This is a genomic window from Vreelandella halophila (assembly GCF_019903425.1).
GTDB classification, from domain to species: domain Bacteria; phylum Pseudomonadota; class Gammaproteobacteria; order Pseudomonadales; family Oleiphilaceae; genus Halospina; species Halospina halophila.
This window is the reverse complement of record NZ_JACHUZ010000013.1, coordinates 1,143,956-1,259,298: the sequence shown is the minus strand read 5'-3', so window position 1 is coordinate 1,259,298 and position 115,343 is coordinate 1,143,956. Positions and strand designations below refer to the sequence as shown.

The following is a 115,343-nucleotide window of genomic DNA, read 5'->3' as shown; positions in this document are numbered from 1 at the left end:
CGACCAGGGCCTGATGTTCGGCTACGCCTGCAACGAGACCGACGTGCTGATGCCGGCTCCGATCTGCTACGCGCACCGTATGTGTGAAAAGCAGGCCGAGCTGCTGCAGAGCAACAAGCTTGACTGGCTGCGTCCGGACGCGAAGAGTCAGGTGAGCTGCCGTTATGAAGACGGCAAGGTAACCGGCATCGACGCCGTTGTCCTTTCCACACAGCACAGCCCGGATGTTTCCCTGGAGCAGCTGCGTGAAGCGGTCATGGAAGAGATCGTGAAGGACGTGATCCCGTCCGAGCTGATCCACAACGACACCAAGTTCCACATCAACCCGACCGGCAACTTCGAAATCGGTGGCCCGGTAGGCGATGCTGGCCTGACAGGTCGTAAGATCATCGTTGACACCTACGGTGGCATGGCTCGCCACGGTGGCGGCGCCTTCTCCGGTAAGGATCCGTCCAAGGTCGACCGCTCCGCTGCCTACGCTGGCCGTTACGTAGCGAAGAACGTCGTAGCCGCTGGCCTGGCCGACAAGTGCGAGATCCAGATCTCCTACGCCATCGGCGTTGCCGAGCCGACATCGATCTCCATCAACACCTTCGGCACCGGTAAGATGGATGACCGCAAGATCGAGCAGCTGGTCCGCAAGACCTTTGACCTGCGTCCCTATGCGCTGACCAAGCAGCTGGATCTGCTGCACCCGATGTACCGCGACACAGCCGCGTACGGTCACTTCGGTCGCAAGCCGGAACAGAAGACCGTCAATGGCCAGACCTTCACGACCTTCCCCTGGGAAAAGACCGACAAGGCGGAAGAACTGAAGGCTGCCGCCAAGTAAACCTCTGCCACACAGGGCCGGCCGCCGGCTGGCCCTGTTGCACAACCGAATTACCCATATGAATCAGGAGTATTAACAATGCCTTTGGACAGTAATTTTACTGACTACAAAGTAGCCGACATCGACCTTGCCGGCTGGGGCCGCAAGGAAATCGCCATCGCCGAGAGCGAAATGCCCGCTCTGATTAAGCTGCGCGAAAAGTATCGCAACCAGCAGCCGCTGAAAGGCGCCAACGTGATGGGCTGCATTCACATGACCGTACAGACGGCCGTGCTGATCGAAACCCTGACCGCTCTGGGCGCCAACGTCCGCTGGTCCTCTTGCAACATCTTCTCTACCCAGGATCAGGCCGCTGCCGCCATCGCCGCTACCGGCGTTCCGGTATTCGCCTGGAAAGGTGAGACCGAAGAAGAGTACGAGTGGTGCATCGAGCGCACTATCGGCGCCGACGTTGACGGCTGGGAACCGAACATGATCCTGGACGACGGCGGTGACCTGACCGAGATGCTGCACGAGAAGTATCCGGAAATCCTCAAGAACTGCCACGGCATCTCCGAGGAAACCACCACGGGCGTTCACCGTCTCGAGCACATGATCGAAGAAGGCAGCCTCAAGGTGCCGGCGATCAACGTGAACGACTCGGTCACCAAGTCCAAGAACGACAACAAGTACGGCTGCCGTCACAGCCTGAACGACGCCCTCAAGCGTTCGCTCGACCACCTGATGTCCGGCAAGAAAGCCCTGGTCATCGGTTACGGCGACGTCGGCAAGGGCTCCGCCCAGTCCCTGCGTCAGGAAGGCATGATCGTGCGCATCTCCGAGATCGACCCGATCTGTGCGATGCAGGCGTGCATGGACGGCTACGAAGTGGTTTCTCCCTACAACAACGGCGAGAACACTGGCAAGGCCGACAGCATCAACAAGCAGCTGCTGCAGGACACTGACGTTCTGGTAACCACTACCGGTAACGTCGATGTCTGTGACAAGCACATGCTGGCCGCGGTCAAGTCCGGCGCCATCGTCTGCAACATCGGTCACTTCGACAACGAGATCGATACCGCGTTCATGCGCGAGAACTGGGAATGGGACGAGATCAAGCCGCAGGTTCACAAGATCTACCGTGACAAGTCCAAGGACGATCACCTCTTCCTGCTGGCCGAAGGTCGCCTGGTTAACCTGGGTAACGCCACTGGCCATCCGTCGCGGATCATGGACGGCTCCTTCGCCAACCAGGTTGCAGCACAGATGTACCTGTTCGAGCGCAAGTTCGCCGATCTTCCGGAAGACCAGAAGAAGGACAACCTCTACGTTCGCGTCCTCCCGAAGGAACTCGACGAGGAAGTTGCCCAGTACATGGTCGAAGGCTTTGGCGGCACCATTACCCGCATGACCAAGGAACAGTCCGAGTACGTCGGCGTTCCGGTTCACGGGCCGTTCAAGGCGGAAGCCTACAAGTACTGATCCCCGGATCGGTATCAATGGCAGCAGTCGCGGGCGCCACGGCGCCCCGGCTGCCCGGTTTTGATTCAGTGAGCATCGGGCCAGGAGCCCGGAAGGAACAGAACCATGCAAAGCCAAAAGCAGTTCCAGAGACGCTTCAGCTTCGAGTTCTTCCCCCCGAAGACCGACAAGGGCGTGACACAACTGCAGACAACACGGGACAAGCTCGCTGAGCTGAACCCGGATTTCTTCTCGGTCACCTTTGGTGCCGGCGGTTCAACCCGCGAGGGTACCAAGAACACCGTGATCGACCTGAACAGTCAGGGCATCTCAACGGCACCACACCTGTCGTGCGTGGGGTCGAACAAAGAGATCATTTCCGAACTGCTCGACACCTATAAAGACAATGGTGTCGATCGGATCGTTGCGCTGCGCGGCGATATCCCGTCCGGCATGGGCAATACCGGTTACGGCGAGATGCGCTATGCCAACGAACTGGTGGAATTCATCCGTGAACACAGTGGCGATCACTTCTCACTGGAAGTCGGCGCCTATCCGGAGTTCCACCCCCAGGCACCCAATGCCGAGGCGGACCTGCTGAACTTCAAGCGCAAGGTCGACGCCGGCGCCAACAGTGCCATCACGCAGTACTTCTTCAACGTCGAGGCGTATTTCCACTTCATCGACCGTCTGGAGAAGATGGGCGTGGACATTCCCGTGGTACCGGGCATCATGCCCATCATCAACTTCCAGAAGATCTCGCAGTTCAGCGAGATGTGTGGTGCGGACATCCCGCGTTGGATCCGCAAGCAGATGGAAGCCTACGGGGATGATTCGGACTCGATCAAGAAGTTCGGCGAGGAAGTGGTTACCCGCATGTGCGAGGAGCTCCTTGATGCCGGCGCGCCGGGCCTGCACTTCTACACCCTGAACCAGTCCGAGGCCAGCCTGAACATCTGGCACAACCTGGGCCTGGACAAGGAAAGGGCGGAAAAGATCGCATTCTGAACGCCGCGTTCTCCGGCAGGAGCCTGCCCCGCAAGCGATCACAGATCATCGCGAGCAGGGCTCGCTCCTGCTATCCCGCTTCTTGCTCCTCTCCCTTTACGCCCCGTCATCACAGCCCTTCCATGCCCGGCGCCCGGCCCGTATCATCACTCTCCCACTGATGATTCTGTAAACGATCCACCGGGAGGCAGTCGTGACATCCAATCGCGAGATGATCGAGCGAGACCTGAAGGCCGTCTGGCACCCCTGCACTCAGATGAAGGACCACGAGACGCTCCCACTGATCCCGTTCAAGCGCGGTGAAGGCGTCTGGCTCTACGACTTTGACGGCAACCGCTACATCGACGCGGTCAGCTCCTGGTGGGTGAACCTGTTCGGCCACGCAAACCCGCGCATCAACGAGGCCATCAACCAGCAGACCCAGCAGCTTGAGCACGCCATGCTTGCCGGCTTCACCCATGAACCGGTGATCGACCTCTCGGAACGCCTGATCGAGGTGACCCCGCAAGGACTCAACCGCTGCTTTTATGCGGATAACGGCTCCTCTGCCATCGAGGTGGCGTTGAAGATGAGCTACCACTATTTCCGCAACACCGGAAAGCCGGCGAAGAAGAACTTCATCAACATCTCCAACAGCTACCACGGCGAAACCCTGGGCGCGCTCGCGCTGAGCGACGTGGGCCTTTACCGCGAGACCTATGAACCGCTGCTGATGGAAATGCTCACGGCCCCGGCCCCGGACGCCTTCTACCGGGAAAAAGGTGAAAGCTGGGAAGACTACGCCCTTCGCCAGTTCGAGCACATGGAAACGCTGATGGCCGAGAACGCGGACAACGTCTGCGCCGTCATCGTCGAGCCACTGGTCCAGTGCGCCGGCCACATGCGGATGTATGACCCGATCTACCTGAAAAAGCTGCGCGAGGCCTGTGACCGCTACAACATCCACCTGATCGCCGACGAGATCGCCGTGGGCTTCGGCCGCACCGGCACCCTCTTCGCCTGCGAACAGGCCAACATCTCGCCGGATTTCATGTGCCTGTCCAAGGGCCTGACCGCCGGCTACCTGCCGCTTTCGATCACCATGACCACGGACGACGTCTTCAACGCCTTCTACGACGACTTCGAGACCATGAAGGCCTTCCTGCACTCGCACAGCTACACCGGCAACCCTATCGGCTGCGCCGTGGCGCGGGCGACGCTGGATATCTTCCGGGATGACAACGTCATCGAGGCCAACCGCGAAAAGGCCCGCATCATGGGCGAGAGCGTGGAACACCTGCGCGAGCACCCGCACGTGGGCGACATCCGCCAGCACGGCATGATCCTGGCCATGGAGCTGGTGAAGGACAAGGCCACCATGGAGCCCTTCCCCTGGCAGGAACGCCGCGGCCTGCGGGTCTACCAGCACTCCATCACCCGCGAGGCACTGCTGCGGCCGCTGGGCAACGTCACCTACTTCATGCCGCCCTACGTGATCAGCGAGGACCAGATCCGGCACCTGGCGACCGTGGCCACGGAAGGTATCGATAAGGCCACCAGGGACTGAGGCACCGATGCGGATACCCCGGATCCACACCCCGGAAGCACTGACGCCGGGCGAGCATACGCTTGCCGGCAATGCGGCCCATCACGCAGGTACGGTCCTGCGCATGAACGCGGGCGACAGGGTGGTACTGTTCAACGGCGACGGCCTGGACTATCCGGCGGAAATCCTCGAAGCCGGCCGCAAGCGGCTCAGCGTGCACGTTGAGCCGCCCCATGACCCCGGCACCGAATCCCCGCTGGGGATCACCCTGGGCCAGGTCATGTCCCGGGGCGATCGCATGGATTACGCCATCCAGAAGGCCACGGAAATGGGCGTGACCGCCATCCAGCCTTTGGACAGTGCCCGCTGCGAGGTTCGACTCAACCCCGAGCGCGAGCGCAAGCGACTGAAGAACTGGCAACAGGTGGCGATCAGCGCAGCCGAACAGTGTGGCCGCGCCCGGATACCCACCATCCACGCGCCCATGAAACTGGCCGACTGGCTCACACACTGTGACGACGATGTCCGGCTCGTCCTCCACCACGACGGCCGGCCGGTTCACGGTCAACACGCCACGCCCGCCTCGGTTGCCCTGCTCATTGGCCCGGAAGGCGGGCTGGATGACGCTGAGCTCGATGCCGCGGCCGAGGCGGGCTTTGCGCCCCTGGCCCTGGGCCCGCGGGTACTTCGCACCGAAACCGCGCCGGTGGCCGCCATTGGCCTGTGCCAGTGGCTCTGGGGCGACTTCCAATCATCCGGTAAGGACACTGCTGAATGACGGATCTGCTCACCAACCCCGAATTCTGGAAATACCTGAGCATCCCTGTGATCGCCGCGCTCATCGGCTGGATCACCAACTGGATGGCGATCAAGCTCACCTTCTACCCGAAAGAGTTCGTCGGCATCCGCCCCTTTCTCGGCTGGCAGGGCATTATCCCCTCCAAGGCCGAGAAAATGGCCCGCATCGCGGTGGATTCCACCATCGCCAAGATCGGCACCGTCCAGGAGATCTTCGAGTACATCGATCCACGGGTTCTGACCCAGTACATCGTGGACCACACCGTGCCACGCACCGATGAATACGTGGACGAGATCATGCTCGCCGAGCACCCCACCTTCTGGGAAAACCTCCCGCAGAAAGCGCGGGAGATGATCTACCAGCGGGTCCGGGACCGGTCCCCCGAACTGGTGGACAACCTGGTTGATGACTTCTCCGACAACGCCGAGGACCTGCTGGACATCCAGAACATGGTGGTCACCCAGCTGGGCGAGGACCGCTCCCTGCTCAACCGCATATTCCTCGAGTGCGGTGAGAAGGAGTTCCGCTTCATCATCAATTCCGGGCTCTACTTCGGCTTTGCCTTCGGCATCATCCAGATGATCGTCTGGTACTATTTCCAGGCCGGGTGGATCCTGCCCTTCTTCGGGCTTCTTGTGGGCTGGGCCACCAACTGGATCGCACTCAACTTCATCTTCCGCCCACTCTACCCCGTGAAGGTCGGCCCCTTCCGCCTCCAGGGGCAGTTCCTGCGCCGCCAGCCCGAGGTGGCCGAGTCCTTCTGCCACATTGTCACCCACGAGATCCTGACCGTGGGCAACCTGGTGGATGCCATTCTCAACGGTCCGAAAGCCGACCGCGCACGCAACCTGGTGCGCAAGCACATGAAAAAGCTGGTGGATGAAACCGCCGGCATGGGTAAGGCCTTCACCCAGATGGCCTTCGGCCCCACCTCTTTCGCCAATCTCAAGCAGCGCGTGGGCGACCTTTCCATCGAAATCGCCGAAGAGACCTTTGACGACCCCATGTTCGAAAACGACCGCGCCAGCGCCGTTGAGGACATCATGCGCCGGCGCATGGTCGAACTCTCTCCCGAAGAGTTCCAGAAACTCCTCCGGCCCTGTTTCCAGGAGGATGAGATCAAGCTCATTGCCGCCGGCGCCGCCCTTGGTTGCCTGGCTGGACTGGCGCAGCTGACCTTCATCTTCGGGGCGACGATGTTCTAGTCGCCCCGCTTTGCGGCTCAAGCGCCGGTGGTCCGCACCAGCACCCTCGCCTCCTCATCCAGCAGAAGCTTGCGGGCAAAGCTGGCGAGTTCATCCGCACTCAACACTTTCAGCTGTTGCGTTGCCTGGCCCAGTTCATCCACCGGCTTGCCAAACCGCCGGATGTCCTTCCACCAATAATGGCTGTAGCTGCGCAGCCGTTCTTGTGGCTTCTGAAGCTTACTGAGCAGGCCGTCCCGAAAGACATCGAAATCGGACTCCGACATCCCTTCCAGGTTCGAGACAAACCGTTCAACTTCTGAATCCAGCCGCTTGCGAACCGCCTTGGGCGACGCGCCCGGTGCCTGAATGCCAAAAACTGGGCCATGGCTGCGGTAATCTTCCGTCGGGGTTGCAAACGCCACATACCCCATGGGCTGCTTGTCCCTGACCGCTGAAAACAGGTGCTGATTCAGCATGTGCGCAAGCATCGCCAGCTCGGCCGAATGCTCCACCTCCAGCGGCTGGCGCGCGTAATAGACCGCCGCCGTGTTGTCCCCGGGAATGGCTTCGGCTTTCTCCCGGGGAATAGCCGCGTCTCCCAGCCGTTCCGCCTTGTTGGGCATGGTCTCAAACGGGCCACCAATCCCCTTCGACAGAACCCTCGCCATGGCCCGGGCCGAGTCACGATCATAGTTGCCGTGCATCAGGGCCTCGACGGACGGGCGATCCCAAAGCCGCTCATGAAAGTCCTTAAGCTGATCAACCGTCACTGACTCAGCAGCGGTGAGCTCGCGATCGGGCCGGGATTGTCTGGGATGAGCCTCCACCCTGAGCGACACCACCAGCTTCTGGAAAGGCTGGAAGTTCCGGTACTGGTTCACCTGCTGCTCGAATCCCGCCATTGCCTTATCCAGGAGCTCCTGGGTCACGGTTACATTGCGGACCCTGTCCAGTACATCCGAAACAAAGGCCTTCTGTTTGCCGGTAAACCCGTAAATGCGGAACCCAACTCCGTGATTGGTCCGCATCGCCGTAACCGACAGTCCGGCCTTGTCGCCCTTCTGGATCAACGGTTTCAACGCCTCGTTGAGCACCATCGAATAGACCCCAGCGGTAACCGGACCATGCTCTGCCTCATAGGCAACCGGGTGATCCAGCGCCATGTAGAGCGCCCCCTTGGGGCTTTCGAATTGCTGATCCTGAAGGAACCAGACGTCAAAGCCTTCCCGGTCTGCCGTCATCGCCAGTTCGCTGGGTTGCTCCTGATCCAGGTTGCGATCAACAAGAGGGTGTTCCTCCTGGATATAGGGGTTATCGGTGGTCTGGAGCCGGAAATCGGGCGCCGCCTCAAGCGCCAGCCACTGCTCCAGCTTCTCGGTGGTTGGCGTTCGGGTCTCAAAGGTAGCGCCGGAATAGGCATCCTCCTGCTCCCAGGACGCGTCAGGGATATAGGAAGTCACGACCATATTGGCTGGCCGGAGCTGATCCAGGGCCTCCCGGATCACAGCTTCATCGTATTCCTGCATGAGCGATGGCCCGGACAGAACCCTTTTAGGCTCATAACGCTGCAGGTTGCCCGCCAAACGCGATACGTAATGCATGGCGGGCGGCTGTTCGGCATTGTGGAACGCCTCCCGGACCGAACGCTGCTGTTCCCGATAAAGCGGCTCACTGACCCCATCTTCCCGCATACGACCCAGGTAATCATGGACCATACCGGTAACCGCCTTCCGGTTGGCCACTCCTTCATCCGTCAGCAGAAGCGTGATATCAAAGGTTGCGTACTGCCCTGCGTTCACGCGATGGGAGGCCCCCAGGTCACTGATCCAGCCACGGTCCCTTAACGCTTCCCGCAGACGGCCCGCCTGCTTGCTGGTGATCAGCTCACCAATATAGCCATAGGGTAAGACCCGGTGCGCCTCATGAGGCGGCGCCACCGGAAAGGACAACACCATGCGCGGCTCCGACCCGTCACCACCAACCCGCACCCAACGCGGGAGCTCATCCGAGGGAAGTAATGGCGGAAGGTCGGAGTCCGGCGCACTGCCCCCGGAGAGGTCACTGAAGTGGGCCTTGACCCGCTTGCGTAGTCCCGCAACCGGTTCAGCCCCCTGCACCACAAGCTTCATATCCCCGGCACGGTAATGCGCCTCAAAGAGCGCTTCGAGTTCCTTCATGAGCGTATCCCGTGCCACCCCCTCAAAGCTGGCGCGATTGCCCATGTTGAACCGTGAAAATGGGTGGGCCGGATTCACAACCTTCCGGAAGACCGACAGCTCCTGCCAGCCCTGCTGGTTCTTCTGGCCATCATATTCGTGCTGGACAATCTGGATTTCCCGGTCAACGTCCTCCCGGTCCAGGGTGGGCTGGGACAGGAAATCGGAAAACCGCTTCAGCGCCTTATCCAGCGCATCCGGCTGAACCTCAAAGAAAAAGGAACTGTGATCCGAAGCGGTATAGCCGTTGTAACGCCCTCCCTGACGGTTAATGAAGTCACTGAACCCGCCCCTTTCGGGATAGGCCTCCGACCCGGAAAACACCATGTGTTCCAAAAGATGGGCCAGACCCGGGACCTGGTCCGGATCGTCATCACTGCCCACGCCCACCGACATCGCGGCGGCGGCTGTCTCTGCCCCGGGATCGGACACCACCATCACGGTCAGCCCATTCTCCAGCTCAAAGCTGGCATGGTCGCGCTCGTCCGAATCCGGGGTGATAACCTCACCATAGACCGGCCATGCAAGCGTGCATGCGAGCGAGGCGGCAGCAAAAAACTGTCTCATCGTCATCGTAAACTCCCTTTACGCGGGTGGTTGATTCAACGTTTCAATCCAGAGATCCAGGCTCTCAACCGTTACTGGTCTTCTTTAAGGTTCTCGGGAATTTCCACCGGCTGAACCTCCAGACGTTCCTGGTTCCGCAGATGCTCATCAATACGGTGGCGGGGACTTTCTTCCTCGGCGGGCCCTTTCGGCCTTTCTTCAGACGTCCTTCTGAGCTCATGGGGCGGGTTCTTCGAGTGTTCCGTCTCATCCACTGACCTATCGCCAGCCTCTTCCGTGTCCTCTGCCATCACCGGGGAGGTGATCAAAACCAGGCTCGCAATGAGTGCTCCTGCCCTGGCGCTGTATACTTGCATACTAACGTTCTCCTTAACCTCTGCGTGGAGCCGGCGCATGGCGGACGGCCTGACCTCCATCGACAGCCATCCACTGATTCATCCACCCAAAAACCCTGGACCAGAGCCGAACCATGCTACAACTCAGTGATAGCCACTACACGCGTTTTGTGATCTGCGTCACACTTTTGAGGCGACAAGTATTGTGGGCAAGTAATTACGGTTCATAGATTAAAACCGTTGCTCCATGACCGGTCAGGGACAACAAGGAATTAGTTTTTACTATCAGATTATGGCGAAAAGGAGACGACAAATGCGTGAATTGAAAGAAAGTGAAATCGCCCAAGTTAGTGGAGGATACCGTACTGCCGCAAACCTTCTCGCCGGAGTTCTTTTAGGTAAATTTTTAGACCAATCAATAAATTATGTCATGAGGGATATCCAACGACAGTGGAACCAACCTCACCGCGAAACAAAATCCCCTCTAAGGGGGACCGCTCTGTAGTAATCTGAAAAATGAGCGTCAGGGTAGGAAATCCCTGCCCTGACGTTATGGTTAAAAAAAACCCCCTAGGATTTCACACATGAAAATTCCCAATTTATCAGAATTATATAAAAAGATAAAAAAAGACAGCATAATGATCCCAGCAAAGAACTCCTTCCTAGCTATATTTGTGCTATCCCTAACCAAGTCAATATCCCAAAACATATTTGGCCTTTCTCTGGACACCATTTTTCCTTTAATGACAGGGGTGACAGCCGTCTTTATATTTCGTGCATCAGCTGACATTGAAAAAAATAGAAACCCCTGAACCAAGCATCTAAATTACATGTCAAGTACCGGATGAGAACCATGCACCAGACGAAAATCCGGCGGCAACCCCGCAATAATCACTACACCATTTTGTGAATTATTTCACGCACAGAAAAAGGCAAGTATTGAAGCAAGTAATGGCCCACCATAGGTTAAGGCTGTTGATCCATGACCGGTCAGGGACAACACGGAAGTAGTTGGTTTAATTAATCAAAGACTGAGAAAGGAGAGAACAAATGCGTGAACTGAACATGCAGGAAGTTGAAAGCGTAAGTGGCGGTGACATTGTCACAGACATCGCCTCAACAACCGGAGCTGGAAGTGGCGTTGGGGCTCTCGCTGGAACAGTAGTAACCAACACCGCCCGCGGCGCCGCAACTGGCGGTGCGGTAGGTGCTGCCGCAGGTGCAGCTTTCGGCATAGGTTACGCTGCAGGCACCGTAATTAACGATTATGCGGTTGATCCGCTTGTAGATTCATATTACTAAGCAGAAGCCTAGTAGCCGAATACTGGATTTGAGCGGAACATAGCGCGAAAATAATCGCAAATGGGTAGCTGTTATAGGCTTTTATCTATTTAGATTTATTAGCCTTTAATAATCCAGTGTTCGGCTACCTTTTAGTGTTTATAAAATATGATTAAACCCGTTAGCCTAAAAGGCAATAAAAGAGGTTAAACTAAAGCGCAAAAACTTACCATAAAAAGAGAAAACCAATGAGCAGAAACCAAAAGATATCATTTTTAACAATTTATACGTCTTTTATTATTGTTTCCTTATTGATCATACAACTACATACCGGATTAGCCAATATAGAATATCCAGGATTACTAATTTTGGTATTATTTCTTATACTATGCTCTATACCCATTACCGCCTACATAAAAAGCAACCCAGGGAACATAAATAGATGGTTCAGAGACAACGACAAACAACAATAAAAAGAAGAAAGTGCCTACTGCATCGGACGATTGTGAGTATTCCGCTATGATCCACGCTTTATTTCTGAATGCGACCCCTAAAAAACAGGAGGACTGCTCCCTTTTCGTATCCATATGGAAGGATATTCTTATGGAAAAAGCCAAATTATTCGCTCTAGGATTCACATTAGCACTTCTGATTTCTTTTCTTCTTAATGGCGCTCCTCTTATTGCCATAACCCACTTCTTTTATCCACAAGCAACGCAGCTGGCAAGCGTCATACTTTCACCGATCTGTGCAGTGCTAACGCTGATTCTGACACCGAAGTTGAAAGACTATTTTGAGCATAACGCAACGTAGAAAGCATTCGACTACTGAATCCGAAGCACAACCATCCTTGTCTGAACAAGGGCGAGTCACCCAGATATCACATCTGGGGATGCTCATTGGCCTGAGCATTGGTGCTTTTTCTACCTGGTTCACCAGCATTGATCTGGTAATCGGTATTGGTTCGGGGATGGGTTTTGGCGTGATTCTGGGGGAGACTTACCTACGGAACCGTCGCGGCCGCTCAAAATGACTGAAACACCCAACATAACGGATACCGATCGTTACGCACTTACCTAAGGAACCTCTGAAAAAGCCCCCGGATTTGCGACAATAGCGCCAGAGCCACCAATCGGGAAGGTCTTCACGCCATGAGCCAGATCAGCTTTGCCGAAGCCGAATACCAGAACAAAAAGCGCAAGACCCGCCGCGAGAAGTTCCTGGAGCGCATGGATCAGCTGATCCCCTGGAAGAAGCTGGAGAACAAGGTTGCCCGCTACTATCCCAAGGGCGAGAACGGCCGCCGGCCGTATCCATTGCAGGTGATGCTTCGCATCCACTGCATGCAGCTGTTCTACAACCTTTCCGATCCAGCGATGGAAGACGAACTCTACGAGATCGAGTCCATGCGCCGCTTTGCCGGCCTGACCCTGGCCGATTCGATTCCGGACGAAACCACCATTCTCAACTTCCGCCATTTTCTGGAGCAGCACAACCTGGGCAAGGCGATGTTCAAGGAAGTGAACAAGCACCTGGAGCGCCAGGGCCTGATGCTGCGCGAAGGCAGCATCGTGGATGCCAGCATCATCTCCGCGCCCAGCTCGACCAAGAACAAAAGCGGCGAGAGGGATCCGGAAATGCACCAGACCCGCAAGGGCAACCAGTGGTATTTCGGAATGAAGATGCACACTGGTGTGGATGACGGTTTTGGGATGATCCATTCGCTGGAAGTGACTGCTGCCAATGAGCACGATCTCAATGCGGCTGGCGCGTTGCTCCACGGCGATGAAACACGGGTTTTTGGCGATTCCGGTTACCGGGGCATTGAGAAGCGCAAAGAGCACCGGCACCGGAACGTCGACTGGTTCATCGCCCGGCGCCCTGGTGTTACCCGACAGCTGGCGGAAGGCAGCAACCTTGCCAGGGCGGAAAAGATCAAGGCCAGTGTTCGGGCGAAGGTCGAGCATCCGTTTCGTACCATCAAGCGTCAGTTTGGTTACGCTAAGGTCCGCTACCGCGGCCTGGCGAAGAACGCCAATCGGCTTTACCTGTTGGCAGCGTTCAGCAACATGCTTGTCGGTGAACGATACCTCCCCGCGTAGGGGAAGTGTGTCCGGTGGCCGCCAAAAAGGCGTTAACCGGACAAAAGATGAACAAATAGACCGGGCATTTATCGCCGAAATCGGTTCATCTCCGGATCGAAATCGGGAATTGGCGTTCAAAACTGGTTATTCAGAGGTTCCCTAACGAGCGCGAGGCATCCTGATGTACACTCCGCCTGACAACCGAAAAACTCTCCCAGAAACCAACACCAAGAGCGACAATCCGACACATCCAACCGCGAGGTCAGGCCTGCGTCCAGGCGTGATTTGGCCTGCCTCCGTTGAGCCTCGGCAGCTTCCACGCGAGCGTCGAGGGTCCGAGCCCTGACCTGGGCACGTAATGCTTCCAGGTACGCTTGAAGCAATTCCCTGTTAAAGCGTTGCAGACGCTGCTTGAATTCGAGCTCTGCAACCCGTGCTCCAGCGCGTCCTGCTCTATAGTCGTACCAGGCATCCAGCCGGAATACCGGTTGGGTCAGGGAGGCCTGATAACGAGTATTGGCTATTTCCCTTCGCTGTTCTGTAACGCCGCCAGCTCGGGACGGTTGATCGGACCATTCACGGTTCCGCGAATACTCCGCGGACACAGACAACTTCGGCAATAAGCTGGCACGCCCCTGCTCCAAAGCTTCCTTTCCGGCATCACGGCGATGCCGCGCTGCTTCCAACTCTGCATCATGTTCGAGAGCAAGCGCGTGCAGTTCTGTCAGGTCAGATCTGACCTCGGAAGGTGCCCCCGTTTCGGGCAGTATCAGGCAAGCCGCAAATAGCGACATGGCAAGTGCTCTCCTTCGCATCACACCGGCAGTCCCTGTGGTGTTCCTTTTAGCGGAGCGCTATCGCCTCAGCGTTCCGCCGCTTCGTCCTTGAACAGAACCATGCACCAGACGAAAATCCGGCGGCAACCCCGCAATAATCACTACACCATTTTTGTGAATTATTTCACGCACAGAAAAAGGCAAGTATTGAAGGCAAGTAATGGCCCACCATAGGTTAAGGCTGTTGCTCCATGACCGGTCAGGGACAACACGGAAGTAGTTGGTACTATCAACCTATGACTAAAAGGAGAAGATAAATGCGTGAACTGAGCATGCATGAAATCGAGCAAGTCAATGGTGCTGTTGGGCCGGCAGGATCAGTAGCCGGTGGTGTTTACGGAGGCCTTACGTATTTGGGGAGCGCAGCGACATCTGGAGATTTCTCTTGGAGTGGTTTAGCTGCCAGTACTGGTAGTGGTGCCGCAATGGGCTTCGTTGGCGGTCCAATTACCAGTGCAGCTGGGCGGTATCTTGCACCAAGGGTGGCCGCCGCAGGGGGGGCAATTCAAGGTGCGTTTGACTAACGCCACTTGAGAGCTTGACTTTAATGTGGGCCACACTACGGATTCTGATAAGCCGTAGTGTGGCATCTCAGTAATCAGACACCGTTAAAAAATAATCAAAATCACACTTTATAGGATATATAACATACTCCGTTTATTACGAATTCAACATCATTAGTCGTAAACCATAAAACTTAAAGAGAAACACTAATGAACATCAGATTGGCATGGTTTCAGGGTGGACTTTTAATATTGGGATTTACCCTCCTATTCGTTGGAGAAGATATATCTCCGGATAAAGCAATAGCACTTACATGCTTATTAATGTCTATTATTTTATTGATTCTTGGCCCTCCAAATGAAACCATACAAGATATGCGGTCTCGGACTCTGAACTCCAATTGCAGATATAAGATAACAATTTTGAAAAACCTATTACCTATACATCTTATATCTTTTATCCTATTCTCTTCCATACTCTAATGTGCCTTAACCTTGAAGGCGTTGATTTATTGCCGGCCGAATACAACTTACGGAGTGAGGTTCCGCATGCTCTCCATAAAAATAATACTGATCGCCGCTATTATTTTTATATCCGGGCATACGATAGCTTTTGAGGACCCCAGAAGCTGGGTCTTTCCCGGAGGGATTTGTATACTACTAATTGGACTCATAACCCACACTTACTCCCGAAAACCCGGCCAAACCCCAAACAAGACAACCCAGATTTTTATTATTTCCGGAATAGCGGTTTCTTCCTATGGGAAACTAATTCAGTAGAGGCGGAACACCAGTTACTTTCAGAAGACAGGATGACCAGCATGAAACGCCATATTATAAAAAACATCCCCGCTTCCCTGAAAAAGAATGCATTCCTAATACCGGCGAAGAACTAACTCCTGGCCATATTTTCCCTATCGATAGCAAGGTCGATATCCGAAAACATCTTCGATGTTTCTCAAGGTACGACTGTCCATATACTGTCAGGCGTCACAGCAGCCTTTATATTTATGACATCAGACGAGGTTTATAGAAAGGCATCCGCAGATACTGCTACCAGCACCAGCCAGTTCAAAGACGATGTTTAAGCAACCTGGAGGTAGGATGAGCGATCCCCAAGAACCGCAGGGAGACCGATCACAAGGCTCTCTGCAGGTCAGCCCGCAGGATTCCTGGCAACGTCACCCACCGCAGCCAGCCAGCGCGCCAGATAGATGAAATAGAGGGCATGGATCAGATATCCGAGGCCAAGGTTGATGAGCACCATGGTTCCGGGTCCAGCTTCCGACTGCTGAAAAGACGCCGGTTCGAGCGTGATACCGGCAACAACTCCCACGATGAACCCGATCACCATCCCGAGGACCGTGATGCGCACCGTCACCGGCAGCCCCAGGCATATGAAGCGGACAATGAAGTCGCGGTTATCCGAGCCCTGATTGCGGTTATAGCAGTACACGATGCCGGCACCGGTGATGGCCAGCATAATGGCGAGATCCGCTGCCATCAGCCAGGGCGGCACAGCACCGGACCCGAAGGCCGCCAATCCAAGCAGCAGCATGCCGAGAAGCGTAACAGCGAGGGTATACTTGAACTCTTCCTTCTGGGAAACCTGATTCTTACCCAGTTCATCGGCAAGACGATCCACTTTCCATAGATACATCGGGAACTCCTTTTCCTTGATTTCACATACAGAATCCACCCGCAGGCCAGTTCAGACTAACGATGGTGCTTCCTCCGGATCAACGCCATCCCCAAACAGAACGCCATTCTGAGAAGGCGTTAACACAGCATCCCGGTCGACCCGGCCGGCTTCCTGACAAGGTTTTGAACTTGTTTACAATTTCATCAGGGTAGGAAGTGAGTGCGGTCTATAGAATCAGCGGCCCCGGTCACCCCTTACTGACAGGTGAACAATGTCGCGCTGGAGCAGTTCCCGAACTTCCCTGTTTACCTCCCTGCTGCTCAGCATACTGCTGCTGTCCGCGAAAGCTGTGGCGGCAACGGATCCCGAACCACTGGAATTCGGCTACATCCACCTGCCGCCGTTTGGATACACAGATGGTGAGGGGCAACCCGGGGGATACCTTGTGGAACTGGCCCGCCGGGTTTTCACGGCCATGGACCAGCCCGTGAGCTTCGTGCAGCACCCAGCAGCGCGGCTCTATCGCCAGATGGATTCCGGAGAGACCGCCTTCACACTGGCCGCAGCCAACCTGCACCGGCTGCAGGCCACCGCGGTCGAGGCTGACGAACCCGCCATTACACTCACGCTGACACTCTACCGCCGCAAGGACACACAACCCGTCAGCGATGCTGAGCAGCTGAAGGGCCGCCACGTGGTACTGATGAAAGACTACTCCTACGGCCAGCTGGGGCGTTTCTTTGAGGCTGAAAGCGACGCCATGCGCATCACTGAGGCCCGCACGCACAAATCCGCACTGCAGATGATCCAGTTCGGGCGGGCCGACTACCTGCTCAACTATCAGACCCCGGCGGACACCACCATTGCACAGCAGGGGCTTTCCGGACTGGCACGGGATGTCATCGGGAAGGTCGATGTCCATTTCTTTGTCTCAAAGGCGCAGGAAAACGCCCAGGTCCTGGCCGATGACTGGGACTGGCACCTGCGGGAGCTCAAGCAGGACGACCGGCTGCCATCAGCAGACTACTACGACATGATGGCTCCCTAGGTGCGGGCTCAGTTGCGCCGGATACTGAATCCACTCAGCAGCTGATCCATTTCCGAAGCGAGGGAACGCAGGTCGGCGTCCTGCCGGCTGGCGCCCACACGGGTTGCCGCACGGGTAGCGGCTTCAGATCCCTGGGCGGCATTATCCGCAACCCCCCTAACCGATGAGCTCATCTCCTCCATGGCCGAAGCCGCCTGTGTGGTCTGTTCCTGGAGGTTATCGGCCGCCGCCAGGGTACCCTGGCTGAGTTCATCCACATGACCGGAAACGGACTGGAGCCTTTGGGAGAGTCCGGACGCATCCCGCACCAGCCCTTCAAACTGCTCCACCAGCCTGTCAAAGGCGGCGGCGCTGGCATCCTTCTCTCCGGCATCCAGACGCACACTCAGGTCCCCATCCCCGGCGACCCGCTCCACCAGCTCACGCATGCGATGGGTGCGGTCCTTCTCTGCCCCTTCAGAACGGCATGAGCGAAGGATCAGTCATCAGCAGTTGTACGATCCGTGTTCACCGCACCCAGTCCGCCAGGGTACGGGTAAGCCGGGTATCCGCAAGCTCTTCCATCTGCGGAGCATCCACATCTGGAAGACGCCGGAGCAGTCCATCCTCGTCCGCCCGGACAGCACTGAGAATATCCACCAGGCGGATCCGATCCAGCGACCGCGCAGGAATCAGCTCCTCCCCATCATCCCCGCCGGGGTGAAGGATGCCGGCGCGGATCAGCTTGTCGCTGACGCTCTGGGTTATGTCTCCGGGAATGCCGAAATCCAGCGCCAGCAGTTCCTGGCGGGGCGGCTCATCCCCCTGGTCAAAAGCTTTCGCGACCCGCTCCATCAGCGCCAGCGCCAGGCGCTCCTCCACCTGCGGAGAGGACCGCACTTCCCGGCGGGACGAGATGGCCTGCTCGTGCTGGTGGTAATAGCTGATGCTGGCACCGGAAAGCAGGATGATCCAGTTGATGTAGAGCCAGATCAGCAGCAGGATGCCGATGGCGAAACTGGAATAGATGGCCTCGTAGCGGCTGGCATTCACCGCAAAGGAGGCGAAGGCAAGGCTCGCGGCCTGCCAGGCCACCCCTGCGACAACCCCGCCCACCAGCGCACTCTGAAAGCGGACCCGGGTATTCGGCACAAAGGCATAGACAAAGGTGAAGGCAATCACCGTGATCAGGAAGGGCGTGGAGCGGCTGATCACGGCGACCACGGTTCCGAAGGGCTCGATGGCGCTGAGCTGCTGGACGACGTCAGAGCCGAAGACGGTGGCTGAAAGACCAATACCGGCGACCATCAGCAGCGGGCCGATGGTGATGACGCTCAGGTAGTTGGAAAAGCGCTGCCCCAGCGAGCGACCCATGGGCGCGCGCCAGACCATGTTGAAGGAGCGCTCGATCTTCTGCACCAGCGCGATCACGGTGTAGACCAGCAACAGCAAGCCCACGGAACCCAGCACCCCGACCTTGATGTTGTCCACGAAGGTGATGACCTGCTCGGCGATCTGCGTACCCTGCCGACCCAGGGGCTCAAAAAACTGGTAGAGCACCGGCGTCAGTTGGTTGTGCACCCCCATGGCCTTGAGCACGGAGAAGCTCAGCGCCAGCAGCGGGACCATGGAGAGCAGCGTGGTGTAGACCAGGCTCATGGCGTGCAGGTTGAGCTGGCCCGCCATCAGGTCCCGCCCCACAGCATAACCGACCCTGAGCTGGCGACGCGCGAAGGCCCCTGCCTGACCATGCTCGTGGTCGGGCTTTTCCAGAAGCCAGCTTTCCCATTCCTTGAGGCGTGCGGTCAGGTGCTCGGGTATCACGTGCTGCTCCCGTTCAGTCGCCGTTGAGGGTGGCCACGACCCTGCGTGCGCCGCCGTTATTGCGGTGTTCGCCCAGGTAGATGCCCTGCCAGGTGCCCAGCAGCAGCTGCCCCTGCCCGATCGGCAGGCTGAGGGATTCCCCGAGCATTACGGAACGAATGTGGGCGGGCATGTCGTCCGGGCCTTCCATGGTGTGTTCGTAGTATGGCGCATTTTCGGGCACGGCGTGGCGGAAGTGGCGCTCCATGTCGCCTCGTACGCTGGGGTCGGCGTTTTCGTTCAGGCTCAGGGAGGCGGAGGTGTGCTGGATGAACAGGTGCAGCAGGCCGGTCTGGATGTCAGCGATCTCGGGGAGCTGGTCGAGGACTTCCCGGGTGATGAGGTGGAAGCCTTTGGTTTTCGGGGCCAGTTGGAGGGTGCGTTGCTGCCACATTGATGGATTCTCTTACCCTGAGTTCTGTGTCGCGGTAACATAGACCGTTTACGGACTACCTTACCAGCGTTGGGTGGTTGCAGGGTAAGAGGCTGGGGAGTCCTTTTCAGGAATCGCTATGAATCCATCCATGGACGCTGCGCGATCGCCATCCCTGGCGATCGAGCTTCCTGAAAAGGACTCCCCACCCTATTACCCCAGGCGCCACGCAAAACGCCAACCGATACAAACCGAAAAAGCAGGATAGAGAGTCACGCCATGGCCGAAGACAACAACCGCCGCTATTCCAGCCAAGTCGTCGACGGAGTCGGCAAATCCGCCAGCCGGGCCATGCTCCGGGCGGTGGGGTTCCAGGATGAGGATTTCCAGAAGAACCAGATCGGCATCGCCTCCACCTGGAGCATGGTCACGCCGTGCAACATGCACATCAACAAGCTGGCGGAGCACGCCGGTAACGGGGCGGACGAGGCCGGTGGCAAGAGTGTGATCTTCAACACCATCACCATCTCGGACGGCATCGCCAACGGCACCGAGGGCATGAAGTATTCGCTGGTCTCGCGCGAGATCATCGCGGATTCGGTGGAGGCGGTGACCGGTTGCGAGGGTTTTGACGGGATCGTCACCATCGGCGGCTGCGACAAGAACATGCCCGGCCTGGTCATGGGCATGGCGCGGCTGGACCGGCCCTCGGTCTTTGTTTACGGCGGCACCATCCAGCCGGGTGAGAACCATACGGATCTGGTGTCGGTGTTCGAGGCGGTAGGCGCCTACACCAAGGGTGATAAGTCGCTGATCGACGTGAAGCAGATCGAGGAGACCGCGATCCCCGGCCCGGGTTCCTGTGGCGGCATGTACACGGCCAATACCATGGCCTCGGCCATCGAGGCACTGGGGCTGAGCCTGCCGGACAGTTCCGCGCAGAACGCGGTCTCCAAGACCAAGGAAGAGGACTGCCGGGCAGCGGGCGCGGCGGTGCTGGACCTGATCGCGAAGGACATCAAGCCCTCCGACATCATGACCCGCGAGGCCTTCGAGAACGCCATCACCGTGGTCATCGCCCTGGGCGGCTCCACCAACGCGGTGCTGCACCTGCTGGCCATGGCCAACACCATCGGCGTGGAACTGTCGCTGGACGACTTCACCGAGATCGGCAAGCGCGTCCCGGTACTGGCGGACCTGCGCCCGAGCGGGCAGTACATGATGTCCGAGCTGGTGGCCATCGGCGGCATCCAGCCACTGATGAAGATGCTGCTGGACCGGGGCCTGCTGCACGGCGGCTGCCTGACGGTGACCGGTAAGACACTCGCCGAGAACCTTGAAGGCGTGGAGCCCTATCCGGAAAGCCAGGACATCATCCACAGCTTCGACAACCCCATTAAGCCGGACAGCCACCTGCGGATCCTCTACGGCAACCTCTCGCCCACCGGCGCGGTGGCCAAGATCACCGGCAAGGAAGGCACCCACTTCACCGGTACCGCGCGCTGCTACCAATCCGAGGAGGACGCCCAGGAAGGCATCAACGACGGCACTGTCCAGGCCGGCGATGTGGTCGTCATCCGCTATGAAGGCCCCAAGGGCGGCCCGGGCATGCGCGAGATGCTCACCCCCACCTCCGCCATCATGGGCCGAGGCCTGGGCGATAAGGTAGCGCTGATCACCGACGGGCGCTTCTCCGGCGGCAGCCACGGCTTCGTGGTCGGCCACGTGACTCCAGAGGCGGTCGACGGCGGCCCCATCGCCCTGCTCCAGGACGGCGATACCATCACGATCGACGCCGAAACCAACCGGATCGACGTCGATCTCAGCGAATCTGAACTGGAACAGCGCCGCGCCCAATGGCAGAAACCGGCCCCCAAATACCGCCGCGGCACCCTGGCCAAGTACGCCAAGACCGTGAACTCCGCCTCCGAGGGCGCGGTAACGGATATGCCGGACTGACTATCGCAGCGCATCCGCAAAACCATCGCGCGCGAGGCGCGCTCCTACAGTGGATGAACCATGATTCCGTAGGAGCGTGCCCCGCACGCGATACTCTCTGATTTATCCAGCAAGCCCCTACAGCACCGCGGATCCCCCGGAAAGACAGTGATGCGCCGGAGTGGGGTGGTTCTTTCCGGGAGGCTCGATGGCAGGGATGCCATCGCGCCAGCGTACAGGGATGTATCTACAGCGGTCCCGGAGAGAACCACCCCGCTTCGGCGCCCCACAAAGTCTGCGCTCAGCAACAGATCGCGGACCATCCTCCTCTGCCGATCAGAAACCTTAATCCACACGCCCCCTGTTCAATCCCACCGCCGTCTACTAATCTCAGTAGAAAGCACCCCGGCCGCGAACGGGTCACAGAAACCTGAATCAGGCTCGCAACCCGCGCCGGCTTACCCATAATTGAAGACAGAATCCACCGGAACAGAGGCATGATGAACTGACACCATCGGGGCCCAGTGCGGCCAGCGTTCCGCCCGGGCCCATCCCAGGTCACAGCAAGGGGGCCAAGCATGAGCATACTGCAGCGCTATCAGGATCGTTACGAGGCAACCAAGGAAGAGGAAATGAGCCTCGAGGAATACCTCAGCATCTGCAAAGAGGATTCCTCAGCCTACGCCACCGCCGCCGAGCGCATGCTGCTCGCCATCGGCGAGCCGGAACTTGTCGACACCTCCCGCGACCCGCGCCTCTCCCGGATCTTCCAGAACAAGGTCATCAAGCGCTACCCGGAGTTCTCCGAGTTCTACGGCATGGAAGAAGCCGTGGAGAACATCGTCTCCTACTTCCGCCACGCCGCCCAGGGCCTGGAAGAGAAGAAACAGATCCTGTACCTGCTCGGCCCCGTCGGCGGCGGCAAGTCCTCGCTGGCCGAAAAGCTCAAGCACCTGATGCAGAAGGTGCCCTTCTACGCCATCAAGGGCTCGCCGGTGAACGAGTCGCCCCTGGGGCTTTTCGATCCCGAGGAAGACGGCCCGATCCTGCAGGAGGAGTACGGCATCCCGCCGCGCTACCTCAAGACCATCATGTCGCCCTGGGCGGTCAAGCGCCTGCATGAATACGGCGGCGACATCAGCCAGTTCCGGGTGGTCAAGAAATACCCCTCCATCCTGGACCAGGTGGCCGTGGCCAAGACCGAACCCGGCGACGACAACAACCAGGACATCTCCGCGCTGGTGGGCAAGGTCAACATCCGGATGCTGGAGGACTACAGCCAGGACGACCCGGACGCCTACAGCTTCAGCGGCGGCCTCAACCGCGCCAACCAGGGCATCATGGAATTCGTGGAGATGTTCAAGGCGCCCATCAAGGTCCTGCACCCACTGCTGACCGCGACCCAGGAAGGCAACTACAACACCACCGAGGGCATGTCCTCGATCCCGTTCGACGGCATCATCCTGGCGCACTCCAACGAGTCCGAGTGGCAAACCTTCCGCAACAACAAGAACAACGAGGCCTTCCTCGACCGCGTGAACATCGTCAAGGTGCCTTACTGCCTGCGAGTCACCGAGGAGCAGCACATCTACGAGAAGCTGCTGCGTGAAAGTTCCCTGGCCGGTGCCCCGTGCGCGCCGGACACCCTGAGCATGCTGGCCCAGTTCACGGTGCTGTCACGGCTGGTGGAGCCGGAGAACTCCAGCATCTACTCCAAGATGAAGGTCTACGACGGCCAGAACATCAAGGACACCGACCCCAAGGCCAAGTCCATCCAGGAGTACCGGGATGCCGCCGGAGTGAACGAGGGCATGGACGGACTGTCCACCCGTTTCGCGTTCAAGATCCTGTCCAAGGTGTTCAACTTCGACACCACCGAGGTGGCGGCCAACCCGGTGCACCTGCTCTATGTGCTCGAAAAGCAGATCGAACAGGAGCAGTTCCCGCCGGAGACCCATGAACGCTACCTGCGCTTCATCAAGGAGTTCCTGGCGCCGGAATACGTGGAGTTCATCGGCAAGGAGATCCAGACCGCCTACCTCGAGTCCTACTCCGAGTACGGTCAGAACCTGTTCGACCGTTACGTCACCTACGCCGACTTCTGGATCCAGGACCAGGACTACCGGGACCCGGAGACCGGGGAAATGTTCGATCGCGCCGCCATCAACGAGGAGCTGGAGAAGATCGAGAAGCCCGCGGGCATCAGCAACCCCAAGGACTTCCGCAACGAGGTGGTCAACTTCGTGCTGCGCGCACGGGCCAGCAACAACGGCCAGAACCCGTCCTGGCTCAGCTACGAGAAACTGCGCAGCGTGATCGAGCAGAAGATGTTCTCGAACACCGAGGAGCTGCTGCCGGTGATCTCGTTCAACCCCAAGGCGTCCGAGGAGGATCAGCGCAAGCACCAGCAGTTCGTGGACCGGATGATCGAGCGCGGCTACACCGAGAAGCAGGTCAAGCTGCTGGCGGAATGGTACCTGCGCGTCCGGAAATCCCAGTAATCAGCAGGTGTCTGCATGGGAATGAGTCACGTTGTTGACCGCCGCCTGAACGGCAAGAACAAGAGCGCCGTGAACCGTAACCGGTTCCTGCGCCGCTACCGCAAGCACATCAAGAAAGCGGTATCGGAGGCCGTTCACAACCGCTCCATCACCGACATGGAGCAGGGCGAGCAGGTCAGTATCCCGAACGAGGACATCCAGGAGCCGGTCTTCCACCACGGCGCAGGTGGCAACCGCGAGATGGTGCACCCCGGCAACAAGGAGTTCGTCGCCGGCGATCGCCTGCCCAAACCACCCGGCGGCGAGGGCGGTGGCAGTGGCGAGGGCCAGGCCAGTGACCAGGGCGAGGGCATGGACGAGTTCGTCTTCCAGATCACCCAGGAAGAGTTCCTTAACTTCCTGTTTGATGACCTGGAACTGCCCTTTCTGGTGCGCAAGAAGCTCAAGAGCGCGGACTCATACCAGTACGTCCACGCCGGCTTCACCACTGATGGCACCCCGGCCAAGCTCAATGTGGTCCGCTCATTGCGCAAGGCCTATGCCCGGCGCATCAGCCTCGCGGGTAAGCGCAGGCGGCGGATCAGGGAACTGGAACAGCAGATCGCTGCCCTGGAAGCCCAGCCGGACTCGGACGATCCCGCCTTCTCCAAGGGGCGACAGATCGAGGCGCTGCGGGAGGAGCGGGACGAGCTCAAGCGCCAGGTCAAGCGCATCCCCTGGATCGACGAGATCGACCTGCGCTACCGCCAGCACCGCAGGGAGCCCAAGCCCTCCACCAGTGCCGTCATGTTCTGCCTGATGGACGTTTCCGGCTCCATGACCCAGGTGCACAAGGACATCGCCAAGCGCTTTTTCATCCTTCTGTACCTGTTCCTGCAGAAGAACTACAAGCGCATCGAGGTGGTGTTCATCCGCCACCACACCGCCGCCAAGGAGGTGGACGAGGAAGAATTCTTCTACTCCCGCGAGACCGGTGGCACCATCGTCTCGAGCGCGCTCAAGCTGATGCACCGGATCATCGAGGAACGCTACCCGCCGGACGACTGGAACATCTACGCGGCCCAGGCCTCAGACGGCGACAACTGGAACGACGACTCGCCCATCTGCCGCCGACTGTTGCAGGAAAAGATCCTGCCACTGGTGCAGTACTACTCGTACGTGGAGATCACCCCCCACGAACACCAGGCCCTGTGGGAGGAGTACGAGGCGGTGCAGGCGAGCTTCCCGGACCGCTTCGCCATGCAACAGCTCTCGGATGCCAGCGAGATCTATCCAGTGTTCCGCAAGCTGTTCGAACCGAAAACCGCCTGACTGTAGGAGCGCGCCCTGCGCGCGATAGACAACCAACAATCGCGGGCGAGGCTCGCTCCTACGGATGAGAGACTCAGAGAGGTGGCCATGACACAACCAATATCCAGCGGCTCCGACTGGTCCTTCGAGCTGATCGAGGAATACGACCGCCAGATCGCCCGTATTGCCGCCGACTTCGGGCTGGACACCTACCCCAACCAGATTGAGGTGATCAGCGCCGAACAGATGATGGACGCCTACAGCTCCGTGGGCATGCCCGTGGGCTACCACCACTGGTCCTTCGGCAAGCAGTTCATGGCCACGCAGAAAGGCTACCGGCGCGGCCAGATGGGGCTTGCCTACGAGATCGTGATCAACTCCAACCCCTGCATCGCCTACCTCATGGAAGAAAACACCATGATGATGCAGGCCCTGGTGATCGCCCACGCGAGCTACGGCCACAACTCCTTCTTCAAGAACAACTACCTGTTCCGCAGCTGGACGGACGCCAGCTCCATCATCGACTACCTGATGTTCGCCCGGAACTACGTGGCCGAATGCGAGGAACGCTACGGCGTGGAGGAAGTGGAAGCCATCCTCGACTCCTGTCACGCACTCATGAACCAGGGCGTGGACCGCTATAAGCGCCCGGCTCCCATTTCCGCCGAGGAGGAGCGCCGGCGCCAAAAGGAGCGCGAGGAATACCGACAGCAGCAGGTCAACGACCTCTGGCGCACCATCCCCGAGATGGGCGGTAACGATGGCGACGAGGCCCGCCAGCGGCGCTTCCCGGCCGAACCCCAGGAGAACCTGCTGTACTTTATCGAGAAGAACGCGCCCCTTCTAGAGACCTGGCAGCGCGAGCTGGTGCGCATCGTGCGCAAGATCGCCCAGTACTTCTACCCGCAGCGCCAGACCCAGGTGATGAACGAGGGCTGGGCCAGCTTCTGGCACTACACCATCGTGCACCGGATGTACGAGGAGGGACTGGTGGACGACGGCTTCATGCTGGAATTCCTTCAGAACCACACCGCCGTGATCTACCAGCCGCCGTTCGACAGCCCCTACTACTCCGGGCTCAACCCCTACACCCTCGGGTTCAGCATCTACATGGACCTCAAGCGCATGTGCGAGAACCCGACGGAAGAAGACCGGGCGTGGTTCCCGGACATCGCCGGCAGTGACTGGCAGCAGACGCTGGACTTCGCCATGCGCAACTTCAAGGACGAAAGCTTCATTCTCCAGTACCTCTCACCCAAGGTGATGCGCGATCTCAAACTCTTCGCCATTGCTGACGAGGAAGGCGATGATGCCTACGAGATCAAGGCCATTCACGACGACCGTGGCTACCGGCGCGTGCGCGAGAAGCTTGCGCGCCAGTACAACCTGAGCTACAGGGACCCGAACATCCAGGTCTGGAACGTGAACACCCGCGGGGACCGCTCACTGCTGCTGCGCCACACCCGGGTGGACGGCATCCCCATGGCGGACGATGATACCCAGGAGGTGCTCAAGCACGTGCACCGGCTTTGGGGCTTCGATGTGGTACTGGAAAGCGTGGATAACGGCGAGGTGATGGAGCGCTATCGCATGCCGCCGGAGGGCGGCAGCCATAACAGCGCGGCCTAGAAATGCATTGACAGCCCGCCGATCACACCGAGGTTGCCATCGTAATAGTCCGCTTCCGCCAGCACACTCACATTGCGCTGCCAGCGGTAGCGGGCCGTGCCGGTGAATCCGAGGTAGTCCAGATCCCCGGTGATGTAACGTGCCGAGGCGCCGATCTCCAGATCGCGATGCAGCTGGCGCCGGATGCCGCCCCGCAGCCCCGGTGCGGTATCATCACTGGACACGCTGGAGCACGTACGCACAAAGTTGCCACCAGGGCGCATGACACTCTGGCACTGATCCGCCTCAATCTCCTGATACTCGAACGTCAGACCACCCCAGAGGTCCGTCCGGTGATCCACAGAATAGCGATAGCCGCCACCCCCGTGCAGGGCGCTGACATCAATATCCCCGGTCAGCACCTTGAGTCCACCGAACATGAACCATTCCGTGGTCAGCGTCTGGCTGCCCCTTGCCTGAGCGCCCACCAAAGGCTCGCTCTCGAAATTCGGGTACAGTGCCAGACCGGCTTCCGCGTAGGAAAAGGATGGCCCCTGGGCCCAGACAGGCATCGCCATAAAAGCCAGCAACGCCACAACAAACCTGGATGACATAGTCTTCACTCTCCCTTACTGCCACGGAATGCGCAGCCTCGAGGATAACGTGCTGTCATGGCGGTAACAGGTCGCTACCCCGGAAATGTGTTTCCTGTCACAGGTTTAATTGAACCAGCCACAGCCCCGCGTTTACATTGCTTTTGCAATTCAGCACTGCAAATCATACCGCCCGATACCAAGGAGAGCACCATGAACAGGATTTTCCGTGTGACGACTCTGGCGCTCACAACCGCCGCTGTTTCCACCGGGGCACTTGCCCAGAACCAGAACTACAACGACCCCACACGCGGCTTCATGCTCGAGCGCGGTACCACGGCCCCCAACAAAAAGGCCAGCGTTGATCTTCGAACCGGAGGCGACCAGGACTTCAGTGCCGGGGCGCGACTGGGGCTGCCCGGCTCCGAGCTGGTTCTCAATCACAGCCGGATCAACCCGCGCACGAGCCAGAATGAAGCCCTGTTCAAGGTGGGGCTGCGCCCCCTGCAGGCAGGCAATAATCTGGTGATTGACTGGGCGGCCTACGGTGCCGTTGCCCACTACGATTCGGACGACGCCCAACAGCAGGGCTATACCGAGGAGAGCACCACCAACCTGGGCGCCGGTGCCGCCTTCACCGCTGACGTCGACCGGTTCATCCTCAACTTCAACCCGGAACTGGTCTTTGATGACGGCGCCCGGGATGAGGCCAGCGATGCCTACCTGAACCTGGGCATGGGTGCCCACTACGCACTGCCCGAGACCGATTTCGGGCGCTTTGAGCCCGGCCTTGAGGTCAATGTAACGACCCGGGAAGATCGCTTCGGAGACAGCGTGGATCCCTCGCTGATGCTGGGCACCCGCTGGCTGTACAACGAGAATGTGACCCTGGATGTCTCGATGATCCAGGCGACCCCGGAAAACGGTCTGGCGGACGCCTCCACCGAGGTCAGCATCCCCGGCTATGTGCGGCTGAACGTCGCCTTCTGAGCCCCTCTCCCCGGGGGCCAACACGCCTCACACCACGGGCGGCTCCGGCCGCCCGTTACCCTCCCACCAGTGCCGCACACGCCGCATCACTGTTATAGAACCCTTCCAGCCGGCGCCGGACAACACCTTCCAGAAGGCCATTCGCCTTCAGCACTTCCAGAAGCTGGGGCAGGATTGCGTCCACTTCCGTCATGACTGTGGACTGATCAATGTTGAACTCGTTCAGCAGGTCGCCCAGGGTACGGTCGCCATAGCGTTCAAAGAGCTGGTTCACCACCGTTTCGTAGGCATTGCGGTAATAATCGCTCTTGCGGAAGGCCAGCCAGTAGTCGTAGCCCATCACCACAAACTCACTCCACTCCACCTCACCGAGACCCTGTTCCAGCTCGGAAAGCGGGCGGTCGCTGAAGGTATCCCAGGCGTCCATAACGCTGGCCTTGATCTCTTCATCGGTCAGCTGCTCCGCCAGGAAGTCCGCGCTGTGGCGGGCGAGTTTCTCCACGTTGCGCGAGATGTAGCCCTTGATGCTTTTCTCCCAGACATCATCCAGCCCGGAAACGGCCCTGTTGAGCACTCTGGAGCTGAACTTGAGCGCCGAACTGACCCCCGGCACCCGGCGGCTCAGCAGGTTCTCCTCGTACACGTAGCGCACGATGGCCTCGTACATCAGGTTGGCCACCAGCTCCTTGTACACCGGCTGCTCCAGCATCCGGTCAATCAGCTTCTGGCGCTGTTCCTTCAGAAGCAGCAGCTGGTCCACAAAGGCCTCCAGCCGCTGGCGATCCATCAGCTCACCCGGCGTGGCGTCACGGTGGAACTGCGAGCCAACCACATCCTGGGTAAAGGTCGCCGCCATTTCCGGGATGATGGCTGGCATATCCCGTTCCACCGTGTGACGGTGGATGATGCCATTCACCGTCTCTGCGCTGATCACCTCATTCAGGCGGATACTGTTGGCCGCCTCAAAGGCATGGCCCAATTCCCTCTCCAGGTCCTCGCGCAGCGCGTCGCTGTCCATCCGCGCCATTTCGTGCTGGACGTGCGCCTCCAGCAGCCGCGCCAGAACCTGCTGTGAATCATCCTCTGCCATAATCCATCCTCTCCAATAACCCGGGAAAGCTGTCTGCCCTGCAGGGCTCGCTCCTCCACACGGAGGAAACCAGCAAACCACATAAAACCGTATGTTGCATTTGCTTTTGCGACCGTGGCCGGAGGGCCCCTACGTTGACAGGGTGCACCGCAGCGGCTATATCTCTTCTCAGATGAATCAAACCCTTGCAGCGTATTCCAGCAAAAGAGGCACCCAATGAATCGACTTCTACCCGCCGTCGCCCTGCTCGCCACCGCCGTCTCTTTACAGGCGCATGCCAGCGGGGACTATGAGTACCCCTACTCCGGCATTGGTGGTGGCATGGCATCACTGGCCGATGCCTGCGATAACCTGGGCTCCAGCTGCGACGATGAAGCGACTGCTTTCCGCATCTACAGTGGCGCGAGGCTGCTGTCGAACTTTGGTGTGGAAGTGGGCTATACCCAAAGCCAAGAGTTTGAGCTGGATGACACCTCGGGCACGGATCTCAGCCTTCGCGGCCTCGATGTGACCGGCCTCGTTCACCTGCCAATAGGGGGCCGCGCAGACGTCTTCCTCAAGGCGGGCGGTTTCTTCTGGGATTCAGAATTTGAAGGACCCTCTTCAGCAGAGGAAAACGGCATTAGCCTGCGAACCGGTGTCGGGGCCCAGCTGGGTATAACCGAACACCTCTATATCCGAGCGGATTACGACTACGTCCCAAACGTCGACTATAGTAATGGCGCGTTGGACGAGGACGACCTGAGCCTGATCAGCGGCTCCGTGCAGTACCACTTCTGAACACCGCATCTCGGTTTCTCCCCATGGCCCGGGCTGACGTCCGGGCCTAGCCTCCCTGCTGTAGCAGCCTGCCCGCAGGCGATACATCGACCATCGTGAGCAAGGCTCGCTCCTGCAGCATATCCGGAGAGATTCTATGGTTGTGGACCGTGACAGCCTCCACAGTGCCGGCCTGTTCGCGCTGCTGTGGCTGGCTGGCCTCTACATGCGGCTGCCCATACTGGTAGCCCCCGCGCTGGCACCAGCCATCGGCGACGAACTGGGCCTGAGCCAGACCCACATCGGGGCACTGACCACCCTGCCCGTTCTGATGCTCGCCCTGGGGGCACTCGCCGGGTCGCTTCTGATCATGCGCCTTGGCCCACGCAACGCACTGGCAACTGCCCTGGCGGTGGTCGGCGTCATGTCCGCAACCCGGGGGCTGGCCCAGGGGCCAGTCCTGCTGCTGGGCGCCAGCGCCCTGATGGGCCTGGCGATCGCCGTCATGCAACCCTCGCTGCCGGCACTGCTGCCCCGCTGGCTCACCCCCACACGGATCGCCCTGGGCTCGGCCTGCTACATGAACGGCATGCTTATGGGCGAGTTCATCGGCGCCGGCCTCACCCTGCCGGTCATCATGCCGCTGACCGGCCACAGCTGGCGACTGACGCTGCTGGTGTGGTCACTGCCGGCCGTGCTGATTGCGCTCATGCTGATTCTGCCGAAAACCGCCGGCGGTGGTGGCGACGACAGCGCTCAGTGGCTGCCCCGCCTGCGCGACCCCCTGATGTGGAAACTTGGCCTGCTGCTGGCCGGCACAGCTTCCCTGTTCTTCGGCACCAACGCCTACATGGCCAGTGTTCTGGAACAAAGGGGCGAGCTTGAAAACCTGGACACCACCCTGTTCTGTTTCAACTTCGCACAGGTAGCCGCCTCGACCCTGATGCTGTGGATGGCCCGACACTGGGTTGGCCGGCGCGGCCCCATTCTTTGTAGTGCCGGTCTCAGCGTAGCCGCCATGCTCGGCTTCATCCTGGTTGAGGGCTGGGTGGGGGTTGCCTTTGCCGTGGGGATGAGCTTCTTCGCCGGAATCCTGCTGATTCTCGTCGTATCGCTGCCCCCGCACCTGGTCTCCAGCTCGGAGGCGGGCCGGCTGTCCGCCGGCAATTTCACCATCGGCTATACCGTAGCGTTCCTGGTGCCGCTGATCGGCGGTGCCCTGGCCGACACCACCGGCAACGCTCTGGCCACCGTTGGCTTCATCACTCTGTGCGCAGCGGTAACGGTGCCACTGGCACTGCGCCTGAAACTGCCCAACTGACCAATCCGTCTCAGGCCAGGCGCGCTCCGTTCGGCACCGGCTTATCCGGGACCGCCAGCACCACCGCACCATCCTCCCGGTGAAGCCCGGTGACCAGGCACTCCGAGCGGATGGGGCCAATCTGCTTCGCCGGAAAGTTCACCACCGCCAGCACCTGCCGTCCTTCCAGCTCCTCACGCTGGTAGAGGTCCGTGATCTGGGCGCTGGATTTCAGAATCCCCAGCTCCTCACCAAAATCCACCCTCAGTTTGTAGGCCGGGCGCCGGGCCTCGGGGAAATCCTCGACCTCAACAATGGTGCCGGCCCGGACCTGCACCCGCTCAAAATCTCCCCACTCAATGGTCTCCATTACAGCTCTCTCCAGAGTTAATCCACGATCTGCGGATTATACCGGGAGCCTGCCCCTATCAGCACGATTAACTCCGCCCATGCCGGTTCCGGTATAATGGTCATCACTCAGGCGGAATACCTGACATATCTACTCAGGTATTGTACAATCAATCTCCAGAAGAAGGCTGGACGTAGAATCCAGCAAGCGCGGACACAGAAATTCGCTTCAGTAGACGCTTTTCAAAGGGGTTGGATGAATTCCGGCAAGACACTGCTGCCCCCAAGCACAGTCTTCCCCGAATTTATCCGTTCATGAAAGGCCGGTGCCGCGCGCGCCAGGCCCAGAACCAGTGGAGTAGCAGCCATGGCCGAATCCAATAAGCCCGAAGACTTCGTCAAACACGAATACGAAGCCGGCTTCGTTACCGACATCGAATCGGACACCTTCGAGCCCGGTCTGAACGAGGACGTCATCAAGCGTCTTTCCGAGGTCAAGGGTGAACCGGAATGGATGCTCGAATGGCGCCTGGAAGCCTATCGCCAGTTCCAGGAAATGACCGAACCCAATTGGCAGAAGGTCAACTTCGAGCCCGTGGATCTGCAGTCCATCTCCTACTACTCAGCACCGAAGAAAGACACCGACAAGCCGCAGAGCCTGGACGAGGTTGATCCCGAGCTCCTGCGTACCTACGAAAAGCTCGGCATTCCACTGCACGAGCAGAAGGCGCTCGCCGGCGTCGCCGGCGCGGGCACGCCGGCAGAGGCGGAAGCCGGCAGCAGCGAAGAAGGTGGCGCCTACAGCAACGTGGCCGTGGATGCAGTCTTCGACTCGGTCTCCGTGGTTACCACCTTCAAGAACAAGCTGGCCGAAGCAGGCGTCATCTTCTGCTCCATCTCCGAAGCTCTGCAGGAGTATCCGGAGCTGGTCAAGAAATACCTGGGCTCCGTGGTGCCCCGTGGCGACAACTACTTCGCCTCACTGAACTCGGCCGTGTTCAGTGACGGCTCCTTCGTGTACGTACCCAAGGGCGTCAAATGTCCCATGGAGCTGTCCACCTACTTCCGCATCAACGCGGAAAACACCGGCCAGTTCGAGCGTACCCTGATCATCGCCGACGAAGGCGCCTCCGTGAGCTACCTCGAAGGCTGCACCGCGCCCCAGCGCGACGAAAATCAGCTCCACGCCGCCGTTGTTGAACTGGTGGCCCTGGACGACGCCGAGATCAAGTACTCCACGGTCCAGAACTGGTACCCCGGTGACGAAAACGGCAAGGGCGGCATCTTCAACTTCGTCACCAAGCGCGGTATGGCACGGGGCAGGAATTCCAAGATCTCCTGGACCCAGGTCGAAACCGGCTCCGCCGTCACCTGGAAGTACCCCAGCTGCGTGCTCAAGGGCGACAACAGCGTGGGCGAGTTCTACTCCGTGGCGCTGACCAACAACTACCAGCAGGCCGACACCGGCACCAAGATGATCCACATCGGCAAGAACACCCGCAGTACCATCATTGCCAAGGGCATCTCCGCCGGCAAGAGCGACCAGAGCTACCGCGGCCTGGTGAAGTTCCAGCCTACAGCAGAAGGCGCACGCAACTTCACCCAGTGCGACTCGCTGCTGATCGGCGACAAGTGCGGCGCGCACACCTTCCCGTACATCGAGAACAAGAACAGCTCCGCCACGGTGGAACACGAAGCCACCACCTCCAAGGTGAGCGACGAACAGATGCTGTTCTGCCGCCAGCGCGGCATCGACCCGGAACAGGCCGTGTCCATGATCGTGAACGGCTTCTGCAAGGAAGTCTTCAAGGAACTGCCCATGGAATTCGCGGTCGAAGCCGGCAAGCTGCTGGAAGTGAGCCTGGAAGGCTCGGTCGGTTAAGCCCTCCGACAGAGCGAATCCAAGGCGGTCGAATCAAGGTGGGTGGGGTACTGCTCACCGGGAAGCTCTGGAGCCAAGGATGGCGGAAGAGCAGCGTACAGGGACGTATTCACAGCGATTCCCGGGGAGCAGTACCCCACCCACCGCAGGCAACCAGTCATCAACCTTGAAACATAGAAAACAGGTACAGAGAGCACCCACATGCTGACCATCAAAAATCTCCACGCCAGCGTCGAGGGCACCCCCATCCTCAAGGGCATCAACCTCGAAATCAAACCCGGCGAAGTCCACGCCGTCATGGGCCCCAACGGTTCTGGCAAATCCACCCTCGCCCAGGTCCTCGTCGGCCATGAAGCGTTCGAAGTCACCGAAGGCGAAATCCTCTTCGACGGCCAGAACCTGCTCGACCTGGAAGTTGAAGAACGTGCCCTTGCCGGCCTCTTCCTCGCCTTCCAGTACCCCGTGGAAATCCCCGGCGTCAGCAACCTCCAGTTCCTGCGCACCGCCGTCAACACCCTGCGCAAGCACCGAGGCGAAAATGAACTCGACTCTCCCAGCTTCATGAAGATGGCCAAGGAAAAAGCCAAACAGGTTGACCTCGGTCCCGACTTCCTCAAGCGTGGCGTCAACGAAGGCTTCTCCGGTGGCGAGAAAAAGCGCAACGAGATCATGCAGATGCTCATGATGGAGCCGCGCCTGGGCATCCTCGATGAGACCGACTCCGGCCTCGACATCGACGCGCTCAAGACCATCGCCAACGGTGTAAACACCCTGCGTGCCGAGAACCGCTCCTTCCTGGTCGTCACCCACTACCAGCGCCTGCTCAACCACATTGTGCCGGACGTCGTGCACGTGCTCGCCGGAGGCCAGATCATCAAGAGCGGCGACAAGCAGCTGGCGATGGAACTCGAAGAACACGGCTACGGCTGGCTCGGCATCAACGAAGCGGAAGCTGCTGGCTGAAGGAGGTTCCATGACACTTGCGCATAAGACGCCCATAACACCGCTGGACAACGCCTTCACACCCGAAGGCGGCAAGCAGCTGCCCGCGCCGCTTAAGAGCCTTCGCGACATCCGCAGCAAAGCGATTACTGGCATGGCGCTGCCCAACCGCCGGACCGAAAACTGGAAATACTCCAGCCGCTACCTCAAGCTGGATCCGGAGCTGGCACCGCTGACCCAGGCCACCGGCAATGCCGACTACCGCAGCGTGGAAGGCACCTATCGGCTGGTGATCCGTAACGGCGTCGTGGACCTGGAAAGCAGCAGCCTGCCCACCGGTGATGGCATCGACATCCGCCGTTTCGCGGACCTGGACGACGTCACCGCCCAGGGCGTTGCAAAGAAGCTGGATACCACCCTGGACCACGGCACCACCCAGATGGCGGCGCTCAACACCGCACGACTGGAGGACGGGATCCTGATCCGCCTGTCAGCGGATACCAGCGTGGATAAGCCAGTCTACATCCAGTACGTCACCGATGCTGGCACCAGCGGCTCCAACTACCCGCGCCTTATGATCGAAGCCGGCCAGGGCAGTAAGATGACTCTCGTGGAAGAGTTCATCAGCAATGGTGATCAGCCGGTGCTGGTGGACAGCGTCTCCGAGCTGCTGCTCGACGACAGCGCCAACATCACCTACATCCGCCTGTGCATGGACCCGGTCAACGTCCGCCACATCGGTGCCACCGGCGTCAGGATCGGCGCCAACGCCAAGCTCGACAGCCACTGCATCGGCTTCGGCGGCGACCTGCGCCGGCACGACCTGCAGGTTCGGCTCGAGGGCCAGGGGGGCTACACCCGACTGAACGGCATCGCCCTGACCCAGGACCGCCAGCACTACGACAACCATACGGCCATCGACCACGTGGTCCCGAACTGCGACAGCGACGAAAACTACCGCTGCCTCGCGGCGGACCGCTCCCACGCGATCTTCAACGGCCGCATCCATATCCACCCGGATGCCCAGCAGTCCCACGCGGACATGAACAACAAGAACCTGCTGCTGTCGACCAACGCCGAGATCGACACCAAGCCGGAGCTTGAGATCTACGCGGACGACGTCACCTGCGCCCACGGCGCCACCGTCGGCCAGCTGGATGAGGAATCCCTGTTCTACTTGACCTCGCGTGGCATCGACCGCGACACGGCGGCCACCATGCTCAGCATGGCCTTCGTCCACGAGCTGGTGGGCCAGGTGCCGCTGGAAGACATCCGCGAGGCGGTCAACACTCGCCTGACGGACTTCATCGAGGCCAGTTTCCGGAGGGCTTCTGAATGAACCCGGAGCAGGTGCGCGCGGATTTCCCGATCCTCGAACAGGAAGTCAACGGCAAGCCGCTGGTCTACCTGGATAACGCTGCCTCGGCCCAGAAACCGCAGGCGGTCATGGACGCCATGACCCAGTACTTCCGCGAGACGCACTCCAACGTGCATCGCGGCGCCCATACCCTGGGTGACCGGGCCACGGCCCTGTTCGAAGGCGCCCGGGAGACCGTGCGTGGCCAGATCAACGCCGCCAGCGCCAATGAAATCGTCTGGACACGCGGCACCACCGAGGGCATCAACCTGGTGGCCAATGGGTTCTATCGCTCCCTTGGGCAGGGCGACGAGATCCTGGTCTCCCGCATGGAGCATCACGCGAACATCGTCCCCTGGCAGATGCTGGCCGAGGCCACCGGCGCCACCCTCAAGGTGATCGAGGTCACCGCTGAGGGCGAGCTGGACCAGCAGAGCTTCCGCGACCAGCTGAGTGAACGCACGAAGGTGTTCGCCATCACCGCCGTCTCCAATGTGCTCGGCACCATCAACCCCGCGCGGGAAATGGTTGCCGCAGCGAAGGAAGCCGGGGCCACTACCCTGGTCGACGGCGCCCAGGCCATACCGCATCTGGGCGCGGACGTTCAGGATCTGGATTGTGACTTCTACGTCTTCTCCGGCCACAAGCTGTTCGGCCCCACCGGCATTGGCGTGCTGTACGGCCGGGAGGATCTGCTCAACGAATGGCCCGTCTACCAGACCGGCGGTGAGATGATCCACCGGGTGAGCTTCGAGGGCACCAGCTTCCAGAAGACCCCTTACCGCTTCGAGGCCGGCACACCGGCCATTGCCGAAGCCATCGGCCTGGCCACCGCCATGCGCTATCTGGACGACCTGGGCCACGACAACCTGCGCGAGGCCGAAGCCGCCCTTGGCCGGCGCGTGGACGAATGGGTCGCCGATTTCCCCGGCCTGACGCGCTACGGTCAGGCAGACAACAAGGTGCCGGTCCTTTCGTTCTGGCTCGAAGGCCTGCATCCCAGCGACCTCGGCACCCTGCTCGACCAGCAGGGCATCGCCATCCGCACCGGCCATCACTGCTGCATGCCGCTAATGGAGCACTTTGGCATTGCGGGTACTGCCAGAGCCTCATTCGCGTTTTACAATACGGTGGAAGAGGTGGACACCTTTTTCCAGGGCCTGCAGAAGATCCAGCGCCTATTCACCGGTAAATGAAAGACACCGCCCATCGGAATCAGGAGGGCAACATGACAGTGCAAACCGTAACGCCCCAGACCGGCGTCACCATGACCGATGCCGCCATCGAACACTGTCGTGAACAGCTGAAAAAGCGCCCGGAAATGGCCGGCATCCGCCTGGGCACGAAAAAATCCGGATGCTCCGGGTTCAAGTACATCACGGATTTCGTGCGCGACCCCGGCGATGAGGACACCGCGTTTCAGATGTCAGAGGACGTTACCGTCTACGTCAGCAGCACCGACCTCACCATGGTCGGCGGCACCGAGATCGACTTCGTCACCCAGGGCATCAACAGCATGTTCGAATTCCGCAACCCCAACGCCACCGCCGAATGCGGCTGTGGCGAGAGCTTTGCGGTGAACTGAGGCAACCGGAACAGACTATGCAGGATCGGGAAGTTGTCGTAACCCAACGGGATGTAGAAGCCCGGCTGGTGCCCTCCGGCACCGCCATCACTATCCCCGAAGGGACCTTCGTTACGCTCACACAGGCACTGGGCGGCAGCTTCTCCGTGGCCGTCAACGGCAACCTGGCACGCCTGGACGGCAAGGACGCGGACGCCATCGGCAAGCAGGTGGCGGAAAGCGAATTCGAGACACCCAGCGACGGCAGCATCAACGAGGACCAGGTCTGGGAAGCGCTGATGACCTGCTACGACCCGGAAATCCCCGTAAACGTCGTCGATCTGGGCCTCATCTACGATTGTAAGGTCTGGAACGACAGCGAAGGCAACCACGCCTACATCCTGATGACGCTCACCGCCCCCGGCTGCGGCATGGGCCCCGTGATTGCCGATGACGTGAAGCGTAAGGTAGAGTCCGTTCCCAACGTGGAGGACGTCGAGGTGGAACTCACCTTCGACCCGCCCTGGAGCAGCGAGATGCTCACCGATGAAGCGAAACTCGAACTCGGGCTTTTGTGATGACTGCTGAAACCACCGCCGACTTCACCAGCACCGAACTGGGCACCGACATCACCACCGAGGATGTCCGGGACGGTTTTGAGCTTCTCGACGACTGGGAAGAGCGCTACGGCTACATCATGGACCTGGGCAACAAGCTTCCGCCCTTCCCGGACGAGGAAAGGCGTGAGGCAAACTACGTCCACGGCTGCCAGAGCCAAGTCTGGCTTATCCATTGGAAGGACCCGGAAAGCGGCCGGCTCTACCTGCTGATCGACAGCGACGCCATGATCGTGCGTGGCCTGGCGGCCATCATCATGATCGCCCTCAACGGCCGTACGCCGGATGACCTGCTGGCCGTGGACATTGAAGGCCTGTTCGAGGAACTGGACCTGATGCGCCACATCTCGCCCACCCGGGGCAACGGCCTGCGCGCCATGGTCGAGACGATCCGCCAGACTGCCCAGCAGTACACCTGATTTCCCTGCGGGCTGCGGGCAACCTCTAGGCATCACAATCGCGAGCAAGGCTCATTCCTGCAGTCAGCAGCCGGTCCATGGATTGACCAGTGCCAACGGGAAGGCCTCAAAGTCCCGAATGTTGCGCGTAGCGAGTGCGGCATCATTGCTCATGCATATTCCTGCAATCTGGGCGTCTGCCATGGAAACCGCTTTCCCCTGACGTTCAGCTGCAGCTACCTCCATGGCGTAATATCTGGCGGACTGGGCGTCAAACGGCAGGATGCGACCTGTAAAATCCGTCCCAAAAAGCTCGGCGGCCGCCTCAGCAAATCGGGTCCGTCGCTTTCCTTCAGGCAGGCGCTCAATGCCGAAAAGGATTTCCGCAACAGTGATCGATGTCACCGCCACCTCCTCGGCGGGCTGCTGATCCAGCCATTGGACCACTGCTTCTTCCGGCGCAGGGCGCATCAGCTCCGATATGACATTGGTATCCAGAACAATCATGCCTAAAGATCCGGCGCCCTGGGCGCCTCCTCTCGGCTCGGAAGTGCCAGATCCTCACCGTTCCCGGACCCCGAAAAGCGCGCACGAATCCGGCTGCCAAGCCCTTTCTCACCCTCCCCTGGATTGAGTGAGCGGCGCAGGATGAGGCGCACTTCCTCCTCCATTGAGTGCCCGTGCCTGGCAGCCTGAACCCGTAGCTGGGCCTTGATGCTCTCGTCAAGATTGCGGATATTGATCGTGGCCATGTGTGATTCTCACAGTGCTATCATTGACATCAATGATAGCACTGCAGTACCAATTCCTACCAGATCACCACGCGATCCCCGCGCTGCACATTGATCCGACCACCTTCCACCGGAAGCTGACCACTACTGAAGCGCGGTTGGACCTGCTGGACTTCCATGGTCTGGCCGGTGGGTCTCAGAGCCGGATAGTCCTGTGGCTGGTCCAGGTAGCGCTCGGCGCGCAGCAGCTCCATGGTCTGGCCGGGCCGCAATCCGGAATCCGCACCAGCACTGATCCGGATGCGCTCATTGTCCACCCGCTCTACCGAGGCAATGAACGGCTGGCATCCCAGGTTCACCGCCACCTCGTCCGCCAGGTTGGACACCCGTTGACCAATCCGTTGCCCGAAGTCGGTCTCCGCGAACGCCGGCGTACCGAATCCAACTTCGGCCTCGCGCGCGTGATCCCACTCACCACGCACTTCCAGCCGGTCGCTCATCACCATCACACCGCTGAGTCCGTCATACACAAAGAGATCCACCGCCAGCCGACGCTGCTGGTTGGACACGCCAAGCCCCCGGCCAAGCCAGGAGGCCGTGGAGGTGCCCCAGGCTTCCGGATCCTCAACACCGATATCACGGACCACCCCGGAAATCACGAACTGCACGCCCATGGCGCGGGTCAGCTCCGAGGCACGGGTCAGATTCCGGTCCACGGCCTGAACCGTGGGGGCGTTCAGCGGGCGATCGTAAAGCCGCCGGTCAAACGCCGAATGCATGAGAATGGTCTCGCGTGGGCTCAGCTCCGCGCTCAGCATCCGCGGCAGCGCCTCCACCACGTTATCCAGACGCCCGAGCACGGCACCGTCGGAATCCATCAGGGGGAAACGGGTGATAGCCACACTTTTGCGGAAACGGCTGGTGTCCCGCCCCGGGCAGGAAGAGCCTTCCTGCAGTGACGGGGCTGTCTGCAGGCGGCGGAGATTATCCCGGGAGCGCGCAGGGTTCCCGGTTTCCCGCGGCACCAGCGCAACCTGGCGCGCACCGGAAGACGTTTCAGCTCCACCCCCACCTCCTTTCCCCGGCCCTCCGAGCCAGGATACAGCCGGTTGTGGCCGGAGCCGCTCCGGGAAGTGCACCTGAACCGGCTTCTCCTCAAGCCCTGCCGGCTTCTCAGCACCCGTTCCCGCCAGCGGCCACGCCACCATCACCCCCATCAAACAACCCAGAACGCCCCGTTTCATGTCCCCTCCAGAAAATACAGTGGCTCCGGTGCGGGTGTCAGATCCCCGCAGGCGGAAACCGGCTCCATCACCGGCGGCCGTGCACACTCCCCGCCACTGCGGGTTTCACGCAGGCAGGCGGCAAGCCGGCCGCTCACGCGAACCCCGTAGAAGGACTCAAACCGCCCGGATTCCGGCCGCACCCGACCCACCAGCCTGGCTTCCGCCATGATGCCCGCCACCATGCGGTCACGTGTACTGTCAGTCAGGGCCGGCAATTCCTTGCCACCCTGATCCAGGCGGGCCTTCGCCCATGCCGTCTCAACTTCCTCGCGAACCTGGTGCGCAAGTCTGCCTTCCGCCTCCCGCTCCGTCTCACAGAGGCGCTGGCGCCAGTGATCCTCAACCTCACCGAACCCCGCCTCAGACTCCCCGGATTCACCACGGGCCAGCAACAGCCAAGCCTCATCCGGCGCCCCGAAGGCTCCATGGGAGTCCCAGGCCAGGCTGCTGCAGCCGCTGGCGAGCAGGCAGACCAGTACCAGTGTGGCAGTTCGAACGCTTGTCACGGCGGAATCCGCGCTCCCGTGTTGGTCCATCGATACCCGTATGGAAGCAAATACCGGACCAGAAAAACGAAGGCTCGGGTGATCAGTTTCCGACCACTCTGAAACACGCTGTAAAAAGTCGTTCATGCATGTTGTTTAGAGTGGTGATTCAGGCCGGTTCCGCTATCCTCTTTACCATCGACATTAACCTCCAGTAATCGTGAGAGCAGAGACAACCATGAACGCACTCAAGCGCACCCGAACCACCACCTTCCGCCTTGCCACGGCTGTCGCATTCGCAACCGCAGCCGCCAGCACCCAGGCTGCGCCGCCCCAGTTCAACGACGTGCGCGCCTTCGGCATGGGCGGTACCGGCGTGGCCGCGGCCCGACCCAGCGGTGCCGCCCTGTTCAACCCGTCCCTGCTGGCGGCCGATCACAGTGGCTGGAACGACGGGTTCGCAGTCACGCTGCCTTCCGTGAATGCTCGGTATGCGGAGAATAAGGATGTGGTGGATGAAGTCGACCGGATCCAGGATACGATTGAAGATCTGGAAGCCACCCTTAATAGTCTTAACACGAACACCGCGACCCAATCGGATATCGATGCAGCCCAGAATCAGGCCGGCGAACTGGCCAGCCAACTGCGCGGTATCGATAACGAATTCGTCCGGGGAGATGCGGGCCTTGGCACTCTATTCGCTTTGCCCTCACCCACGCTGGGCGTAAGCCTCCACGCCAACGCCCAGCTCCGCGCCACCGTAGAGAGCCGAATTGACCCAAAAGACCTTGAGGCGCTTGACGAAGTGGCCAATCTCAACAGCCCTCAAGGTGCTACCGACATTGAGAACGCTCTCGACTCACTTTATGATTCCGGCGAAATAACCCCCAAATCCGACGGGCGTGTTCTCGCCTCAGCCGTCGGCGAAATAGGCCTCACCCTGGCACGCTCCTTCGAGATCCAGAGTCAGAGCGTCAACTTCGGCGTCACCCCCAAGCTCGTCCAGATGCGCACCTTCGACTACGCCCAGGGCGTGGATGAGTTTGACGAGGACGACTTCGACGCCTCCGATTACGAGACCGATGACTCCCATATCAACGTTGATATCGGCGCCAGCGCGCAGCTGGGCGCATCCGATCAGTGGCGGGTAGGTGCGTCGGTCCGCAACCTGGTCCCGCAGACCCTTAAAACGGTTGAGGACAATGGACGGCCCGGACAGTACGAGCAGGAAGAAATGAAGCTGGAACCGCTGGTCACCGTGGGTGTGGCCCACACCAGCGGCTGGCACACCCTCACCGCCGATCTGGACCTGACCAAGAACGAAGGCATCGGGCCGGCGGCTGACCAGCAGTGGCTGGCCGTGGGTGGTGAGTTCAACGTCTACGACTGGATCAACCTGCGCGCCGGCGCCCGCCAGAACCTGGCCAGCGACACGGGCGCGGACGGCATCGAGGAGGAAACCCAGTACACAGCCGGTTTTGCCCTCTCGCCGTGGGCCATGCGCATTGAAGCCGGTGCCCTGTTCGGCGGCGAAGAGGTCGGCGGGGCCGTGGAGCTGGGCATGTCCTTCTGACGCTGGAAGGCGTTGAATGCAGGAGCTTGCCCTGCAAGCGATACCCGGAGTAATCGCGAGCAAGGCTCGCTCCTGAACCCTTGTGAAGGCCCCGGCGCACCCTCAGAATACGCCAGCAAACCCAACGCTGGCGTATTCATCCCCATGGCAACAACCGACTCCTTCGAATGCCGCCCAGGCTGCGGCGCCTGCTGTATTGCACCGTCCATCTCATCGCCCATCCCCGGCATGCCCAACGGCAAGCCCGCCGGCACGCCCTGCGTCCAGCTGGACGAGAACTACCACTGCAAACTCTTCGGCGATCCCAGCCGGCCCGCCGTCTGCGCGGCCTTCCAGGCGGAACACAGCGTGTGCGGCGACAGCCGTGAGCAGGCACTGATGATCCTCACCGAACTGGAAGGCTGACCCAGACCAGTCCCAGCCCCTTTTCATTCCGTAAAATCACCCTTTCAGAACGCAACAGAAAGCACCCACGAAGGCATCATAGCCACAACACCAACCGCCTGTTTTAAAAGGCCATAACGCGCGCCAGCGCAACATGGCACAAAGCATGCTGCAGCCTGTCCAGAACAACGCCAAAACAAGGACACTGCATCATGAGCCACCGAATCAAAGTGATCATCCCCATACCGGTGGATGCCGCCGGCGTGGCCGCGCGTCAGGCCCAGTTGCCGCAAGGCATGCTGCCCGAGGGCTACAGCGTCGTATTTGAAGCGGTCAAGGCCGGCGCCGCGCTGGGCGACAGCTACCACGACGCCCTGCTGATGGACGTAAGCGTCACCGAGGCCGCCCTGACCGCCGAGAAGGAAGGCTACAGCGCCGTCTGCATCGACACCATGAGCGACTCCGGGCTCAACGCCCTGCGCTCGTGCCTCAACATTCCCGTGGTGGCACCGGGCGGGTCCAGCTTCTACATGGCCGCGAACCTGGGCAAGAAATTCGGCATCGTCACCATGTGGGACGAATGGTTCCCGCTCTACGACAAGACGCTCACCGAATACCGCATGTGGGACCGCCTGGCCTGCATGCGCTCGATCAAGACACGCCCGGACCTGTCGGAACTGCTCGCCGGCAAGGAGGAAGTGGTGTTCAATAAGCTTCTGGAGGAATCCCAGAAGGCGATCACCGAGGACGGCGCCGACACCATCATCCTGGGCTCGACCACCATGCACCAGTCCCACGCCTTCCTGGCGGAACGGCTCCCGGTGCCTGTGGTGAATCCGGGCCAGGTCGCGTTCAAAACCTGCCAGATGATGCTGGAGCTGGGGCTGACCCACAGCAAGAAGGCCTACCCGGCCCCGGAGAAGCCCAACTTCGAGGTCTACCACCAGATCGTGAAGGGCAGCTGAGGCTGCTCCGCGCCGACCCAGTCAACCACAACACCAAGAGGGAACCGTCCCATGACCCGACTCACACGTGACCAGCTGATCGAAAAGGCGACCATGGACTACTTCGCCAACGTCGACAAAAAGAACATGGATGGCGTGCTCGCCAACTTCCATGACAACGCCACACTGACCGTCCCGACCGACCCCATCGTCCATGAGGGCCGGGAACAGGGCATCCGCCAGATGTTCCAGACCCTATTCGACTCCTACGTCGACATCTGGCACGGCGATTTTGAATGCACCGCGGATGAGGCCACCCAGAGCATCGCCGCCCGTTTCAACGTCTACCTGAAGACGGAGGACGGCTCCGAGATCAAGCTGACCAACTGCAACTTCTGGTACGTCGAGGACGGTAAGTTCTCACGGGTCTTCGTGTTCATGAGCGGCCCCAACGTTCTCAAGTAAGCCAGCATCCTCTCGCGCACCACCCTGCCTCCGATACAGCGATGCGAGCGCTGTCCTTGCGCCGACCTCCGGGTCGGCGCCTTTTTTTCAGGTCTGAAATGCACCGCCTTTCACAATGGTCTGAATGCTCTGGCACCCCTACCCGGAGTCAACCCAGAAACCTGTTTTTAAACGTTTTTATAGGTTGGCCTAGGTATTGCAACTCCTCCCCTGAACCAGACAAAGGGGTCCACCATGAGCACCAACAACAATTCCCACAGCTACCCGAACCTGTTCACACCACTGACCATCGGCAACATCACCATCCGCAACCGCCTGATGCAGACCGCCCACGCCAAGGGCTTCCATGCCGGCGACGGACTGACCAACAACCGTGATATCTACTACCAGGCCGAACGCGCCAAGGGCGGTATCGGCCTGATCGTCACCGGCGCCCGCCATGTCCATCCCAACTCAACCGGCCCGCATCGGACCATGGCCCGGGGCAACCTCAGGGCCATCGTCGAGCGCGACGCCCAGATGACCCAGGCGGTGCACGAGTTCGGCGGCCGGATCGTGGCCCAGCTGATCCACTTCGGCCCCCAGGGGCGCAGTGGCTCCCAGGACGACTACCGGGTTGTCTGGGGCCCCTCCACCATGAAATCCCCCGCCTACAACGAGTGGGCCCGGGAGATGACCAAGGCCGAGATGGACGAGGTCTCCGAAGCTTTTGCCCACACGGCCGTACAATCCAAGGAATCCGGGTTTGACGGGGTCGAGCTGCACTATTCCCACGGCTACCTCCACCAGCAGTTCCTGTCCTATGTCTACAACAAGCGCACCGACGAGTACGGCGGCAGCCGCGAGAACATCGTGCGCTTCCCGATCGAGACCATCGAGCGGGTCCGGGAAGCGGTGGGGCCGGACTTTATGATCGGCATCCGCGTCTCCATGGACGAATGCACCGTGGGCGGCATGCAGGCCGACGAGGCCATCGAGATGACCAAGCTGCTGGTCGCCACCGGCAAGGTCGACTACGTCAGCGCCACCGCCGGCACCTACGCCGCCCACGCCGACCAGATCCCACCCGGGGATTACGCCGAGAACTGGCTGGTCAAGGACGGCGCCCGCATGCGCAAGGCCATCCACGAGGTCAACCCGAACGTGCCCATGTTCATCGTCGGCCACATCGTGGATGCAGACAGCGCCGAGGAACTGGTGGCCAGCGGTGCCACCGACATGGTGGCCATGACCCGCACCCAGATCGCCGACCCCGCCTTCGCCAACAAACTCCAGGAAGGCCGGGAGGATGAGATCAACCACTGCATCCGCTGCAACCAGGGCTGCATCGCACGGCTGATGGTGGGTAATGCCATCTCCTGCGTGGTCAACCCGGCCGCCGGTCGTGAGCAGGCCTTCGGCACGCACACCTTCCAGCCGGCCAGCAAACCCGCCCACTGGCTGGTGGTCGGCGGCGGCCCCGCCGGCATGAAAGCCGCCCTGGTCCTGCAGCAGCGCGGTCACCGGGTCACACTGATCGAGCGCTCGGACAGACTCGGCGGCCAGGTGAACTACGCCGCCCAGCTGCCGCGCCGGGAGAAGTTCGGATTCATACCGCGTGACCTGGAGCGCCAGCTGCGCAAGGCCGGTGTCGAGATCCGACTCAGTACCGACTGGAACGCGGACGAGATCGAGGCCTTCAAAGCGGACGGCGTCATCATCGCCACTGGCTCGGTTCCGCTGAAGACCGGCTTCACGTCTACCCGCCCCGCCGTGGACGAGGTACCGGGCACCACCCAGGCCAACGTGCTCAGCGTTGTGGACGTCCTGGACAATCCCGGCGCCGTTGGCAGGAACGTGGTCCTGTTCGACGAGGACGGCGGCCGCTACGCCCTGGGCGCAGCGGAATTCCTGCTGGATCGGGGCCACGGCGTGCACCTGATCAGCCGCTTCAATGCCCTGGCCCCCAACCTGGCCCTGACACTGGACCTGCCGGTGAACTACCAGCACGTCTTCCGCAAGGGGCTGGACTACACCATCAACTCCTGGGTGCGCTGGATCGACGGCAACCGGACCCAGCTTCTCAACCTGTTCACGGACCAGGACACACAGGTTCTGGAAGCGGACACCTTCGTCATGGCCTGTGGCCACCGTTCGGACAATGCCCTCTACGGCCAGCTCCAGGGCCGGGTCAGCAACCTGCACTGCATCGGCGATGCCCAGCTTCCGCGCCCGCTACAGGATGTAATCTACGAGGGCATGCTGGCTGGCCGGGAAATCCTGGACAGCCCTGACCGGTTCATTGAGCACGGTGCGCTGGAAGGGTTTGATGAAAGCTGGCGCAAGGAACTGCTGTGAGCCCCGCGCACCGGGCCGTGATCCTGGTCATGGCGGCGCTGCCCCCGGCAATCTGGGGCAGCACCTATCTGGTGACCACCGAGCTGCTGCCGCCGGATAAACCGCTTATGGCGGCGGTGCTGCGGATCCTGCCGGTGGGGCTGGTCATCACGCTGATGACCCGCTACCGGCCGGACCGGAGCCAGTGGGGCAAGCTGGCGGTGGTCAGCCTGCTGTGCATGTCGCTGCTGCACTGGCCGCTGTTCGTCGCCGCCTACCGCCTGCCGGGCGGGCTGGCGGCGCTGCTGGTGGCCTCGCAGCCGCTGCTGATCATGATCATGGGCTGGCTGCTGTTCGGTACCCGCACACCACGGCATGTCGCCATTGGCGTATTCGTTGGCCTGAGTGGCGTGGCCATGATCCTGATCGCCCCCAGCCGCCTTGCCTGGGACACGGTCGGCATCGCCGCCGCCCTCCTGGCGGCCTTCTCGATGGCGCTGGGCATCCTGCTGGTCAAGCGCTGGCAGCTGGCCATCCCCACGCTGGCTTTCACCGGCTGGCAGCTGCTGCTGGGCGGGCTCATCCTGCTGCCCTTCGCCCTGGCCTTCGAGCTGCCCTTCCAGCGTCTGGAAACCGGCCACCTCGGCGGCTACCTCTACCTGGCCGTGATCGGCACGCTGCTGCCCTATTTCCTGTGGTATCGGGCCCTGCGCCACCTCGAGCCGGTACTGATTACCGCCTTCCTGTTCTTCAGCCCCCTCTCCGCCATGCTGCTTGGTTACCTGGTGCTCGACCAGGCACTGACCACGGCGCAGATCGCGGGTGCCGTCGCGGTGTTCGCGGGCATCCTGATCAGCCATTACCAGACCGGCGCCGAGCGCCACAACAACAATCTCCACAAGGAGCCATCGGAATGACCCATGCCCAATACCCCCATCTGTTCAAACCCCTGACGATCCGTAACGTGACCCTGCGCAACCGGATCATGCAGTCCGCCCATGCCATGGCCTTCAACACCCGCGACGGCATCACCACGGACCGCGACATCCATTACCACGTGGCCAGAGCGAAAGGCGGCATTGGCCTGATGATCACCGGCAACCGGCTGATCCACCCCACCTCCAACACCTTTACGCGCGGCTATCCCTACGGCTATCGCCAGGAGATGGTGGAGCGCGACCGGGAACTGACCGACGCGGTCCACCGTCATGGCTCGCATATCTTCGCCCAGCTCAACCACTTCGGTGTGATGGGCGAGACCCACGCCATGGACGACTACCGCGTGCTGTGGTCCTCCTCCAACATCAAGTCGCCGGTGTTCGGCGAGATGGCCAAGGCCATGGAGCGCAGCGACATGGACGAGGTGGTCGAGGGCTGGTGCAGGTCCGCCGAATACACTAAAGAAGCCGGTTTCGACGGCGTCGAGGTGCACCTGGCGCACAGCTACCTGCTCCACCAGTTCCTGTCGCCGGTGTTCAACAAGCGCACCGACGAATACGGCGGGGAGCTGGCCAACCGCATGCGCTTCCCGTTGGAGGTGATCCGGGCCGTGCGCAAGCGCGTGGGCAACGACATCGTTGTGGGCATCCGCCTGCCGGTGGATGAACTGGTACCCGGCGGCCTCCAGCCCGAGGACTGGATCGAGATCGCCCGGATCATCGAGGCGGAAGGCCTGATCGACTACGTGATGACCACCGCCGGGGCCTACCAGTCCGCGCCCTACATCATGCCGCCGTACGACGTGCCGGACGCCTGGCTGGTGCCGCCCATTGCCCGCCTGAAAAAGGCCCTGTCACTGCCAGTGTTCGCCGTCTCCGGCATCAGCAATGCCACCGAAGCCGAGCGGATCCTGGCGGATGGCGGTGCCGACATGGTGGCCATGACCCGGGCGCAGATCGCCGATCCGGCGTTCGCGAGCAAGACCGAGGCCGGCCGCGAGGATGAGATCTACCACTGCATCCGCTGCAACCAGGGCTGCGTGGCGCGCCTGTTCCACGGCACCTCCATGACCTGCCAGGTCAACCCGGCCACCGGCCGCGAGGCGGTCTTCGGCCCGGAGACGGTCCAGATGGCCGGGCGCGCCCAGCACTGGGTAGTCATCGGCGGCGGCCCTGCCGGAATGAAAGCCGCCGAGGGGCTGGCCGGGCGCAACCACAAGGTCACCCTGCTGGAACGGAGCAACCAGCTCGGCGGCCAGGTGAACCAGATCGTCCAGCTCCCCCGCCGGGACTCGTTCCAGTGGATCGTGACCGACCTCAAGGCCCAGATCGCCAAACTCGGTGTTGACATCAAGACCGGCCATACCGCGACACTGGATTCCGTGAAGGCCCTGAACCCGGACGGTGTCATCGTCGCCACCGGCTCCACCCCGGACCGCAGCGGCTACAGCGACATCAATCCCATGGTGGCCCGTGTCCCGGGTTCGGACAGCGAGCACGTAATCACCGTGGACGAGGTACTGGGCCAGCCCGGGCGCGTCGGCAAGCGGGTGCTGATCGTGGATGAGCACGGCACACGCTACTCCGCCGGCATTGCCGAGCTGCTGACAGAGCGCGGCCACCAGGTGCACGTGGTCACACGCTGGAATGCGCTCTTCCACAAGCTGGCCACCACGCTGGATCAGCCCGTGGTCTACGCCAACCTGTTCAAGGCGGGCATGACGCACACCCTCAACAGCTGGGTCGGCGCCATCCACGACAAGAGCGTGGACATCTTCAACCTCTACACAGGCGAGACCGAGACACTGGAGGGGATCGATTCAGTGGTGATGGCGGTACGCCACCTGCCCATGGAGGACCTGTACTTCGAGCTGAAAGCGCAACTGGACAACGTCCACCGGGTGGGCGACTGCGTCACGCCACGGATGACGGACCACGCCATTTTCGAGGGCTTTCTCGCCGGGCGGGAGATCTTCGACAACTGGAAGCGCTACATCGAACCGGGCTCGCTGGAGCAGTTCAACCCGGAGCAGATGCAGGCGCTGTAACGCTCACAGGGTCTTCAGGCGGCGCCACAGCGTCGTCTGGCTGATCCCCAGGTACTCGGCGGTGCGGGTCTTGTTACCCCCGAACTGGCCGAGCACCTTCAGGATCTCCTCGCGCTCAACCTGGCGCAGACGCCCTTCCGCAACCACCTCATCGGGCTCGACACAGTCCTCGGGGAACAGCTCCGGCACCAGCCTGGGCAGTGCCTTCTCAAAATCCGCCAGCGACTCGTACAGGGTCACCGACACCAGCAGCCGCTCCAGCATGTTCTCAAGCTGGCGCACGTTGCCGGGCCAGTTGAAGCGCACGAAATACGGCTGCAGCAGGGTGCACAGCGTCTCAATCTCCACATCCACCTTGTACTGCTCATCCAGCTTCTTGAGGAAGTGGTGGCTCAGCGGCTGGATGTCCTCGATGCGCTCGCGCAGTGCCGGCAGGCGCACATTGAAGACGTTCAGGCGGTAGTACAGGTCTTCCCGGAAGCGCCCGGCCCGGACCTCCTCGTAGAGATCGTGGTTGCAGGCAGCCACGAACTTGATGTTCAGCGCCACCGTGGTGCGCGAGCCCACCGGCTTGACCTCGCGTTCCTGCAGTACCCGCAGCAGCTTGGCCTGCTGGGGCAGCGGCAGGGAATTGATCTCGTCCATGAAAAAGGTGCCGTTGTTGGCCGCCTCCAGCAGGCCGGATTTACCGCCGCTGCGGGCATGGGTGAAGGCGCCGTCCGAGTAGCCGAACAGCTCCGCCTCGAACAGTTCGCTGGGAATGGCCGCGCAGTTGATGGCCACGAACGGCCCCTTGCTGTTGGCACTGACCTCGTGGATCTGGCGCGCCGCCAGTTCCTTGCCGGTACCGGTCTCGCCGCGCAGCAGAACAGGCCCCGGCGTGGCCCCGTAGATCGACAGGAAGTGGCTGGCCTCGGTCATCTGCGGCGACTGGAACACCAGGGCGCGCGAGGCCTCATCGCTGGCGCTCTCGCGCCGCACCGGGGAGGCCACAATCGAGTAGAGATGGCCCACGTGATTGCCGTCCACCTCGAACAGGCGCTTGGTCACCCGGCACAGCCGGTCATTGAGCACCATCCCCTCGGCCGCCATTTCCGTATAGCCCTCGAACCGGGGATCCAGGAAGCGTTTCACGCCGCGCCCACGCCTGAGTTTCGGCATGAGTTCAACGGCCCTTTCATTGAACGCCACCGCCCGGTCCATCACATCCGTAACCACCAGCGCCTTGCTCGACTGCCACAACAGGAACTCGATGAAGGCATCGCGCTCGCGCTCCACCTTGTTCCGGCCCGCGGTCTCAACCGCCTGCTCGATCATGGACCGGCATGAGGCCTTGGAATAGAGCAGGGTCCCCGGCAGCCCGGCCTTTTCCGCCAGATCGCACACATAGCTGGAGCCGATGACCACACCGAACTCGCTGAGGTCGGTGCTCAGGAACAGATCCCGGGCCTCTTCCGCGGTGCCGTAGGTCTTGTGCACCACGTCCAGGCCGTTGAAGTAGGAGAGGAATTCGGTCCAGGTGGGCTGGTGCTTGTAGGTCAGCAGCAGGATCCGGTTGCTGATGCCCGAGGCCCGCAGAACGGCATTGATCATGTCCGACTGGCGCACCTCCAGCACCACCACCGGCTTGGGCAGCGTGTCCTTGAGGTAGTGGGCGTTGGCGCCCGCGCTCATGAAGACGTCCACGGCATCGGATTCCACCATCCGCCGCGCCGCGCCCAGGGCATCGTGGAAGATGCTGTCGATGATGGTGATGTCCGCCACATCCCGGTACTCCGGGATCAGCGAATGCACCATCTGGTTGAGCTTGGAATTGCCGATCAGGCAGATCTGGACCCGTCGCGACTCCGAATTGTTGAACTCCACGGCCCGCTCCTCACTCAGTGAACAGCCAGGGCTCGCGCTCCCTGCGGCTGGCCTCAAAGGCTCGTATCGCTTCCGCCCGCTCCAGCGTCAGCCCAATCTCATCCAGCCCCTCAAGCAGCGCCTTGCGGTGGCCGTCCTCCATGTGGAAGGGCCACTCCCCCCGCGCCGGATGGCTCAGCGTCTGGTTTTCCAGATCCACCGTCAGCTCAAAGCCGGGGTGTTCGCGACAGCACTGGAACAGTTCCTCGACCGCCGCCAGCTTGAGGATGACCGGCAACAGCCCGTTGTTGATGCAGTTGTTATAGAAGATCTCGCCAAAACTCGGTGCGATCACCACCCGGATGCCGAACCCCACCAGACCCCAGACCGCGTGCTCACGGCTGGAGCCACAGCCGAAGTTGTCCCGGGCCAGCAGAATGCTGCCTTTGTCATAGGGCGGCTGGTTGAGGATGAACGCCGGGTTCGGACGGCGCCCGGAAATCGGGGTCTCCACATCGCCGGGATCCAGGTAGCGTTCGTCATCGAACAGGAAGTCCCCGAAGCCGGTTTTTTCCAGCATTTTCAGGTACTGCTTGGGCAGGATCGCGTCCGTGTCCACGTTGCGCCGGTCGAACGGGATCACGACCCCGGTATGGGTGCTGAAAGGCTGCATGGTCACAACTCCCTCACATCAGTGATGGCGCCTGTTACCGCAGCGGCGGCCGCCATCACCGGGCTCATCAGGTGGGTACGCCCGCCCTTGCCCTGGCGCCCCTCGAAGTTGCGGTTAGAGGTGGAGGCACAGCGCTCCCCCTCGGAAAGTCGGTCATCGTTCATGCCCAGGCACATGGAGCACCCGGCGGCCCGCCACTCAAAGCCCGCGTCCAGGAAGATCCGGTCCAGGCCCTCGCGCTCCGCCTGCTCGCGCACCTGGCCGGAGCCGGGCACGATCAGGGCCTGATGGATCTGATCGTGCACTTTCCGGCCCTCCACCACGGCGGCCACTGCCCTCAGGTCCTCGATGCGGGCATTGGTGCAGGAGCCGATGAACACCTTATCCAGTTCTATGCCCTCAAGCGGCTGCCCCGGCTCCAGCGCCATGTAATCCAGTGCCCGCCGGTAGCCCTCACGCAGCCCGGGGTCATCGATCGCCTCCAGGCGGGGTATTGATTCACTTATACCACAAACCATCTCCGGGGAGGTGCCCCATGACACCTGGGGTGAAAGCGCCCCGGCATCGAAGTGTTCCTCGCGGTCGAAACGGGCGCCCTCATCGGAGACCAGGTCCCGCCAGACGCCGGTGGCGCGCTGGAACATGTCGCCTTTCGGGGCGTAATGGCGGCCGCGCACGTAATCCTCGGTGACCCGGTCGTAGGCCACCATGCCCGCGCGAGCTCCGGCCTCGATGCTCATGTTGCAGATGGTCATGCGCCCTTCCATGCTCAGCGCGCGGATGGCCGAACCGGCGTATTCAATGGCGTAGCCGGTGCCCCCGGCGGTACCGATGCGCCCGATCATGGCCATGACCAGGTCCTTGGGCGTCACCCAGGGGGAAAGCTGCCCGTCGAAGATCACGCGCATGTTCTTCTGGCGGCGCATTTTCAGGGTCTGGGTGGCCAGCACATGCTCCACGTCGCTGGTGCCGATGCCCATGGCCAGCGTCGCAAAGGCCCCGTGGGTGGCGGTGTGCGAGTCGCCGCAGACAATGGTCATGCCCGGCAGGGTCAGCCCCTGCTCCGGGCCGATCACGTGCACGATCCCCTGGCGGGCATCGTCCAGCGCAAACAGCGGGATACTGAATTCCTCGCAGTTGTCCGTCAGCCGCTGGACCTGGCGGCGCGCCACCAGGTCCGCGATGCCCGCCACCCCGGCCTCGCGGCCGCGGGTGGGCACCGCATGGTCGGGCACGGCAATGCTGGCACCGGTGCGCCAGACCGGCCGGTGCTGCATGCGCAGCCCCGAGAAGGCCTGGGGCGAGGTGACTTCGTGCAGAAGCTGGCGGTCGATGTAGATCAGCGAGCTGCCGTCCGGCAGATCATCGACTTGGTGATTCTCCCAGAGCTTGTCGTAAAGGGTTCTTGCCATCATCACTCATCCTCCACCTTCGACCACTCGAACCACTGGAACACCTCGGGCCCGTCACTGCGGTCGAGCCGGTAGCCACACCAGCTGTCCAGCTTCCCCGCATCCAGGGGTTCGATGATGCAGTGGGGTCGGGTGCAGTCAGCGCGCTCCAGGCCATTGGCCGCGAGAATGGAACGGCTGCTCTCCAGCCGCTCCAGGCCCTGCTGCGTCAGCGCCTGTTCATCGTCACTGAGCCCCTGGACGTGGGTCTCGAACCCCGCCACATAGGCCGCGCGATAGTCGGCACAGGCCGCCGGCTCACGCGCCAGCGAGTCCTCCAGCTCCGCCTTCAGCGGATCCTCACCGATGCCCGGAAGCGCACCACAGCCGGCCAGCGCCAGTACCGCCACGGGCAACGCCGCCCGGCTAATCATCACCGGCCAGCAGCGCCAGTGTCTGTTCCACTGAAAGCACGTCCACATACTTGATCCCCAGGTCCTTGAGGTTGGCGTCATGGGCCTCGCTGTCGCGATCCCCCACGGCATCGAGCACAACAATCGTGCGGTACTCGTTCTGCAGGCTGTCCAGGGCCGTGGCGCGCACACAGCCGCTGGTGGTCATGCCCGTAACCACCACGCCATCCACGTCCGCCTGTTTCAGGAACTCGTTCAGGTCGGTGCCGAAGAAGCCACTGGGCCAGTGCTTGATGATCACCGGCTCGTTGTCACGGGGCGCCACCCGGGGGTCAATCGCCTCCATGCCCGAGCCCAGCGCCAGGACCTCCAGCGACGGCAGTTTCTCCCGGAAGACCCGGGCCTGGTCGGGCTCGCTGTAGGCCACGGTGGTGTAGAACACCGGCAGGCCCTGTTCCCGGAAGTACGCCAGCAGCCGCTGGTTGGCCGCCACCACGGCGGCCGATTCGGTGCCCAGGGGGCTGTTCACGGGGTCGGTGAACCCCACGCTCATGTCCACCAGCACCAGCGCGTAGCGCCCGGCCCGGGACAGTGTTCGGGATGTCAGACTCATGATCAGGCTCCCTGCTTGTCCCAGGTCGGAGTGTCCGGTGCCGGCAGGCCCGTCTCATCAAGGCAGCGCGCCTTGATCTCGGCGATGGTGCCGCCCCGGTTGAACAGCTCGGTGGTATCCCGGCCCGGCGCCATCTCGGCCCGGAGGCTTTCGGTGGCGGCGGCATCGATCACGCCCTTCCCATCAAGCACCACCCCGTAACGGCCGGCGCCGTCCACGCTCACCAGCCCACGCTTGACGTCGGTGGCAACGGCCTCGGGATCACGCTCCAGCGGGTTGCCCCAGCCACCGCCGCCCCAGGTGTCGAACAGCAGCAGATCGTCCTTGCGGACCTTCACGTGGTCGCACTTGGAGGGCAGGATCTGCTCGGAACCGTCCGCCCGCAGCAGCGTCTTGCGGCTGCGCATGCCCGGATCACCGCCGTTGACGCCCCATGGGTAGGTGAGCCAACGGTCGTCGTGGATGGAGACCTCGCCGTTGGCCAGCAGGCGGTAACCCACGCGGATGCCGTTGCCGCCGCGATGTATACCCGCACCGCCGGAATCGGTGATGGTCTCGTAGGTCTCGATCCGGATCGGGAAATACGCCTCCACGAACTCGTTGGGCACGTTGGTGAAGCCCGGCCACAGCGAGTGGCCATCCGGGCCGTCACCGAGCGGGCGCCCGGGAATGCCCCCGAAGCCGATCTGGAACAGCTGGAACCATTCCTCGTTGTCGTCGTAGCCCGAGTACATGAAGTGCGGTGAGTCCGAGAAGCCGGCCGCGTTCATGGCATCCGGCGAACCCTGGCCCAGCAGGCCGCTCATCACATCGAACAGCCGCCCCAGCAGGTGGGTCCGGCACGACAGCGCCGCAGGGAAGTTGGGCTTGAGGATCGAGCCCTGAGGAATGCGCACCTCCACCAGGTCGTAGAAGCCGTCGTTGAACAGGATCGACGGATCGAACAGGTTGATGGTGAAGGCCCCGAAGAACATCTTGAACATCTCCTCGTTGAGGTAGAAGTTCACGGACGACGGCGCCTGCGGGTCGGTCCCCTCGAAGTCGAAGATGGCCTTGTCGCCCTCGCGCCACAGGGTGCAGCGCATGGTGTAGGGCCCCAGTCCGGCGCCGTCATCACAGATGTAGTCCTCGAACGAGCGCTTGCTCTCGGGTACCACGTTGCGGATGATCTCGCGCATGGCCACGTAGTTGCGCTCCAGCATCTCGCCCAGCGCGCTGGTGAAGATGTCGTCACCGAAGCGCTCCGCCAGCTCGATGCAGCGCCGTGCCGCCGTGCGGCAGGCGGCCACAATGGCGTTGAAGTCGGACTGGTCCCAGCTGGGTACGCGCACGTTGTGCAGGATGATGTCCAGCGCGTCCTCGTTAAGCACGCCACCGCGGTAGATCTTCATCGGCGGGATCCGGATGCCTTCCTCGAAAATGCTGGTGGCATCGGTGGGCAGGCTGCCCGGCACCTTGCCGCCAACATCCGACATGTGCCCGAACATGGCCGCCCAGTTGATCAGCCGCCCGTCCTTGAACACCGGCACCAGGATCAGCCAGTCCGGCAGGTGGCTGACCGCGCCGTCGCAGGCGTAGGGGTCGTTGGTGAGGAAGACGTCGCCTTCGTTGATGTCGCCGTTATAGGAATTGACGAAGCCGGAGATGAAGGAGCCGAACTGGCCCACCACCATCTTGCCCTCGTGGTTGGCGATCATCGGGAAGGCGTCGCCCTGCTCCCGGATGCCCGGGGACATGGCCGTGCGCATCAGCACCGCGTCCATCTCCTTGCGGGCGTTGGACATGGCGTTCTCGATGATATCGAGGGTGACCAGGTCCACATCGACCCGCTTCAGCGGCGTCTCATTGGTTTCAATCAGTGTGGCTGGCATCGCAGTTACTCCTTACCCGGACTGGCAGGCTCGATCAGAAGGTTCCCGACCCTGTCCACGGTGGCGTGGTAACCGGGCAGGATGACGGTGGTGGAGTCCATCTCCATGACAATGGCTGGCCCCGCCACCACATGGCCCGGACTCAGTTGGTCGCGGTTGTACAGCGTGGCGTTGTAGTCCCGGCCCTCGTAGTAGATCGGGCTCTCACCGACGATGGCGACCTCCGAGCTGGTCTCGCTGACCGCCCACTGGCGCTCGCGGATGTTCGGGCGCGGTGCCCTGGCGGTGGCGCGCAGGTTCACAAGCTCGTGCTCCTCATCCAGCGAGAAGCTGAACAGCTGCAGGTGCTCGGCATCGAAGGCGCGGCGGAGCACGTCCAGGCCCTCGCCACGCAGGGTCTCCGGCTCCACCACCTGGGTCAGCAGCAGCGCCTGGCCCTGGTAGCGCACATCCGCCTCCCAGGTCACCACCTGCTGGTCCCGTGGAATGTCCTGGTCGGCAAGGGAGTCGTTCACCTGCTGGGTCAGCTGGTCCAGGGTCGCGACCACGTCGTCTTTCGTCAGGCCTGAGAAGCCCCTGACCAGTGAGCGCGAGGCTTCGTCCTTGACCCGGGTGGTGGCATCGCCGTAGGCACAGAGCACCCCCGGCGAGGGCGGGATGATCACCGGCCAGGCGTCCATGAGGATGCCCAGGGCGTTGGCGTGCAGCGGGCCGGCACCACCGAAGCCGCAGAGGGCGAAGTCCCGGGGGTCATAGCCCTGCTCCACGGAGATCAGGCGCAGCGCGCCGAACATGTGCTCGTTGGCAATGCGCACGATGCCCTCGGCGGCATCCTTGATCGACAGGTCCATGGCATCCGCCACTTTCTGGACGGCCTTCTCCGCCAGATCCTTGCGCAGGGCCATGTTGCCGCCCAGCTTCTGGTCGGCGGGCAGGTAGCCCAGCACCACGTCCGCGTCGGTCACCGTCGGGGCCTCACCGCCCTGGCCGTAGGCCGCCGGGCCCGGCGTGGCGCCGGCGCTGTCCGGGCCCACGCGCAGGGCCTTGGTCAGCTCCGGCACAAAGGCAATGGAACCGCCACCAGCACCAACCGTGCGCACGTCCACCGAGGGTGCGCGCACCGCCACATCCCCCACCTGGGTCTCGCGACGCAGGCGGGCGCTGCTGTTCTCAATCAGGGCCACGTCTGTGGACGTTCCCCCCACATCAAAGGTCAGAACCCGGTCGAAACCGCCGCGCGAACAAAACCAGATGGCCCCGGCCACGCCCCCGGCAGGCCCGGACAGAAGCAGGTTGACCGGCGTTGCCGCCGCCGCTTCACTCGCCGCCAGACCGCCGTCCGAGCGCAGGATCGACAGGTGCACGTCATCGGCCAGCCGGTGGGCGATTTCCTTTTCCAGGTGAGAGAGGTAGCTCGAGACTTCCGGGTGCACAAAGCTATTCACCACCGTGGTCTCGGTGCGCTCGTACTCCTGCATCTCGGGCACCACCCGCGAGGAAAGCGACACCGGAATGTCCGGCATCACTTCCGCCGCGATCTCGCCGATGCGGCGCTCGTGCTCGCCATTGGCGTAGGCGTTGATGAGGCAGACGGTGACCGCCTCAACCCCGGCTTCCTTCAGCGCCTGGAGCTTGCCACGGATGTCGTTGTCATCCAGCGGCGTGACCACATCCCCTTTGGCGCCGATGCGCTCATGGGCCTCCACCGTGTCCTCCAGCGAGGCCAGCAGGGGCTGCTTATTGAAGATCACCCAGCCGCCGATGCCGCCCGGCACGTAGGAACGCGCGATGTGCAGGACCTGGCGGTAGCCCCGGGTCGTCACCAACCCCACCCGCGCGCCCTTCTGCGTCAGGATGGCGTTGGTGGCCACGGTCGTGCCGTGCATCACCGAGGTGATGTCCTGTGGCTTGACCCCGGACGTGCGGCAGATCTGCTCAATGCCGTTGAGCACCCCCTGGGAGGAGTCACTCGGCGTTGAGGGCACCTTGCAGGTGAACGCCTCGCCGGTGGCATCGTTGATCAGGAGCAGGTCCGTGAACGTACCCCCGACATCCACACCCAATCTGAAGCTCATAGATGCTCTCCTACAGACGATTGGTGGCAACGGGCGGCGCCCGCCCGTTGCTCTGTTGTTGAAAGGCGAGGCATCAGCGTTCCGCCGCCCGTTCGAGCTCACGCAGACTGATGTCTTCAGGACCGGTTCCGGGCGTGTTCAGGCGCACATCCGGGTGCAGGATGAAGATGGTCGCGTGGCGACGCTGGTAGTCGATGGTGAAGCCGGCGGCCGAGACAATCCCGCGATCCCCGTCCTCGGTGGGCACGGTCTTGAGGTTGTAGTTCATCCACTTCCAGAACTCGCCCTTGCGGTCATAGACGTCCGCCATGTAGAAGCGGGGGAACTCGGTGTCCATGTACATGACCTTCTTGCTGTAGGGGTGCTCCGGCGGCGCGGTGGCCTCGATCACCCAGACGTCACGCGGCTCCCACTCGTCCTGGGGGTTCCAGTGCGGGGCGTCGTCCAGGTCGATGATCGGGAACTCCTCCGGGCCGCTGGCGTCCAGGTTCCAGGAACGGTTCTGGCTGTGGGCGACGGCCAGGATGGTGCGCTTGCCCAGCAGCTTGTACTCCGGGTACCAGGTCGGGTGGGCGTTGAAGATCTCGATGTCGTCGTTGAGCTGGTCGGTACCGCCGATCGGGTCCATCCAGGTCCCGCCGGACAGCCGCCGGGTCCGGCGCACGGTTTTCAGGTAAGCCCAGCTGTCATCCAGCTGCGGGCCGTCGTAGCGGATGGTGAACAGGCCCAGGCCGCGGATGTCGTTCGGGTAGGTGGCGTAGAGCAGCTGCTTGAACAGCACATCCTCATCGCCCACCTCGGTCTCTTCCTCGCCCAGGCGCCCCTTGGTGTAGAAGCGCTTGAACACCCATTCCTGGCGGCGTTCCAGCCCATCCTCGTCATCCACGAACAGGTAGGCGAACTTCGGGTAGTCCTGGAAGTTCTTGGTGGGCTGGGCCACGTGGTGGTTCCACACCAGTTTCTCCGCCGCGTGCGGCGTGTCCTCGGTCACATCCGGGAACGGCATGCCCGCCACCCAGCCTTCCATCAGCCGGGTCTCGGGGTCGAAGGTGGCCTGGTCCGAATACTTCTCGGTGGCCGCCATGTAATCCTCGCCCAGTTTGACGGGCTCGGATTCCTTGAGGGTGATCACCAGCCCCTCCTCCTGGATCAGGCGCTGCTGTACATCGGTCAGCAGCGACTCAATGGTGTTGCCCTCGAAGGTATCCTGGAGGCGCTGCTCCAGGTTGTCCGCGCTGAGTTTGTCCCCCGGGGAAAGCGCCGCCGCCAGGGCCCCGCTGGAACCGGCCGCCATGGCCAGCGCCAGAGTCATCTTTCGGATTGTGGGTTGGATGGTCATTGTTGTTCTCCTCAGAATTGGTAGGTCAGGCGGGCCATGAGCTGGTCATTGCCTGAGAAGTACCCGAACAGGTTGGTGTCGTTGAAACCCTGCAGTGGGCGGTCCTGGTCGGTCTCGTGGAAGAAGAAGTTCCCCTCGAGACGAATACGGATGTGGTCCCCCTGTACCAGTTCAACAGCCGGTATGATCACGCCACCGCCATAGGTCAGGTCGGAGACCGCGGCCAGTGACGGATTCACCGTGTCGTTGGCGTAGTTCGCCGAAAGCACGGCGGTCAGGATGGAACTGAACTCTTCGGTCTTGCCGCCGAAACCAGCGGTGTTGATCAGCTGGTCGCTGCCTTCGTAATCCGTGATCCAGTTGTTGAAGATCTGGATACTGGCGAACGACGGGCGGCTGGTGCCGATCAGGTCGGTGAGGTCCAGCTGCTTGTCGATGCGGAACATCGATCGGAAGAGGTTCTTCTCCTTAATACCACAGAACCCGGGGAAAAACCCGCACGCCTCGCCGGTCGGGGCAGCACCGTTGCTTTCCACACCGAAGTTGTACGGCGCGTCCGGGATGTAGGCCAGCTCCGTGCTGAACACCACATCCAGTGCCGGGAAATAATTGTTCGCCGTTACGCCGAACACATCGATGGTCGGGAAGATGAACTCACCAGCCCAGCCGGGGTCTCCCTGATAGACGCCCTCGTACGGTCCAGTGCTGAGCTGGGGCGCGGTGTTGTTCAGGGCCGGGTTCGGGTTGGCCACCGGATTCGGGTTGGGCCCATGGAACCAGGCCAGCGAGTAGCCCCAGTCACCCAGGGTACTGCTCCAGCGCAGGCCGTAGGCGCCGTCTTCCACATCCGCCTCGGGGTGCTCGTAGTTGTAGCGCACACCGGCCCCGAAAGGCGCGGACTGGAACTGGACACCCCGATTGGGCTGGTTCGCCCAGCGTCCGCCCTCAACGTCATAACTGTTGCCGAAATCATCCTTATCATTGAGCTTGCCGGGAATGTAGATCGCCTGCAGGCCGCCATCGCCGATGCGCTGGCGGATATTCACCATGTTCAGTGGCTTGCGCAGTTCCTCATTCTCAGGCTCGAGGAAGGACCGCCAACGGAAGTCGTAACCGTGGATCACGTCCATCAGCTGAAAGAAGTCCGTCTCGCCCCAGACCACCTGCTGGCGGCCAAGCTTGAGCTCCGTGCTGTCGGTCAGCTCCGTCTGGACCCAGGCCTCGCGGATCTGTTCATCGTCATAGACGTCGCGCCTGAGATCCCGGTACGCCTCGCTCTCCGGGCCCGTGCGTGCCCATTCATCCGCCACCCGCTGCATGTCGCGCATGTACTCGGTGTTCACCTCGCGCGACATTCGGCCGGAGAGCTTGACCCGGGTGCCGTCGTCGAACTCTCGGAACAGGTTCAGCTTGCCCACGGTGCGCAGCATGGAGAGGTCGTACTTGTAGTCATCCTCCTGCTGCCCATCAAAGGTATTGGGGCCGGGGCCGATCAGCGTCGGGTTCTCCAGGTTCATGCCCACGTACTGGCGCAGGTAGCCGTTGATTTCCCAGTCCTTGAGCAGCCAGTTCTGTTCCTGGGCGTGGACGGTAGTGGTGGCCCCGGCCGAGGCTGCCATGACCGCTCCCGCCAGCAGCAGACGCCCCGGGACACCGTTCCGGACAAAGCCGTCTTTATTGTGTGTAGTCATCTTGTTTACCCGTTGTCAGTTTGAGGAAGGAGCGGGCTGGCCGAAGATGAACCTCGGGCGCAGCACCCTTACCAGGGAGGGCATGACGAACAGCGACGTGAACGCTGAAACGAGCAGCCACAACCCGATCAGCAGCCCCATCTCCGCCTGGAAACGCAGAGAGGAGAAGGACCACAGAAGCACACCGGCGGCGAGGGTGACTGACGTCAGCAGCACCCCGCGTCCGGCGGAATAGAGGGACTGGCGGATGGCCTCGACGGCATCACCGTCGGGTTCCTTCTCGAGGTACTCCTTCACGGAGTCCACGATGTAGAAGGCGTAATCCACCCCGAGACCGATGCCCAGCGCGACCACCGGCAGGGTGCTGATGCTCATGCCGATGCCCTGCCAGGCCATGAAGGCGAAGGTCACCACGTTGGAGATCAGCACCGGCACCATGAAGAAGATGCCGCTGGCCGAGGAGCGATAGACCACCAGGCAGGAAATGATCACCACCAGCAGGGCCAGGGCGATGGCCTCGACCTGGTCGCGCAGCAACACCTCGTTGACCGCCGCGATGATCCCCAGCGATCCGCCGGCCATGCGCACATCCACGCCGTCCAGCGGGTTCTCGTTGATGAAGCGGTTGATCTGATGCGTGGCCTGGCGCAGGGTCTCGCCCTGGCGGTCCTGCAGGAACATGATCACCGAGCCGTTGCGGAACATGGGGTCGGCGTACTGGGCCAGGTCATCCGGCGCCGCGCCCTGCATGTAGAAGCTGATCAGCTCACCGTTCTCGATCTGGGCGTTGCCCAGCTCTCGGTAGCGCGGGTTGCCCTCGTAGAGGTTGCGCCGCACATCCACCACGATGTCCGCCAGCGACAGGCTGCCGCCGACCTGCGGCATGCGCTCCATCCGGCGCTGGAACCGCTGCATCCAGTCGAGCACGTCCGGGCGCTTGAGCACGTCGTTCTCGTCCCCGGAGAGCACGATGAACATCTGCTCGGTGCCCGGGTAGTTCTCATTGATCAGGGCACTGTCCCGGTTGAAGGACGAATCCTCCCAGAGGATCGGGGAGCCCGGGGTGGCATCGCCGATGGTCAGGTCCGTGGCCTTGAACACCAGCAGGCCCACGGCGATGGCGGTCACCGGCAGCACCACGTAACGCCCGCGGCCTTCCACCACTTTCACGGCCAGGGTCAGCACCGCTGTCAGCAGAAAGCGCAGGTTCAGCGGGTGGGCGTTGCGCAGCGGCGCCTTCACCCAGCTCAGCAGCACCGGGGTCAGGATCACGGCGGAGAAGCCAATGGTCAGCACCCAGATGGCGCCGATGATGGAGACCTTCTGCAGCAGCGGGATGGGCGTGAGCACCACACAGAGGATGGCGCCGGCGTCCGAGACCAGCCCCAGCAGCCCGGGCCGGAACAGCTCCTTCATGGTCATCTCCGCCGCCTTTTTCGGCTGGATGCCCTCGCCGTCGCACAGGTCGTCAAAACGGGTGATCAGCTGCACCGCGTGACTGAAACAGCGCGCGGTGATGATGAACGCCACCACGATCACCAGCGGATCGAAGTTGAAGCCCAGCAACACCCCGATGCCCAGCGCCCAGATGGTGGAGACCACGCCACTGACCAGCGGCAGCAGGGTTCCGCGCCAGGTGCGGTTGAGCAGGAACAGCGCCAGCAGCATGGCCCCGAGCGAGGCCAGCGCGATGTTCACGGTCTCGCCCAGGTAATGGTTCACCCAGCCGTAGAGCACCGGCTGACCCACAAGGTGATGGTTCACCTGGTTCTTCACCGGCGACTCGTCCAGGATCGACTGGATCTGGGGGAAGATCTTGCTGTAATCGACCAGGTTGTCGTAGAAGTCCACCTGGATCAGGGTCGAGTCCTGGCTATTGGAGACGTAGATGCCGTAGACCATGGGGTTGTTGAGCACCGCCTCGCGCAGTGTCTCAACGCCCTCGCGGGTCTCCGGCACATCCGGCCACATCAGCGGCACACTCTCGATGCCCCGGGAGGAGGCGTTGACCGACTTGAGCTTGCGCGAGGCCAGGGAGGTGATCTGGAAGGGGTTCACGCCGCTGACCTTGGCCAGCTCCTGGGTGATGCGCTGGACCTCCTTGAGGATGGAACGGCGGAAGATGCTGCCCTCCTCGGCGGCTACCATGATCGAGACCTTGTTCGAGCCCCCGAAGGTCTCCTTGTACTCCTCGTGCACGTCCACGTAGGGGTGGCCCTGGGGCACCATGTCACTGAACTCGGTGTAGACCTCCAGGCGGGTGAGCAGCGCGGCCATGGCGATCGTGGAGATCACGATCAGGGCGGTCACCGGCTTGCGATGGCGGATACAGAATTCGGACAGAGCCTGGGCGAAACGACTGAGCGACATCATCAGTTCTCCTCTACCGGCCAGGTGTTCCAGGTGGAGGCACGCAGAAGGCCAATGGTCTGGCCGGCGATCACGGTGCCGCGTTCAGTGGTGTTCAGGCGGGTGTGGTAGCCGCTGCCAAAGCCCTCGGGGCGCAGCTTCTCCCAGTCCTCGCCGTTGCCGGAGGCGATCACGGCACCGGAGTTGCCCACGGCCAGCCAGCGCTCACCGTCAAAGCCCACGTCGTAGAGGTGCTCGGAGGTGACCGACTCGAGGGACTGCCAGCCACTGTCGGCGCCAGAGCGGTGGAGCATGGCGCCGTTGTTGCCGACCACCACGCCTGTACCGTCGCCGGCGAAGGCCACCGAGCGCAGGCTTTCGGAGCCGAAGTTGCGGGTCTTCCAGCTCTCGCCGTTGTCCGTCGAGTGGATCAGGTCCCCGAACTCGGCGGTGATCCAGAGGGTGCCGTCCGCATCGGTCTCGATGTCGTTCAGGCCGATGTCCTTATCCAGGCCCAGGGACTGCCAGTTGCGGCCCCCATCGTCGCTGCGGAAGATCGCGCCCATCTCACCGACCACCCAGAGGGCGCCGTTGAGCCAGGCCGCATCCACCATCTTGCCGGCACGCTCGGAGACCGGCAGACGCTGGGAGGTCCATTCCTCCCCACCGGCACGCCGGATGAAGACCGCCCCCTCGTTACCCACGGCGACCACGGTGTTCTCGGGCGTCACGGCCACACCCTGGAGGTTGATCGGCTCCGGCATGGCGTGGCGTTCCCAGCCCTCCGGCTCGCGGGTGCCTTCCAGCACGGTGCCCGCGTTGCCCACGAACCAGAAGCGTTCGCCGTTGGCACTGGCCACGTCGTAGAAGATATCCCGTGGCTCGGTCAGCGGCTGAGGCAGGGGCAGCGGTTCCACCGTTGGGTGGATGAAGGCCGCGGCGTAGCCAAGGCTGGCGACAACGGCCCAGGGGGCGATCTGGGCGACGAATCCGAAGACCTTAGCAACCATTGGGTTCACCTCCCTGCTGGCCATCGTGCTGGCGGGCAAGCCACTGGAAGCTCTTGCCTCCGAGCTCCGTTCCAGTCAGCGCCTGGGCGTGGCGGACCACCGGCACCAGCGCCAGCGGATCAATGCCGGTGTCGTAGCCCATGGCATCGAGCATCAGTGCCACGTCCTCGGTGGCCACATTGCCGGTGGCCCCCGGTGAGAACGGGCAGCCACCGAGGCCACCGATGGAGGCGTCGAACTCGCGGACCCCGTAGTTGAGCGAGGCGAGCACATTGGCCAGGGCCATGCCGCGGGTGTCGTGGAAATGGCATGCGATCCGGCTGACCGGCACCACAGCGCCAACAGCCTCAAGCACTGCCTGGACCCCTTTCGGGTTGGCAGCACCGATGGTGTCGGCGATGATGATCTTTTGCGCGCCGGCCGCCGTCATGCGATCGGCGTAATGGCGGACCACCTCCGGGTTGACCGGCCCCTCGAAGGGGCATTCAAAGGCCACGGCCAGATAGGCCTGGGCCGCAACGCCCTCGGCACTGGCGCGCTCGAGGATCCCCTCAAAGTCGGTGGCGGATTCATCCACAGTGCGGCGGATGTTCTCGTAGTTCATGGTCTCGGTGACCGAGAGCACCACGTTCACCACGCGCGCCCCGGCGGCCACGGCCAGTTCATAGCCCTTCATGTTCGGCACCAGGGCGGCGTAGCGCACCTGATCCTTTGCGGGCAGACCGTGGAAGACCTCATCCGTGCCGGCCATCTGCGGCACGGCCTTGGGCGAGACAAAACTGCCCGCCTCCACGTGGCGCAGACCGGCGCCAACCAGGCGCTCGATCAGGTCCAGGCGCTGCCCCGGCGACAGGGTCTTGCCCTGGCTCTGGAGCCCGTCGCGGGGGCCTACCTCGTTAATGGTCACTGAATCGCTTACTGCCGGCACCATCATCCAACGATCCCCTTATCCAGAAGTGAGCGGATCCGGTCCGCGCTGTAGCCCAGCTTCTCCAGCACCTCACTGGTGTGCTGGCCCAGCAGCGGCGGCGGTGTGTAGGAATCGGGGTCGTCAATGGAGAGCTTGATGGGATTGCCCGGCGCGCGGACGGTGCCGCCATCCGGCTGGGGAATGTCCACCACCATGTTGCGGAACAGCACCTGCGGGTCGTTCAGGGCATCGGAAAGGCTGTTCACTGGGGCACAGGGAATGCGGGCGCCGGAGAGCAGCTCCACCCAGTGCGCCGTGGATTCGGTGCGCAGCAGCTCGGTGAGGATGCCGTTGATGCGGTGCTTGTCCGCAAAACGCCCGGGCTGGGTGCGGTATTCCGGGTCGCGCAGTTCATCGATGTCGAGCAGCTCCACCAGGTTGTCCCAGAAGCTGTCGAAGATCACCGCGATGATCACGAAGCCATCGCTGGTGCGGAAGGCGTCGTAGGGCACGTGCACGAAGTGGCTGTTGCCAATGGGCGAGGGGTTCTCGCCGGAGAGGAAATACATGGTGGCCATGTAGTTGAGCATGCTGACCTGGCAGTCGAGCATGGAGATGTCCACGTGCTGGCCGTAGCCATGGGTAGTGCGCGAGTGCAGGGCCGAGAGGATGCCCATGACCGCGAACATGCCACCGCCCAGGTCGCCGATGGGAATGCCCGCGCGCGCCGGATGCTCGGCGTCATGGCCGGTGATCGACATGCCACCGCCGATGCCCTGCACCACCTGGTCGAAGGCCGGGCGCTGGTAGTTCGGCCCGTCCTCGCCGAAGCCGGTGACCGAGCAGGTGATGATCTGCGGGTTGATCTCCGCCAGGTGCTCGTGGTCGATCTTCAGCTTGGTGGGGACGCCGGCGGAGAAGTTGTCCAGCACCACGTCCGCATCGCGCACCAGGTCATAGAAGATGGCCAGGCCATCCTCGCTCTTGAGGTCGATGCACACGCTTTTCTTGTTGCGGTTGAGGGTTATGAAGTACGCCCCCTGCCCGCCGTGGGAGAACTTGGGATTACCGGCAAGCAGCGAGCGGGTGCCCTCCCCCTTGAGCGGCTCAACCTTGATCGACTCCGCTCCGAGGTCCGCCAGCAGCATGCCGGCGTAGGGTCCGGAGAGCATGTGCGTCAGATCAATGATCCGCACATCTTCGAGTGGTTTGGTCATGGCTGGTCAGCGCCTTGTTGTTGTCCGGGAACGCAGGAGGCTCCACCTCCTGCACGTTCAATCTCTGGTTCAGCTCTGCCTGAGTTATTGCAGGCGCTGTGCCAGAGCGTTCGGAAACGACCAAGACGCTGTTAACGCGTTGTTCTGTAAGGATGTTAATGAAAGGAAAGCAATACGTAGAAGCCGAGGTATTTCAGGAGGGCATTTCATCGTGAAAGGGAGACCCTTTCACCGCTGCACCTCCATGAAATACCTGTTCGCATGTCATTGCAGGAGCATTCAGGGTGCCTCAATCACCTTGCTGGCTGCGTTTGAAGGCCGGCTGTGACGCCCTTCGGTATCGTAAGTGGCGACCGTGAAATGCCACTCACCTTCTTCAAGGTCTTCCAGCAAGTACTCAGTCTGGTGCGCATCGGCAATATCAACCGACTGTTCAAGGTTCTCGGGATCCTGACCGTATTTCAACTTATAGCCCCCGATTTCACCCATCTTTATAGCGTCGCCATTAACACGGGTTAGCGGCGCATCCCACGAAAGCTTGGCGGCCTGAGCCGGCACTTCCGGCTCCGGTTCCGGTTCCGGCTCAGGCTCAGGTGCAGGTTCCGGCTCGGGCTCAGGCTCGGGCTCAGGCTCGGGCTCGGGCTCGGGCTCGGGCTCGGGCTCAGGCTCGGGCTCGGGCTCAGGCTCGGGCTCGGGCTCAGGCTCGGGCTCGGGCTCAGGCTCGGGCTCAGGCTCCGGCTCGGGCGCAGGTTCAGGTTCCGGCTCAGGCTCAGGCGCGGGTGCAGGCTCCGGCTCAGGCTCGGGCTGGGGCCCCGTAATCAGCCCTGCCTGACTGGCTGTCTGCTCAAAACGTTCAACTGCCCAGTTTTCACTGTTATTCAGTACAACCGACAGCGCATCCCCTGTCCGCGCTGACAGCGCATTGGAAAGATCAGCACTCGCCTCAATAATGGACAGCTGGTTCACGGTAGCGCCATCGTCGGAATGCAGCTCCAACCCCCCTCGGGCCTGGACCTGCCCCCGCGCCTCCGTCAGCACCTCACTCAGCGTCATCCCCGCTGAGCCATTGGCCCAGGCCAGGAACGCGGCATTGGTGACGGCAACGCGCACCGCCTGCGTCGAATCCGTCGCCTGATTCAGTGCCGTGAGGTCGGCGGGCCGGGTGTTGCGGATGGTGTCCGGAGCCAGGCCGAAGGCCTCATCGGTTTCACGGTACGCCGCTCTCAGGCCGGCCCCGGTAAGCCCCTGCTCGGATTGGCGCGCCCGCGCCAGGGCGAGGTCAGACAGCGGCGATAGATGTGCATTGCCATTGCTTCGCGGGTCATGCGCGGTGCTGAGCGACAGATCCGCTCGCAACGAAACCGGCTGCCCAAAAGCACGCGTTTCCCCCGTGCGCGGGTCAGTACAGCCCTCGGGCACATCACAGATCATGCGCGTCTGGTCATCAACACTCAGGCGCAGTACAACCCAGCCCTCGCGATCCTCGGGGACACTCAGGGAAAACTCCCCCGCCTCCCCAGTGCGCACCGGTTCACCCAATGGCTGGTCGCGAACAACAGGCTTCCCACCCGGCCCTGGTACAACCGGATGGGCGGTAACGAGCGCCTTCATCATGCGGCCCTTGATGGCCGTCCCACTGATTTCAACGTTCGTGGTGGACGAAGACGGGTCCCCGGCGTCTTCCTGAGCATCAGTGGTCGCTCCTTCCCTGGAGCCGGACTGGTTGGCTGAGGCCCCACCATCACTGCCACCGCCACCACAGCCGGCTACAGCTGATGCGGCGATGACGGCGGCCAGAACGCGAAGCCTGAAACAGGAATGATGATTGGGAAGGACCATGGCTCTTGCCTCTGACTGGATTACAGAAGCAATACTACGGTTGCAAAATTGTGTTTAATAGCGGTTTTGACCAGAAAAAACCCCTCTTTACAGTGGGATACAGTAGCCACTCCCCGGTTACCTCACTGCAACCTTCTGTTACAGCTTCTCGCCCGATTGCACACCCCGCCTGCGGCCATGGCGCCAGGCATGCGGCTCATCCTCCCGGCGTGGGCTCCGTAGCACCCAGAAGCCGCTGATAGAGCCCATAATAAGCCTCTGCCATGCACTGCCCGGTAAACAGGCGCTCATAGCGCTGACGAGCGCCATGCCCCAGCCGTGCCACCAATGCCTCATCCGAGTGCAGGCGCTGCAGCGCTGCCCTCAGGTCTCTGGCATCCGCCGGGCGCACCACCAGCCCCGACTCATCATGGGCATTGACGTAACTTGTGCCAGAGCCCATCTCGGCCGAGATCAATGGGCGTGAACACATAGCGCCCTCCACCAGCGTCAACCCGAAGGCCTCCGAGCGCAGGTGCGAGGGGAACACCACCGCCCTGCTGAGCTGGAACAGCGCCATCTTCTGCGCATCCGAAACCTGCCCGAGGAAAACCACATTCTCCAGCGCCTCGCGGCGAACGCGCTCCCTGAGCTCGTCCTCCACGGGCCCGGCGCCGGCAATGACCACGGGCAGATCGGTGCCGGCTACGGCATCAAGCAGTGTGTGCAGGCCCTTGTAGTAACGAAGAACGCCCACGAACAGATAGAAATCACGCCCCACCTGCGCCCGCACCTCGGCCAGATCGGCCTGCGACGGCGTGGGGTAGCTCGCTTCATCCAGTCCAATGGGAATGACATCCGCGCCTTCCGGCAACCGCTGCAGAACCGGACTCGACGCCAGATAGTTCGGGGAGGTCGCCACCACGCGATCCACACTTTTCAAAAACCGCCACATGAGGGGGCCATAGAGCGCCATCAGCCGCCGCTGGCGGATCACATCCGAATGATAGGTCAGAACCGACGGCGTACGCGCCCCGCACAGCAGATGCAGCAGGTCCGCAAAAGGCCAGGGAAAATGATAATGCACCAGGTCCGCCTGCCGCGCCTCCTGCCGGAATGCCCGGATCGCCGGCAGCGAAAGCCCACAGGAAGCCACTTCCGCATCCAACCGGTGGCGAACAACCGCCGCCTCCGGGCGTTGGATCACCTCACCGGAGGCGCCAGGGGCCAGGGTGAACACCCGGTTGCTTACACCCAGTGCCTGCGTGCCCATGCAGATCTGGCGGATGGTTTCCTCCAGCCCGCCCTGGCTTTCAGGAAAGTAAGTCCTGTAAACATGTAGAACCCGCACGCTCCCCCCGAACTGAATCAATCACCTCTGCCATTGCCTTCACAAACCGCCCGGTTGCAAAGTGACTCGCACGCGCCTCACAGGCGGGGCGCATGGTAGCCGCGCGCGCCTGCGTCATGCCCCGCACCGTTTCGGCAATGGCCTTCGGGTCGGGTTCGCTTAACAGGATACCTGTCTGCCCCTCCAGCACCGTCTCAATAAGGCCGCCTTCCGCCACACCGATTACCGGCTTACCAGCCGCCATGGACTCCACCGGCGACATACCGAAGTCCTCGTCCTGCGCTACATAGAGCGTTGCCCTGGCGCGGCCCGTCAACGACTGCAGTGCTTCTGCCGAGAGCCAGCCGGTAAAATGTATATTCGGGCAGTTGGCGGCAAGGCGCCGCAGCTGTTGTTCCTGTGAGCCCCCAGAGGCTACCACCAGCTCATGTTCGGGCAGCGAACGGAAGGCCTCAATCAAACGCTCCACGCGCTTGAAGGGTTCAAGCCGTGCGGTGGAGAGGAAGAACCCCTCATCCGCCAGCCATTGATAACCGTCTGTGTCGCAGGGCGGGTGCACCACCTGTGCGCTCAGCCCAAGATAATGCTCAAGCCGGCCACGCACATTACTGGAATTGGCAACAATGGCGTCCATCCTGGCTATGGCAGCGGCGTAATAACGCCGCACCTGGGCCACCAGCGCCCGGAACAGCGGCCTCTGCCAGCGTGGAATTGCGGCAATATAATCGTCATAAAGATCGAACGCAAAGCGCGGCAAGGTGTGGCAATAGTAGATATTGCCCCCCTGAGAACGGTGCCACACACCCTGGGGCGCATTGGCGCCGCTGAATACAACCCAGTCGTAGCGGGCCAGCCATTGAGCCCGGTAGCGGAATCGATAAAGCCCGGTCAGGGTGCGTAACGCCCTCTGGGTCACAGGCGGGGCCCACCCCAGCTCAAGACACCGGAGGTCGGCAAGACACTGCGCCGGAAAGGCGGCGGCATTGCGGCCGCCCACAACCACATCCGTACCCGCCAGCCCGCGCGCGAGCGCCAGGGTCAGATGCTCCGCGCCGCCCCGGCAGAACAGCCCGTCATACGCAATGGCGCCGCCAGAGCTATTCCCCACTGAGTGGCACCAGTGCCTCACTTTCACACACCCGTTCCCCCACGGCTCCATCGCAGAACTGCAGAGCGTAGTCCCGGCCGGACTCGAGTACCCCCACCATGACACGCTGATTCGGAGACGCCGCCACTTCCGTGGCCCGGCTCAGCTGAAGCGGTTGGTCCGCCGCGACCGAGAACAGCACCATCTCCGAGCGCGGGAACGCCTCGCTCACGCTGAGCTCACGCAACCGCTGCGGATCACTGACCAGGCCGCCAGCCGCCAGCGCGGCGCCCGCCGCCGTGCGCAACGCCTGGGAACGGACGCCCTGCAACGGGGGCCCCAGGGCCGCGCCACGGGGATCGGTGCGTGCGCCCGCCAAGGCCTCGAGCGTAGCCAGTGCATCAACAATCCCAGCCCCAAAGTCCGACTGCGTTACGCCCTGAGCCTGCGCCTCCGCACTGAGTTGTGGCGGCCTTGCGGTGCCCCGCAACGCCTGCTCCAGCTCGCTCACGGGCAGCGACGGCACATTCGCCAATGCCAACGCCGCTGTTGCCGAGACCATGGGCGCCGAGAACGAGGTGCCGGAGGCCAGCCACTGAATGCCACGGTCGTCCTCCACGGCCACCTCAAACCCCTGGGCCGCAAGATCCGCCCCCGCGCCCACGCTCACGCCTCCAACCACATGGTCACCGGCGGCATCCACGGCCGTCACCGCCAGCACACCGTCACAGTTCGCCGGCGCCGAATCCTCGGGCTCGCGCGCCGGATCATTGCCCGCGCTCGCAACAACCAGCACGCCCCTGTCGCGGGCTCGGTCGATGGCCTCCTGCTCGGAGAACGAGCACGCCCCTTCGGCACCGAGCGACAGGCTGATGACGTCCACCGGCTCCGAAAGCGGCGTTACACCCGGGCGGCCTGAGTCCACCCCCGCCGCCCAATCAATGGCATCAACCACATCCGAGACCCGGCCACTGCCCTCACAGTTGAGCACACGCCCCGCGTACAGATCCGCACCAGGCACAACACCGGCAATACCCGTGCCGTTATCACGCGGCGCCGCGATCACCGCACCGATCTGGCTGCCGTGACGTGCCGTGTTTGTGTCACACCATTCCCGGTATTGCGGCAGTATGCGCCACTCACTGGGTGCCAGCGAGCCGCGGCCGTTCGCCTCTTCAGAGACAAGGTTCACGCCCCCTGCCCAGTCAGGCCCTCCCTGGTAACCGGCCACGCCCGAATCCAGAACGGCCACCCGCGGGGGCTCGACCACGCGGGTGGCGCTCACAGCACCGGCAAAATCCGATGCACCCGCCCGTTGCGGCTGGTCCGCGGGGTCCGCCCAGTAGTCCTGCGCCGGGAAGTAGGGATCATTGAACAACGGGTTGCCGCTGTCATCCACGGCGGGTGGCCCCAGCGTATTGCGGGCCCGCACCACGCCATCGGCCCCGCGCTCTTGCGGCATCCGTGGTGGGCGGGTACGGCGCGCGTCACGCTCCACCACCCGCACACCGGCACGGCGACGCAGGTCCCTGCGAACAGCGGCAACCGATGACTCGGGTACCCGCAACACCTCCCGGCCCCGGCGCTGCGCGACCACCTCGGCGTACCCCAGGGTTGCACCCAGACGCATGGCACCCGGCTCATAGTGCACGATCAGCCGGGCACTGCCGGCACCCATAGCAGGCGCCGCCAGCGCGGCTGCCAGCACCGCCGCGATGCCGGCCCTCACTCCGATACTCATGGTGCTTCCTCCTGGCACTCCGGCACACCAGCCCCGGTGGGTATGCCCGCCAGATGCGCCCACTGCGCATCAAACCGCCAGCCATCGCTGCCCTGGCTGCCGACGCTGGCGTTCCCCGTCAACGAGGATACGCGCCCGGAAGGCGAGTGGTAACGCAGGCCACGCTCGGGTGGCGCTGCCCAGGGGGGCATGGCGTCATGGGCGCGAGCCACCGGCCCGGCGGCGTGCTGGCTCTGGTGACGCTGGGCCGCATCACGCACCGCATCCGTTTGGGCCGCCAGGGCATCGATGGCGGACTCGCCCTGGCGGTAAGCCGCCAGGGCACTGCTGAGATCAGCGAACGCCGCCTCCAGCTCCGGAGCCTCACCTGTGAATGGCAGACCCAGGCCACGCGTGAGCTCACGGTAAGCGGGATAGTCCAGTTCATGGTTGAAATAGGCCGCAGCCGCCACCGTGCGCGCCAGCGCGCAGTCCTCGGCCAGCGCGAGCACCTCGGGCCGTGACTCAAGCCAGGTCTGGGCGCGGCGGCGTTCGGGCTCGCCGGCCTCGTTCACCAAGTTCACGTCAAACGCCAGCACACGCCTGCCCTCGCCGTCCAGCAGGGCCACCCTGGCGGTGACGGGGCGGTCCACGTCTTTGGGGGTGAGCACAACGCGGCCCGCCGAGAGCGCCACCCCGAGCGCATCGGCGCGGTCCGTGGCCACCGACGCCACGGCGTCCGCGTCTGGCTCCGGAACCGGCCGCTCGCGTTCACCGCTTTCATCCGGAAGGGTAATCGGCGTCAGCACCCGGTAGGACTGGGCCTGTTCCCGCTCGGCCAGCGGCGGTTCTTCGGAGCCGCCCCCACCGGAGCCTCCCGAGCATGCGGTCAATACCGCAGCCATCCCAATAACAGGCCAGAGCCAGCGCGCCCTCAACAGTGCCTCCCAATACACAGACTTGTGCACTCAGTGTAGTGCCTGAGGCTCTCCGGGCAAGCGCTTCAGGCCTCCAGCATCCAGCGCAGGGTCTCGCGCAGCGGCGGCTGCCAGCGGTTGCCAATGCACGCGTCCAGGCGGCGGGTATCGCCACGCAGGCGAGTGACTTCGTGACGGCGCGCAAGCCCCGCGCTGCTGCGCACCTGTGGGTCGTGCCCCGTGATCTCACGGCAAAGAGCCAGCACCTCGTGCAGTGAGTGGCTCTCACCGGAGGCGATGTTCAGGGTCTCGCCCACTGGAGGGGTTTCCACCAGCGCACGGTAGGCCGCAGCCACCGCCCGCACATCACTGAAATCCCGCCACACGTCCAGGTTACCAAGCTCAATGACCGGTTCCCGACGCCGGAAGTGCGCCACAATGCGGGGGATCACGAAATGCTCGGGCTGCCCCACGCCGGTGTAATTGAATGGGCGTGTAATCACAACCGGCAGGGTATCAGCCCAGGTGGCGGCCATGTGCTCCATGGCCAGCTTGCTCACCGCGTATTCATTGGCGGGCCTGGGGCACAGGTCCTCACCAAGGCACTCGCGCTCCTGGTTGCCATAGACGTTGGCACTGCTCGCCAGCACGACAGCCGCCGGACTGGAGGGTGCCGCAGTGAGTGCCGCCAACAGGTTGCGCGTGCCCATCAGGTTCACCTGGTAGAAGGCGCCGGGGTCGTCATGGCCCACAAACGCCAGCGCCGCCAGGTGCACCACTGCGTCCGGTTCAATGGCGGCCACGGCAGCGGCGAGGCCCTCGCGGTCCTCCAGCGGCACCTGCCAGTCGTTGCCGGCGCCATTACCAAGCCCCACCACATCGTGGCCGGCCTGCGTCAACTCATTCACCAGGTAGCCGCCGGTAAACCCATTGCTCCCGGTTACCAGTACCCGCATGGCGTTACACACCACCGCCCAACGCGCGGTTGCGGCGCAGGTCCGCCTCCACCATCATTCGGCACAGCTCCTCCAGCCCGGTCTCAGGGGCCCACCCCAGCGTCTCCCGGGCATGGCTGGCATCGCCCTGGAGCAGGTCCACCTCCGCCGGACGGTAAAAAGCGGGGTTGACCTGCACCAGTACACGGCCGGTGGCGGGGTCAATGCCGTGCTCCTCCACACCACTGCCACGCCACTGGATGACCATGCCCGCGGCCTCGCACGCCAGGGTCACAAAGGTGCGCACTGTTTCCGTGCGGTTGGTGGCCAGCACAAAGGTGTCCGGCTCTTCGGCCTGGAGCATGGCCCACATGCCCCGCACGTAGTCGCGCGCAAAGCCCCAGTCGCGCTGGGCATCGAGGTTGCCCAGTTCCAGCTTCTCCTGCTGGCCCAGGCGGATGCGGGCAACGGCGTTGGTGATCTTGCGGGTTACAAACTCCTGGCCCCGCAGCGGCGACTCATGATTGAAGAGAATGCCGCTGGTGGCGAACAGGTTATAGGACTCGCGGTAATTGACCGTCATCCAGTGGGCATAGAGCTTGGCGGCGCCGTAGGGGCTTCTGGGATGGAACGGCGTGTTTTCCGTCTGGGGGATCGCCTGAACCTTGCCGAACATCTCCGAGGTGGAGGCCTGATAGAAACGGATGGTCGGGTCCACCGTGCGAATGGCCTCAAGCAGGTTGACAGCGCCCAGGCCCGTAATGGTGCCGGTGGTCACCGGCTGGTCGAACGACACCCCCACAAAGCTCTGAGCAGCCAGGTTGTAGACCTCGTTCGGGCGGGTGCTCTGGAGCAGCCGTATGCTTGAGCCCAGGTCCGTGAGGTCGTATTCCACCAGGCTGAGCTGTGGGTGATCGGTGATGCCCAGCTCATCCAGGCGCCAGAAGTTGACCGAGCTGGTACGCCTGAAGGCTCCAAAAACACGGTAGCCCTGCTGCAGCAGGAATGCCGCCAGGTAGGCGCCGTCCTGACCCGTGACGCCGGTGATTAGTGCTGTTTTCTGGTTCATTAACGCTCCCTGCCCTGGCTGCCTTGCCCATCAACCGTCTATACCGGCATCAGTGTGCTGTTGCCGGCTGCACCCCGTTCAGCTCGCTCCCGAGTGTTTGGGCATAGGTCGTGCGTGCTGTGCGGAACACCGCATAACGGTTGTTGGTTTGCTCGATCTCGCTGTCTGTAAACTGCAGATTGGCGAGCTGTGCAAGGCCTTCGTCACTGAAGTCCGCTCGGTTGTATTTGCTGCCGTCAATACTGACCACGTCTTTCTTTTTGTTTGCGGGCGCTTTTTTGGCCGGCAAATGGCTCTCAAGGACCTTGGCATAGGCCCGTCTTGCCGTGCGCAGTACCGCCAGACGATTGTTAAGCTCCGTCATCTCACGGTCAACAAACTGGAGATTGTCAAGCTGCGCCAGCGCAGACTGGCTCAGGTCCTCGCGCTTGTAATGCTGACCGTCAATGGTAACGGTTTGCGCGGCAGTCGAGGTGTCCATAACACGGCTCCTAGTGAATTGTGAGCATTTGGGCAACTGAAAGGCGGCTATCATGCCAATCGCTGAACGGTCACGCAAGGCGCCACGGCCGTGCTCAGAAGGCGAAGGAAAGGTCGTCATCGTCATCGCGGAATAGCGACTCGAGATCCACATCCTGTGAGGAGCCCGTCTCGTTTCTGCTGACACCGTCACGGCGTTGGTGAAGGCGCGCCAATGTCTGGAGCCGGTGTTCGGACAGTAATTGCGCATAGGCCGCAGACAACGCGCCGCTGGCGGCCAGCCTGCCCAGTGTTTCCGGGTCCAGTGCCTTCAAGGCCGCCTCATCAATGCGATAGATCCCGGTGACTGGCTGTGCGCTCTCATCGTCGGCGCCGCCCACCCTGATTCGCCAGGGGGTAATGAGCCCCGCCGCCTCAAGCTCGTTGACCAATGCCTGGGTTACCCGTTGCGCGGCGTCCAGCTTTTCCAGAAGCTTGAGACTGGCCTGGGTATGCTGTGTCGGCGTGCCATCGTCTTCGAACAACCGAATAGCATTGGCACCGGCATGAGGCACATAGGTAGGCGAGTCTGTATCAATGCAGAGGATTCTTTGGCCGCTTTCTGCGTCACTGGTCAAGCGGAACGGGTGGGCACGATACCAGGCCGGGCGATAACTCCCCAGCCACCGGCCATTGGGTTGTACGTACGCATTAACACCACTGCGCAGGGACTGCACAGCCACCAGACTGTAGCCTTGCTCGGAAGGCTTGGGCGCGAACCCTACGGGCATCGCCGCAATAACCTGCGGCAACTCTTCCGTAACAACCGGAACCAGGGTTTCTTCCAGCGCATGCTGGTACCCGCCGGGAATGAGCCCTGCTTCGCGATGGGTGGTCCTGCTCAGTGCCACATAGTGAGCCATGCCACTTCCCCTTGCCCGTTTACTGACGGAGCAGAGGGTAACACATTACTGGGCATAACGGATTGGGAGGCAAACACGGTCATAAAAAAACCCCGCATAACCTGAGCTATGCGGGGCTTTTAAGACCTCTCGTGCATGACCGTTACCGGCCCGGAGAGATCAGGCTCGCAGGCCATGTTTGCGCATGACCCGCTCGCCTGTGAGGCGCTTACGCTACTGCGGTTGCCTCAACATCGGTTGCAGCGATGGATGCATCGTCGCCGAAGTCGGCAGTACCAACCAGTTTGACGCTGAAGTCCTTGTCAGTGTCGCCAGCGGCGTAGGCGGCCGCATTGTCGTAGGACACTTCAAAGATCTTGTATTCGCCCTGGTTCTGAACAACGGTGCCGTCGTTGAAGTCCTGCTCGTTGTTGCGGACCATCACGATCGACTTCGCCTGATCCTGGTACAGATCCGCATTCTCGGAGGTGCTGACGCCATTGCTTTCAGCTTCCAGCGCCGCTTCGAGTTCGGCTGTACCCAGCTCGGCGAACTCTGCCGAATCCACCTCAGTATCAAGCAGATCGTTGCCGTCAGTAATGCCACCGTTGAAGTCAACAATGCTGACACTGTTGGCTTCCAGAGCCAGACCTGTGCCGGTTACGGGCGCCATATCCACCTGGGAATCTTCCGACTCGGAGTCAGAAAGCGTGTTGGTGAGGTAGGCGCTCAGATCCAGCTGGTCTGTGCCGGACTCAAAGTGAACGATGGTGTCGTCGCCCTGATTGTAGCCGCTGTAGGCCACGGTATCCGCAACGGTCGTGTCACTGCTCAGAACGATCAGGTCATCGCCGGCACCGCCATTGACGATGTTGGCGTTATCCGTATCGACTGACGCACTGCCCGAGGCGGGTGTTGGTGCTACACCGTCCTGGTCCGGAGTAAAGGTGGTGGTGGTCGGTTGACTGAAACCAGCACCGCCTGAGCCGTCAGCGTCATTGGTTGCAACAACAAGGTCATCCGTTTCATCAACGTTGGACTGAGCTGTCAGCTCGATTTCCGTAGCCGATGCACCAGCAGCAACGTTGTAGGTTACCCCATCAACACTAACCGTGCCCTGAGTGACCAGGCTGGATGCCAGCGAGCTGTCGTTTTCAGCGCCACTTGAGGTGTAGACCACTTCAGCGCCGGCGCCTGTATCAAAGGTCACCTCGTCTCCGCTGCTATCCACACCAGCACCCGCCAGATCGACAGTGTAGATCGCCGGTGTTCCGGTAGAGGCCACCCCTGCACTTGAGGTGAAGCCGCCGCTCAGCCCCCCGCTCAGCGCGTTGTTCTGAGCGGTCTGCGCATCCGCAGGGCCACTACCGCCAAAGAAGCCGGAATCGTTATAGGTCTGCTCGAACTCGGATTCAATGTTGCTCTGCAGCGTGGAGCCAAGCTGGCTCTCCGGTGCAAAGAAATCAACCTGAACCGCGTCCGCAGCCTGGGCTCCGTCCACCAGGTACTGGACAGCGACGTCGCCATTGGCATCAACAGACGCTTCAGCAATCTGGCTCAGCTGTTCGTCTTCGTTGATCGCCTGGACAATGGCGTTGTTGATGTCCGCCTTGGTTGTAAGGTTGCCCTCTTCCGGCTGGATGGTCACCAACTCACTTTCAAGGCCATCCGTGGAGGCCGATGCTGCGTTGCCAGCCGTATTGAGTGTGACCTGTACGCGTGCGTTGTACAGGAACTCCACCCCGGAGTTAATAGAGGCATCCACAGAGCCTTCTGCTGCCGGTGTTGCGGTGTCATCGCCGAATGTGGAGGTATCAATGACGAAGTTCGCCTTGGCACCGGTGTTCTCGGCATAGATGACGTCATTGCCGCTGCCAGTGTTGGCTTCAATGCTCACCGCGTTGCCTTCAACGGTATCCTCGCCAGAGCCGGTTGTGATGCTCGCGCTGGATGCGGGGCTCGCGCCTTCCGTTACATTGACAAAGTTGCTGCCATTGCCGGCGTTGATCGCGATGCTGCTGTCGTTGTTCAGCGCCACGTCGTACACGTCATCACCAGCGCCGGTAACTGCAGTGTGGGTAACGCCCGTTGTCAGGGTCGCGTTGTAGGTCACATTGCCTTCAACCGCCGCATTAAGCGCCACTGCGTCAACAATGTCGTTGTCACGACCCAGAACGATGTCGCCTTCAAAGTTCTCGGCGTTGATCGCGTCAAGGCCCTGCTTGAAGCCGGTGCTGTCAACGTTGCCGTGGGTATCAACGTCGGTGCCTTCGGTGTTGGTCAGGACAAAGTCGCCCTTAACATCACCGTTGGTCAGGTTGAGCTCCTGGAAGCCGTTCCAGCTGCTATTGCCATCGTTGGTTGTGGAGATGTCATGCACAACACTGCTGTTTTCAACGGTTACGTTGAACACTTCAATGCCGGTGGAGCTGTCGGAGCTGGAAGTGGAGCCAACCACAATCTCGCCGCCGTCGGAACCACGACCAACACCATCTGCAACCACGGTAGTTTCAACCTGGTTGGTGATGACTTCGCGCTCTTCACGGATGCTGGACTGCGCCAGGATGATCGCCAGCTCAGTACCGGACTTCTGGGTCGGTGTGAATTCGATGTTTTCGAACGGTTCACCGCCGTCATCGGTCACGTTGACGCTGTAGCCGGTGTAGTCGAGGTCAAAGGTCTGGCCGTTGTCCGTTGTGAACTCATTGAACTCGTTGCCCAGCTCGACCGTGTAGTCAGTCAGACCCGCGTCGGTCAGTGCTGTCTGAACGGCTTCCACCAGACCCTGGTATGTGCCGTCTGTGGACGTCAGGTTTTCAAACGTCTCGGTGCTGCCGTCCTGAGTGAACTGCAGATCGAACTCGACGTTGGCAAGCGGTTCTTCAGGGTCCTGCGCGTTACCGTCAGCGACCTGAATGAAGAACTCAGCAGCCTGGTTCACCTCATCCGGCGCCGCTTTGAGATCCTGCTCGTTGAAGTAAACGCCCAGATCAGAGCCCTGCTGGGTGTCCTTCATCTCAAGGGTGATGTCCTTGGTGATCTGATTGCTGCCGATGTCGACGTTGTTGACGATCAGATCGCCGCGGCTGTCCACAGACGTGTAGTGCTGCTCACCACTGACCTGATCCGCATCCAGCGTCACGTCTTCCAGCGCGTTGAGGCTCAGTTCCTCAACGTCTTCCGTGCGCGGCATCGGGTCCTGGCTGCCACCAAAATCCACTTCATTGTCGTTGATCATGGTTGCTTCGATGGTGTCGTAACCGGCACCGCCGTCAACCACGTCGCCGCTGGCGAGCGCATTGGAAATGGCCCCCAGATCGTTCTGACCCACGTCACCAACAAAGGTGTCGTCGTTTTCAGTGCCTTCCAGGTTGTCGCGGTTTTCCGTGAGCGCAAAGGTTTCGCCCGGCACGCCCGGCTGCTCACCGCCACCGTCTTCAACACCAAGCTCAGCCGCTGCCTGATCGACGCGCTCGTCGATGGCGGCACGGTCTGACTCACCCGCACCGTTAAGCAGTGCCAGAGCGAGTTGGTCGGCGTTGGCTTCGCTGGTGTTCACCCAGTAGTCCAGGCCTTCGGCATCCGGCTCGCGACCGAACAGGTTCTGGTACAGCGCGGTGACCACGTCTTCGCGGGAATTCTCATCGTTGTAGAGGTTTTGGCCCGCTTCAGTGTCATTCACAAGGCTGGAACGCATCGTTTCGACGGATGCCACACCGCTTGTGATCCCACTTGTCCAGAAATCAAACTCTTCCTGGGTAGGCGAGCGATCCAGAATAGCAATATAGAGCTCGAGTACCTGCTCTTGAGTTGCTGTTGCCATAGTTATTTACTCTCCATTAGTTAAGCCGTAACGACTAGATTCAGGTTTGGCTGACGCCTGGGCATCCGTCGACACCCACCTGAGTATGCACTCCTTTTCAGGGAAGCCCCTTAAAGCAGAACATTTCTTGGCGGCGGCCAGGGTGACTGCCTCTGTTGGCTGGTCTCACCGTTTGGCCTGCCCCCCGTGCTACCGAACATAGTCGGTCTAACACGTTCGCGCAAAAAGACTAGCACCTTACTAGCGCTTCAACAAGTTACCTTTTATGAGCTTTTATGTAACTGCAGCGCTGGCAATGGATAGCCTGCGAGTGAGCTTCATTCTTGAGGGAAGGAGCAAATGCCGTCAACCGTCGCGGGTGGACCCTCATCACCAGATTGTTTATTCTGTGTAACCGTGAGAGGCATCAGGCCCTACCCAAAAGGCAACCACCCGCTCCCAATGCTTAACCCCCTCCGCCTGCTTCAACAGGCCCAGAATCTGCTTGCCAGCGCTCTGAGCGAGCGCGACAAGCACCAGCATTTTTTTGTTTCCTTGGCGCTGGCCATGACGTTCGTGCTCGGCCCCTGGGGTGTGGCCCCGGCGCTTGCAGCCACCCTGGGCGTGGGGCTGGCCAAGGAGACGTGGGACCACTTCTGGGGCAGCGGTTTCTGCTGGCTGGATATGGCGGCCAACGCGGCCGGCGCGGCCTGCGGTGTTCTGGGGGCTGCCTGGCTGGGTGCCACGCTCAGCGGTTGAGCCACAACGCCCGCAGCAGGCGCGCCAGCCGCCCGGCAACCACGGGGTAACTGTGCTGCTCGCGCCATTGGCGCGCCTGCTCGGGCTCCGGCCCATCCTGACCGGCAAGCACCCGCTCCAGCCCATGGGCAATGGCGTCCGCATCCGTGCCGCTGAAGGTACCCACAGCCGGCGCAACATCCTCGAATATGGGAAGTGGCGTGACCATCACGGGCCGGGCGGAGGCGATTGCCATACGGACCGCGCCGCTGGCGGATTCACCCGTGTTCTGGTAAGGCATGGCGATCACATCGGCCTGCTGCAACAGGGCCATGCTGTGTTCATCGCTGAGAAAGCGGTGCTCGGTGTGCACGGCCTGTTCAAGCCCGAGTTCCTGGATGCGGCGATGCAGTGCCTGGATGGTGGCGGCGGAGCTGGCGTCCGGGTGCTCGGCGTTGAGCAGCAGCAGCACGGTGTCCGGTTGTTGCTGGTGACGATGCGCGAAGGCCTCCAGCAGTACTTCCAGCCCCTTGTGCGGCAGCGCGAAACCGTAGGAGGCGATGCAGCGCTTGCCGGCATGCGGCCAGTCCACCGGGGCGGGCCGGGGTTGGGCCATGCCATGGGGAAGCAGCGTGGCGTTGGCCGCCATGCCGGCCTCAACCAGCCGGTTGAGGTCGCCCACGGTGTGTACCAGAACCCGGTCACAGCTTTCGGCGGCCGGGCGCAACTCACTGAGCGCTTTACGCGGTTCGGGCTCAATGGTGGCGTGGAGGGTGAGCGTCACCACGATGCCCCGGCTGCGCAGGCGGGCAATCAGCTGGGCCAGTGCCGGGTAACTGTAGAAATAGATGTTCATCTGGATCACCACCACATCCACCTGGTCGCTGAGCAGGCAGTCGCCCAGGTGCGTCAGTGGGTCCTGGTCGTCCTGGTACCAGCAACGCGTTACGTTCGCGCCATCCGGCTGTTCCGGGGGCTCACCCAGCACCGGCGCATAGACCCGGATGTCGTCGTCTGTGTTTTGCTCAATCAGGTGGCGGGAGTAGGTGGCAAGCCCGCAGCGTTGATTCCAGGTGCTGACCCACCCAATGCGCAGCGCCCGCTGGGTCGGTGCCTGTTCCTGAATGCGGATGATGCGTTCGGCCTGGTTGACCATGCGCAGCGCCACGCGCTCCCAGCTGAAATGCTCGCGCAGGTGCGCGGCCGCGGCATCGGCGAGGGCCTGGCGCTGCTCAGCGGGCGTTTCATGCACGGCCCGCATCTGGCTGGCGAGATGCTCGGTATCCGGGTTCGCCCAGACGGAATCCGGCAGGTTGAAGTGGGTCCGGGCGCGCCCAAAGCGGTAGCGGGTCAGCCAGGTGGTTTGCGGGTCGCAGAAGTCAAGCTGGCCGCTCCAGCCGGTGGTGATCACCGGCAGGCCGCTGAGCATGGCTTCGGCCAGCGGCAGGCCAAAGCCTTCCGCACGGCTGGGCGCCACCAGGGCATGGCACTGTTCGTATAATGACTTGAGCTGGCCGGCGGGCAGGTCCTCCCAGATGAGGATCACTTCGGGATAGGCCGGGTTCGCCTCACGATGGGCAGCGAGCTGCTGCACGACATCGTTGTGGGGGTTGGGGAATGTTTTGATGATAAGACAGGCGTTGTCCTCATGGGTGAATGCCTGCCCCCAGGCGGCCAGCAGCGCGTCCACGCCCTTTCGCGGGAAGCACGAGGAAACATGCAGGAAGCGGAAGCCGTCACCGGGTGCGGCGTAGGGCTCCGGGGCGACGCGGTCCCAGTGGTCCACCCCGCAACCGCTGACCGCCATGGGCAGGCATACGCCATTGTCGATCAATACCTTGCGCACATGCTCGGAGAGGCAGGTCAGCCCTGTCAGATGCTGGCTGAACTGCTCGGCCCACGCCTGAGGAAAGCCGCTTTCCTCCCATGCGTAGTGATGCAGGAGGGCGTGGCCGGTTGCAATGTCGTCCACACGGGGTGGGTAGAGATTGCGGCTGGTGATGTCCGGCGTCAGTTCCGGGTTACCCAGGCGGGCATGCATAACGCCAATGTCGGGGTTCTGCGCCATGAACTCCGGGTCCGGCTCAAAGTCACCCGGGCCTTCGGTCGAGTGCAGCGTTACAGTCTGGCCGATGGCGGCGAGGCCACGGGCGGTCTCACGGTTGAGCAGGGCGAGGCTGTAGCTGGAGTCGAACGGGCCTTCAATACGCCAGTGGTAATGCTGCTGCGGGCGCTGCTCACCGGCCGCTCGCTCATTGGCGGCCAGGCTGTTGGCGAGCTGGCGCAGGCTCGTGTCGGGCAGTTGCCAGCTGGCACAAAGGCGCGCCAGCGCGGGTAGCCGGTCGCTGGTCTGCTCTGTGGCGCCAGCAGCCGGGGCGGGGCTTTGCCCGGCCACGACCTGTTCGGCCTCGCGCAGCAGCGCCTGTGCCGTTCGTTTCCAGCAGAAAAGCTGGGCCCGCTGCAGGCCATGATCAATCAAGCGCTGGCGGAAGCCGGGCTCTGTGAGCACCCGGGTGATCAGTGCCGTCAGGCGGGGAATGTCGTCCGGGGCGAACATCGCTTCTTCCCAGCCCATGACCTCGGGCAGGCTGGTGGTGTTGGCGCACAGCACCGGGGCCCCGCAGGTCATGGCCTCCAGTACGGGCAGCCCGAAGCCTTCATGCCGCGAGGGGAAAACAAATACTTCGCAGTGGTTGTAAAGGACGTTCAGTTCATGCTGGGGAATGAAACCGGTATAGACGACGTGTTCGTCCGGAATGCCGTTTCTGCGCGCAAACTGGCTGATCGCCGCGCGGTTGACGGGCTCAAACCGGCCCACAAGCACCAACCGCAGGTGCTGGCGCTGCTCGTACTCAAGCTGGCTGAATGCCTGCAGCAGGGCATTGAGATTTTTGCGTTCGTCCGGGGCGCCGCTGTAGAGGATGAAGGGGCCGTCAACCCCAAGGCCGGCGAGTACATCGCGGTAGGGCTCGCCCGCGTCCGCCAGTGGGTAATAGCCGCTGTCACAGGCCGTGGAGATGGTATGCACCACGCCCTCGGCAGGCGCCAACTGGGTCTCGAATTCCCGGCTGGCACTCTCGGAAATGGCGAAAATACGGTCTGCGCGATGCAGGCTTTCCAGCTTACGGTAATACCACTGACGGATGAGCGGGTCACCGAGATACTCGCGGGGGCTGATCAGTGGGATCAGATCGTAGCCGATCACGCCTACGGCGTAACGGCGTACGCTCGGGATGCTGGCAACGAATTCGTCCGTCATGCCTTCAAAAAGCGATCCGATGAGCACGAAATCCGGGGCCAGCCGTTCAATGAAATCGTTACGCAGGTATTCACTGACCCTGATAATGCCCTGATTGGGGCAGTGAACTTCCGCCGTGCCGGGCAGCGACTGGAAGACACGGATGCTGCCGGCGCCCGCCAGAGAGGCCCAGCGCCGGTATTGCTCTTCAAGGCGCTCGAGCTGCGCGCCATTGAACAACAGTATGAGCTCGTGCGGCTCGGCCTGATTCTGGTTGCACTCAATCAGGGCTTCCACAAGCGAGCTGACGTAATGGCCGATGCCGCGGTAGCGGCTTGAGGTCTGCAGGCATTGCAGATCAATCACGAGTCTCATGGTGCCCTCTCCCTGGTGAGTCCTCGATATGGCCTTTCAGCTCGCTGTACAGCGTTCTGGCTCTGGGCGTGAGCAACTCCGTCGAGGCGCTGTGCTCGGGATTACCACCGAGTTGAAGCCGACGCAGCCGACGTGCGACGCCAGGCACGCGGCTGACCAGCGCCACCAGCGCCCGGCGCAACCGGGGGTAATGGCGGCTGCGGTGCTCGGCTGACGCAATGCCTCTTGCCAGTAACGACTTCGCGCCATGGGCACGCAGGTGGTTGACGCCTCTTATGGCGTAGCGAAGGGGTGCCGTCACGCGCCAGGAATAACTGTTATACAGGCGGTTGAGCGTGGTCTCATAGTCAGTGACGGCTTCAGCGAGGTGCTCGCGCCCCGCCTCATTTTCCTGCTCCAGCAGCTCAATGCGTTCGCGCAGGCTGTCCTCCCGGCGATGCGCTGCCTGCAGTGCAGCATCCGAGCTGTGCAGGTGCCCGGCCATCTCCCGGCGGCGGCGATCCACCAGTTCACGGTACCGGGCCAGTTCCCCGCTCCGTGCCAGCTCATCGTCACGTACCGGTTCATGGTGTTTGCGCAGGGCCTGAATCGCTTCCAGCGCTTGTTCGGGCATACCACTTTGGCGCCAGAGTTCATGGACCTCGTGTTCGAGCGCCTGAAAGCGGGCCTTTTCGGCATGGGTGAATACGGTTACCGGGCTGTGGCAATCGCTGAAATCCAGCCCCTGGGCGCCTTCGCTGGCCAGCGCTTGTGCGATGCGCTGGCGTTCAGCGGCGCTGGCACTGAGGGTGTCAATGTTAATGAGCAGATCCGCATGGCTCCGCGCCTGATGCAGTGCCAGCAGCCAGAGTGCGTAGAAGGCCTGGTAGGCGTGCCCCGGCGGTAAAGGGCGGTGCGCGAACCAGTCGTAGGTCACGTGCAGGCGCCGGCCTTCAAGGCGCTTGAACCCGATGTGATCAGCCAGTTGATCCAGAAATGCCGGGCGGCTGGCAGCGTTGAGAACAAGCTGGGTGGTGAGATCGAAATACGGCGAAACCTGGTAGGACCACCACTGATCCCAGGGGTTGCGCCACAGGTATGCATGATAGCCACCAAGGTTGTGCCGCAATGCCGCAATACGCCCCGAGGAGCGACATTCCTGGATCACGGGGCGCTCCGGGGCGTTGCGAACCAGCGCCTGCCAGTAGTCAAGGCCTGCACAGTGAGTGCGGTCACCGAAATAGCCGTCGTACACATCGCTTTCGCGGAGGTAGGGCAGGCACTGATCCGCAATGGCGTGGAGCTCTGCAAAATAGGGTGCGCCCAGCGCCGCGTGCCGGAGCTCACCAGCCTTGGAGGGGTCGCCGGCCTCTTGCAGCAGTTGCGGGTTGTCTCGGGCCTCAACGGCGATTTCGTGCATGGGCTCCTGGAAACAGGTAACGCCGTCGAGACGGCGAAAGGCACGGTACAGATAGGTGCTGCCAGAACGGAAAAGCGCATGCAGGAAAACGGGAGCCCGCGTCTGAGCATTGCTCATGATGGCGATTCCTCAATGGTGACCTCAGCGGGGACATTGATCAGGCCCGATTTAACCGTGGTGTTGGCGTCTTCGCGAACACGGAACAGGTGTGCATCCAGGCGCCGATGCAGAAAGGTCTCTGTTTCGCTGTTGTCGTCGCGAATGCCGGCATTGACGTAGTACACGCCGGGCGCGAAGGCGTTACCGATGTGATAGCGCACACTCACACGTGTACCGGCTTCGAAGGTGCGCTGAGCAAAGGCGTCGTCACCCGCGGTATCCAGGCCATAAAGGCCGAGGCCCTCGCGGGTCTTGATCATAAAGGCAAACACGACGTTGCTGACGCGCTCATGCCACTCAATCTCAACACGCAGCACGATGGACTCACGGCTGGCAAAGACATTGGCGGGTTGACCGTTGGTGTCTTCCATCGTGATCGAGCGAATGGTTGCCCGCCCGTCGCCATAGCTGGTTTCACAGTCGGGCTGCAGTTCGGGGTCCAGACGCTCGGAATCCGACGTGTCGCTCTGCGCTTGCGCGGACGTCTCGGACGCCACCGACCCCTGGTGTTCACTGCCGCCGAAAAGATACCGTTCGTAGGCGTCGCACACGCCCCGTGCAGGCCCGGAGGCGGCGACGTGGCCTTCACGCAGGAACAGTGCCGTGCTGCAGAGCCGGCGTACCGCGTCAATATCATGGGTGCAGAAAAGCAGTGTGGTGCCCTGCTCGATGTAGTCGTTGATGCGGCGGTAACACTTGCGCTGGAAGGCGGCATCCCCCACTGAGAGGGCCTCATCCACAATAAGGATCTCCGGGCGGATGGCGGTGGCCACGGCAAAGGCCAGACGCACCTGCATGCCGCTGGAGTACACCCGCACCGGATGATCAATGTAGTCGCCAATGCCCGCAAATGCCTCGATACCCGCCATCTGCTGCTCCACCTGATCCGGCGTGAGCCCCTGCAGCTGGCCGGCCATGACCACGTTCTGGCGGCCGGTAAAATCCGGATGGAACCCCATGCCGAGCTCCAGAAGCGCGGCAATACGGCCTTCGGCCTGGACCTCTCCCGAGGTCGGCTGGGTGGTGCCGGTGATGATCTTGAGCAGCGTACTCTTGCCAGCGCCGTTCACGCCCAGTATGCCCACCGCTTCGCCACGGGGAACGTCAAGGTTGATGTCCTGAAGAACCCAGGCAAGGCTGTGCCTTGGGCGCTGGCCCGGCAGCAGCCACTCCTTAAGGCGGGCCCATTCACTGGGGTAGTATCGATAGGCCTTACTCAGGCCAGTAACCCGAATTGCAGTCATTACAGCTCGTCCACAATCTCGTTGGCGTGATTACGGAAAAGCCTCACCCCCAGCGCTGTGAAGAGCAGTGTCAGCACAGCCACTGGCAGAAGTCCGTAAATACCGGGCAGCTCGCCGTGCACCAGTATACGGTGATACCCCTCCATGAAGCCGGTCATGGGGTTAAGCCGGATCAAACGCTGGAGCTCATCCGGAAGAATGGCAAGCGGGTAAACGATGGGCGTGAGCCAGAACCAGAACTGGAGTACCACGGTGTACAGATGGGCCACATCCCTGAAGAAGACGTTGAGCAGGCCCAGAACGACGCCGAGACTGGTGGCAAACAGCAACTGGAGGGCCAGCATGGGGATAAGCGCCAGCATCGCCCACCCAGGCAGGTTGCCCGTGAACAACAGAAACGCCAGAAAGAGGCCGAAAATGATCACGAAGTTGAGACAGGCATTGAGCGCGAGTGTTACCGGCAGGCACACCCATGGAAAATGCATCTTCTTGAGCAGCGTGGCGTTTTCCAGGAACAGATTGTGCCCGCGAGTGGTAATCTCCGAAAACAACCCCCAGGTGAGAATCCCGGAGCAGAGATAGATACTGTACCCAAAACGGTCATCCACGCCAGGCAGTTTCGCCTGCATGATCTGGGAGAAGATCAGGGTGTAGATGAGAATAAGCGACAACGGGTGAATGACCGTCCAGGCCGCCCCAAGCAGGGAGTTGAGATACCGGCTCTGGAATTCACGTCTCACATTTCCGGATATGAAGCTCCGGTATCGCCATAGATCCCTTATGGTGGCTCGCATGGTGCTGGCCCCCATCACTGTCCCGCAGCACTGGCGAGGCCAGGAAGATCCTGAACGGAGAGTGTTCCGGTACGCTGCCGCAGCTCATACTGGCGCATGACGTTCTTATGGGTCTGCTCGATCAGGGAGCGGCGGATATCGGTCAGCCTGTTGCGGCTGTCCAGCAGGTCATTAAGGCTGCGCACACCAGACTGGAATCCCTTCTGAGCCGCTTCGAGCGCCGCCTCGGCTGACGACTCCGCGGTTTTGAGTGAACGGATCTTCTGGTAACTGCCCTGCAAGGTTTCCGTTAACCGTGAGACTTCAACCTGCACGCGGTCTTTACGGTGGCGCAGTTCGTACTCCGCAGCGCGCTCACGCTTGTGCGCCGCACGAGCACGGGCTGATGTACTGCCGCCGCTGTACAGCGGCACACGCAGCTGCAGCTCGGCCCGCAGTTCCTCGCGCAGGGTTGTGGCGAAGGTGTCATTGTTGCTGTATTGGGCGCTGAGATACAATTCCGGCCAGTGAGCGCCGCGCTCACGTTCGTAAGTGGCATCCGCCACTTCGCGCTCACGCTTGGCCCGGCTTATTTCGGCGGAATTGCTGAAAGCGAGTGACTGCCAGTCTTTGTCCAGCACTGCCGGTGTCCGTTTCCAGACGCCTACGGGCAAGGGGGCCAACTGCTTCTGGTCGACATCCAGACCGGAGACCGCCTCAAGGTTCTTGATGGCCGCCCGGTAGTCGTAACGCAACGAGGCCAGTTCGGCCTCGACCTCATCCATCCGCGCTCTGGCATCGAGCGTCTCTGAGCGGCTTGCCAGGCCTCTTTCCTGCATGCTTTCCATTTGTTTGAGCCGACGCTGGTGGCTGGCCAGACTGTCTTCCAGCACGTCCGTCTCGGCCTGCAGGCGGTTGGCCTCCAGATAGGCCTCAATGGCGTTGAACCCCACCTCCAGCTCACGCGCCCGACGCTCGGCACCGGCCAGGTCCGCGCTGGCGCCAGCGCGCTCGATTTCCTTGAAGGTTTCGCGGGAGTAGATGACCTGATCAAGCTGGACGTCCGCTCGAGTGAGCGTGTCCGTCTCGGTGATGCTACTGGCACGGTCGAAGTTGCGCGTGTATTCCGAGACGCCATAACTGGCTGTTGCATCGACCTGGGGCAGGACTTTACCCCAGGCTTCACGGACCGATTCCTCTTTTGCCTGTTCCTGCAGCTCTTTGCTCATGACGCCTTCGTTGGTCGCCATGGCACTGAGATACACATCCGGCAGTGTAATCTGAGCAAGGCCGGCCAAGGGGACAGCCTGGAGCGTCAGACCGATTACCAGCAGCGGGATGCTTTTGCGTGCCACCATCTGTTACTCCTCCCGGAAGGCGCGGTCGAGCATGCGGGTTACCGGGGCCAGCAGGTACTGCAGCGCCGTTCGCTCACCGGTTTTGATCATGACCTCAGCCGGCATACCGGGTGTGAGGAACATGGCCTGTTTCCGCATGGTTTTACGCCCTTCTTCTGTAATGCGAACGCGTGCATCAAAGTAGCGCTCACCGCTTTGTTCATCTTTGAACGAGTCAGCGGAGACCCGCACCAGCTCGCCTTCGATCAACTGATTTGATTGCTGGTTGAACGCCGATAGGCGTACGTCGGCTTTCTGGCCCACCTCGACCCGGTCAATATCCTGCGGCTTGACGCGCGCATTGATGGTTTTTTCCTGATCATTGGGCACAATTTCCATCAGCGTATCGCCCGCTTTCACGATTGCCCCTGGTGTGAAGACGGTCATTCCCACGACGGTGCCGTTATCCGGCGCGGTAATTGTGGTGCGTTTGAGGGTGTCCCTGAGAGCCACACGCCGGGCCTGGAGGTCCGCTTTCTTCTGCTGTGTTTCCCTGAGCCGTTCCGCGACCTTCTCCTTGTAGTCTTCCTTATGAACCAGCTTTTCCGTGCGGGCTGTGCCGATCTTCACCTTGAGCTCGGCAATCTGTGATTCATTGGAGAGCTTTTCGCCCTTCAGGCTGAACAGTTTGCGCTGCATCTCATTGATGCGGGTGCGGTCCGCAAGTTCCTGTTCATGCAGTTCAGTCCAGTTCTCAAGCTCTTCCTGAACACTCTGTATGCGGGATTCGAGGGTTTCGTTGGTGGCGCGCAACCCTTCGATCTGTTGCCGGAAAGCCTGGATGTTCTGGTCGTAGATTTCCGCCTGGCCCCGGAAAGACTCACGCCTGGTCTCAAACAGGGCGCGCTGGCCTTCAATGATGTTGGAGGCCGCCGCTGTGTCCCGCGAGCGCAGTTCTTCAGGGAACTCAATGCGGTCCGCATCAATACGCTCCGCCAGAAGCCGGGCTTCGCGCCCCAGGGTTTCCATGAGCTGGGATTCGACCACGCTCAGTTCCGAGCGTGGCTTGGTCTCAGACAGCTGTACCAGTACCTCGCCTTTCTCAACCCGATCACCTTCCTGAACATGGATTGAGGACACAATGCCCCCCTCCAGGTGCTGAACAACGCGATTCTCGGAATCAATAACCACCTGGCCGGTGGCAACAGCGGCGCCGTGCAACGGCGCCAACGCAGCCCAGCCACCAAGCCCGACAAAGGTGATCAGAAGCACAATAATCCCGATACCGACGCGCCGGCGTGTATCGGTGGGCATGCTCTGGTCGGAAGACTGGTTTTCATTCCCGCTGGCTTCTATGTATTCGCCGGGAAGCCCTGATTCCTGCCCGCTCTGCCACTCCTGTGCTTCAGCGCCGTTCTCCTGTTCGTCGCTGTGATCGGTTTCTCGGCTACTCACTGGCTTGTCGCCACCTTCGTTATTGCTGTTCGATTCATGCCCCTTGCGGTCGTCTGACATCTCAGACCCCTCCCGACTGGAGTGACTTGCCACCGCTGTTTTTGCCCCCAAGTGCGATCTGGCCACTCTCAAGCGCTTTCATGACTTCATCGCGCTCACCGAAGCCCACTGCCTGCCCATCTGAAAGAACCAGCATTTTATCCACCAGCCGCAGAATGGGGCGCCGATGTGTGATGAGCACCGCTGTAATGCCCTTTGCCTTGAGGGCCTGGAGAGCTTCCAGCAAAGCCTGCTCGCCGCGATCATCCAGATTGGAATTCGGCTCATCCAGCACAACCACCCGTGGCTCGCCATAGACGGCACGTGCCAGGCCAATGCGCTGCCGCTGCCCTCCGGAGAGCGCGCCACCGGCGACGGAAATCGGCGTGTCATAGCCGTAGGGGAGCCTCAGAATGAGCTCATGGACACCGGCAAGCTTTGCCGCTTCAACAACGCGCTCGGCATCAACTTCGCCAAAACGGCAGATGTTTTCGCTGATGGTGCCCTCGAAAAGCTCTATATCCTGCGGCAGGTAGCCGAGGTGGGGCCCCAGCTGGTCTTTGTCCCACTGATGGATATCCGCGCCGTCCAACCGGACCTTGCCGTTGGCCAGTGGCCAAACGCCCAGCATGGCCCGCGCCAGTGTTGACTTGCCGGCGGCGCTGGGGCCGACCACGGCAAGCATATCCCCTTTCTGAAGGGAAAAGTTGATGCCCCGCAGCGCCGGTGTCCCGGACCCGGGTGGCACAACAAAAATGCCTTCCACTTCGATGTTGCCCTCAGGCGGAGGCAGCGGCATGCGATCCTGTTCGGAGTAGTAATTCCTGAACAGCTTCTGGAGCCGCTCATACGCCTGTCGGGCGCTGGCGAACTGCTTCCAGGAGCCAATCATGAGATCGAGTGGCGCCAGCGCGCGCCCCAGAAGAATGGAGCCGGCAATGACCATACCTGGCGTGATTTCCTGCTTAATGGCGAGGTACCCGCCCAGGCCCAGAATCAGTGACTGGAACATCATCCGGAGCGTTTTTGAGGCGTTGGTCAGAATCGCTGCCCGATCACTGGCATTTGACTGATTAAGAAGAAAATCCAGATGACGCGAGAGCCAGCGCCCCCGCAGGTTGCGCTCCATGCCCATGGCATGGACCACCTCAGCGTTACGCAGGCAGGCGTTGGCGTACTGGCTGGACTGGATATTGGCCTGGCCCGCCTCGGAGAGCATGCCGCCTGTCATTTTCTCGTTGGCCCAGGCCAATGCAATCAGCACAACCGTGGCGATGACGGCAAAAATACCGTAGAACAGATGGAACATGAACAATACGGCGATGAAGATGGGCAGCCAGGGACCGTCAAAAAAGGCGATCGGCCCCTGCCCGGTCAGAAACTGGCGCAGTGTGGTGAGGTCGGTCAGTGGCTGTGAGTCACTGCGCCCGGGCGAGTCAATCGCCTGGCGGAACATTGAGGAGAAGATCTTGCGCCCGACCAGATTGTCGATGTTGTTGCCTACCCGCACCAGTATGGCGGAACGCACCATCTGCAGCAGCGCAAGCGTTATGAACAGAATAACGACAATGACGGTGAGCATGACCAGGGTTTCTACACTGCGGCTCCCAAGCGCTCTGTCGTACACCTGGAGCATGTAAATGGCGGGAACCAGCATGAGGAGGTTGATGAACATGCTGAATACGCCCACCGCGATGAACGCGCGCTTGCATTGACGGAGCGCGTCTTCCAGGGGGGTGGGTTCACTCGGCTCGGACCGTTTTTTGCTGAGCATTCGAAGAGTCACCGATGCTGGGGCTTGGCTGAATATCTCACAGGCGTCGTTATGTAAGGCATGGGCCCTTACTGTAAGGCTGTGGCATTTTATGGGCGGGTCACACCGGTGTCAAAAGAGCGGGTTACACTCCTGTAACCTGGGTACTCCCTATCCCTACCCTCCCTGACAGCACTGCTTCTATCATCCACGGACAAGCACTGCTTTGCACACGAATTTTTCTTATCGTCTGGATTTGCGCCATAATGGCAATCGTTGCGTGTTGCCGTCATACCGGAGATTCCCAGCGGTAACCCAGTGGGCGCGGAAGGCCGGGATCAATCTCAGACAGCTGGAGCAGGCGTGCCCCTTGCCATGGCGTACAGCAACCCATGACCAGACAACATTCCATTCTTGTAACCGGCGCCACGGGCTTCATTGGGCAACGCCTGGTCGCTCGACTTACCGAGCATGAAGGCTGGGATGTTCTGGCAGCCGTCCGGCATCACGCCAAAGCCCACTGGTTCGCCCGGTCTTTCGTGACCGGCGAACTATCTGGTAATACCCAATGGCAGCCAGCGCTTACCGGCGTGTCAACAGTGGTTCACCTGGGCGCGCGCGTGCACGTGCTCAAGGCAGAGCGTGCCGACCCGCTGGCCGAGTATCGGCGCATCAACACCCATGGCACGCTGAACCTGGCGCAGCAGGCGGCGGCGGCCGGCGTGAAGCGGTTTGTATTCCTCAGTACCATCAAGGTCAATGGGTCTTTTTCGTCCCCAGGCCGTCCGTTCACAGCGGACGATACTCCCACTCCCGCCGACCCTTACAGCCAGTCGAAGGCGGAAGCGGAACAGGGGCTGCGGGAAATTGCCAACCAGACGGGGATGGAACTTGTGATCATCCGCCCTCCGCTGGTTTATGGGCCGGGCGTAAAAGCCAACTTTGCAACCATGATGCGCTGGCTCAACCGCGGCCTCCCCCTTCCGCTTGGAAAAACCGAAAACCGGCGTTCACTGGTAGCGGTGGACAACCTGGTTGATCTGATCGCTACCTGCACCACCCATCCAGCCGCGGCCAATGAGGTTTTCCTCGCCGCCGACGCCGAAACCGTATCCACCACGGAGCTGCTGGTAAGGACCTCAAAAGCACTGGGGAGGTCACCGCGATTGCTGCCCGTCCCTCCCTCCATCATGAAAGTAGCGGCCAACGTGCTTGGCAAGCATTGTCTCTACGAACGCCTGTTTGAGTCACTCGAACTGGATACGACCAAAACACATGAGCGACTGCAATGGACGCCACCCTTAACGCTTACCGAGGCCCTGGAGCGGACGGCTGAGGCGTTTCAGATGGAATAACACCCCATACCCGTTCTGGCGCTCGCGAGGCCAACCTGCTGCGCTTTGGCGCCACCAGGCCCTGCAACGCCGCATAGGGCCCTTCATCCTGAGACGGACCAAGGAAGAGGTCCAGGCTCTGCTCCAGCCCATTGATGCATGAGGTCAATGGTGCACTCAAGACAGCGATCATTCAGGCCGGAATAATTCAATCTCCAGGTCCGGGATATGGCGGTAGTGCCGATCATTGGCGGTAACCAGGGGCTCTCCGTGATCGATGGCTGTTGCGGCAATCAGAGCGTCCGCCATCTGCATGCTGTGGCTCAGCGCAAACTCCTCAACCAGAAACACCGCCCGCGCGCTGATCCCTTCGGTCACCGGTAGAACCCGCGCCTGCCAGTAATGCAGTGCCTGACGCAGGCGCTGAAGATCACGCTTGTTGCGCATTCCCTGCACCAGTTCCATATAGGTCACCGAGGAAAGGCCAACGCCGGGCGCTGTATCCAGAAGTTGCGCAGCGAGGCGGTCACCCCGGAAATTCCAGATCAGGACATCCGTGTCGATGAGCTTCATTCAAAGGTCCTTGGTTGCCGCAGTCGGCGCACCTGTTGATCCACATCCTCCACAGAATCCGACCACATCCCAAAAGCCGGGTTCGGCCCCGAAGCAGGCTCCGGGCTGGCATCGTACCCGGTCAACCGGGCCCGGCGCTGGCCACGCCAGGTAATGATGACCTCTTCGCCCCGTTCTACGGCAGCCATCAACTCCCGGGTATGAAGGCGCAGGTATTTGGTGGTTGCTTCCATGGTGTGCCCTCACTAGTTACACCAATAAGTGTAACGTTAACCCTGCTACCAATACAATCCATCCCGGGAGCTTGCTCGCAAGCGATACCCCCAAGAATCGCGAGCCGAGCTCGCTTCTACAGTAGATGCAGGATCCGCAATAACTCAGCGGATACCCGGAGATGGCATTGACCCTTTCCCATGGTTTCATAGAATAAAAAAGCTCAATAATGCACCCTCAGGACGCCCCTTGGATTACCACACCGCCGCCCAGCTGCGCCGCCATCACCCTGCCTGGAGGCTGTTGCAGGCGAACCATGCCCCGTTGACGATCAGCTTTCTCGATGAAGTGTTCATCCAGCCCAACGAACGCAGCCTGAGCGAGTCCCACCTGCAGGCCAGACTGGAAGATCGGCTGTTCAACCTGCGCGAGACCGAAGGCGAGGACGCCTTCCCACAAGCGGCTGCGCACTACCTCAACGACTGGGCGGACAACGACAAGGGCTGGCTGCGCAAGTTCTACCCGGCCAACTCGGACGAGGCGCACTTTGATCTCACGCCCGCTGCCGAGAAGGCCATCCAGTGGCTCAACAGCCTCACCGAGCGCCAGTTCGTGGGCACCGAGTCGCGCCTGAAAACCGTGTTCGATCTGCTCCAGCAGATGCTCGAAGGGGTGGAGACGGACAAACAGACACGGCTGAACGATCTGCAGCGGCGCAAGGCCGAAATCGAGGACGAGATCGCACGGGTGGAAAGCGGCGATATCGAGATCATGGAAGAGACGGCCGTGCGTGAACGCTTCCAGCAGCTGAGCACCACCGCCCGCGAGCTGCTGTCCGACTTCCGCGAAGTGGAGCAGAACTTCCGCCAGCTCGACCGCCAGGCCCGCGAACAGATCACCACCTGGGAAGGGCGCAAGGGCGAGCTGCTTGACGAGATCTTCGGTGAACGCGACGCCATCGCCGACTCCGACCAGGGCCGCACTTTCCGTGCCTTCTGGGATTTTCTGATGTCACCGACCCGCCAGCAGCAACTCACAGAGGGTCTGGAGCAGGTTCTGTCGCTGGAGGCCGTCCAGCAGATGGCCCCGGACCCGCGCATCAAACGCGTCCACTACGACTGGCTTGAGGCGGGCGAGCAGACCCAGCGCACCGTGGCCCGGCTTTCGGCACAGCTGCGGCGGTTTCTCGACGACCAGGCCTTTCTTGAGAACAAGCGCATCATGCAACTCATCCAATCCGCGGAAACCCACGCCATCGCCCTGCGCGGGGAGCGCCTGGATGGCACCTGGATGACCCTGGAATCCCCCAAGGCGGACATCAACCTGCCCATGGAACGGCCGCTGTTCTCGCCGCCACTGCGCCCGGTACTGGAAACCAGCGTGGCCACCGGCGATGAAACGAATGTCGACCCGGAGGCACTGTTCAACCAGGTGGTGGTGGATAAGGCCCGACTGCAATCCGCCATTGCCCAGGAGCTGCGCCACAGCTCACAGGTCACGCTGGCGGATGTCATACGCAACCACCCATTACAGGTCGGTCTGGCTGAACTGGTGAGTTATCTCTCGCTAGCGGGGGATGACCCGCGAGCCAGTTTTGATGAAGCACAACCCCAGACCATAGAATGGCGGGACGCTGAAGGCATTCGCCGCCATGCCCGAGCCCCCCTGGTCCTGTTCACCCGAGCCCGGAGCTGACCTTGGAAGAGCCCACCAACGCCACTGAATCCGGAGAGGCCAACGCGCTGTCGCCCATTGTCGTAAAACTGCTCAAGGGGGTGATCTTCGAGCAGGACGACCCGCGGCTGTGGCAGCAGCTTCTGCACCTGCAGCCGCGTATCCGCGACTACGTGGCCGTGATGGGGCTGGCGCTGCGGGTGGACGAAAGCGAGGGCTATGCCTGGCTGACCTCCGAGGCGGGCGAAGACAGCGACGCCGATATCCCCCAGCTGATGCCCCGGCGGCCTCTGTCCTACCCGGTCAGCCTGCTGATCGCGCTGCTGCGGCGCAAGCTCGCCGAGGCCGACACCGAGGGCGGCGACCCGCGCCTGATCCTGGACCGGGAGGACATCGTCAACATGATGCGCACCTTCCTGCCGGAGACCTCCAACGAGGCGAAACTGGTCGACCGCATCGATTCCCACCTCAACAACGTCGAGAAACTCGGCTTCATCCGCCGCTTGAAAGGCCAGAAGGACAAGATCGAGGTCCGACGCATCATCAAGGCCTACGTGGACGCCCAGTGGCTCAACGAATTCGACCAGAAACTCCAGGCCTACCGCGAGCACGTCGCCGCGGATGACAGTGACGCCTCCCATACCGACAACGGGACCGACTGATGGCGATGCAGGAACAGCTTCTCGATTTTGCCAGTGACGACCAGCTCGCCGGTTTCCGCCTGCAACGCCTGGAGGTGCTCAACTGGGGCACTTTCAACCACCACGTCTGGCGCCTGAACCTGGACGGGCGCAACGCACTGCTGACCGGCGACATCGGCTCCGGCAAGTCCACCCTGGTGGATGCCATGACCACGCTGCTGGTCCGCCCCCAGCGTGCGGCCTACAACAAGGCCGCCGGTGCCGAGAGCAAGGAGCGCTCACTGCGCTCCTACGTGCTTGGCTACTACAAATCCGAGCGCAGTGACACCGGCCCCAATGCCAGGCCCGTAGCCCTGCGCGATCACAATAGCTATTCAGTGATCCTGGCCAGCTTCTACAACGCCGGGTTTGACCAGACCGTCACCCTCGCCCAACTGTTCTGGCACAAAGACCAGCAGGGCCAGCCCGAGCGCATCCACATCGTGGCCGAGCAGGATCTGGCCATCGAAACGGACTTCGCCAACTTCAACGCCGACATCAACACCCTGCGCAAGCGCCTGCGCGACAATCCCCATGTCCAGATCCACGACAGCTTCGCCAAATACGAGGCCGCCTTCCGCCGTCTGTTCGGAATCGACAATGACCAGGCACTGGAGCTGTTCCACCAGACCGTGTCCATGAAATCCGTGGGCAACCTCACCGGCTTCGTGCGCGAACACATGCTCGAGGCCTTTGACGTGGGCCCACGCATTGACGACCTGATCGAGCACTTCGACGACCTCAACCGCGCCCACGAGGCGGTACTCAAGGCCCGTGCCCAGATGGAAGCCCTGGAGCCGCTGGTCGGCGACTGCGACGAACACCAGGCACTCCAGCAACAGCACCAGCACTGGGAACAGTGCCGCGACGCCCTGAAAAGCTACTTCGCCCACCACAAGAGCCAACTGCTGCACAAACGCCTGGACAATCTCGCGGAAGAGCACCAACGCCAGCAACGCCGGCTTGAGCAGCAGCAGAGCACCCTGACCGAACAGCGCGGTGAGCGCGACCGGCTGCGCCAGGCCATCGGCGAGCACGGCGGGGACCGCATCGAACAGCTCAAGACCGACATCGCTCGGCGCCAGGACGAACGCAACCAGCGCCAGAGCAAAGCCGAACACTACGCCACCCTGGCCGGTGAGCTGGGCCTGACCCAGCACCCGGATCTGGAGACCTTCGGCGACAACCTCACGCAGCTTGAGACCCAGCGCAACGAGCTGCAGGAGCGCGATCAGACACTGACCAACCGCAACACAGAAGCCGAGGTCACCCTTCGCCAGAGGCGCAGCGAGCACCAGAGCCTGAGCGACGAACTCGATTCACTGCGCCAGCGCCGCTCCAACATCGCCAGCGCCCAGATCCGCATCCGCGAGCGCCTGTGCCAGGACCTGTCACTGAACGAGGACGCCCTTCCCTTTGCCGGCGAACTGATCCGCGTGCGCGAGGATGAAAGCGACTGGGAAGGCGCCGCCGAACGCGTGCTGCACAATTTCGCGCTCTCGCTGCTGGTGCCGGAGGCGCACTACAGCGCCGTTGCCGAATGGGTCGAGCAGACCCACCTCAAGGGCCGGCTGGTGTATTTCCGCGTCAGTCACCCGCGAGTGACCGCCCCGCCACAGCTCCACGCCCGGTCACTGGTGGCCAAGCTCGACATCAAGCCCGACTCCGAGTTCCATCCCTGGCTTGAGCAGGAACTGGCGAAACGCTTCGACTACGCCTGCTGCGACGATCTAGCCCAGTTGCGCCGGGAGCCGCGCGCCATTACCCGCGCCGGCCAGATCAAGACCAACGAGCAGCGCCACGAAAAGGACGACCGCCACCGGCTCAACGACCGCAGCCGCTTCATGCTCGGCTGGAGCAACCAGGACAAGATCGCCACCCTGGAAAACCAGCAGGCGGACCTTGAACGCGACATCCAGCAACTGGGAACCGAACTGGCGGAGATCAAACGCCAGAAGAAGGAACTGAACGACCAGCGCGACACCTTGGTCAAACTTCAGGCTATTCAGGATTACAACGAGATCGACTGGCACACGCCGGCGCAGGCCATCGCGGAACTGGAACGGGAAAAGACCGAACTTGAAAAGGCCAGCGACCAGCTGCAGACGCTGAACGAGCAGCTCGATGCCCTGGAAAAACGCATCGAGGAAAGCGAACGGGAAAAGGAACGGCTCTCCGGCCAGCTCGCAGTTACTGGGGAGAAACAGCAGAACGCCCGGAACGAACTCGAGGAGTTGAACACACTGCTGGAGCAACAGAGCCAGGACCAGTCCTGGTTCGAGGAGCTGGATGGCCTGCGCGAACAGGCCCTGGGCGAGCACCAGCTCACCGTCGAGTCCTGCGCCAACCGCGAGCAGGAGATGCGCGAGTGGCTGCAGCGCAAACTCGACAACGAAGCCAAGCGAATCCGAAACCTGGAAGAGAAAATTCTGCGGGCGATGAATGAGTTCGCCAGCCGCTGGCCACTGGACACCCAGGAAATGGATGCCAGCATCGACGCGGCAGGCGAATACCGCGCCCTGCTCACCAGCCTTAAAGAGGACGATCTCCCGCGCTTCGAACAGAAGTTCAAAACCCTGCTCAACGAAAACACCATCCAGGAGATCGCCGGCTTCCAGGGCAAGCTCTATCAGGAGCAGGCACTGATCCGCGAACGCATCGAACAGATCAACCGCTCACTGGCGGACATTGAGTACAACCCCGGGCGTTACATCCGCCTCGAGGCCGAAACCAATCCCGACCCGGACATCCGCGAATTCCAGCAGAGTCTCAAGGCCTGCACCGAGGGCAGCGTCACCGGCGCCGAGGACGAGCAGTACGCCGAGAGCAAGTTCCTGCATGTGAAGGCCATCATCGAGCGTTTCCGCGGCCGCGAGGGCACCACCGAGCTGGACCAGCGCTGGACGCGCAAGGTCACCGACGTGCGCCAATGGTTCAACTTCGCCGCCTCCGAACGTTACCGGGAAGACGATACCGAGTACGAACATTACACCGACTCTGGTGGTAAATCCGGAGGCCAGAAGGAGAAACTGGCCTACACGGTGCTGGCCGCCAGCCTCGCCTACCAGTTCGGGCTCGAATGGGGGGCAGTGCACTCACGCAGCTTCCGCTTCGTGATGATCGACGAGGCCTTCGGGCGCGGCTCGGACGAATCCGCCCGCTTCGGCCTGGAACTGTTCCAGCGGCTGAACCTGCAGCTTCTGATCATTACCCCGCTGCAGAAGATCCACATCATCGAACCCTACGTGGCCCAGGTCGGCTTTGTGTACAACCCGGAAGGGCGTGAATCGCTGTTGCGTAACCTCACCATCGAGGAATACCGGGCGGAGAAGGACAAACGCGAGCACCCTGCATGAGCACCTCCGGCCCCTGGAGCACCCCGGATGACGTCGCCGCAACCCTGCGCAAGCGCTGGGAAAAAGGGGAACTACTGCGCGCCTGGCAACAGCCACAGGTGCACTTCCCCCTGCGCCTGCCACTGAAAAAACCCGGCCCAAGGCAACTTCTGGAACAGTTCCCGCAAGCCCGGGAATGGGCCCGCCAATGGCAACACGAAGCCAGTCGCGGGGATTTCTCGCTGGAGTGGGAAAGCCGCAACCACCGCCAGCTCGGCCGCAACGAGATTCCCAGCGCCGTCGTGTTCGAAACGCCCGAACAGGCACTGGGCTTTATCCGCCGCCGGCGCCAGGCCGAGCGCTTCAGCGCCTGCTTCCATGCTCTCCTCGCGGCGTTCCCGGAACTCCATGACTGGGCCCTGGCGTATCCGCTGACGGTGCTCGAACACCACGACAACTGGCCACGTCTGCGTGCGGTTATGCACTGGCTGAGAGACAACCCGCGCCCAGGCATCTACCTGCGCCAGCTCGACATTCCCGGCGTCGACACCAAGTTCATCGAAGGCCACCGCAAACTGCTCACGCAACTGTTCGACCGCGTGCTGCCTGAAACCGCCATCGACCCCAACGCCACCGGTGCCAGCCAGTTCGAGCGCCGCTACGGCTTTGCCAGTAAACCCGCCACAGTCCGTTTCCGCATTCTGGACGCCGCCCACACCCTGCACGGGCTCAGTGACCTCCAGATCCCCGTCCATGAATTCAACACCCTGAATCCGGCTATCGGAACCGTTCTGATCGTGGAAAACGACATCACCGCCCTCGCCTTCCCGCCAGTGCCGGACACCATCGTCATCTTCGGCCAGGGCTACGGGGTGGACAGACTTCTCGGCGGGGCCAACTGGCTCCAGGACAAGCCCATCTACTACTGGGGCGACATTGATACCCACGGCTTCGCCATTCTCAATCAGCTGCGCAGCGTTCTGCCGCACACCCGCTCACTGCTGATGGACGCCGCTACCCTCAATGCTCATCAATGGCTCATAGGCACTGAACCCAAACCGACCCACCACCAACTCCCCAACCTCACCGAGGCGGAACAGGCCCTCTACCACGCCCTGCGCAACGGCGACTATGGCGAGCAGCCCCGCCTGGAACAGGAACGCATCCCCCTCAGCGCCCTGCCCGAGCGGTTTGCCCATCCGCTGTAGGAACTTGCCGTGCAGGCGATACTGGAGACGATCGCGAGCAAGCTGGCTCCTACAGCTATGCCCGGGAAATAGGCTACGCTGGACAGACCAACACCTCCACCGGATCGAGGCCTCATGGACTGGTCATTTGCCCCCAACCGCCCCCAACTGAGCCACTACCCCTGCCGCGCAGAACACCCCGAAGCCCTGCCGGATCTGGAAACCAGCCTGAAAACCATCGGCGAATACCAGCGCCGCCTCTGGGCGAACCAGGAAAAGGCCCTGCTGCTGGTGGTCCACGGCCCCGACGCCAGCGGCAAGGACAGCCTGATCCGGACGCTGGCCACCTACATGGACCCAGCGGGCTTCCATGCCTGGTCCTTTTCGCGCCCCAAAGGCAGCGAAACAAGGCACGACTTCCTCTGGCGCGTCACACCTTTCCTTCCGGCGTTCGGGGAGGTCTCGGCGTTCAACCGCAGCCACCATGAGGCCGTCATTGCCGAAAGAGCCTGGCCGGTCTGGCACTCCGGGCCCGGGGAGCTGGAGGGGCGCTACACCTCGCTGCGCCAGTTCGAACAGCACCTGGCGCGGGAAGGCACCTGCATACTCAAGTTCTGGCTTCACACTTCTGAGCAGGAGCACGAAAAACGCCTGCGCAAGCGCCTTGATAAACCCCACAAGCGCTGGAAGTTCGACCCCTCGGACATTGACGCCTGGCTGCGCCGGGACGAACTGCTCGGTTATGCGGAAGAAGCCATCGCCGCCACTCACATCCCCGAGGCGCCATGGCACATCATCCCCGCCGACAAAAAACCCGAAGCCCGCGCCATTGTCGCCGGCCTTCTGGCGGACACACTGCAGACCCTGGCACCAGAGTACCCGGCAGGGGATGAGACGGTGCTCAGCCGCTACCGGCAGCTGCTGGACGACACCTGAACCGGTTTTCTCCCAACCCACCGTAGGAGCTTGCTTCGCAAGCGATACCCGACAGTTGTCCAGACGAATAGGCCCACCTCACCTGACCTACCCGGGATCGGTGGGCAGAAGGCGGGTATGCATGACCCGCCGTCAGGCTGGCATCTGACTGCAGTGTCGATTTACTTTACACCCCTCGATGCTTCAGCAGCGCCTTTCAGGCGCAACCATATATTTTCCCGAGATTTTCTATTTATGGCTGGTTATTTGCTTTAACTCAGGGACTCAGTGACCTGTTGCCCAGGAGTTGTGATCATGTATTCCCTGAGAGAAGTCATTTCCATTACCGTAGCGGTACTGTTGCCAATCAACGCCAACGCCGCCTTGATCGAAGCCGATTTCCATACGGAGGCCCATTACCCCGATCTCGATTTCATCGACGCCCCCGTTGTTCACCGGGTGCAGAATCAGACCATTAAGGCCGAAGGGTATGAACTGACCGGGGATCACCGAATTGCCAATGACACTGGCCTGCGTGGTGGTGAGCTCTGGCTGGATTACGATCCGGCATCGCACGTGCTCACTCTGGATTCGCGGGATCGATGGGACTTCCAGACTCTGATCGTCGACATCCAGAATATGCGCTTTTCAGACAACCAACAGCTGCAGTCGTTTGAGCTGCTCGCAAACGACCTGTTTGAAAATGCGCTTGACCCGGCGCTGGCCTTTAGCGCCAACAGCCTTCGCATCGAATTTGACGCCCGCCCTTCATCTTTCAAATTTTCGGGTGGTCAGGCTCAATTCCAGCTCGGCATGAAGACGTTCTCTGTACCTGAACCTAGCACCCTGAGCCTGTTGGTCCTCGGTATTGGCGCAGCCCTTGGGAGCCGACGCCTGCGCCGGCAACGAGTCTAGCCTCAACACCCAGCGGTTGTGAGCGTGATTGTGGGTGACGACCCGGCCGTATTCGGTTCCGTGTACCTCAGCTGGCAATCACTGGGGCTCTCAATTCCGGTGGGCGAAAGGGCAATATCCTCAGTCGTTGAGGATTCGTTCTCCAGCTGATAGTCGTCAGGATCAATCCGAGCGGCCTGCAGAATGCCGCTTGAGGCCGCGCGTGGATAGCCATAGGCCAGCGTTACCGCCTCGCCATCAAGAATGATTTCATTGGCGCTCGGCTGGTTCGTGGGAACCTCAGATGGGTCGCAGTTGCGAGAACTCTGGCAGGCCGAATACGTGACTGATGCCGCTGACTTCATCGCCCCCTCCAGCCCTTCAAGAGCAGCGATTTGAGCATCGCGACCAAGATCAGCAAAGCGTGGCAACGCGAAGGCGGACAGCACCGCCAGGATCACGATCACAATGACCAGCTCAATAAGTGTAAAGCCAGCTGCACGCCTCATAGTTGACTCGCTGGTAACAGAAAAGGTCCTGTGGGGCCCTTTCCGGGGCACCCGGTTTTGAAACCATTCTCTGCGCTTTCGCCATCAATTACCAGTGACTGCTTCTCGCACAATCACACAGCATGTTTGAAAGCACATCCCCTACTCGGTCAGGCTCGCAAACATCGGCATCAGCAGGGCGAACAGTTCAGCCTGGGAGGAGATCCCGCAACGGGCGTAAAGCTGGCGACGAAAGACCTTGATCGTCTCCGGACTGACATCCAGGTTCAACCCGATGGACAGCGACGAGTGGCCGCGCAGTATGTAGAGTGCCACTTCCGCCTGCCTCGGGCTCAGGCTGATGTCATGCTGGCGTTTCAGGGCATCGCGCAGGCGCTCCCCCAGCGGGGCCGGCAGCGTGGCAGGCCCTGTCCCGGGTTGGTAGTCACGCCAGTGGTTCTCCGCCAGCGCGCTCAGAATGAGTTCATTGTTGCGCAGCGCCTGGATGTCCTTGCGGCTGAACGGCTGGCCGCTGGAGCGGTCCCGCCCCAGGCTGGCGGTAATCGTGATGTCATCGGAGATCGATGAGAACACGGCGATCTCATCCAGCAGCGTGGTCTGCTGATAGTAGGTGCAATAGTACTGTGTCCTGCGGAAATGATCCGGCGCCACGTCCTGCAGCCGTATCACGCCCCGGGTATCACCACGTAAATGCTGGTGATAGAGGGGGTCCAGCAGGTAAGCGCCACCCAGGTACTGGTCGTCCATGGGCAGGTAGACCACCGGATCAGTGAACTCCCGGTACAGCACCTCGGGCCGGCGCTCACCGTGGTACGCAATGATGATGAGGTTGTCGAAGCTGGCGTGGGCGCGCAGAAGCTCCGCATAGGCACGCGCGAACCCCCGTTGCCCCAGGGACCGGATGGCCTGCGCCAGGACGCTCGCATTGTCGCTCGGCTTCACTCAAACCACCTTCGGAACCATACCACGCTGGGGTTATAGCCTACCCTTGCGCCATCTCATTACCGTTCAGGAACACTGCGTTTACTACGTATTGCAGTCAAGCAGCATAACACTATCGCCAGCGTGCGGCGGCTTCACAAAGGGGGAACAGACTATGTCTGAAGACGGGGTCACACTGGAGCGAACACTATCGCTGAAGGCCGTGGTGTTGTTCGGTCTCGCGTACATGACACCGCTGATTGTCCTGGGGACGTTCGGAGTGGTTGCCAGCACCACCAACGGCTCGGTGCCGACGGCCTACCTCATTACCACAGTCGCCATGCTGTTCACCGCCTACAGCTACGGCGTGATGGCGCGGAACTTCCCGGTCGCGGGCTCCGCCTACACCTACGTGCGCAAGAGCATCGATTCCCGGGTCGGATTCATGGTCGGCTGGGGCGTGTTGCTGGATTACTTCTTCCTGCCCATGGTGATCTGGCTGATCGGTGCCGCCTACCTGGGCGCACGGTTCCCCGACATCCCGAACTGGGTTTTCCTTCTGGGCTTTATCGGCATTACCACGGCCCTGAATGTTTACGGCATCAAGCTGGCCGCGAAGGTGAACTCGCTGCTGATGATGTTCCAGGTGCTGGTGATCGTTTTCTTCGTGCTCCTCTCACTGGGGCACGTGTTCGGCGAAGGTGGCACGGCAGCCCTGTTCAGCATGGAGCCATTCTTCAACGCGGACTCCAGCATGTCTGCCATTGTCGCGGGCGCGGCCGTAGCGGCATACTCATTCCTCGGGTTTGACGCGGTTACCACGCTCACCGAGGAAACGGTCAACCCACGCCGCAACATCCCGCGCGCGATCATGCTCACTGCGCTGATCGGCGGCGGCATCTACGTGTTGGTCGGCTACACCACGCAACTCGTCCACCCCGGCGGCACGTTCGAGAACCCGGACTCTGCCGCCTTTGAGATCGCCACGGCCATTGGCGCGGACCTCTTCGGTGCCTTCTTCCTTGCCGGCATGGTACTGGCGCAGTTCACCTCCGGCATCGCCGCCCAGGCCAGCGCCTCCCGGCTGCTGTTCGCGATGGGGCGTGACTCGGTACTGCCCCGCAAGCTGTTCGGTGCCCTGCATTCACGCTTCCACACGCCGGCCTTCAACATCATCCTGACCGGCGCCATCGGCATCACCGCACTGTTCCTGGACGTGCTCTCGGCAGCCTCGTTCATCAACTTCGGCGCCTTCATTGCCTTCACCATGGTCAACGTATCGGTGATCGCCCTGTACTATCAGGATGCCCGCATGCGTGATGAATACGGCTTCCTGAAGGCCGTTGTCGTGCCGTTGGTCGGCGCCATCGTTAACCTCTCGCTGATGGCCAACCTGGATATCCAGGCCATTACACTGGGGTTGATCTGGCTCAGTCTGGGCCTCGCGCACCTGGCCTACCTGACGCGACTCTTCACCCGTCAGCCGCCGGAAGTGAGCTTCGACGAAGACGCCGTCGACGACAGCAACACGGCGAACGAACCGGTCTAACAGGAGGAACACCATGGCGCGATTCCTGCCCCTGCTGCTGGTCCAGGCACCGGCGCAAAAGCCGGGCACAGACGTTGAGCTGACCGGCTTCGAACGCGAAATCGCCACCCTGCTGAGCGATTTCCCGCCGGATCCGGACCATGACCGCATGGTCGTCTACCCCGAGCTGCACCTGTGTGCGGCCGAGGGGACGCCGGATGAACGCACGACCCAGCTGGCGCACGCAGCGGAGCCCATAGACGGCCCCCGCAGCCAGCGCCTCAGCCGGATTGCCCGCAACCTGGGCATCTGGCTGCTGCCGGGCACCGTCTGTGAGCGGGGTGAGGATGGCCACCTGTACAACACCGCACCGGTGTTCTCTCCAAGCGGGGAACGGGTGGCCGCATACCGCAAGTGCTTCCCCTGGCGCCCGTTCGAGCCCTACCAGCCCGGCAACGAGTTCGTGGTGTTCGATGTTCCCGGGGTCGGCCGTATAGGGCTCGCCATCTGTTATGACATTTGGTTTCCCGAGGTCGTCCGGCAGCTGACCTGGATGGGAGCGGACATCATCATCAACCAGGCCGCGACCATCACCTGCGACCGGGCGCAGGAACAGATCCTCGTCCAGGCCAACGCCATCTTCAACCAGGTCTACATGGTCAGCGCCAACAGGGCCGAACCGGACGGCATGGGGCAGAGCCTGATCGTCGATCCGGAAGGCCATGTGCGTGCCCACATGCCAGGCGCCACCGCCGGCACCCTCACGGACGTGCTGAACACGGAGGAAGTCCAGCGCGTGCGCACCTTCGGCACCGCCGGCGTAAACCGAATGTGGTCCCAGTTCCGCAAGGACGATCCCGTGCTCGAACTGCCGATGTACCAAGGGCGACTGGATCCGAAGTGGTTCGATACCCTAGAGCAGTAACCCATAATCATTCAGGCCGGAACAGTTCAATCTCCAGGTCCGGGATATGACGGTAATGCCGATCATTGGCGGTAACCAGAGGCTCACCATGGTCAATGGCTGTCGCTGCAATCAGGGCATCCGCCAGCTGCATGCTGTGGCTCAGCGCAAACTCCTCAACAAGAAACACCGCTCGCGCACTGATCCCTTCCGTTACCGGTAGAACCCGCGCATGCCAATAATGCAGCGCCTGACGCAGCCGCTGAAGCTCACGCTTGTTGCGCATTCCCTGCACCAGCTCCATGTAAGTCACCGAGGAAAGGCCAACGCCGGGCGCGGCATCCAGAAGTTGCGCAGCGAGATGGTCACCCCGGAAATTGCAGATCAAAACATCCGTGTCGACCAACTTCATTCAAAGGTCCTTGGCTGGCGCAGTCGGCGCACCTGTTGATCCACATCCTCCACAGAATCCGACCACATCCCAAAGGCCGGGTTTGGCGCCGAGGCCGGCTCCGGGCTCGGATCATACCCCGTCAGTCGGGCCCGGCGCTGGCCACGCCAGGTGATGATGACCTCCTCGCCCCGTTCTACGGCGGCCATCAATTCCCGGGTATGAAGGCGCAGGTATTTGGTGGTTGCTTCCATGATTCGCCCTCGCTAGTTACACCTGTAAGTGTAACTTTCCTCCCGTTACCAATACAATCCATCCCGGGAGCTTGCTTCGCAAGCGATACCCAAGACCATCGCGAGCAGGCTCGCTCCTACATGGGCGATAGCAGATTCAATCCTGCCTCAAAACCAATCCTCCAAACGCAATTGGTCGATCCGTTCAAATTCACGGATATTGCGGCTGACCAGAATGGAGCCATGAGCCAGCGCCGTACCGGCTATCAGGGTGTCACAGGGGCCGATAGGCTGGCCTTCACTCTCCAGGGTGGCGCGAATCTGCGCGGCTGCCTTTGCCTCGCGTTGGTGAAAAGGCAGGACCTGCACCGCTGAGGTCAGTTCTGCGAGCTGCTTCGAACGCTTTTCCGGCGATGCCGATTTGGCGATACCAACCTGCAGTTCATAGAGAACAATAGCGGGAATACCAATATCCTGGGGCGCCCGCGCCAGCATCCGCTCCGCAACCCGGCCCTCACCCTTAAAAAAGTAGATCAGCGTATTGGTATCGAGCACCCACATTTAAAGCGCTTCCCGCTCTGAATCGGTACTCTCTCCAGCACGCAGCTCTTCCAGTGAGGGGAAGTCACCCCAGCTTCCAGGAAGCTCCCGCACCGTATCGGGCCATTGATCCACCAACTTCTCCTGGATCACACCGGCAATCCATTTGCTTTTTGAAAGCTTCATGACCCTGGCATTTTCAATCATCTTTTGTTCAGTCTCGTCATCCAGATAGATCGTCACCTGGCCCATAACCAACCCCCTTTACATATATGTGGAATTATATGTCCTGATTTTGGTAGAAGCAACGCCATCCCCACTCTCTGTAGGAGCTTGCCTTGCAAGCGATACCCAAAAATCGCGAGCAGGGCTCGCTCCTACAGTGCTCCCCATGGAGTGCTGAATTGCGCTAGAATCCCGCCCCCAATCCACGGCTCGAGGCTGACAACTTGGACTACTGGAAGTACGCGGTGTTCCCTCTCGCCGCCGGCAGCCTGCTCCTTTACGCCCTGCTCTGGTTGCCCCTGCATGAAGGCTACCGCGCCGCGGAATCCGTCATGGCGGTGCTTCTCCTCGCCATCATGATCCGTTTCTGGCGCCCCTGGTTCCGCGACGACCTCTTTGTGCGCCTCTGGCTTGTCTTCACCGGCTTCCTCATTCTCGTGCAGTTCTGGTACGCCTTCAGCCTGCCGGACACAGAAGCGTTCGAACCCAGCAACAAGGTCACGCGCCACTACATCAAGCCCATACTCATCCTGCTCGCGGGCGTCATGGTGCTGCAGTACGGCAAACGCTTCCTGTTCTGGCTGGGCGCCGCCGCCGTTGCCGGGCTACTCATCTACCTCGCCATGCAGGTGGGAACCGGCCAGTGGGAACGGGCCCTAGCCGGCAAGCGGGTGGATTTCCACATTCGCAATGCGCAACACATGGCCCTGGCGTTTGGCACCCTGCTGCTGGCCATGGCCTGCTACCTGCCCCGGGTGATCACCTCAGACAGATCCATCGCTGTCAGGGCATTGGTCGGCCTTGTTTTTACCTTACTGGTGGCCCTTGGCCTGTTCGGCGTTATCGTCACGAAGACACGCGGCGTCTGGCTCGGGCTTGCGGGCGCAACAGTTGTCTGCCTCGGCGCGATGCTCCTGCACACGTTCAGGGTTTCGCAACACGCCTCCCATACAAACGCTAGACGTTCGAAGGCCTCAATGATGGCGGGAGTCGCCGTGTTGGCGCTTGCCGTCACCGCCCTGTTCGCCCTGAACACGGATGAACGGATCAGTGACCGGCTGGCTCAAGCCGAGATACCCCGCCACTGGGAAAACCTCACCGGCGATACCCGGATTGAACAGATTGAAATGGACAACTCTGGCGTACGGGTCGCCACCTGGCTTGCCGCAACGGAATGGATCCAGAAGCGCCCCCTGCTGGGCTGGAGCACCGACAATGCCCAGGACCTGATCGACCAGGCCCCCTGGTTTGATGATCGCTTTAAGGAACGCTTCGGCCACCTCCACAACATGCACCTGGAAGTATTCCTGGCCCACGGCCTGATCGGCGGCCTCCTGTTCTACGGCCTGTTCGCCTGGATCATCATCGCAGTCGGGCTCGCGTACAGGCGCGGTACCATGCCCGGAGATGCTGCCCTTTTCGGCCTCGGCTTCGCGGTCTACTGGGCCATCGCCAACCTGTTTGAGAGCTACTATCTGTACTCATCAGGCCAATACATCGTCACCATCGTGTTCGGCTTTCTGTACTCCTTCCATTTTGCATCGGGCAAGACCAGCTACCATCCCAATGGCCGCCCGCCCCAGGCCACGTGATACCCTTAGGCGCAAAATGACCGCCAGCCACACCCGAGGCCCGCAGACTTGGACGACACCCTCCACATAGCCGCCTGCTGCGATGACAACTATGCCCCCTATGCCGGGGTCATGATGCTGTCTGCATTGAAGGCAACGCCGGATACTGCCATCCACTTCCACCTTGTAGACTGCGGTATCACCCGCGACAATCTGCAAGCCTTGAAGAACACGGTCGAGGGCGCCGGCGGCACCCTGAACGTTATTGAACCGGATGACAGCCTCTATCGGGACCTGCCCACCCACCGCTACGGGCCTGCCGTTTACCAGCGAATCAGCCTCCCCGCCTATCTACCGGAGACCGTTACGCGAGTCCTGTACCTGGATTGCGACACGCTGGTATTGGGTAACCTGAACCACCTCTGGGAAACCAACCTTGAGGGCTACCCCGTGGCAGCGGTGGAAAACTATTCCCCCACAGCCTGCCGCGACATCGGCCTGCCCCGCCCGGAATACTTCAACTCCGGTGTTCTTCTGATGGATCTTGCGGTCTGGAGGGATGAAGCCCTGCATCGCGCCGTCGACGACTACGCCCGGGAACACGCCGCAGGGCTGACGTTCGTGGATCAATGCAGCCTCAACGCCGTGCTGCGTCAAAGATGGAGGCGACTGCCTGCCCGGTGGAACCAGCAGTCCGATATCTATAAAGTCATGACCCGGGATAACGACGGCTGCGGCTACGCCCCGCAAGAGCTTCATGAAGCGTTCGTTAACCCTGGAATCGTGCACTTCATCGGCGCCAAGAAACCCTGGAAGCGCTACTCCTTCCACCCCCTCAAAGACACTTACCGGGCGGTATTAGCCCAGACCCCATGGGCTGGAATGACGCCCCCCGATGACTCACCAGGCACCCGATTCCGCTACGTCACGGCCCTGGGGCGACACTGGAACACGTATCGGCGTAAAGCACAGATCAAAAAGGCAGCCCGCCATGGCCCATGACGCTCTCCGAACCCTACCTGACGACTGCATTGGCGTGGTGGCAAGCTCGGACGAGCGCTATGCCGCCCCGCTGGCCGTGATGTTCTTTTCCCTTCTGAGCAACTGCCCGGAACCGGAGCGGGTACGCCTGTTCTGCATTGATGGGGGAATTGAACCGACCACGAAGCAGGCCATGCAGGACGACATTGCCAGCGCCGGCGGCGGCCCTATCGATTTCATCGAGTTTGATACGGACAAATACGCCCAGCTTCCAACCATCAAGCACGTCACCGCCCCGGCCTATTACCGCATCTCCATTCCAGAGCTGTTCGATGAGACCGTGAGCAAGGTGCTCTATCTCGACTGCGACATGGTGGTCAAAGGCAACGTGCTGGATCTGTTGTCACTGGACATAGACGGTTACCACCTGGGTGCCGTCGAGAACCTCTCCGGCCACACCCACCGCAAACTGGGGATTCCCCAGAACGAGTACTTCAACTCCGGGATGCTGCTGATCAATCTGGATCTGTGGCGCCGCGACAACATCCCGGACGCGATTTTCCGCTTCAAGGTGGAGAACCCGGAGCGCATGAGCTCCAACGACCAGTGCGCGCTCAATGGTGTGCTGCACCAATCCTGGAAGCCCCTACCACTGAAATGGAACCACCAGAAAGGCCTCTACCACGCCAGACGTAAGCTCAGCCACTTTGACCCGGCCGAGGTGCAGGAGGCGATTCTCAACCCCGGCATCATCCATTACGTGACCGACGATAAACCCTGGAACCGCCTGCGATTCCATCCGCTGGCCGGCGAGTATGACCGCTACGCGGACCAGATGGCCCTGCCTGGCCGCCACCCCGCCTCCATCGCCGATTACCTGAAGGCCGGCCGCTCCGTGTCTGGTCTCAAGAAGCTGCTTCGCCGTTTTCGCTGGCGGCGCTGGTACGCCCACCAGGGCTACCCCCTCTACCCCACGGACTGAGCAGCCTGTAGGAAATGAGAAGGACAGTAACCAGGTAAGTGGGTTGGACGCCAGCGGTAAGGACAGCCTGATCCGCACCCTCGCAACCTATATGAACCCGGCCGGTTGTTACGGGGTCGCCGATATTGCGTTATCGGCGTTTGGCATGTCGGATCAAAAGGTCTTATATTAAATCAGTATAGGGTGCGCTTTTATACGATAAACACTAATAAAATGGAAAGAGCAAAAGAAGGGATATCATGAAAACATCTTCATTGCGATACATGTTGCTGGGTGGCCCGTTGATGAGCGTTGCGCTGTTGGCGGTGCCTTATGCACAGGCCAGTTGCTCGCCTGACAGTTATTTGGGCTCGGTATGTAGCACGGCCGCTCCTTATTGCCCCGTTGACACCATGGAGGCAGCGGGTCAGCAACTGGCTATCTCGGAATATAGCGCACTGTATTCATTACTCGGCACACAGTACGGTGGTAATGGTACCACTGTATTCAGTTTGCCTGACATGCGTGGCCGCTCGCCCGTAGGGGCAGGGCAAGGGCCGGGCTTGACCAATGTGCCCCGGGGCTCAAAACGTGGTTCAGAAAGCGTCACCCTTACCACGCCCCAGTTACCTTCTCACTCGCATGCCTTGAGGGCTGTCGATGGAGACGGCTCGATAAAGGCGCGCTCGGGTGCCTTGCTGGCGAATCCGATAGGGGAACTACGCGGCCAGGAGATCAAGGCCACCGGCTATGTGCCCGGTTCGTCTTCATCCAGCCGGGTGACATTGAGTATCGAATCTGTCGGCGAGACAGGCAATCATCAGCCGGTGTCGACACTGCCGCCACAAACCTCGTTGCGCTACTGCATTACCGTCAACGGTGTCTATCCACCCAAGCCTTGAGGGCAACCGTGTTAACGGGCTATTAATCACTTAGCGACCTATTCTACCAAGTCTTTTCGTGGTTTTTAACTTAAGTCCATCTACAGCAACGCCAAGCAATGGTTTAAACCATCTTTTCTGAGGGTAATCTTATGGCCGCCTGTACATCCTTCACTCGGCAGATACTATTTCTCGACCTGGGCGTACCTGATTGGCAGCAACTGATGGCTTGGGCGGCACCCAGTGTCGACGTAGTGCTACTCGATCCTCAGCGCGATGGCCTGGAACAAATCGCCCGGACGCTTGAAGGCCGCCAAACGCTGGATGCCATCCATATTGTGGCTCACGGGCATCCGGGACAGCTTTACCTGGGCAATGCCGTGGTCGATGCTCAGGCGCTTGCAGATCAAAGCGCTCAATTGAGCCGCATGGGGGCTGCCCTTGGTGAAGAAGGGAGTTGCCTGCTGTACGCCTGTAATGTGGCCGAGGGGAATGAGGGCAAGGCGTATCTGGCGGCCTGGGCCGCTGCCACGGGCGCCAGCGTGGCGGCTTCCAGCACCCCGGTGGGGGCGAGTGCTCTGGGGGGCAACTGGCAGTTGGATCATCAGATCGGCACAGTCGATGGCCCCGCATGCTGGGAGAGTGAGCCGCGCGACTATGCCCACCTGCTCGTCATGGGTGAAGACTTTGACGACGAGCCGGTGGGGCCATCGGGCAGCGTTTCGGTCAGTTACGGCGATTTCACGTTCTACAATAACCCTAACACCAACATTGGCATTATTGGTGATAATGATGATGCCAAGATTACCTCTGCTGGGGACAACGCGGTTTATTTCGATTATGACCTGGCGGGGGGAATCACATCGCTGGGCTTCCGTGCGACGGACGGCAGTGAGTTTGCGCTCAACGGCTTTGAAATCGATGGTGGCCTTGGCGATACCGCTGTCATTATCGAGGGTAAGCGCAATGGCACGACCCATTACACCGCCAATATTGACCTGGAATCTTCAGTGTCGGACGGGGGCGCCAGCTATAGCTATACCGGTGATTATTACGGCGAT

General features: G+C 61.5%; 99 protein-coding genes (2 of these 99 running past the window's edge). 47 read left to right on the top strand and 52 right to left on the bottom strand.

Annotated features, from left to right (window positions below):
* The 6 genes from metK to H4I92_RS10115 all read left to right on the top strand — a co-directional run.
* Positions 1-832 carry the 3' portion of a methionine adenosyltransferase gene (gene metK / locus H4I92_RS10140; protein ID WP_077530475.1) on the top strand. 356 nt of this gene lie to the left of the window's left edge, so only the last 832 of its 1,188 coding nucleotides appear in the window; its start codon lies beyond the left edge, outside the window; its stop codon occupies positions 830-832.
* A 78-nt stretch (positions 833-910) separates the two neighbouring features.
* Entirely contained in the window at positions 911-2,293 is a 1,383-nt protein-coding gene (gene ahcY / locus H4I92_RS10135; protein WP_077530474.1) for an adenosylhomocysteinase, read from the top strand.
* A gap of 105 nt (positions 2,294-2,398) precedes the next feature.
* Entirely contained in the window at positions 2,399-3,280 is an 882-nt protein-coding gene (gene metF / locus H4I92_RS10130; protein ID WP_077530473.1) for a methylenetetrahydrofolate reductase [NAD(P)H], read from the top strand.
* 193 nt (positions 3,281-3,473) lie between these two features.
* A complete protein-coding gene (locus H4I92_RS10125) occupies positions 3,474-4,826 on the top strand; it encodes an adenosylmethionine--8-amino-7-oxononanoate transaminase (RefSeq protein ID WP_218668195.1) in 1,353 nt (450 codons plus the stop codon).
* Between the two features lie 7 nt (positions 4,827-4,833).
* Positions 4,834-5,583 (top strand): 16S rRNA (uracil(1498)-N(3))-methyltransferase, encoded by a 750-nt coding sequence (locus H4I92_RS10120; protein ID WP_077530472.1) that lies wholly within the window; start codon positions 4,834-4,836, stop codon positions 5,581-5,583.
* On the top strand, positions 5,580-6,809 hold the full coding sequence (locus H4I92_RS10115) for a DUF445 domain-containing protein (protein ID WP_077530471.1): 1,230 nt from the start codon (positions 5,580-5,582) through the stop codon (positions 6,807-6,809). Before H4I92_RS10120 ends, H4I92_RS10115 begins: the two co-directional genes overlap by 4 nt.
* A 17-nt stretch (positions 6,810-6,826) precedes the next feature.
* Here the strand turns inward: H4I92_RS10115 and H4I92_RS10110 are convergent, their stop codons facing one another.
* Positions 6,827-9,580 carry an insulinase family protein gene (locus tag H4I92_RS10110; RefSeq protein ID WP_077530470.1) on the bottom strand — a complete coding sequence of 918 codons (2,754 nt, stop codon included), beginning with the start codon at positions 9,578-9,580 and terminating at the stop codon, positions 6,827-6,829.
* A 65-nt stretch (positions 9,581-9,645) separates the two neighbouring features.
* A complete protein-coding gene (locus H4I92_RS10105) occupies positions 9,646-9,930 on the bottom strand; it encodes a hypothetical protein (protein ID WP_143512660.1) in 285 nt (94 codons plus the stop codon).
* Between the two features lie 563 nt (positions 9,931-10,493).
* Here H4I92_RS10105 and H4I92_RS10100 point away from each other — a divergent pair.
* From H4I92_RS10100 to H4I92_RS10085, 4 genes are all read left to right on the top strand, one after another.
* The gene (locus H4I92_RS10100) at positions 10,494-10,721 is read left to right on the top strand and encodes a hypothetical protein (protein WP_143512659.1); all 228 of its coding nucleotides are present in this window, start codon (positions 10,494-10,496) and stop codon (positions 10,719-10,721) included.
* Between the two features lie 238 nt (positions 10,722-10,959).
* The gene (locus tag H4I92_RS10095; protein ID WP_143512658.1) at positions 10,960-11,211 is read left to right on the top strand and encodes a hypothetical protein; all 252 of its coding nucleotides are present in this window, start codon (positions 10,960-10,962) and stop codon (positions 11,209-11,211) included.
* Positions 11,212-11,793: 582 nt separating this feature from the next.
* Positions 11,794-12,003, top strand: coding sequence for a hypothetical protein (locus H4I92_RS10090; RefSeq protein ID WP_143512657.1), 210 nt, complete (start codon positions 11,794-11,796; stop codon positions 12,001-12,003).
* A gap of 338 nt (positions 12,004-12,341) precedes the next feature.
* Positions 12,342-13,292 carry an IS5 family transposase gene (locus tag H4I92_RS10085; protein WP_077528626.1) on the top strand — a complete coding sequence of 317 codons (951 nt, stop codon included), beginning with the start codon at positions 12,342-12,344 and terminating at the stop codon, positions 13,290-13,292.
* Positions 13,293-13,408: 116 nt separating this feature from the next.
* Here the strand turns inward: H4I92_RS10085 and H4I92_RS10080 are convergent, their stop codons facing one another.
* Complete coding sequence (locus tag H4I92_RS10080; protein WP_179105683.1) at positions 13,409-14,068, bottom strand: TolC family protein; 660 nt, start codon at positions 14,066-14,068, stop codon at positions 13,409-13,411.
* A gap of 1,701 nt (positions 14,069-15,769) precedes the next feature.
* Positions 15,770-16,273, bottom strand: a complete 504-nt coding sequence (locus tag H4I92_RS10075) for a hypothetical protein (RefSeq protein ID WP_077530466.1) — start codon at positions 16,271-16,273, stop codon at positions 15,770-15,772.
* A gap of 253 nt (positions 16,274-16,526) precedes the next feature.
* On the opposite strand from H4I92_RS10075, the gene H4I92_RS10070 reads away from it, so the two are divergent.
* Positions 16,527-17,303 (top strand): substrate-binding periplasmic protein, encoded by a 777-nt coding sequence (locus tag H4I92_RS10070; protein ID WP_077530465.1) that lies wholly within the window; start codon positions 16,527-16,529, stop codon positions 17,301-17,303.
* Positions 17,304-17,311: 8 nt separating this feature from the next.
* Here the strand turns inward: H4I92_RS10070 and H4I92_RS10065 are convergent, their stop codons facing one another.
* The 3 genes from H4I92_RS10065 to H4I92_RS10055 all read right to left on the bottom strand — a co-directional run bounded on the left by H4I92_RS10065 (position 17,312) and on the right by H4I92_RS10055 (position 19,539).
* Positions 17,312-17,731 (bottom strand): methyl-accepting chemotaxis protein, encoded by a 420-nt coding sequence (locus tag H4I92_RS10065; protein WP_077530464.1) that lies wholly within the window; start codon positions 17,729-17,731, stop codon positions 17,312-17,314.
* A 79-nt stretch (positions 17,732-17,810) separates the two neighbouring features.
* Positions 17,811-19,106, bottom strand: coding sequence for a YihY/virulence factor BrkB family protein (locus H4I92_RS10060; RefSeq protein WP_218668194.1), 1,296 nt, complete (start codon positions 19,104-19,106; stop codon positions 17,811-17,813).
* Between the two features lie 13 nt (positions 19,107-19,119).
* Positions 19,120-19,539 carry a secondary thiamine-phosphate synthase enzyme YjbQ gene (locus tag H4I92_RS10055; protein WP_077530463.1) on the bottom strand — a complete coding sequence of 140 codons (420 nt, stop codon included), beginning with the start codon at positions 19,537-19,539 and terminating at the stop codon, positions 19,120-19,122.
* A gap of 258 nt (positions 19,540-19,797) precedes the next feature.
* Between H4I92_RS10055 and ilvD the strand changes: the two genes are divergently transcribed.
* From ilvD to H4I92_RS10035, 4 genes are all read left to right on the top strand, one after another.
* The gene (gene ilvD / locus H4I92_RS10050) at positions 19,798-21,477 is read left to right on the top strand and encodes a dihydroxy-acid dehydratase (RefSeq protein ID WP_077530462.1); all 1,680 of its coding nucleotides are present in this window, start codon (positions 19,798-19,800) and stop codon (positions 21,475-21,477) included.
* Between the two features lie 557 nt (positions 21,478-22,034).
* Complete coding sequence (locus H4I92_RS10045; RefSeq protein WP_077530461.1) at positions 22,035-23,957, top strand: PrkA family serine protein kinase; 1,923 nt, start codon at positions 22,035-22,037, stop codon at positions 23,955-23,957.
* A 21-nt stretch (positions 23,958-23,978) separates the two neighbouring features.
* On the top strand, positions 23,979-25,268 hold the full coding sequence (locus tag H4I92_RS10040; RefSeq protein WP_218668193.1) for a YeaH/YhbH family protein: 1,290 nt from the start codon (positions 23,979-23,981) through the stop codon (positions 25,266-25,268).
* Between the two features lie 87 nt (positions 25,269-25,355).
* Positions 25,356-26,876, top strand: coding sequence for a SpoVR family protein (locus tag H4I92_RS10035; protein WP_077530459.1), 1,521 nt, complete (start codon positions 25,356-25,358; stop codon positions 26,874-26,876).
* On the opposite strand, the gene H4I92_RS10030 is transcribed toward H4I92_RS10035, so the two are convergent.
* The gene (locus H4I92_RS10030) at positions 26,873-27,469 is read right to left on the bottom strand and encodes a hypothetical protein (RefSeq protein ID WP_077530458.1); all 597 of its coding nucleotides are present in this window, start codon (positions 27,467-27,469) and stop codon (positions 26,873-26,875) included. The genes H4I92_RS10035 and H4I92_RS10030 overlap by 4 nt on opposite strands.
* A gap of 192 nt (positions 27,470-27,661) precedes the next feature.
* On the opposite strand from H4I92_RS10030, the gene H4I92_RS10025 reads away from it, so the two are divergent.
* Positions 27,662-28,438, top strand: a complete 777-nt coding sequence (locus H4I92_RS10025) for a hypothetical protein (RefSeq protein ID WP_077530457.1) — start codon at positions 27,662-27,664, stop codon at positions 28,436-28,438.
* Positions 28,439-28,493: 55 nt separating this feature from the next.
* Here H4I92_RS10025 and H4I92_RS10020 read toward each other — a convergent pair whose 3' ends face one another.
* Positions 28,494-29,528, bottom strand: a complete 1,035-nt coding sequence (locus tag H4I92_RS10020) for a hypothetical protein (protein ID WP_077530456.1) — start codon at positions 29,526-29,528, stop codon at positions 28,494-28,496.
* Positions 29,529-29,744: 216 nt separating this feature from the next.
* Here H4I92_RS10020 and H4I92_RS10015 point away from each other — a divergent pair, with 216 nt between their 5' ends.
* Together H4I92_RS10015 and H4I92_RS10010 are read left to right on the top strand one after the other, a co-directional pair.
* Positions 29,745-30,308 carry a porin family protein gene (locus H4I92_RS10015; RefSeq protein ID WP_077530455.1) on the top strand — a complete coding sequence of 188 codons (564 nt, stop codon included), beginning with the start codon at positions 29,745-29,747 and terminating at the stop codon, positions 30,306-30,308.
* A gap of 136 nt (positions 30,309-30,444) precedes the next feature.
* Positions 30,445-31,608, top strand: coding sequence for an MFS transporter (locus H4I92_RS10010; RefSeq protein ID WP_077530454.1), 1,164 nt, complete (start codon positions 30,445-30,447; stop codon positions 31,606-31,608).
* 10 nt (positions 31,609-31,618) lie between these two features.
* Here H4I92_RS10010 and H4I92_RS10005 read toward each other — a convergent pair whose 3' ends face one another.
* On the bottom strand, positions 31,619-31,957 hold the full coding sequence (locus H4I92_RS10005) for a tRNA-binding protein (RefSeq protein ID WP_077530453.1): 339 nt from the start codon (positions 31,955-31,957) through the stop codon (positions 31,619-31,621).
* 345 nt (positions 31,958-32,302) lie between these two features.
* Between H4I92_RS10005 and sufB the strand changes: the two genes are divergently transcribed.
* From sufB to H4I92_RS09970, 7 genes are all read left to right on the top strand, one after another.
* Positions 32,303-33,817 carry a Fe-S cluster assembly protein SufB gene (sufB, locus tag H4I92_RS10000; protein WP_077530452.1) on the top strand — a complete coding sequence of 505 codons (1,515 nt, stop codon included), beginning with the start codon at positions 32,303-32,305 and terminating at the stop codon, positions 33,815-33,817.
* A 201-nt stretch (positions 33,818-34,018) separates the two neighbouring features.
* Entirely contained in the window at positions 34,019-34,780 is a 762-nt protein-coding gene (gene sufC / locus H4I92_RS09995; RefSeq protein WP_077530451.1) for a Fe-S cluster assembly ATPase SufC, read from the top strand.
* 10 nt (positions 34,781-34,790) lie between these two features.
* Positions 34,791-36,098: a Fe-S cluster assembly protein SufD gene (sufD, locus tag H4I92_RS09990; RefSeq protein WP_077530450.1), complete on the top strand. Its 1,308-nt coding sequence runs from the start codon at positions 34,791-34,793 to the stop codon at positions 36,096-36,098.
* The gene (locus H4I92_RS09985) at positions 36,095-37,312 is read left to right on the top strand and encodes an aminotransferase class V-fold PLP-dependent enzyme (protein ID WP_077530449.1); all 1,218 of its coding nucleotides are present in this window, start codon (positions 36,095-36,097) and stop codon (positions 37,310-37,312) included. Before sufD ends, H4I92_RS09985 begins: the two co-directional genes overlap by 4 nt.
* A gap of 32 nt (positions 37,313-37,344) precedes the next feature.
* On the top strand, positions 37,345-37,701 hold the full coding sequence (locus H4I92_RS09980; protein ID WP_077530448.1) for a HesB/IscA family protein: 357 nt from the start codon (positions 37,345-37,347) through the stop codon (positions 37,699-37,701).
* Positions 37,702-37,718: 17 nt separating this feature from the next.
* Entirely contained in the window at positions 37,719-38,258 is a 540-nt protein-coding gene (gene sufT, locus H4I92_RS09975; protein ID WP_077530447.1) for a putative Fe-S cluster assembly protein SufT, read from the top strand.
* A complete protein-coding gene (locus H4I92_RS09970) occupies positions 38,258-38,716 on the top strand; it encodes a SufE family protein (protein ID WP_077530446.1) in 459 nt (152 codons plus the stop codon). The genes sufT and H4I92_RS09970 overlap by 1 nt, the downstream gene beginning before the upstream one ends.
* Before the next feature lie 63 nt (positions 38,717-38,779).
* Here the strand turns inward: H4I92_RS09970 and H4I92_RS09965 are convergent, their stop codons facing one another.
* The 4 genes from H4I92_RS09965 to H4I92_RS09950 are packed head-to-tail and all read right to left on the bottom strand — an operon-like array spanning position 38,780 to position 41,218.
* A complete protein-coding gene (locus tag H4I92_RS09965; RefSeq protein ID WP_077530445.1) occupies positions 38,780-39,202 on the bottom strand; it encodes a type II toxin-antitoxin system VapC family toxin in 423 nt (140 codons plus the stop codon).
* Positions 39,203-39,204: 2 nt separating this feature from the next.
* Complete coding sequence (locus H4I92_RS09960) at positions 39,205-39,447, bottom strand: FitA-like ribbon-helix-helix domain-containing protein (RefSeq protein WP_077530444.1); 243 nt, start codon at positions 39,445-39,447, stop codon at positions 39,205-39,207.
* A gap of 56 nt (positions 39,448-39,503) precedes the next feature.
* Positions 39,504-40,670: a flagella assembly protein FlgT middle domain-containing protein gene (locus H4I92_RS09955; protein ID WP_077530443.1), complete on the bottom strand. Its 1,167-nt coding sequence runs from the start codon at positions 40,668-40,670 to the stop codon at positions 39,504-39,506.
* Positions 40,667-41,218, bottom strand: a complete 552-nt coding sequence (locus H4I92_RS09950; RefSeq protein WP_143512656.1) for a hypothetical protein — start codon at positions 41,216-41,218, stop codon at positions 40,667-40,669. Before H4I92_RS09950 ends, H4I92_RS09955 begins: the two co-directional genes overlap by 4 nt.
* A 217-nt stretch (positions 41,219-41,435) precedes the next feature.
* Between H4I92_RS09950 and traF the strand changes: the two genes are divergently transcribed.
* From traF to H4I92_RS09915, 7 genes are all read left to right on the top strand, one after another.
* Positions 41,436-42,770, top strand: coding sequence for a conjugal transfer protein TraF (traF, locus tag H4I92_RS09945; protein ID WP_077530441.1), 1,335 nt, complete (start codon positions 41,436-41,438; stop codon positions 42,768-42,770).
* 144 nt (positions 42,771-42,914) lie between these two features.
* Positions 42,915-43,175 carry a YkgJ family cysteine cluster protein gene (locus H4I92_RS09940; protein ID WP_077530440.1) on the top strand — a complete coding sequence of 87 codons (261 nt, stop codon included), beginning with the start codon at positions 42,915-42,917 and terminating at the stop codon, positions 43,173-43,175.
* A 191-nt stretch (positions 43,176-43,366) separates the two neighbouring features.
* Positions 43,367-44,119, top strand: coding sequence for an aspartate/glutamate racemase family protein (locus H4I92_RS09935; RefSeq protein WP_077530439.1), 753 nt, complete (start codon positions 43,367-43,369; stop codon positions 44,117-44,119).
* Between the two features lie 51 nt (positions 44,120-44,170).
* A complete protein-coding gene (locus H4I92_RS09930) occupies positions 44,171-44,563 on the top strand; it encodes a nuclear transport factor 2 family protein (RefSeq protein ID WP_077530438.1) in 393 nt (130 codons plus the stop codon).
* A gap of 234 nt (positions 44,564-44,797) precedes the next feature.
* Positions 44,798-46,900: an oxidoreductase gene (locus H4I92_RS09925; protein ID WP_077530437.1), complete on the top strand. Its 2,103-nt coding sequence runs from the start codon at positions 44,798-44,800 to the stop codon at positions 46,898-46,900.
* A complete protein-coding gene (locus H4I92_RS09920; protein ID WP_077530436.1) occupies positions 46,897-47,796 on the top strand; it encodes an EamA family transporter in 900 nt (299 codons plus the stop codon). The genes H4I92_RS09925 and H4I92_RS09920 overlap by 4 nt, the downstream gene beginning before the upstream one ends.
* The gene (locus H4I92_RS09915) at positions 47,793-49,865 is read left to right on the top strand and encodes an oxidoreductase (protein WP_077530435.1); all 2,073 of its coding nucleotides are present in this window, start codon (positions 47,793-47,795) and stop codon (positions 49,863-49,865) included. Before H4I92_RS09920 ends, H4I92_RS09915 begins: the two co-directional genes overlap by 4 nt.
* 3 nt (positions 49,866-49,868) lie before the next feature.
* Here the strand turns inward: H4I92_RS09915 and H4I92_RS09910 are convergent, their stop codons facing one another.
* From H4I92_RS09910 to H4I92_RS09800, 23 genes are all read right to left on the bottom strand, one after another.
* Positions 49,869-51,731 carry a sigma 54-interacting transcriptional regulator gene (locus H4I92_RS09910; protein ID WP_077530434.1) on the bottom strand — a complete coding sequence of 621 codons (1,863 nt, stop codon included), beginning with the start codon at positions 51,729-51,731 and terminating at the stop codon, positions 49,869-49,871.
* Positions 51,732-51,741: 10 nt separating this feature from the next.
* Positions 51,742-52,383 carry a 3-isopropylmalate dehydratase small subunit gene (leuD, locus tag H4I92_RS09905; RefSeq protein WP_077530433.1) on the bottom strand — a complete coding sequence of 214 codons (642 nt, stop codon included), beginning with the start codon at positions 52,381-52,383 and terminating at the stop codon, positions 51,742-51,744.
* Positions 52,384-52,385: 2 nt separating this feature from the next.
* On the bottom strand, positions 52,386-53,798 hold the full coding sequence (gene leuC, locus H4I92_RS09900) for a 3-isopropylmalate dehydratase large subunit (protein WP_077530432.1): 1,413 nt from the start codon (positions 53,796-53,798) through the stop codon (positions 52,386-52,388).
* Complete coding sequence (locus H4I92_RS09895; protein WP_143512655.1) at positions 53,798-54,211, bottom strand: isopropylmalate isomerase; 414 nt, start codon at positions 54,209-54,211, stop codon at positions 53,798-53,800. Before H4I92_RS09895 ends, leuC begins: the two co-directional genes overlap by 1 nt.
* Entirely contained in the window at positions 54,201-54,800 is a 600-nt protein-coding gene (locus H4I92_RS09890; protein ID WP_077530430.1) for an isochorismatase family protein, read from the bottom strand. Before H4I92_RS09890 ends, H4I92_RS09895 begins: the two co-directional genes overlap by 11 nt.
* Positions 54,801-54,802: 2 nt before the next feature.
* Positions 54,803-56,671, bottom strand: coding sequence for a hydantoinase B/oxoprolinase family protein (locus H4I92_RS09885; RefSeq protein ID WP_077530429.1), 1,869 nt, complete (start codon positions 56,669-56,671; stop codon positions 54,803-54,805).
* Between the two features lie 5 nt (positions 56,672-56,676).
* Positions 56,677-58,746, bottom strand: coding sequence for a hydantoinase/oxoprolinase family protein (locus H4I92_RS09880; protein ID WP_077530428.1), 2,070 nt, complete (start codon positions 58,744-58,746; stop codon positions 56,677-56,679).
* 73 nt (positions 58,747-58,819) lie between these two features.
* A complete protein-coding gene (locus tag H4I92_RS09875) occupies positions 58,820-60,085 on the bottom strand; it encodes a DUF1329 domain-containing protein (RefSeq protein ID WP_077530427.1) in 1,266 nt (421 codons plus the stop codon).
* Positions 60,086-60,096: 11 nt separating this feature from the next.
* Positions 60,097-61,776 (bottom strand): DUF1302 family protein, encoded by a 1,680-nt coding sequence (locus H4I92_RS09870; RefSeq protein WP_077530426.1) that lies wholly within the window; start codon positions 61,774-61,776, stop codon positions 60,097-60,099.
* Positions 61,777-61,791: 15 nt separating this feature from the next.
* Positions 61,792-64,149 carry an efflux RND transporter permease subunit gene (locus tag H4I92_RS09865; protein ID WP_218668192.1) on the bottom strand — a complete coding sequence of 786 codons (2,358 nt, stop codon included), beginning with the start codon at positions 64,147-64,149 and terminating at the stop codon, positions 61,792-61,794.
* A complete protein-coding gene (locus tag H4I92_RS09860) occupies positions 64,149-65,135 on the bottom strand; it encodes a WD40/YVTN/BNR-like repeat-containing protein (RefSeq protein ID WP_077530424.1) in 987 nt (328 codons plus the stop codon). The genes H4I92_RS09865 and H4I92_RS09860 overlap by 1 nt, the downstream gene beginning before the upstream one ends.
* Positions 65,125-66,069: a hydroxymethylglutaryl-CoA lyase gene (locus H4I92_RS09855; RefSeq protein WP_218668191.1), complete on the bottom strand. Its 945-nt coding sequence runs from the start codon at positions 66,067-66,069 to the stop codon at positions 65,125-65,127. Before H4I92_RS09855 ends, H4I92_RS09860 begins: the two co-directional genes overlap by 11 nt.
* Complete coding sequence (locus H4I92_RS09850) at positions 66,066-67,262, bottom strand: CaiB/BaiF CoA transferase family protein (RefSeq protein ID WP_077530423.1); 1,197 nt, start codon at positions 67,260-67,262, stop codon at positions 66,066-66,068. Before H4I92_RS09850 ends, H4I92_RS09855 begins: the two co-directional genes overlap by 4 nt.
* Before the next feature lie 279 nt (positions 67,263-67,541).
* Positions 67,542-69,101, bottom strand: coding sequence for a hypothetical protein (locus tag H4I92_RS09845; RefSeq protein WP_179105682.1), 1,560 nt, complete (start codon positions 69,099-69,101; stop codon positions 67,542-67,544).
* A 196-nt stretch (positions 69,102-69,297) separates the two neighbouring features.
* Positions 69,298-70,431, bottom strand: a complete 1,134-nt coding sequence (locus H4I92_RS09840) for a glycosyltransferase (RefSeq protein WP_077530422.1) — start codon at positions 70,429-70,431, stop codon at positions 69,298-69,300.
* The gene (locus H4I92_RS09835) at positions 70,394-71,539 is read right to left on the bottom strand and encodes a glycosyltransferase (RefSeq protein ID WP_218668190.1); all 1,146 of its coding nucleotides are present in this window, start codon (positions 71,537-71,539) and stop codon (positions 70,394-70,396) included. Before H4I92_RS09835 ends, H4I92_RS09840 begins: the two co-directional genes overlap by 38 nt.
* Complete coding sequence (locus tag H4I92_RS09830; protein ID WP_143512654.1) at positions 71,529-73,259, bottom strand: S8 family peptidase; 1,731 nt, start codon at positions 73,257-73,259, stop codon at positions 71,529-71,531. Before H4I92_RS09830 ends, H4I92_RS09835 begins: the two co-directional genes overlap by 11 nt.
* On the bottom strand, positions 73,256-74,131 hold the full coding sequence (locus H4I92_RS09825; protein ID WP_143512653.1) for a hypothetical protein: 876 nt from the start codon (positions 74,129-74,131) through the stop codon (positions 73,256-73,258). The genes H4I92_RS09830 and H4I92_RS09825 overlap by 4 nt, the downstream gene beginning before the upstream one ends.
* Positions 74,132-74,241: 110 nt before the next feature.
* Positions 74,242-75,111 (bottom strand): NAD-dependent epimerase/dehydratase family protein, encoded by an 870-nt coding sequence (locus H4I92_RS09820; RefSeq protein WP_077530417.1) that lies wholly within the window; start codon positions 75,109-75,111, stop codon positions 74,242-74,244.
* A 4-nt stretch (positions 75,112-75,115) separates the two neighbouring features.
* Positions 75,116-76,159: a GDP-mannose 4,6-dehydratase gene (gene gmd / locus H4I92_RS09815; RefSeq protein ID WP_077530416.1), complete on the bottom strand. Its 1,044-nt coding sequence runs from the start codon at positions 76,157-76,159 to the stop codon at positions 75,116-75,118.
* A gap of 49 nt (positions 76,160-76,208) precedes the next feature.
* Positions 76,209-76,640, bottom strand: coding sequence for a DUF6447 family protein (locus tag H4I92_RS09810; protein WP_179105681.1), 432 nt, complete (start codon positions 76,638-76,640; stop codon positions 76,209-76,211).
* A 94-nt stretch (positions 76,641-76,734) separates the two neighbouring features.
* Positions 76,735-77,541 carry a SapC family protein gene (locus H4I92_RS09805; protein WP_077530415.1) on the bottom strand — a complete coding sequence of 269 codons (807 nt, stop codon included), beginning with the start codon at positions 77,539-77,541 and terminating at the stop codon, positions 76,735-76,737.
* A 208-nt stretch (positions 77,542-77,749) separates the two neighbouring features.
* Positions 77,750-81,343: a DUF4214 domain-containing protein gene (locus H4I92_RS09800; protein WP_077530414.1), complete on the bottom strand. Its 3,594-nt coding sequence runs from the start codon at positions 81,341-81,343 to the stop codon at positions 77,750-77,752.
* 441 nt (positions 81,344-81,784) lie between these two features.
* On the opposite strand from H4I92_RS09800, the gene H4I92_RS09795 reads away from it, so the two are divergent.
* A complete protein-coding gene (locus H4I92_RS09795; protein WP_077530413.1) occupies positions 81,785-82,081 on the top strand; it encodes a hypothetical protein in 297 nt (98 codons plus the stop codon).
* Here H4I92_RS09795 and H4I92_RS09790 read toward each other — a convergent pair.
* The 7 genes from H4I92_RS09790 to H4I92_RS09760 form a co-directional block, all read right to left on the bottom strand.
* On the bottom strand, positions 82,071-85,673 hold the full coding sequence (locus H4I92_RS09790; protein WP_077530412.1) for a glycosyltransferase: 3,603 nt from the start codon (positions 85,671-85,673) through the stop codon (positions 82,071-82,073). The two genes, H4I92_RS09795 and H4I92_RS09790, sit on opposite strands and share 11 nt — an antisense overlap.
* The gene (locus tag H4I92_RS09785; RefSeq protein ID WP_077530411.1) at positions 85,657-87,189 is read right to left on the bottom strand and encodes a hypothetical protein; all 1,533 of its coding nucleotides are present in this window, start codon (positions 87,187-87,189) and stop codon (positions 85,657-85,659) included. Before H4I92_RS09785 ends, H4I92_RS09790 begins: the two co-directional genes overlap by 17 nt.
* The gene (locus H4I92_RS09780) at positions 87,186-88,475 is read right to left on the bottom strand and encodes an ABC transporter ATP-binding protein (RefSeq protein ID WP_077530410.1); all 1,290 of its coding nucleotides are present in this window, start codon (positions 88,473-88,475) and stop codon (positions 87,186-87,188) included. Before H4I92_RS09780 ends, H4I92_RS09785 begins: the two co-directional genes overlap by 4 nt.
* Positions 88,475-89,215 (bottom strand): ABC transporter permease, encoded by a 741-nt coding sequence (locus H4I92_RS09775; RefSeq protein WP_281247514.1) that lies wholly within the window; start codon positions 89,213-89,215, stop codon positions 88,475-88,477. Before H4I92_RS09775 ends, H4I92_RS09780 begins: the two co-directional genes overlap by 1 nt.
* 68 nt (positions 89,216-89,283) lie before the next feature.
* Positions 89,284-90,606: a TolC family protein gene (locus H4I92_RS09770; protein WP_077530408.1), complete on the bottom strand. Its 1,323-nt coding sequence runs from the start codon at positions 90,604-90,606 to the stop codon at positions 89,284-89,286.
* Positions 90,607-90,609: 3 nt separating this feature from the next.
* Positions 90,610-92,100 (bottom strand): HlyD family type I secretion periplasmic adaptor subunit, encoded by a 1,491-nt coding sequence (locus H4I92_RS09765; RefSeq protein WP_077530407.1) that lies wholly within the window; start codon positions 92,098-92,100, stop codon positions 90,610-90,612.
* Between the two features lies 1 nt (position 92,101).
* Complete coding sequence (locus tag H4I92_RS09760) at positions 92,102-93,853, bottom strand: type I secretion system permease/ATPase (RefSeq protein ID WP_077530406.1); 1,752 nt, start codon at positions 93,851-93,853, stop codon at positions 92,102-92,104.
* Between the two features lie 371 nt (positions 93,854-94,224).
* Between H4I92_RS09760 and H4I92_RS09755 the strand changes: the two genes are divergently transcribed.
* Entirely contained in the window at positions 94,225-95,187 is a 963-nt protein-coding gene (locus H4I92_RS09755) for a UDP-glucose 4-epimerase family protein (protein WP_077530405.1), read from the top strand.
* A 168-nt stretch (positions 95,188-95,355) separates the two neighbouring features.
* Here the strand turns inward: H4I92_RS09755 and H4I92_RS09750 are convergent, their stop codons facing one another.
* Positions 95,356-95,739 (bottom strand): type II toxin-antitoxin system VapC family toxin, encoded by a 384-nt coding sequence (locus H4I92_RS09750; RefSeq protein WP_077530404.1) that lies wholly within the window; start codon positions 95,737-95,739, stop codon positions 95,356-95,358.
* Positions 95,736-95,972, bottom strand: a complete 237-nt coding sequence (locus tag H4I92_RS09745) for a type II toxin-antitoxin system Phd/YefM family antitoxin (RefSeq protein WP_077530403.1) — start codon at positions 95,970-95,972, stop codon at positions 95,736-95,738. The genes H4I92_RS09750 and H4I92_RS09745 overlap by 4 nt, the downstream gene beginning before the upstream one ends.
* Before the next feature lie 229 nt (positions 95,973-96,201).
* Here H4I92_RS09745 and H4I92_RS09740 point away from each other — a divergent pair, with 229 nt between their 5' ends.
* The 6 genes from H4I92_RS09740 to H4I92_RS09715 all read left to right on the top strand — a co-directional run bounded on the left by H4I92_RS09740 (position 96,202) and on the right by H4I92_RS09715 (position 104,658).
* Positions 96,202-97,647: a DUF3375 domain-containing protein gene (locus H4I92_RS09740; RefSeq protein WP_077530402.1), complete on the top strand. Its 1,446-nt coding sequence runs from the start codon at positions 96,202-96,204 to the stop codon at positions 97,645-97,647.
* A gap of 2 nt (positions 97,648-97,649) precedes the next feature.
* Positions 97,650-98,288 carry a DUF4194 domain-containing protein gene (locus tag H4I92_RS09735; protein WP_077530401.1) on the top strand — a complete coding sequence of 213 codons (639 nt, stop codon included), beginning with the start codon at positions 97,650-97,652 and terminating at the stop codon, positions 98,286-98,288.
* On the top strand, positions 98,288-101,662 hold the full coding sequence (locus H4I92_RS09730) for an ATP-binding protein (protein WP_077530400.1): 3,375 nt from the start codon (positions 98,288-98,290) through the stop codon (positions 101,660-101,662). Before H4I92_RS09735 ends, H4I92_RS09730 begins: the two co-directional genes overlap by 1 nt.
* Positions 101,659-102,849 (top strand): DUF3322 domain-containing protein, encoded by a 1,191-nt coding sequence (locus H4I92_RS09725; RefSeq protein ID WP_077530399.1) that lies wholly within the window; start codon positions 101,659-101,661, stop codon positions 102,847-102,849. Before H4I92_RS09730 ends, H4I92_RS09725 begins: the two co-directional genes overlap by 4 nt.
* Positions 102,850-102,963: 114 nt before the next feature.
* Complete coding sequence (locus H4I92_RS09720) at positions 102,964-103,764, top strand: polyphosphate kinase 2 family protein (RefSeq protein ID WP_077530398.1); 801 nt, start codon at positions 102,964-102,966, stop codon at positions 103,762-103,764.
* Positions 103,765-104,058: 294 nt separating this feature from the next.
* On the top strand, positions 104,059-104,658 hold the full coding sequence (locus tag H4I92_RS09715; protein ID WP_077530397.1) for a PEP-CTERM sorting domain-containing protein: 600 nt from the start codon (positions 104,059-104,061) through the stop codon (positions 104,656-104,658).
* A 2-nt stretch (positions 104,659-104,660) separates the two neighbouring features.
* On the opposite strand, the gene H4I92_RS17015 is transcribed toward H4I92_RS09715, so the two are convergent.
* Both H4I92_RS17015 and H4I92_RS09705 read right to left on the bottom strand, forming a co-directional pair.
* Positions 104,661-105,146 (bottom strand): pilus assembly FimT family protein, encoded by a 486-nt coding sequence (locus H4I92_RS17015; protein WP_077530396.1) that lies wholly within the window; start codon positions 105,144-105,146, stop codon positions 104,661-104,663.
* A gap of 141 nt (positions 105,147-105,287) precedes the next feature.
* On the bottom strand, positions 105,288-106,088 hold the full coding sequence (locus H4I92_RS09705; protein WP_077530395.1) for a helix-turn-helix transcriptional regulator: 801 nt from the start codon (positions 106,086-106,088) through the stop codon (positions 105,288-105,290).
* Between the two features lie 154 nt (positions 106,089-106,242).
* Between H4I92_RS09705 and H4I92_RS09700 the strand changes: the two genes are divergently transcribed.
* Complete coding sequence (locus H4I92_RS09700; RefSeq protein WP_077530394.1) at positions 106,243-107,616, top strand: APC family permease; 1,374 nt, start codon at positions 106,243-106,245, stop codon at positions 107,614-107,616.
* Positions 107,617-107,629: 13 nt separating this feature from the next.
* The gene (locus H4I92_RS09695) at positions 107,630-108,520 is read left to right on the top strand and encodes a carbon-nitrogen hydrolase family protein (protein ID WP_077530393.1); all 891 of its coding nucleotides are present in this window, start codon (positions 107,630-107,632) and stop codon (positions 108,518-108,520) included.
* A gap of 7 nt (positions 108,521-108,527) precedes the next feature.
* Here the strand turns inward: H4I92_RS09695 and H4I92_RS09690 are convergent, their stop codons facing one another.
* The 4 genes from H4I92_RS09690 to H4I92_RS09675 form a co-directional block, all read right to left on the bottom strand.
* Complete coding sequence (locus H4I92_RS09690) at positions 108,528-108,911, bottom strand: type II toxin-antitoxin system VapC family toxin (protein WP_077530392.1); 384 nt, start codon at positions 108,909-108,911, stop codon at positions 108,528-108,530.
* The gene (locus tag H4I92_RS09685) at positions 108,908-109,144 is read right to left on the bottom strand and encodes a type II toxin-antitoxin system Phd/YefM family antitoxin (RefSeq protein ID WP_077530391.1); all 237 of its coding nucleotides are present in this window, start codon (positions 109,142-109,144) and stop codon (positions 108,908-108,910) included. The genes H4I92_RS09690 and H4I92_RS09685 overlap by 4 nt, the downstream gene beginning before the upstream one ends.
* Before the next feature lie 147 nt (positions 109,145-109,291).
* Entirely contained in the window at positions 109,292-109,684 is a 393-nt protein-coding gene (locus tag H4I92_RS09680; protein WP_077530390.1) for a type II toxin-antitoxin system VapC family toxin, read from the bottom strand.
* Positions 109,685-109,915: a CopG family transcriptional regulator gene (locus H4I92_RS09675; RefSeq protein ID WP_077530389.1), complete on the bottom strand. Its 231-nt coding sequence runs from the start codon at positions 109,913-109,915 to the stop codon at positions 109,685-109,687.
* Between the two features lie 197 nt (positions 109,916-110,112).
* Between H4I92_RS09675 and H4I92_RS09670 the strand changes: the two genes are divergently transcribed.
* The 5 genes from H4I92_RS09670 to H4I92_RS09650 form a co-directional block, all read left to right on the top strand.
* Positions 110,113-111,480 (top strand): O-antigen ligase family protein, encoded by a 1,368-nt coding sequence (locus H4I92_RS09670; RefSeq protein WP_143512652.1) that lies wholly within the window; start codon positions 110,113-110,115, stop codon positions 111,478-111,480.
* A gap of 48 nt (positions 111,481-111,528) precedes the next feature.
* Positions 111,529-112,461, top strand: a complete 933-nt coding sequence (locus tag H4I92_RS09665) for a glycosyltransferase family 8 protein (protein ID WP_077530387.1) — start codon at positions 111,529-111,531, stop codon at positions 112,459-112,461.
* Entirely contained in the window at positions 112,451-113,422 is a 972-nt protein-coding gene (locus tag H4I92_RS09660) for a glycosyltransferase family 8 protein (RefSeq protein ID WP_179105679.1), read from the top strand. The genes H4I92_RS09665 and H4I92_RS09660 overlap by 11 nt, the downstream gene beginning before the upstream one ends.
* A gap of 239 nt (positions 113,423-113,661) precedes the next feature.
* A complete protein-coding gene (locus H4I92_RS09655; RefSeq protein WP_077530385.1) occupies positions 113,662-114,303 on the top strand; it encodes a phage tail protein in 642 nt (213 codons plus the stop codon).
* A 131-nt stretch (positions 114,304-114,434) separates the two neighbouring features.
* Positions 114,435-115,343 carry the 5' portion of a DUF4347 domain-containing protein gene (locus tag H4I92_RS09650; RefSeq protein ID WP_077530384.1) on the top strand. The gene runs 5,484 nt beyond the window's last position, so only the first 909 of its 6,393 coding nucleotides appear in the window; its start codon is at positions 114,435-114,437; the stop codon falls past the right edge of the window.

Bases quoted from the DNA above. Each gene is read 5' to 3' on its own strand.
- ahcY (WP_077530474.1), top strand. From the start codon at position 911: ATGCCTTTGGACAGTAATTTTACTGACTACAAAGTAGCCGACATCGAC.
- metF (WP_077530473.1), top strand. From the start codon at position 2,399: ATGCAAAGCCAAAAGCAGTTCCAGAGACGCTTCAGCTTCGAGTTCTTC.
- H4I92_RS10120 (WP_077530472.1), top strand. From the start codon at position 4,834: ATGCGGATACCCCGGATCCACACCCCGGAAGCACTGACGCCGGGCGAG.
- H4I92_RS10115 (WP_077530471.1), top strand. From the start codon at position 5,580: ATGACGGATCTGCTCACCAACCCCGAATTCTGGAAATACCTGAGCATC.
- H4I92_RS10110 (WP_077530470.1), bottom strand. From the start codon at position 9,580: ATGACGATGAGACAGTTTTTTGCTGCCGCCTCGCTCGCATGCACGCTT.
- H4I92_RS10105 (WP_143512660.1), bottom strand. From the start codon at position 9,930: ATGCAAGTATACAGCGCCAGGGCAGGAGCACTCATTGCGAGCCTGGTT.
- H4I92_RS10100 (WP_143512659.1), top strand. From the start codon at position 10,494: ATGAAAATTCCCAATTTATCAGAATTATATAAAAAGATAAAAAAAGAC.
- H4I92_RS10095 (WP_143512658.1), top strand. From the start codon at position 10,960: ATGCGTGAACTGAACATGCAGGAAGTTGAAAGCGTAAGTGGCGGTGAC.
- H4I92_RS10090 (WP_143512657.1), top strand. From the start codon at position 11,794: ATGGAAAAAGCCAAATTATTCGCTCTAGGATTCACATTAGCACTTCTG.
- H4I92_RS10085 (WP_077528626.1), top strand. From the start codon at position 12,342: ATGAGCCAGATCAGCTTTGCCGAAGCCGAATACCAGAACAAAAAGCGC.
- H4I92_RS10080 (WP_179105683.1), bottom strand. From the start codon at position 14,068: ATGTCGCTATTTGCGGCTTGCCTGATACTGCCCGAAACGGGGGCACCT.
- H4I92_RS10075 (WP_077530466.1), bottom strand. From the start codon at position 16,273: ATGTATCTATGGAAAGTGGATCGTCTTGCCGATGAACTGGGTAAGAAT.
- H4I92_RS10070 (WP_077530465.1), top strand. From the start codon at position 16,527: ATGTCGCGCTGGAGCAGTTCCCGAACTTCCCTGTTTACCTCCCTGCTG.
- H4I92_RS10065 (WP_077530464.1), bottom strand. From the start codon at position 17,731: ATGCGTGAGCTGGTGGAGCGGGTCGCCGGGGATGGGGACCTGAGTGTG.
- H4I92_RS10055 (WP_077530463.1), bottom strand. From the start codon at position 19,539: ATGTGGCAGCAACGCACCCTCCAACTGGCCCCGAAAACCAAAGGCTTC.
- ilvD (WP_077530462.1), top strand. From the start codon at position 19,798: ATGGCCGAAGACAACAACCGCCGCTATTCCAGCCAAGTCGTCGACGGA.
- H4I92_RS10045 (WP_077530461.1), top strand. From the start codon at position 22,035: ATGAGCATACTGCAGCGCTATCAGGATCGTTACGAGGCAACCAAGGAA.
- H4I92_RS10040 (WP_218668193.1), top strand. From the start codon at position 23,979: ATGAGTCACGTTGTTGACCGCCGCCTGAACGGCAAGAACAAGAGCGCC.
- H4I92_RS10035 (WP_077530459.1), top strand. From the start codon at position 25,356: ATGACACAACCAATATCCAGCGGCTCCGACTGGTCCTTCGAGCTGATC.
- H4I92_RS10030 (WP_077530458.1), bottom strand. From the start codon at position 27,469: ATGTCATCCAGGTTTGTTGTGGCGTTGCTGGCTTTTATGGCGATGCCT.
- H4I92_RS10025 (WP_077530457.1), top strand. From the start codon at position 27,662: ATGAACAGGATTTTCCGTGTGACGACTCTGGCGCTCACAACCGCCGCT.
- H4I92_RS10020 (WP_077530456.1), bottom strand. From the start codon at position 29,528: ATGGCAGAGGATGATTCACAGCAGGTTCTGGCGCGGCTGCTGGAGGCG.
- H4I92_RS10015 (WP_077530455.1), top strand. From the start codon at position 29,745: ATGAATCGACTTCTACCCGCCGTCGCCCTGCTCGCCACCGCCGTCTCT.
- H4I92_RS10010 (WP_077530454.1), top strand. From the start codon at position 30,445: ATGGTTGTGGACCGTGACAGCCTCCACAGTGCCGGCCTGTTCGCGCTG.
- H4I92_RS10005 (WP_077530453.1), bottom strand. From the start codon at position 31,957: ATGGAGACCATTGAGTGGGGAGATTTTGAGCGGGTGCAGGTCCGGGCC.
- sufB (WP_077530452.1), top strand. From the start codon at position 32,303: ATGGCCGAATCCAATAAGCCCGAAGACTTCGTCAAACACGAATACGAA.
- sufC (WP_077530451.1), top strand. From the start codon at position 34,019: ATGCTGACCATCAAAAATCTCCACGCCAGCGTCGAGGGCACCCCCATC.
- sufD (WP_077530450.1), top strand. From the start codon at position 34,791: ATGACACTTGCGCATAAGACGCCCATAACACCGCTGGACAACGCCTTC.
- H4I92_RS09985 (WP_077530449.1), top strand. From the start codon at position 36,095: ATGAACCCGGAGCAGGTGCGCGCGGATTTCCCGATCCTCGAACAGGAA.
- H4I92_RS09980 (WP_077530448.1), top strand. From the start codon at position 37,345: ATGACAGTGCAAACCGTAACGCCCCAGACCGGCGTCACCATGACCGAT.
- sufT (WP_077530447.1), top strand. From the start codon at position 37,719: ATGCAGGATCGGGAAGTTGTCGTAACCCAACGGGATGTAGAAGCCCGG.
- H4I92_RS09970 (WP_077530446.1), top strand. From the start codon at position 38,258: ATGACTGCTGAAACCACCGCCGACTTCACCAGCACCGAACTGGGCACC.
- H4I92_RS09965 (WP_077530445.1), bottom strand. From the start codon at position 39,202: ATGATTGTTCTGGATACCAATGTCATATCGGAGCTGATGCGCCCTGCG.
- H4I92_RS09960 (WP_077530444.1), bottom strand. From the start codon at position 39,447: ATGGCCACGATCAATATCCGCAATCTTGACGAGAGCATCAAGGCCCAG.
- H4I92_RS09955 (WP_077530443.1), bottom strand. From the start codon at position 40,670: ATGAAACGGGGCGTTCTGGGTTGTTTGATGGGGGTGATGGTGGCGTGG.
- traF (WP_077530441.1), top strand. From the start codon at position 41,436: ATGAACGCACTCAAGCGCACCCGAACCACCACCTTCCGCCTTGCCACG.
- H4I92_RS09940 (WP_077530440.1), top strand. From the start codon at position 42,915: ATGGCAACAACCGACTCCTTCGAATGCCGCCCAGGCTGCGGCGCCTGC.
- H4I92_RS09935 (WP_077530439.1), top strand. From the start codon at position 43,367: ATGAGCCACCGAATCAAAGTGATCATCCCCATACCGGTGGATGCCGCC.
- H4I92_RS09930 (WP_077530438.1), top strand. From the start codon at position 44,171: ATGACCCGACTCACACGTGACCAGCTGATCGAAAAGGCGACCATGGAC.
- H4I92_RS09925 (WP_077530437.1), top strand. From the start codon at position 44,798: ATGAGCACCAACAACAATTCCCACAGCTACCCGAACCTGTTCACACCA.
- H4I92_RS09915 (WP_077530435.1), top strand. From the start codon at position 47,793: ATGACCCATGCCCAATACCCCCATCTGTTCAAACCCCTGACGATCCGT.
- leuD (WP_077530433.1), bottom strand. From the start codon at position 52,383: ATGCAGCCTTTCAGCACCCATACCGGGGTCGTGATCCCGTTCGACCGG.
- leuC (WP_077530432.1), bottom strand. From the start codon at position 53,798: ATGATGGCAAGAACCCTTTACGACAAGCTCTGGGAGAATCACCAAGTC.
- H4I92_RS09890 (WP_077530430.1), bottom strand. From the start codon at position 54,800: ATGAGTCTGACATCCCGAACACTGTCCCGGGCCGGGCGCTACGCGCTG.
- H4I92_RS09885 (WP_077530429.1), bottom strand. From the start codon at position 56,671: ATGCCAGCCACACTGATTGAAACCAATGAGACGCCGCTGAAGCGGGTC.
- H4I92_RS09880 (WP_077530428.1), bottom strand. From the start codon at position 58,746: ATGAGCTTCAGATTGGGTGTGGATGTCGGGGGTACGTTCACGGACCTG.
- H4I92_RS09875 (WP_077530427.1), bottom strand. From the start codon at position 60,085: ATGACCATCCAACCCACAATCCGAAAGATGACTCTGGCGCTGGCCATG.
- H4I92_RS09870 (WP_077530426.1), bottom strand. From the start codon at position 61,776: ATGACTACACACAATAAAGACGGCTTTGTCCGGAACGGTGTCCCGGGG.
- H4I92_RS09865 (WP_218668192.1), bottom strand. From the start codon at position 64,149: ATGATGTCGCTCAGTCGTTTCGCCCAGGCTCTGTCCGAATTCTGTATC.
- H4I92_RS09860 (WP_077530424.1), bottom strand. From the start codon at position 65,135: ATGGTTGCTAAGGTCTTCGGATTCGTCGCCCAGATCGCCCCCTGGGCC.
- H4I92_RS09855 (WP_218668191.1), bottom strand. From the start codon at position 66,069: ATGATGGTGCCGGCAGTAAGCGATTCAGTGACCATTAACGAGGTAGGC.
- H4I92_RS09850 (WP_077530423.1), bottom strand. From the start codon at position 67,262: ATGACCAAACCACTCGAAGATGTGCGGATCATTGATCTGACGCACATG.
- H4I92_RS09845 (WP_179105682.1), bottom strand. From the start codon at position 69,101: ATGGTCCTTCCCAATCATCATTCCTGTTTCAGGCTTCGCGTTCTGGCC.
- H4I92_RS09830 (WP_143512654.1), bottom strand. From the start codon at position 73,259: ATGAGTATCGGAGTGAGGGCCGGCATCGCGGCGGTGCTGGCAGCCGCG.
- H4I92_RS09820 (WP_077530417.1), bottom strand. From the start codon at position 75,111: ATGCGGGTACTGGTAACCGGGAGCAATGGGTTTACCGGCGGCTACCTG.
- gmd (WP_077530416.1), bottom strand. From the start codon at position 76,159: ATGAACCAGAAAACAGCACTAATCACCGGCGTCACGGGTCAGGACGGC.
- H4I92_RS09810 (WP_179105681.1), bottom strand. From the start codon at position 76,640: ATGGACACCTCGACTGCCGCGCAAACCGTTACCATTGACGGTCAGCAT.
- H4I92_RS09805 (WP_077530415.1), bottom strand. From the start codon at position 77,541: ATGGCTCACTATGTGGCACTGAGCAGGACCACCCATCGCGAAGCAGGG.
- H4I92_RS09800 (WP_077530414.1), bottom strand. From the start codon at position 81,343: ATGGCAACAGCAACTCAAGAGCAGGTACTCGAGCTCTATATTGCTATT.
- H4I92_RS09795 (WP_077530413.1), top strand. From the start codon at position 81,785: ATGCTTAACCCCCTCCGCCTGCTTCAACAGGCCCAGAATCTGCTTGCC.
- H4I92_RS09790 (WP_077530412.1), bottom strand. From the start codon at position 85,673: ATGAGACTCGTGATTGATCTGCAATGCCTGCAGACCTCAAGCCGCTAC.
- H4I92_RS09785 (WP_077530411.1), bottom strand. From the start codon at position 87,189: ATGAGCAATGCTCAGACGCGGGCTCCCGTTTTCCTGCATGCGCTTTTC.
- H4I92_RS09780 (WP_077530410.1), bottom strand. From the start codon at position 88,475: ATGACTGCAATTCGGGTTACTGGCCTGAGTAAGGCCTATCGATACTAC.
- H4I92_RS09770 (WP_077530408.1), bottom strand. From the start codon at position 90,606: ATGGTGGCACGCAAAAGCATCCCGCTGCTGGTAATCGGTCTGACGCTC.
- H4I92_RS09765 (WP_077530407.1), bottom strand. From the start codon at position 92,100: ATGTCAGACGACCGCAAGGGGCATGAATCGAACAGCAATAACGAAGGT.
- H4I92_RS09760 (WP_077530406.1), bottom strand. From the start codon at position 93,853: ATGCTCAGCAAAAAACGGTCCGAGCCGAGTGAACCCACCCCCCTGGAA.
- H4I92_RS09755 (WP_077530405.1), top strand. From the start codon at position 94,225: ATGACCAGACAACATTCCATTCTTGTAACCGGCGCCACGGGCTTCATT.
- H4I92_RS09750 (WP_077530404.1), bottom strand. From the start codon at position 95,739: ATGAAGCTCATCGACACGGATGTCCTGATCTGGAATTTCCGGGGTGAC.
- H4I92_RS09745 (WP_077530403.1), bottom strand. From the start codon at position 95,972: ATGGAAGCAACCACCAAATACCTGCGCCTTCATACCCGGGAGTTGATG.
- H4I92_RS09730 (WP_077530400.1), top strand. From the start codon at position 98,288: ATGGCGATGCAGGAACAGCTTCTCGATTTTGCCAGTGACGACCAGCTC.
- H4I92_RS09725 (WP_077530399.1), top strand. From the start codon at position 101,659: ATGAGCACCTCCGGCCCCTGGAGCACCCCGGATGACGTCGCCGCAACC.
- H4I92_RS09720 (WP_077530398.1), top strand. From the start codon at position 102,964: ATGGACTGGTCATTTGCCCCCAACCGCCCCCAACTGAGCCACTACCCC.
- H4I92_RS09715 (WP_077530397.1), top strand. From the start codon at position 104,059: ATGTATTCCCTGAGAGAAGTCATTTCCATTACCGTAGCGGTACTGTTG.
- H4I92_RS17015 (WP_077530396.1), bottom strand. From the start codon at position 105,146: ATGAGGCGTGCAGCTGGCTTTACACTTATTGAGCTGGTCATTGTGATC.
- H4I92_RS09700 (WP_077530394.1), top strand. From the start codon at position 106,243: ATGTCTGAAGACGGGGTCACACTGGAGCGAACACTATCGCTGAAGGCC.
- H4I92_RS09695 (WP_077530393.1), top strand. From the start codon at position 107,630: ATGGCGCGATTCCTGCCCCTGCTGCTGGTCCAGGCACCGGCGCAAAAG.
- H4I92_RS09690 (WP_077530392.1), bottom strand. From the start codon at position 108,911: ATGAAGTTGGTCGACACGGATGTTTTGATCTGCAATTTCCGGGGTGAC.
- H4I92_RS09685 (WP_077530391.1), bottom strand. From the start codon at position 109,144: ATGGAAGCAACCACCAAATACCTGCGCCTTCATACCCGGGAATTGATG.
- H4I92_RS09680 (WP_077530390.1), bottom strand. From the start codon at position 109,684: ATGTGGGTGCTCGATACCAATACGCTGATCTACTTTTTTAAGGGTGAG.
- H4I92_RS09675 (WP_077530389.1), bottom strand. From the start codon at position 109,915: ATGGGCCAGGTGACGATCTATCTGGATGACGAGACTGAACAAAAGATG.
- H4I92_RS09660 (WP_179105679.1), top strand. From the start codon at position 112,451: ATGGCCCATGACGCTCTCCGAACCCTACCTGACGACTGCATTGGCGTG.
- H4I92_RS09655 (WP_077530385.1), top strand. From the start codon at position 113,662: ATGAAAACATCTTCATTGCGATACATGTTGCTGGGTGGCCCGTTGATG.